93 protein-coding genes, 1 tRNA gene, 3 rRNA genes and 3 pseudogenes (2 of these 100 only partly in view) are annotated in these 115,343 nt (G+C 34.4%); 50 read left to right on the top strand and 50 right to left on the bottom strand.

The features are described 5' to 3' along the window. A protein-coding gene (locus tag P700755_RS16105) for a PDDEXK family nuclease (protein ID WP_041758465.1) crosses the window boundary here: on the bottom strand, window positions 1-316 show its beginning. 854 nt of this gene lie to the left of the window's left edge; only the first 316 of its 1,170 coding nucleotides appear in the window; it begins with the start codon at window positions 314-316; its stop codon lies off the left edge, out of view. A 1,129-nt stretch (window positions 317-1,445) separates the two neighbouring features. Between P700755_RS16105 and P700755_RS16110 the strand changes: the two are divergent. Beyond that, window positions 1,446-2,418, top strand: a pseudogene (locus tag P700755_RS16110) (IS110 family RNA-guided transposase). A 44-nt stretch (window positions 2,419-2,462) separates the two neighbouring features. On the opposite strand, the gene P700755_RS16115 reads toward P700755_RS16110, so the two are convergent. From P700755_RS16115 to P700755_RS21395, 5 genes are all read right to left on the bottom strand, one after another. Then, the gene (locus P700755_RS16115; RefSeq protein WP_015025697.1) at window positions 2,463-3,749 is read right to left on the bottom strand and encodes a type II toxin-antitoxin system HipA family toxin; all 1,287 of its coding nucleotides are present in this window, start codon (window positions 3,747-3,749) and stop codon (window positions 2,463-2,465) included. Next, a complete protein-coding gene (locus P700755_RS16120) occupies window positions 3,746-4,060 on the bottom strand; it encodes a helix-turn-helix domain-containing protein (protein WP_015025698.1) in 315 nt (104 codons plus the stop codon). Before P700755_RS16120 ends, P700755_RS16115 begins: the two co-directional genes overlap by 4 nt. Before the next feature lie 416 nt (window positions 4,061-4,476). Beyond that, window positions 4,477-4,692: a hypothetical protein gene (locus P700755_RS16125; RefSeq protein WP_015025699.1), complete on the bottom strand. Its 216-nt coding sequence runs from the start codon at window positions 4,690-4,692 to the stop codon at window positions 4,477-4,479. A gap of 233 nt (window positions 4,693-4,925) precedes the next feature. Next, window positions 4,926-5,573, bottom strand: coding sequence for a hypothetical protein (locus P700755_RS16130; protein ID WP_157609323.1), 648 nt, complete (start codon window positions 5,571-5,573; stop codon window positions 4,926-4,928). A gap of 100 nt (window positions 5,574-5,673) precedes the next feature. Further along, window positions 5,674-5,796: a hypothetical protein gene (locus P700755_RS21395; protein WP_083858526.1), complete on the bottom strand. Its 123-nt coding sequence runs from the start codon at window positions 5,794-5,796 to the stop codon at window positions 5,674-5,676. A 317-nt stretch (window positions 5,797-6,113) separates the two neighbouring features. On the opposite strand from P700755_RS21395, the pseudogene P700755_RS16135 reads away from it, so the two are divergent. The 3 genes and pseudogenes from P700755_RS16135 to P700755_RS16145 all read left to right on the top strand — a co-directional run. Continuing rightward, window positions 6,114-6,428: pseudogene (locus P700755_RS16135) on the top strand (transposase); the annotation flags it as partial. 405 nt (window positions 6,429-6,833) lie between these two features. After that, window positions 6,834-7,337, top strand: a complete 504-nt coding sequence (locus P700755_RS16140) for an antitoxin Xre/MbcA/ParS toxin-binding domain-containing protein (protein WP_015025701.1) — start codon at window positions 6,834-6,836, stop codon at window positions 7,335-7,337. Next, window positions 7,337-7,807 (top strand): RES family NAD+ phosphorylase, encoded by a 471-nt coding sequence (locus tag P700755_RS16145; RefSeq protein WP_015025702.1) that lies wholly within the window; start codon window positions 7,337-7,339, stop codon window positions 7,805-7,807. Before P700755_RS16140 ends, P700755_RS16145 begins: the two co-directional genes overlap by 1 nt. Before the next feature lie 613 nt (window positions 7,808-8,420). Here the strand turns inward: P700755_RS16145 and P700755_RS16150 are convergent. The 4 genes from P700755_RS16150 to P700755_RS16165 form a co-directional block, all read right to left on the bottom strand. Next, a complete protein-coding gene (locus P700755_RS16150; protein WP_051007985.1) occupies window positions 8,421-8,738 on the bottom strand; it encodes an adenylate/guanylate cyclase domain-containing protein in 318 nt (105 codons plus the stop codon). Between the two features lie 281 nt (window positions 8,739-9,019). Further along, window positions 9,020-9,187, bottom strand: coding sequence for a hypothetical protein (locus P700755_RS20150; RefSeq protein ID WP_157609324.1), 168 nt, complete (start codon window positions 9,185-9,187; stop codon window positions 9,020-9,022). Between the two features lie 606 nt (window positions 9,188-9,793). After that, entirely contained in the window at window positions 9,794-11,539 is a 1,746-nt protein-coding gene (locus P700755_RS16160) for a DUF6029 family protein (protein ID WP_015025703.1), read from the bottom strand. A 1-nt stretch (window position 11,540) separates the two neighbouring features. Beyond that, entirely contained in the window at window positions 11,541-12,017 is a 477-nt protein-coding gene (locus tag P700755_RS16165) for a TlpA family protein disulfide reductase (protein ID WP_015025704.1), read from the bottom strand. A 109-nt stretch (window positions 12,018-12,126) separates the two neighbouring features. Here P700755_RS16165 and P700755_RS16170 point away from each other — a divergent pair, with 109 nt between their 5' ends. The 3 genes from P700755_RS16170 to P700755_RS16180 are packed head-to-tail and all read left to right on the top strand — an operon-like array spanning window position 12,127 to window position 15,663. Beyond that, window positions 12,127-13,848, top strand: coding sequence for a T9SS type A sorting domain-containing protein (locus P700755_RS16170; RefSeq protein WP_015025705.1), 1,722 nt, complete (start codon window positions 12,127-12,129; stop codon window positions 13,846-13,848). Window positions 13,849-13,854: 6 nt separating this feature from the next. Continuing rightward, window positions 13,855-14,592, top strand: a complete 738-nt coding sequence (locus P700755_RS16175) for a T9SS type A sorting domain-containing protein (RefSeq protein ID WP_015025706.1) — start codon at window positions 13,855-13,857, stop codon at window positions 14,590-14,592. 12 nt (window positions 14,593-14,604) lie between these two features. Then, complete coding sequence (locus P700755_RS16180; RefSeq protein WP_015025707.1) at window positions 14,605-15,663, top strand: Omp28-related outer membrane protein; 1,059 nt, start codon at window positions 14,605-14,607, stop codon at window positions 15,661-15,663. A 90-nt stretch (window positions 15,664-15,753) separates the two neighbouring features. Here P700755_RS16180 and P700755_RS16185 read toward each other — a convergent pair. Continuing rightward, window positions 15,754-16,368 (bottom strand): annotated as a pseudogene (locus tag P700755_RS16185) (acetyl-CoA hydrolase/transferase C-terminal domain-containing protein); the annotation flags it as partial. On the opposite strand from P700755_RS16185, the gene P700755_RS19570 reads away from it, so the two are divergent. From P700755_RS19570 to P700755_RS20905, 5 genes are all read left to right on the top strand, one after another. Next, window positions 16,364-16,573, top strand: a complete 210-nt coding sequence (locus tag P700755_RS19570; protein WP_083858528.1) for a PP-loop family protein — start codon at window positions 16,364-16,366, stop codon at window positions 16,571-16,573. The pseudogene P700755_RS16185 and the gene P700755_RS19570 overlap by 5 nt on opposite strands. A 337-nt stretch (window positions 16,574-16,910) precedes the next feature. Further along, window positions 16,911-17,069: a tRNA lysidine(34) synthetase TilS gene (gene tilS / locus P700755_RS21400; RefSeq protein WP_157609325.1), complete on the top strand. Its 159-nt coding sequence runs from the start codon at window positions 16,911-16,913 to the stop codon at window positions 17,067-17,069. A gap of 83 nt (window positions 17,070-17,152) precedes the next feature. Next, entirely contained in the window at window positions 17,153-19,192 is a 2,040-nt protein-coding gene (locus tag P700755_RS16190; RefSeq protein WP_015025708.1) for a protein-disulfide reductase DsbD family protein, read from the top strand. Between the two features lie 210 nt (window positions 19,193-19,402). Beyond that, entirely contained in the window at window positions 19,403-19,579 is a 177-nt protein-coding gene (locus P700755_RS20900) for a hypothetical protein (RefSeq protein WP_245535958.1), read from the top strand. 31 nt (window positions 19,580-19,610) lie between these two features. Beyond that, window positions 19,611-19,745 carry an IS110 family transposase gene (locus P700755_RS20905; RefSeq protein ID WP_245535959.1) on the top strand — a complete coding sequence of 45 codons (135 nt, stop codon included), beginning with the start codon at window positions 19,611-19,613 and terminating at the stop codon, window positions 19,743-19,745. Window positions 19,746-20,993: 1,248 nt separating this feature from the next. Here the strand turns inward: P700755_RS20905 and P700755_RS16200 are convergent. From P700755_RS16200 to P700755_RS16225, 5 genes are all read right to left on the bottom strand, one after another. Beyond that, complete coding sequence (locus tag P700755_RS16200) at window positions 20,994-21,530, bottom strand: DUF6934 family protein (protein WP_015025710.1); 537 nt, start codon at window positions 21,528-21,530, stop codon at window positions 20,994-20,996. 1,612 nt (window positions 21,531-23,142) lie between these two features. Beyond that, entirely contained in the window at window positions 23,143-23,919 is a 777-nt protein-coding gene (locus tag P700755_RS16205; RefSeq protein WP_157609326.1) for a Cthe_2314 family HEPN domain-containing protein, read from the bottom strand. Window positions 23,920-24,870: 951 nt separating this feature from the next. Beyond that, complete coding sequence (locus P700755_RS16215; RefSeq protein WP_015025712.1) at window positions 24,871-25,380, bottom strand: DUF4411 family protein; 510 nt, start codon at window positions 25,378-25,380, stop codon at window positions 24,871-24,873. Next, window positions 25,380-26,552: an XRE family transcriptional regulator gene (locus P700755_RS16220; RefSeq protein WP_015025713.1), complete on the bottom strand. Its 1,173-nt coding sequence runs from the start codon at window positions 26,550-26,552 to the stop codon at window positions 25,380-25,382. Before P700755_RS16220 ends, P700755_RS16215 begins: the two co-directional genes overlap by 1 nt. A gap of 109 nt (window positions 26,553-26,661) precedes the next feature. Next, window positions 26,662-27,801: a tyrosine-type recombinase/integrase gene (locus P700755_RS16225; protein ID WP_015025714.1), complete on the bottom strand. Its 1,140-nt coding sequence runs from the start codon at window positions 27,799-27,801 to the stop codon at window positions 26,662-26,664. Between the two features lie 235 nt (window positions 27,802-28,036). Here P700755_RS16225 and P700755_RS16230 point away from each other — a divergent pair, with 235 nt between their 5' ends. Then, window positions 28,037-28,300, top strand: coding sequence for a hypothetical protein (locus P700755_RS16230; RefSeq protein WP_015025715.1), 264 nt, complete (start codon window positions 28,037-28,039; stop codon window positions 28,298-28,300). Between the two features lie 271 nt (window positions 28,301-28,571). On the opposite strand, the gene P700755_RS16235 is transcribed toward P700755_RS16230, so the two are convergent. Further along, window positions 28,572-30,410, bottom strand: a complete 1,839-nt coding sequence (locus P700755_RS16235; protein ID WP_015025716.1) for a mucoidy inhibitor MuiA family protein — start codon at window positions 30,408-30,410, stop codon at window positions 28,572-28,574. A gap of 76 nt (window positions 30,411-30,486) precedes the next feature. Between P700755_RS16235 and pxpA the strand changes: the two genes are divergently transcribed. Genes pxpA through P700755_RS16250 form a run of 3 tightly spaced genes read left to right on the top strand, consistent with a single transcriptional unit; the run spans window position 30,487 to window position 32,794 of the window. Further along, window positions 30,487-31,224 carry a 5-oxoprolinase subunit PxpA gene (pxpA, locus tag P700755_RS16240; protein ID WP_015025717.1) on the top strand — a complete coding sequence of 246 codons (738 nt, stop codon included), beginning with the start codon at window positions 30,487-30,489 and terminating at the stop codon, window positions 31,222-31,224. Next, window positions 31,221-31,931: a 5-oxoprolinase subunit PxpB gene (pxpB, locus tag P700755_RS16245; RefSeq protein ID WP_015025718.1), complete on the top strand. Its 711-nt coding sequence runs from the start codon at window positions 31,221-31,223 to the stop codon at window positions 31,929-31,931. The genes pxpA and pxpB overlap by 4 nt, the downstream gene beginning before the upstream one ends. Before the next feature lie 2 nt (window positions 31,932-31,933). After that, the gene (locus P700755_RS16250) at window positions 31,934-32,794 is read left to right on the top strand and encodes a 5-oxoprolinase subunit C family protein (protein ID WP_015025719.1); all 861 of its coding nucleotides are present in this window, start codon (window positions 31,934-31,936) and stop codon (window positions 32,792-32,794) included. Here P700755_RS16250 and P700755_RS16255 read toward each other — a convergent pair. Then, the gene (locus P700755_RS16255; protein WP_015025720.1) at window positions 32,766-34,148 is read right to left on the bottom strand and encodes an aldehyde dehydrogenase; all 1,383 of its coding nucleotides are present in this window, start codon (window positions 34,146-34,148) and stop codon (window positions 32,766-32,768) included. The genes P700755_RS16250 and P700755_RS16255 overlap by 29 nt on opposite strands. A 108-nt stretch (window positions 34,149-34,256) precedes the next feature. Here P700755_RS16255 and P700755_RS16260 point away from each other — a divergent pair, with 108 nt between their 5' ends. The 3 genes from P700755_RS16260 (at window position 34,257) to P700755_RS16270 (ending at window position 38,884) form a co-directional block, all read left to right on the top strand. Then, window positions 34,257-36,020, top strand: coding sequence for a TonB-dependent receptor (locus P700755_RS16260; protein WP_051007986.1), 1,764 nt, complete (start codon window positions 34,257-34,259; stop codon window positions 36,018-36,020). A 93-nt stretch (window positions 36,021-36,113) separates the two neighbouring features. Continuing rightward, window positions 36,114-37,244, top strand: a complete 1,131-nt coding sequence (locus P700755_RS16265; RefSeq protein ID WP_015025722.1) for a hypothetical protein — start codon at window positions 36,114-36,116, stop codon at window positions 37,242-37,244. Further along, on the top strand, window positions 37,244-38,884 hold the full coding sequence (locus P700755_RS16270) for an amidohydrolase (RefSeq protein ID WP_015025723.1): 1,641 nt from the start codon (window positions 37,244-37,246) through the stop codon (window positions 38,882-38,884). Before P700755_RS16265 ends, P700755_RS16270 begins: the two co-directional genes overlap by 1 nt. Here the strand turns inward: P700755_RS16270 and P700755_RS16275 are convergent. Further along, window positions 38,877-39,578, bottom strand: a complete 702-nt coding sequence (locus tag P700755_RS16275) for a class I SAM-dependent methyltransferase (protein WP_015025724.1) — start codon at window positions 39,576-39,578, stop codon at window positions 38,877-38,879. The two genes, P700755_RS16270 and P700755_RS16275, sit on opposite strands and share 8 nt — an antisense overlap. 501 nt (window positions 39,579-40,079) lie before the next feature. Continuing rightward, on the bottom strand, window positions 40,080-41,459 hold the full coding sequence (locus P700755_RS16280) for a pyridoxal phosphate-dependent decarboxylase family protein (RefSeq protein WP_015025725.1): 1,380 nt from the start codon (window positions 41,457-41,459) through the stop codon (window positions 40,080-40,082). A gap of 79 nt (window positions 41,460-41,538) precedes the next feature. Between P700755_RS16280 and P700755_RS16285 the strand changes: the two genes are divergently transcribed. The 5 genes from P700755_RS16285 to P700755_RS16305 are packed head-to-tail and all read left to right on the top strand — an operon-like array spanning window position 41,539 to window position 45,586. Continuing rightward, on the top strand, window positions 41,539-42,072 hold the full coding sequence (locus tag P700755_RS16285) for a cysteine dioxygenase (RefSeq protein WP_015025726.1): 534 nt from the start codon (window positions 41,539-41,541) through the stop codon (window positions 42,070-42,072). Window positions 42,073-42,082: 10 nt separating this feature from the next. Further along, window positions 42,083-42,916 (top strand): 1,4-dihydroxy-2-naphthoyl-CoA synthase, encoded by an 834-nt coding sequence (locus P700755_RS16290; RefSeq protein WP_015025727.1) that lies wholly within the window; start codon window positions 42,083-42,085, stop codon window positions 42,914-42,916. A 40-nt stretch (window positions 42,917-42,956) separates the two neighbouring features. Further along, window positions 42,957-43,538 carry a hypothetical protein gene (locus tag P700755_RS16295; RefSeq protein WP_015025728.1) on the top strand — a complete coding sequence of 194 codons (582 nt, stop codon included), beginning with the start codon at window positions 42,957-42,959 and terminating at the stop codon, window positions 43,536-43,538. 4 nt (window positions 43,539-43,542) lie between these two features. Then, window positions 43,543-44,058 carry a PH domain-containing protein gene (locus P700755_RS16300; protein ID WP_015025729.1) on the top strand — a complete coding sequence of 172 codons (516 nt, stop codon included), beginning with the start codon at window positions 43,543-43,545 and terminating at the stop codon, window positions 44,056-44,058. Continuing rightward, the gene (locus tag P700755_RS16305) at window positions 44,051-45,586 is read left to right on the top strand and encodes a PH domain-containing protein (RefSeq protein WP_015025730.1); all 1,536 of its coding nucleotides are present in this window, start codon (window positions 44,051-44,053) and stop codon (window positions 45,584-45,586) included. The genes P700755_RS16300 and P700755_RS16305 overlap by 8 nt, the downstream gene beginning before the upstream one ends. Here the strand turns inward: P700755_RS16305 and P700755_RS16310 are convergent. The 7 genes from P700755_RS16310 to aroQ all read right to left on the bottom strand — a co-directional run bounded on the left by P700755_RS16310 (window position 45,583) and on the right by aroQ (window position 54,745). Beyond that, window positions 45,583-46,059, bottom strand: a complete 477-nt coding sequence (locus P700755_RS16310; protein ID WP_015025731.1) for a PAS domain-containing protein — start codon at window positions 46,057-46,059, stop codon at window positions 45,583-45,585. The genes P700755_RS16305 and P700755_RS16310 overlap by 4 nt on opposite strands. A gap of 141 nt (window positions 46,060-46,200) precedes the next feature. Further along, window positions 46,201-48,612, bottom strand: a complete 2,412-nt coding sequence (locus tag P700755_RS16315; protein WP_015025732.1) for an alpha-ketoacid dehydrogenase subunit alpha/beta — start codon at window positions 48,610-48,612, stop codon at window positions 46,201-46,203. Between the two features lie 209 nt (window positions 48,613-48,821). After that, a complete protein-coding gene (locus tag P700755_RS16320; RefSeq protein WP_015025733.1) occupies window positions 48,822-51,845 on the bottom strand; it encodes an AAA family ATPase in 3,024 nt (1,007 codons plus the stop codon). Beyond that, window positions 51,842-53,053, bottom strand: a complete 1,212-nt coding sequence (locus P700755_RS16325; protein WP_015025734.1) for an exonuclease SbcCD subunit D C-terminal domain-containing protein — start codon at window positions 53,051-53,053, stop codon at window positions 51,842-51,844. Before P700755_RS16325 ends, P700755_RS16320 begins: the two co-directional genes overlap by 4 nt. Before the next feature lie 8 nt (window positions 53,054-53,061). Further along, complete coding sequence (locus P700755_RS16330) at window positions 53,062-53,742, bottom strand: DUF2490 domain-containing protein (RefSeq protein WP_015025735.1); 681 nt, start codon at window positions 53,740-53,742, stop codon at window positions 53,062-53,064. Between the two features lies 1 nt (window position 53,743). Further along, entirely contained in the window at window positions 53,744-54,316 is a 573-nt protein-coding gene (locus tag P700755_RS16335) for a hypothetical protein (RefSeq protein ID WP_015025736.1), read from the bottom strand. A 12-nt stretch (window positions 54,317-54,328) separates the two neighbouring features. Continuing rightward, complete coding sequence (aroQ, locus tag P700755_RS16340; RefSeq protein ID WP_015025737.1) at window positions 54,329-54,745, bottom strand: type II 3-dehydroquinate dehydratase; 417 nt, start codon at window positions 54,743-54,745, stop codon at window positions 54,329-54,331. 113 nt (window positions 54,746-54,858) lie between these two features. Here aroQ and P700755_RS16345 point away from each other — a divergent pair, with 113 nt between their 5' ends. The 4 genes from P700755_RS16345 (at window position 54,859) to P700755_RS16360 (ending at window position 61,762) form a co-directional block, all read left to right on the top strand. After that, complete coding sequence (locus tag P700755_RS16345) at window positions 54,859-55,632, top strand: XRE family transcriptional regulator (protein WP_015025738.1); 774 nt, start codon at window positions 54,859-54,861, stop codon at window positions 55,630-55,632. Further along, entirely contained in the window at window positions 55,633-56,289 is a 657-nt protein-coding gene (locus tag P700755_RS16350; protein WP_015025739.1) for a DUF2461 domain-containing protein, read from the top strand. It begins immediately after the preceding gene. Window positions 56,290-56,300: 11 nt separating this feature from the next. Beyond that, window positions 56,301-57,803, top strand: coding sequence for a BCCT family transporter (locus P700755_RS16355; protein ID WP_015025740.1), 1,503 nt, complete (start codon window positions 56,301-56,303; stop codon window positions 57,801-57,803). A gap of 308 nt (window positions 57,804-58,111) precedes the next feature. After that, entirely contained in the window at window positions 58,112-61,762 is a 3,651-nt protein-coding gene (locus P700755_RS16360; RefSeq protein ID WP_015025741.1) for a DEAD/DEAH box helicase, read from the top strand. 13 nt (window positions 61,763-61,775) lie between these two features. Here P700755_RS16360 and P700755_RS16365 read toward each other — a convergent pair whose 3' ends face one another. After that, entirely contained in the window at window positions 61,776-63,017 is a 1,242-nt protein-coding gene (locus P700755_RS16365; RefSeq protein WP_015025742.1) for a 3-deoxy-D-manno-octulosonic acid transferase, read from the bottom strand. Window positions 63,018-63,115: 98 nt separating this feature from the next. Between P700755_RS16365 and P700755_RS16370 the strand changes: the two genes are divergently transcribed. After that, entirely contained in the window at window positions 63,116-64,282 is a 1,167-nt protein-coding gene (locus tag P700755_RS16370) for a DegT/DnrJ/EryC1/StrS family aminotransferase (RefSeq protein ID WP_015025743.1), read from the top strand. Between the two features lie 51 nt (window positions 64,283-64,333). Here the strand turns inward: P700755_RS16370 and P700755_RS16375 are convergent, their stop codons facing one another. Genes P700755_RS16375 through P700755_RS16400 form a run of 6 tightly spaced genes read right to left on the bottom strand, consistent with a single transcriptional unit; the run spans window position 64,334 to window position 68,958 of the window. Continuing rightward, window positions 64,334-64,609, bottom strand: coding sequence for an ATP-dependent Clp protease adaptor ClpS (locus tag P700755_RS16375; protein WP_015025744.1), 276 nt, complete (start codon window positions 64,607-64,609; stop codon window positions 64,334-64,336). Between the two features lie 45 nt (window positions 64,610-64,654). After that, the gene (prmA, locus tag P700755_RS16380) at window positions 64,655-65,479 is read right to left on the bottom strand and encodes a 50S ribosomal protein L11 methyltransferase (protein WP_015025745.1); all 825 of its coding nucleotides are present in this window, start codon (window positions 65,477-65,479) and stop codon (window positions 64,655-64,657) included. A 1-nt stretch (window position 65,480) separates the two neighbouring features. Then, on the bottom strand, window positions 65,481-66,233 hold the full coding sequence (tpiA, locus tag P700755_RS16385; protein ID WP_015025746.1) for a triose-phosphate isomerase: 753 nt from the start codon (window positions 66,231-66,233) through the stop codon (window positions 65,481-65,483). Window positions 66,234-66,243: 10 nt separating this feature from the next. Next, entirely contained in the window at window positions 66,244-67,314 is a 1,071-nt protein-coding gene (locus P700755_RS16390) for an ABC transporter permease (RefSeq protein WP_015025747.1), read from the bottom strand. A gap of 12 nt (window positions 67,315-67,326) precedes the next feature. Further along, window positions 67,327-68,415 carry a BT_3928 family protein gene (locus tag P700755_RS16395; protein WP_015025748.1) on the bottom strand — a complete coding sequence of 363 codons (1,089 nt, stop codon included), beginning with the start codon at window positions 68,413-68,415 and terminating at the stop codon, window positions 67,327-67,329. Further along, window positions 68,416-68,958, bottom strand: coding sequence for a DUF1599 domain-containing protein (locus P700755_RS16400; RefSeq protein WP_015025749.1), 543 nt, complete (start codon window positions 68,956-68,958; stop codon window positions 68,416-68,418). A gap of 206 nt (window positions 68,959-69,164) precedes the next feature. Here P700755_RS16400 and lon point away from each other — a divergent pair, with 206 nt between their 5' ends. Both lon and porQ read left to right on the top strand, forming a co-directional pair. After that, window positions 69,165-71,612 (top strand): endopeptidase La, encoded by a 2,448-nt coding sequence (lon, locus tag P700755_RS16405; RefSeq protein WP_015025750.1) that lies wholly within the window; start codon window positions 69,165-69,167, stop codon window positions 71,610-71,612. Window positions 71,613-71,731: 119 nt separating this feature from the next. After that, entirely contained in the window at window positions 71,732-72,754 is a 1,023-nt protein-coding gene (gene porQ / locus P700755_RS16410) for a type IX secretion system protein PorQ (protein ID WP_015025751.1), read from the top strand. Here porQ and P700755_RS16415 read toward each other — a convergent pair whose 3' ends face one another. Then, window positions 72,755-73,747: a formimidoylglutamase gene (locus P700755_RS16415; protein ID WP_015025752.1), complete on the bottom strand. Its 993-nt coding sequence runs from the start codon at window positions 73,745-73,747 to the stop codon at window positions 72,755-72,757. 3 nt (window positions 73,748-73,750) lie between these two features. Further along, window positions 73,751-74,989 carry an imidazolonepropionase gene (gene hutI, locus P700755_RS16420; protein WP_015025753.1) on the bottom strand — a complete coding sequence of 413 codons (1,239 nt, stop codon included), beginning with the start codon at window positions 74,987-74,989 and terminating at the stop codon, window positions 73,751-73,753. 96 nt (window positions 74,990-75,085) lie between these two features. Between hutI and P700755_RS16425 the strand changes: the two genes are divergently transcribed. From P700755_RS16425 to ribB, 9 genes are all read left to right on the top strand, one after another. Then, window positions 75,086-76,228, top strand: a complete 1,143-nt coding sequence (locus P700755_RS16425) for a trans-sulfuration enzyme family protein (protein ID WP_015025754.1) — start codon at window positions 75,086-75,088, stop codon at window positions 76,226-76,228. Between the two features lie 123 nt (window positions 76,229-76,351). After that, window positions 76,352-76,990: a peroxiredoxin gene (locus tag P700755_RS16430; RefSeq protein WP_015025755.1), complete on the top strand. Its 639-nt coding sequence runs from the start codon at window positions 76,352-76,354 to the stop codon at window positions 76,988-76,990. A 52-nt stretch (window positions 76,991-77,042) separates the two neighbouring features. Next, complete coding sequence (locus P700755_RS16435) at window positions 77,043-77,357, top strand: thioredoxin family protein (RefSeq protein WP_015025756.1); 315 nt, start codon at window positions 77,043-77,045, stop codon at window positions 77,355-77,357. Beyond that, entirely contained in the window at window positions 77,338-77,586 is a 249-nt protein-coding gene (locus P700755_RS16440; RefSeq protein WP_015025757.1) for a DUF6952 family protein, read from the top strand. Before P700755_RS16435 ends, P700755_RS16440 begins: the two co-directional genes overlap by 20 nt. A 101-nt stretch (window positions 77,587-77,687) precedes the next feature. Next, a complete protein-coding gene (locus P700755_RS16445; RefSeq protein ID WP_015025758.1) occupies window positions 77,688-78,062 on the top strand; it encodes a diacylglycerol kinase family protein in 375 nt (124 codons plus the stop codon). Window positions 78,063-78,113: 51 nt separating this feature from the next. After that, window positions 78,114-80,522 (top strand): DNA translocase FtsK, encoded by a 2,409-nt coding sequence (locus P700755_RS16450; protein WP_015025759.1) that lies wholly within the window; start codon window positions 78,114-78,116, stop codon window positions 80,520-80,522. A 3-nt stretch (window positions 80,523-80,525) separates the two neighbouring features. Beyond that, complete coding sequence (lolA1, locus tag P700755_RS16455; protein ID WP_015025760.1) at window positions 80,526-81,179, top strand: outer membrane lipoprotein periplasmic chaperone LolA1; 654 nt, start codon at window positions 80,526-80,528, stop codon at window positions 81,177-81,179. 10 nt (window positions 81,180-81,189) lie between these two features. Next, a complete protein-coding gene (locus P700755_RS16460) occupies window positions 81,190-82,740 on the top strand; it encodes an LptF/LptG family permease (protein WP_015025761.1) in 1,551 nt (516 codons plus the stop codon). A 2-nt stretch (window positions 82,741-82,742) separates the two neighbouring features. After that, window positions 82,743-83,879 carry a 3,4-dihydroxy-2-butanone-4-phosphate synthase gene (gene ribB, locus P700755_RS16465; protein WP_015025762.1) on the top strand — a complete coding sequence of 379 codons (1,137 nt, stop codon included), beginning with the start codon at window positions 82,743-82,745 and terminating at the stop codon, window positions 83,877-83,879. Window positions 83,880-83,926: 47 nt separating this feature from the next. Here ribB and P700755_RS16470 read toward each other — a convergent pair whose 3' ends face one another. The 5 genes from P700755_RS16470 to P700755_RS16490 all read right to left on the bottom strand — a co-directional run bounded on the left by P700755_RS16470 (window position 83,927) and on the right by P700755_RS16490 (window position 91,113). Continuing rightward, window positions 83,927-84,631 carry a hypothetical protein gene (locus tag P700755_RS16470; protein ID WP_015025763.1) on the bottom strand — a complete coding sequence of 235 codons (705 nt, stop codon included), beginning with the start codon at window positions 84,629-84,631 and terminating at the stop codon, window positions 83,927-83,929. Window positions 84,632-84,703: 72 nt separating this feature from the next. Further along, window positions 84,704-86,512, bottom strand: coding sequence for an acyl-CoA dehydrogenase family protein (locus P700755_RS16475; RefSeq protein WP_015025764.1), 1,809 nt, complete (start codon window positions 86,510-86,512; stop codon window positions 84,704-84,706). Window positions 86,513-86,942: 430 nt separating this feature from the next. Beyond that, the gene (locus P700755_RS16480; protein ID WP_015025765.1) at window positions 86,943-88,130 is read right to left on the bottom strand and encodes an acetyl-CoA C-acyltransferase; all 1,188 of its coding nucleotides are present in this window, start codon (window positions 88,128-88,130) and stop codon (window positions 86,943-86,945) included. Window positions 88,131-88,243: 113 nt separating this feature from the next. Further along, window positions 88,244-90,649 (bottom strand): 3-hydroxyacyl-CoA dehydrogenase/enoyl-CoA hydratase family protein, encoded by a 2,406-nt coding sequence (locus P700755_RS16485; protein ID WP_015025766.1) that lies wholly within the window; start codon window positions 90,647-90,649, stop codon window positions 88,244-88,246. A gap of 14 nt (window positions 90,650-90,663) precedes the next feature. After that, on the bottom strand, window positions 90,664-91,113 hold the full coding sequence (locus tag P700755_RS16490; RefSeq protein ID WP_015025767.1) for a MarR family winged helix-turn-helix transcriptional regulator: 450 nt from the start codon (window positions 91,111-91,113) through the stop codon (window positions 90,664-90,666). 597 nt (window positions 91,114-91,710) lie between these two features. Here P700755_RS16490 and P700755_RS16495 point away from each other — a divergent pair. The 4 genes from P700755_RS16495 to rrf all read left to right on the top strand — a co-directional run bounded on the left by P700755_RS16495 (window position 91,711) and on the right by rrf (window position 96,771). Further along, a 16S ribosomal RNA gene (locus tag P700755_RS16495) occupies window positions 91,711-93,234 on the top strand. Between the two features lie 106 nt (window positions 93,235-93,340). After that, a tRNA-Ala gene (locus P700755_RS16500) sits at window positions 93,341-93,414 on the top strand. 257 nt (window positions 93,415-93,671) lie between these two features. Further along, window positions 93,672-96,523: ribosomal RNA gene (locus P700755_RS16505) — 23S ribosomal RNA — on the top strand. A gap of 138 nt (window positions 96,524-96,661) precedes the next feature. Further along, window positions 96,662-96,771, top strand: a 5S ribosomal RNA gene (gene rrf / locus P700755_RS16510). The 16S, 23S and 5S rRNA genes sit together here with 1 tRNA gene alongside, the layout of an rRNA operon. A gap of 76 nt (window positions 96,772-96,847) precedes the next feature. Here the strand turns inward: rrf and P700755_RS16515 are convergent. From P700755_RS16515 to tsaD, 6 genes are read right to left on the bottom strand one after another with little or no spacing between them, the layout of a single operon-like run. Beyond that, window positions 96,848-98,056 carry a THUMP-like domain-containing protein gene (locus P700755_RS16515; protein WP_015025768.1) on the bottom strand — a complete coding sequence of 403 codons (1,209 nt, stop codon included), beginning with the start codon at window positions 98,054-98,056 and terminating at the stop codon, window positions 96,848-96,850. Further along, window positions 98,031-98,546 (bottom strand): TrmH family RNA methyltransferase, encoded by a 516-nt coding sequence (locus P700755_RS16520; protein ID WP_015025769.1) that lies wholly within the window; start codon window positions 98,544-98,546, stop codon window positions 98,031-98,033. Before P700755_RS16520 ends, P700755_RS16515 begins: the two co-directional genes overlap by 26 nt. Before the next feature lie 2 nt (window positions 98,547-98,548). Next, window positions 98,549-99,193, bottom strand: a complete 645-nt coding sequence (locus tag P700755_RS16525) for a DUF4159 domain-containing protein (protein WP_015025770.1) — start codon at window positions 99,191-99,193, stop codon at window positions 98,549-98,551. Further along, complete coding sequence (locus P700755_RS16530) at window positions 99,190-99,891, bottom strand: 16S rRNA (uracil(1498)-N(3))-methyltransferase (RefSeq protein ID WP_015025771.1); 702 nt, start codon at window positions 99,889-99,891, stop codon at window positions 99,190-99,192. The genes P700755_RS16525 and P700755_RS16530 overlap by 4 nt, the downstream gene beginning before the upstream one ends. Next, window positions 99,892-100,509: a peptidylprolyl isomerase gene (locus tag P700755_RS16535; RefSeq protein WP_015025772.1), complete on the bottom strand. Its 618-nt coding sequence runs from the start codon at window positions 100,507-100,509 to the stop codon at window positions 99,892-99,894. It abuts the gene before it with no gap. Between the two features lie 12 nt (window positions 100,510-100,521). Then, window positions 100,522-101,547: a tRNA (adenosine(37)-N6)-threonylcarbamoyltransferase complex transferase subunit TsaD gene (gene tsaD, locus P700755_RS16540; RefSeq protein ID WP_015025773.1), complete on the bottom strand. Its 1,026-nt coding sequence runs from the start codon at window positions 101,545-101,547 to the stop codon at window positions 100,522-100,524. Between the two features lie 93 nt (window positions 101,548-101,640). Here tsaD and P700755_RS16545 point away from each other — a divergent pair, with 93 nt between their 5' ends. Beyond that, the gene (locus P700755_RS16545; protein ID WP_015025774.1) at window positions 101,641-106,107 is read left to right on the top strand and encodes a translocation/assembly module TamB domain-containing protein; all 4,467 of its coding nucleotides are present in this window, start codon (window positions 101,641-101,643) and stop codon (window positions 106,105-106,107) included. On the opposite strand, the gene P700755_RS16550 is transcribed toward P700755_RS16545, so the two are convergent. From P700755_RS16550 to P700755_RS16560, 3 genes are read right to left on the bottom strand one after another with little or no spacing between them, the layout of a single operon-like run. Further along, complete coding sequence (locus P700755_RS16550) at window positions 106,100-107,824, bottom strand: sodium:solute symporter family protein (RefSeq protein WP_015025775.1); 1,725 nt, start codon at window positions 107,822-107,824, stop codon at window positions 106,100-106,102. The genes P700755_RS16545 and P700755_RS16550 overlap by 8 nt on opposite strands. A gap of 4 nt (window positions 107,825-107,828) precedes the next feature. Then, a complete protein-coding gene (locus P700755_RS16555; protein WP_015025776.1) occupies window positions 107,829-108,212 on the bottom strand; it encodes a Rid family detoxifying hydrolase in 384 nt (127 codons plus the stop codon). 6 nt (window positions 108,213-108,218) lie between these two features. Further along, window positions 108,219-110,951, bottom strand: a complete 2,733-nt coding sequence (locus P700755_RS16560; protein WP_015025777.1) for a putative LPS assembly protein LptD — start codon at window positions 110,949-110,951, stop codon at window positions 108,219-108,221. A gap of 63 nt (window positions 110,952-111,014) precedes the next feature. On the opposite strand from P700755_RS16560, the gene P700755_RS16565 reads away from it, so the two are divergent. The 5 genes in view from P700755_RS16565 to P700755_RS16585 are tightly spaced (at most 43 nt apart) and all read left to right on the top strand, a layout consistent with a single transcriptional unit that may run on beyond the window. Further along, window positions 111,015-112,130, top strand: coding sequence for an N-acetylmuramoyl-L-alanine amidase family protein (locus P700755_RS16565; protein ID WP_015025778.1), 1,116 nt, complete (start codon window positions 111,015-111,017; stop codon window positions 112,128-112,130). Between the two features lie 43 nt (window positions 112,131-112,173). Next, window positions 112,174-113,106, top strand: a complete 933-nt coding sequence (locus P700755_RS16570) for an MlaD family protein (RefSeq protein ID WP_015025779.1) — start codon at window positions 112,174-112,176, stop codon at window positions 113,104-113,106. Window positions 113,107-113,109: 3 nt separating this feature from the next. Further along, window positions 113,110-114,450, top strand: a complete 1,341-nt coding sequence (locus P700755_RS16575) for a 4Fe-4S dicluster domain-containing protein (RefSeq protein ID WP_015025780.1) — start codon at window positions 113,110-113,112, stop codon at window positions 114,448-114,450. Window positions 114,451-114,459: 9 nt separating this feature from the next. After that, window positions 114,460-114,879, top strand: coding sequence for an LNS2 domain-containing protein (locus P700755_RS16580; protein WP_015025781.1), 420 nt, complete (start codon window positions 114,460-114,462; stop codon window positions 114,877-114,879). An 11-nt stretch (window positions 114,880-114,890) separates the two neighbouring features. Beyond that, window positions 114,891-115,343 carry the 5' portion of a (Fe-S)-binding protein gene (locus P700755_RS16585; protein ID WP_015025782.1) on the top strand. The gene runs 339 nt beyond the window's last position, so the window shows 453 of its 792 coding nt (coding positions 1-453); it begins with the start codon at window positions 114,891-114,893; its stop codon lies beyond the right edge, outside the window.

Genomic DNA, 115,343 nt, shown 5'->3' on the forward strand with positions numbered 1-115,343 from the left:
TCCAAGCATTATCAAAGTCACTAATATACAGAAAAGCGTCTTTTAGCCACGCTGAAATGTATAAAGAGATTTTTTCATTACTTCCATAAAACTTGTAAATTCTCTCAAATTTATTTATTAGTGGTTCTATTTTTTTTCTCTTAACAAATTCCTTAACGCTTTTGTATAAATAGACAAAGATGTATGAAAGATTTTCCTCAATCTCAATTTTTTTACCTTTTTCTAATGCAGATACAAGTTCGGAATAGAACTCTTTTTGCTTTTTAGTAGCAGAAGATAATGAGGGGTAATATGTATTCCATTCAGGTACTTGCATTTTATTTATCGAATTGGCTATAACGTGATGTGGTCGAGTAGACAAGGGGAATTTCACCCCAAGCCTCTCACAGAACCGTGCTTGAAAGTCTCCCCTCACACGGCTCTCCTAATTTAGTATACAAATATAAGCTCATCCTCTTTCAAGTTGGCAAATTGTAAATTAAAATTAGCTCATCCCTTTGCTCCAGTTCCATTACACTCCCGATCGCTATCGGGATCTTCACTACTACGAATGAGTCCGCCTCTGCTTACAACTTTGGTATTCTATCTCTCGATTGTTTCGATTGAATATTTCCCTTTGACTTGTAGCGAATCCTAATGCGGTAGCCTTACACAAGTCTATCATCCATAAGCAGATTCCCAAGTTCCATAATTAAGCCCAAGTAAAGTTCTTGCCACCTGAATGACGCCAGCCTTACAGAAAATAAATAGGTTATCTCTGTAATTAATGTTATTGCTAACATTACTTTTCACTCCGTATCATACTCCGTAGCTTTTGACTGAAAATAGCAACTTCTCGACACCTCGTCAGTGGTTTACTTTCGTTCAACTCCATTACTCACACCTTGCCAACCTCGTGGATTGGATTCTCCTAAACGCTCAGCACCCCCGAGGCTTCGGGGCTCTTTACAACAGAACCTTTAGGGGGTTTAGAGCCATCGCCTATACAACGACTCTGATGGACCTACCATCATCTTAATTACAGCATTCAACCATTTTATTTATTGCCATGGTTGATTCTTGGCACACTATGATTTTTTGCGTTGATTAAACAACTAATTTAGTAAATACAAATTGAATAGAAAATCCGCGAGTCCCGACGCTTCGGGATTCGTAAGTAAAGAAGAACTAGCAATTAATTATACACGTCTTAAGTTTACAATTCATTAAATTTAGATATAAATCAGAAAGCACCAAAGAGAGGAATAAGGTTAATATACACGCAGAGACTATGATCTCGTCAATCCTGAAGCCTCGGGAAAAACCCCCTCTCTTTTCTACACAGATTTCGAACTCCCGATATCTATCGGGAGTATCAGGCTTTAGACCTCGATTTTAGCCTGTGCTGAGCGCAGTCGAAGTATTGAAACTCGCGTAGTATGTACTTTCAAAAAAAACATTTTATTATGATTAAAAATATTAAATATTTTGGAATTGACATTAGTTATTTAGTGTTTGATGTTACAGATTCTGATGGTAAATATTATCAGTTTAAAAACAATGTATCAGGCTTTAAAAAGTTCACAAAGCTCTTAAAAACAGATAGTCATTGTGTTATGGAAGCCACCGGTTATTACCACTACCAACTGGCTTACCATTTACTTGAATCTGGTATAAAAGTATCTGTAGAAAACCCATTAGCTGTAAAACGTTTTATCCAGATGAAGTTGTCAAAAATCAAGACAGATAAGAGCGATTCAAAACTTATTTGTGAGTATGCTCAGAAGGTAAATCTAAAACTGTGGAAGGGAAACACAAAAGATGAGATGGAATGTCTTCAAATCACCAGAGCACTATCTGTATATACAAAGCAGAGCACCATGTTAAAAAACAAATTACATGGAGAAGCTGTTTTGGGAGAGCCAAGTAAAGCAGTTGTAAGGTCCTTAAAACAGAGTTTAAAACAGCTTACAAAAGAGATGAAAACCTTAGAGGATAAGTTGTTGGTTTTAGTAAAACAATCACATCAAGACCTATTAACTCGTTTAAAAACTAGTCCAGGCATTGGACCTAAAACATCAATTATGTTAGTGGTTTTAACAGGTGGTTTTGATCGGTTCACAAGTGCAGCAGAACTATGCAGTTATGCTGGTCTAACACCGGTGATTAGGCAAAGTGGTAGTAGTGTAAAAGGACGCCCTCGAATAAGTAAAATAGGCAATCAAAAACTTCGTAATTTATTATTTATGTGCAGTTTTAATGCTTGTAAATACAACAAGGCTTGCAGAGATCTTTACGAGCGAATAGTAGCCAAAGGAAAGAGTAAGAAATTAGGCATTAACTGCGGTATGTAATAAGCTCTTAAAACAAGCCTTTGCCATCGCAAAATCAGGGTTGATATATGATAAAGAATATAAAAGTACTCTAGTGAAAAATTAATGAGTTTTTACTTGTTTTTTGCCACAGTACTTTGTTAGCTGTAGTTATTTTACTTTATATGGAATGGTTTTTAATTTACTAGCTATATAATCAGTGGTCTTTTTTGAGATATTTAAATCTTTAGCAATTTTTCTCCAATTAAGAAAACTTAGATTTATTTCATTAATTATTTTTTTTGGGTTTTTGATAGAATACTCGTCTGCTACGTGAAGAATATCTTTTAGATTGAAGTTTTGATTTTTACCATTTATTGAGAGGAAATGTGGTGTGATTCTATTAAAATTCTCATTATAACTAAATGTTAAATCATAGGCTGGAGATAAATTCCATTCTCCATTCTGTTTCATATTGAATCCGAGATTTTTAGTATGGTCATCTACGTTTTGACCAATTACATTGAAAACCATTATCTTAAATAATTGTTCCTTTGAAGAATAATCCAAATTTATTTTATTTAATATTGTAAATATTTGTTCATAAGAATAAGTGTCCGGCAATTTGAAATTCATTCCAGCAAATGCGTGTAGGGTCTGAGTATGAATCTTTTGTCCATTGATGCGATCAAACCTTTTAGTCATAAAGTAAAAATCATTTTCAAATTCTTTTAATTCTGAATCCATAATGATAATTTTAGATTCTTTTGCCATTAGGTAATATGCATATTCAATTTTACCTCTTTCTTTATCAGAGTCTAAACCTATGTCTCTATTGAATTTTAGAATCCAACTATCTTGGTTTTTTGATGGTAAGTTATCACCTCTATAAATATCCCCTGTCTTATTATCAATATTAATTAGAACTTTTGGTTGAGCTCCTCCTGGAGATGTTCCTATGTGGAAAAGGTTTGCCATATTGTCAATATTAGCTACAGGTTCATTTTTTAGTAGTGATATTGATAATTCATTTAGTTTTTTTAAGTTTAATATTTTAGTGCTAGTTTGTTCATGTTTAGCAGGTACAAACTCAAGTGCTCCCATTCCTCTATTGCCTATATAAGCTAATTTTTCTATTGGGGTAAGATCTCTATAATTTTTACCTTCTTTCTCGAGATATTTTGAGAATAATTCAGTACCAAATTTATCAGGTAATGAATCTGATATAAAAAGAGGAAGTCCTTTATTCGTGTCAAATAATAAACTGCCCTCACTACTATACTCTAATTTTTGAATTGAAGAGATTATTTTCTTTGTGGTAGGGTTTATTATGGGGGACAATTGAATTTTACTTTGAATAAATTTTTTTGCGTATTCAAAAGTGCTAGTTTTCTTTGTTTCATTCCAAATAAGAACTCCAACAAGATTTTCCCATATAATTACTTCTAATAGATTCATTTTTTATATCCCCCTCTTTTTTTTTTCTTTTTTTCTTTTTCATAAATTTCCATAGGAGTTAATTCATACTCTTCCTTTTTTAGAAAGAATTCAAATTCATCCAAAAATTCAAGAGATCTAGAAATTGAAATTAGTGAAGCTATCGAGAAATTTCTCCCTTTTTCGATTCCTGCAATGGAACTTCTGCTCATACCAGTTTTTTGAGCTAATTCAGTTTGCGATAAGCCAGCATCTACGCGTAATGAGCTAAGTTTTTCTCCCCATTTTCGTATTAACTCTTTATCTGAATAGCCGTAATATCTATTTTCCATATTCAAATGTACTACAAATAGGTCAATAAAGCAAATTAATATAAGTAATGTCCTTTTTATGATACAATTTTAGAAATAACTAATATAGGAATAAATGAGTTAGTTTAAACTACAGCCAACGTTTATGTATAAGGTTAGTTGCGTGGTTAAGTAACTAAATTAGTAAAAATTGAACGAACCAGAGGAAATTCCGAAGGAATTTCCAAGTAGGCTAGAACCAAGCAATTAATTTTATACGGTGTTGGCATTTCGTTATTTTATTCCGATTATGTATTCCCATTTCAGCATTTCAGTTCATGTTTGAGTGAGTAATTCATTACACGTTCTGATATTCAATTCCGTTTGAGTGATAAAATCCGCAATAGTTTTTAGTCAGTTTTCGAGTTCCGTCAACTTGTCCAAACCCAGATATAAATTTATTTATCCGTTTTCTTAATGTTTCGAAAAAACACAACATATAGTCCAGTAATGAAAAATCCGGAAACAATCAAAATCGTTTCAGTATTTATTTGTTGTTGGTGTCCTGTGTCATTTCCAATGAGCATTTTGATAATAACAAACCATAATGCCAAAGCAATAACGAAGAAAATTATTCTTTTATTCAGAGTTAGGTTTCTAATTTTTTCTATCATTTTAAATTGTTTTTTAATTTGTTCGCAATGAATGCCAACGTTTAGTATATGGCAAGTAGGGCAGTAGAAAGCGATGAACTTTCAAGTCTGCTCTGAGCCACATTTTTATATTTTGTTTTTAATTTATTCATTTTAAAAACCAAATTAAAAATTTGGCGGTATTGGTAAATAGCACTGGACTTTCTTTAACCGTTGAACGCCCTATTTGCTATATACAGTGTTACCACCTTTTTTTATTTTTCTTTCATTTGTCTGTGATATAATAGCATTTGGGGCAATAAGAATATCGACATAAAGAAACTTGCTGGCGGTATTTTGTCAAAGCCTTTGATTACTCCGAACGCTGCAATTAGTCCAACAACTGAAACAATAACTACGGTATTTATTCTTAGCGCCCATTTTAAATATCCTTTCTCTTGCCAAACGTCCCAACTATCAATTGCTCTGCCATCATTCTGTCTGATAATTGAGCGTAATAAGTTTATAAACTTCTGAGAGTCTTTCATTAGTAATTTACCGTTGCTAATATTTATTTCCCTGTCTGAAGTGATTATTTTTCTTAGTAATTGGTGTTGGTCGATTACAACTGTTTTAATCTCTTTTGCAGGTATTGCTTCTATTGCGGAGTAATTAAAAATGAGTTTCTTTTTCCATTTGAAAATCAGGGTTTCATCATTAAAGTCAACTATTAAATCTCCCTTGGCGAAGTAGTATATCAGGCCTGATAGTCCTGCAAACATTGGAATCGAAACAATCCAAAAGTAGCCTTTAGGCATAAATTCTAATCCTGCAAACAAAGAACCTAATAGTATAACAGGTAACAAAAAGACTATGGTAATAACCCTTGATTGATTAAATATTGTCAGTTTGTAGCTCTTCATTTTAATTGGTGGTAACATCCGTATAAACCCTATTAAAATCTTCAATATTGGGTATATATCTATTTAGGACGTTGTTTTATTTTCATCTAAACTAACACTTTCATACATAGCATTCAATGGTTTTGTTATTCATCGCTAAAACTCTAATGTAAATTTCTGTCGCTTCGGAGCTATTATGACCTAAAGCGGCCTGGATATGTCTTAAGCTTGTTACCAGTTCCATAGGGGTTGTGGAAAACTTATGACGTAAAGTGTTTGGGATGTTCCATGACTAACTGTTGATGCTTTTAAAGCTTTGTTATACATACTTTTATCTTTAGTTGCTTTCGTTATTTTTAGTCATAAATTAATTATGCCTTGATCACCTAAATTAGTTAAAACAGACTTTAAAAAACTACTTTTTTAATCATTTAAAGGTATTTAACCGTTAAGAACGGATAGCCTAAAGTTATGTCCTCGTGGAGATGTTGTGAAAAATAAATGCAAACTTTGCTTAGTAATCCGTCGAGTTATGATTGTTGTAAGATTATCAAAAAAACCACACTAACACTCTCCAATAAAGAGTTTATACGGCGTTTTCTACTTCATATTCTTCCCAAAGGCTTTACTCGAATAAGGCATTATGGGTTTTTGAGCAGCAGTTGGAAAAAAGAGAAGTTACCGCTATTGCAACTGCAATTAGCAGATAAAAACTTGGCACACATAATAACCTTTGCCACTCAAGAGAAATCCTTACATCGCTATTGTCCGAGTTGTAAAAAGGAAACCTTAATCACACTTTTCACCCTTGACAGTCGTGGGCCGCCCAAGGGTTACAAATACATTTTAAAGGATAAACTGGAATGCAAAAATTAAAAAACACCATTAGCAGAGTATTACCCAAACTGAAGGAAAATGATAAAAAACAGCAGATTCTCACACAAAAAAATCGTGATCTCCATAAAAAGCACCTTATGTTAGATAAGCAACTGAATAAAAAGGGATGCAAAGCACTCTAAAAATGACCTTCTCCTTTTGTAATGTTCTTGCCAATTCATAGAATTCTCCCTTATTTAAAAATTCCGGATCAGTCAACAAATCATATAGCTGACTCCATTGAGCCTGCCTATCGAGGCCTGTCGAAGTGTTGGCCTATTGGCAAGCCATACGCTTAGTTATTGGCAGTAATTATATTTTAATCAATATTTTTTTATACCAATTAAATTCGAAACAATAAATATCATTGTATATTTACAATGATATAAATGTAAATATACAATTATGAATGTTAAGGTGAAATCAGAAGATTCAAATAAAAAGAAAGGTGTTGTAAAAGCTAAAGTTGCTAGAAAAGAAAGGAATCCAATTAATCCTACTAAATTCTCACCCTCTTGGGTTGCTGAGCACTCTAAAGATGCTCCAGGATTTAAAATGGAATTAATAGGTCGTATCAGAGAAGGTGTTAAAAAGGCAGATTGGAAGCAGTTAATACATTACACGGATTCTACTGAAAAAGAGTTTGAACATATACTTCCAGCATCTATTAGTAGTATGCAAAAGAAAACTGTTTATGGTAAGGAAACTTCAGAACGAATTTACGAATTGGCGAGATTATTCGGATTAGGTTATGAAGTCTTTGATTCTAAAGAAGACTTTAAGAAATGGTTAATGACGCCATCAAGTACTCTTGGTAATAAAATACCATTTGAACTACTTGATAGTAGTTTTGGTTTTGAAATGGTTGAAAGTGAAATTACCAGAATTCAGTATAACGTTTATAGCTAATGATTGTATATAGAATAGCTAATGTTAAATATAAAGATTTAACATTATCGGGAATAGGGGCTGAAAAGGTTGGTGGTAGATGGAACGAAGTTGGAACACGAGCTGTTTATTGTTCAGAAAATATTTCATTAGCATTGTTAGAGTATTATGTTCACTCTGAAAACATTGCATATTTGCCTAAAGAAATATTAATTGCGAAAATTCAATTTCCAGATGATTTCGCAATAAAGGAATTAAAAGAGCTTCCTGAAAGATGGAATCAGCACCCATATTCTTCTAAAACAACAGAAATTTTCACAGATTTAGCAAAAGATCGAAATGTTTTTGCATTACGTGTACCATCTACTATTATTGGATTAGAATCAAATATTATCTTAAATCCTTTGTATATAGAATTTGGGAAAGTAGAAGTTATAGAGTTCATTAAATTACCTATTGATATAAGACTTAAAATAAATAAAAGAGAATAAATTAATTAAATGCTATTATTCAGGATGGGTCATAGTTCTGAGTAGCGTTTTGTTCACACCTTGTTTTTACTGGTATTTAGGCAGGCTTAATGTTACTCATTCTTGCATCTAAATTAGCAATTTGTTTTTGAAGTTCTATGACCTTTCTATTCCTTTTTTGGTCAAGATATTCATAAACAGTAGGAGGATTCTAGTGTTGCTTTTTGTAGAGCATATTCCAAAGTATGGTGGCTAATTTTCTTACAGTAGCAGAAACAGCTACAGTCGTTTGACCACTAAAGGATTACAAAAAAATCATAAGGATACACTAGAATACAAAAATTAAAAAACAGTTCTAAAAAGAGCCTTAGCAGAGTACTACCCAAACTGAAGGAAAATAATAAAAAACAGCAGATTCTCACACAAAAAAAACGTGATTTCCCTAAAAAGTGTCTTATTTTAGATAAGCAACTGAATAAAAAGGGATACAAAGCACTCTAAAAACAACCTTCTACTCTTGTAAGGTTCTTGCCAACTCATCGAATTCTCCCTTATTTAAAAATACCGGATCAGTCAACAAATCATATAGCTGACTCCAATGAGCCTGCCTATCGAGGCCTGTCGAAGTGTTGGCTTATCGGCAAACCATATGCTTAGTTATTAGCGGTTGTTTCTCTATTTTTTTGGCAATTGAAAAAAGGATTACTTTCTCCTCTCTTCCTCTCAACTCACTTTCGCCAATCTCAGTCAAATCGTACGTCTTGTTAAAATTCAATTTTGAAATCAATTCCTCTGAAATTGATATATCTGTTCCAAATTCGTTGCAACTGGCCTGTATTCTTGCTTTGGTATTCAAAACATCTCCTGTGAAAAATATTCCCTTCTTTAGGACTCCGATTTCACCAGTTGTGACTTTTCCGTAGTGAAATCCGACTTTAAATTCCGGAACCAACCCAAAGTTTTTGATATAATTTTCTGATAGTGTCTGGAAGGTTTCTTTGATTATAAAATAACAATTAATGCAATTGAGATTATCTAAACCCTTCTTCAGATCCCAGGATACTATAATACCAAATTATACCAAATTAGACCTATAATGACGCAATAAATCGTTTTACCGATACGAATTCGGCACAGGCTTTTTTCGCCTGCTTTTCATCAAAAATAATTACCGTAGTTAAGGCTATGCTAGTTATTTCTGATTTCAATCAATCAAAAAACAATTCAATTTATTCATACGGCATTATAAATATAATTTGGTATAATCTCATCGCCTGCATATTGATAGACCTCACCAGAGGTTTGAATGATGGTCTCTGTTGTCTCAGCATAATACGTGTTGGGCAGCCGGAAATATTCCACATGCCTCAGCTGCTCGGCAATAGTAGTAGATGACTTCATATCAAGAAACATAAATATCCGCTCCTCCTCGGGTGGGTGCTGATTATTCCGCTTTTTTCGATCAATACCTTCATTATGTTGAAATCCCTGTTCTTGAATTTAGAAAGAATAGAAAAAGAGTTGATGTGCGTTGGAAAGTACATGCAAAGGGTCTCCAAATGCCTATTGATTCAGGTTTTGTTGGAGATGAACAAGTTTATCGTTTGCAGGTCTCTCGGGATTGGTTTAAAGGGAAATCAAGATGAAAGGCTTACCGAATTTAAAAATTGATGTATTTCATTTTTATGTAGACTTTAATTTTTTAGATGAAGAGTAAATGCAATTCTAAATTCTAGATTATTAAGTTTGAATTATTAATTTTTCTGAATAGTTTAGTGCATTTAGAAACGGTCATTCCATGCAAGCGAAAGCGCGATAGGGAATCTCTTGTTGCAACCTAAATGTTGAATGAGAACCGAAACTCAAGTTTCCGTTAGAATAAGATTCCGTATAAAATTTCTTTATGAAATTTTATACGGAATGACAGTTCAGGTTTGGATTGTCATTCAGTGAAAACGAAAGCGCGACAGAGAATCTCTTGTTGCTACTGAAATGTTGAATGAAAACTTAAAATGAAGTATTAAAATTTAATGTAAACCCAGAACTTTCGGGTACAAATCTACACACTCCACCAACACAAACTAAACCACCACGTTGTCTCCCAAAGTTTACAGCAACCCGGTACGGGCCTTTTCGAAAAGCGCCTCCTACATTTATGTAATGAATTTGTTCACTTTCTTTCTTGCTTCCGTAATTCCATATATCCCAAGTATAAACGGAAAGGTTTTCATTTAAGTTGAATTCAAGAGTACCACCAACCCAATCTTCTCTATCACCAACCGCCCACATTTTTTCAAGCTCTAGGCGAATGGATTGTTTTGAGTTGAAATTGTAAGTAGCTTCACTTGTTATGATGTCTGCTCGAACCAAATCCCCACCACCTAATAATCGTTGGTCGTAATATTGATTGATGTAATTGAAGCCCAAATGCCAAGTATCATTTAGTTTCTTTTTAATTTCGATACTGTAATCGGAGAAATATTTATTTCCTACGCCAAAGAAATCTACATCATAATCTGGTGGATTAAAGGTGTACACACCCGGTAAATTATACCAAGTGGCAAAATTTAAATACACATGTGTTCCATATTTTCCTCCAAAAAAACTCTTTTCCTTAAATTCATAAAAGAAATCAATTTGACCCCCAGTTTCTCCAGCGCGCATTACTTCTGGATCTTCAAATAAGGTGTTTTGTTGTGCTTGAAATACATAAATATTGGCAAGTAGGGAATGATGTTGTTTGGTTAATGCTGGGGCAAAATTGATAAAACTTTCCAAATAGTCAAAGCTTGAAGATTGGTCACCTTTAAAGTCTGTATAAACAGCGGGTTCTCTAGGAGTGAAAAAGCCCATATTTTCTATCCTGCGTAGGCTTACATCTAGACCCAAGCCTGATTTGGAGTATCCAAAATTAAAAGTAACTGCACTACCAGTTTCAGCAAAGTCATCGGTAAGACTGCCTTGTGAATCCAAAATACCGTCTTTAGACTTGTAGTTGACTTCTGCATTAGCATAAAATGAACCCAGTAAGTAATCTGCACGAAGTGAATATGCATTAGTAAGATCATCAAAAACAGGGTTTTCTAATTGTATATAGCGGTTTAAAGATTCATACCTTCCTATATAGCTGAAACCAATACTTAAGTCTTGATTTTTCTCATATAAATTGAGGTATTCTGCCAAAAATATATTGGCATCAAATCCAAATAAATCTCCTGAACTAACTCCAAAACCGGAACGCTGTTTTCCGTAAAAAGCCGTAAAATCCATATTGTAGTTTGGGCTAAATTTAACCCTTCCCCCTCTTACAGCTGAGTTAATTCCTAAAGCTCTGTCCTCCCAAGCTCTAAAAATCATTCCATTACCAAATTGTTCGTAAAAATGTCCTAGGGTAACATCCCATTTTTCATTTTTATAATTTACGTAAAAGATTCCTAAATTAGTCCCTTCAAATTGTGGATTGTAATTGAGTAACGCATTTTGCTCGTAGCCTTCAACTTGTATACCAGCTGTCCAACGTTTGTAGTTGTAATTTAAGTATAGGTAATTATTAGATCTAAACGCATCATCTGGGACAATTGCACCTTCGAGCCCATTGTCTTCTATGTAATATTGCATGTTAGACTCTATTCCGCCATACAAACGGCCGTAATCTTTTTTTTCCTCTTCATTTTCAGTTTCTTGCGCAAACAGGAATGCGGAGTTTACTAAGGCAAGCAAAAGTAATGTCGCCTTGGATAAATATTTTAGCATACTAAAGGGTTTTCAAAGATTGGTATAACTCTTCTTCCGCACCTTGGGTGTAGCCGTTGAAAATGAGTTCGATTTTTTGATTTTTTACAACAACCATATAAGGAATGTTGACAATAGATAGTGCGCGTTTTAAATCTTGATTGGTGTCCATTAAAACTTGGTAAGGCCAGTTTTTCCCATTTAGAAGCGGTCTTACTCTACGTTGCGTTCGTGAATCATCTGTAGAAACTGCAATTAGTTCCATGTTCAATTCTTCAGACCATTCTGCGTAATGTTCGTTGATGGCCTCTAATTCACTAATGCAGGGTGCGCACCAAGTAGCCCAGAAAGAAAAAATATAAATCTTATCCACCTCATTGAAATCTTTATTGATGTGAACAGGTTTGTTTTGTAAATCTTTTACAATAAGATTAGGCATTCTGTCTTGCGAAAAGGATTGAAAGCTTGCAAAAAGAAAAAGAAAAATGATAAACCGCATAACGTAAATTGTTTAATTGATTATTGAAGAAAAATTTAATTTCTCAAATCAACTAAAAATTAACTAATAAAACGCTATGTTTGGAACTTAAATTATAAAAAACATAAACATGTTAAAAAAATTACTTGTAAGTTCAATATTGTTTTTTTTAGCTTTTCCAATGCTTAGTCAGAGTATTGTGAGTACGGATCCAGAAAACAAAAAAGCTATTTTAGAGGAGTTCACTGGTGTTAACTGTACTTTTTGTCCACAAGGGCATGCTATTGCAAATGCGATAAAAGAAAACAATCCAGATAATTTTTTCGTCATCAATATTCATCAAGGTGGATTTTCAACTCCAGGGCCTGGTCAACCAGATTTTAGAACTCCATTTGGAGATGATATTGTAAATCAATCTTTTTCTGGTGCTGGTTTTGGCTATCCTTCTGGAACAGCAAATCGTCAAAATTTCCCAGGAAGAGAAATGACTAATCCTGGCACTACTGCACTTGATAGAAATGTATGGACAATTTCTGCAAATGATGTTATAAATCAGTCTTCTTACGTAAATTTAGGTGTTGAGGCTTCAATTGATGTAACTAATAATGAACTCACTGTTCATGTGGAGGCCTATTATACAGGTGATAGCCCTGAAAGCGTTAATAAATTGAACGTTGCTTTATTACAAAACAAAACAACAGGCCCACAAGTTGGTGGAGGTGTCGGAGACAACTACGTTCACATGCACAGATTAGTTCATCTATTAACTGGACAATGGGGTGTTGATGTTACTACAACAACACGAGGTAGCTTTATTGATGAAACTTTTACTTATACTATTCCTGCAGATTACAATGGTATATCAGCCAACATATTTGATGCTGAAATGGAGGTAGTCGTTTTCATGACTGAAACACGACAAAATATTATCAGCGGAAATGGAGCTTATGCAACTTATACTAGATTAGCTAACTCTAATGATGCAATAGTAAAGTCTGTTGAAGAATTTGATGAACAATGTGCAGGATCTATATTACCAAATTTTGAATTACAAAATGTAGGTTCAGATAACTTAACTTCTGTTGATATTGAATATTCAATAAACGATAATACTCCTCAAGTTTATACTTGGACCGGAAATCTTTCTACTCTTTTTACTGAAAAAATTGAATTGCCAGAGATATTATATGAACCAGAAGCCACAAATCAGTTAGTTATTTCACTTCCAAATGATGATGATAACACAAATAATGAAGGGTCTACCAGCTTTAGCTTAGCAGAGGTCTTTTTAAGTAATCAACTCAATTTGACAATTCAACTCGATGAATATCCAGTTGAAACTACTTGGAATATTACAAATTCAGCTGGTGATGCTATTTTTTCTGGTGGGCCTTATAGTCAGGGAAATGGGATGGTACAGCAAACACTTGATTTACCTGAAAACGATTGTTACTCATTTATTATTCGTGATGCTTTTGGAGATGGTATTTGTTGTGAGTATGGAAATGGTTCTTTCACACTTGAAACCCGAAGCGGAGAATTGGTTATTGGAGGAGGGAATTTTGGTTCTCAAGCAAAGAAGGTTTTTAGTAATTACAATACTCTTTCTACTGCTAGTTTTGATACCTTTAATTTCAGTGTGTATCCAAATCCAACTAATGGAATCATAAATTTATCAGCGAACGAAAATTTTGATTACCAAGTATTTAATCTTCAGGGTAAAAAAATACATCAAGGTCAATCAAATTCACTTTCAAAACAAATAAATTTATTACGCTTTGCAAGTGGTGTATATTTTATAAAAGTGAACATCAATGGTGTTTCTAAAACTCAGAAAATAATATTAAAGTAAATTATTATGAAAATTAAATTTATTTGTTGCTTCCTTTTTTTAAGTGTCTCAATTTCATATGCTCAAATGTCTATTACGACACCTGAACGTGGTGACCCTATTTTAGACGGAGACGTTTCTGAATTCGACACCAATATTTTTGAAGATGCTAAACTAAAGTTTGTATTAGGTAACACCTCTTCAACCGAAAGTATTCAGATTAAAATAGAAGTGGTTTCATTTACCAACACAGATGGTACAAACTTACAGTTGTGCGTTCAACCATTGTGTTTCCCTTCGATCCAAATAGGACTTACTTACCCTGATAGTCCAATTATTCTTGGTCCTGGAGAAGACAACGGTGTGGATGATTATTTTGTGAACACAAATCCTGGAGACGGAGAGAATTATCCTATGGAATACGTCTTGCGTTTCTTTACGTTAAATGATAATGGTGATGAAGTGGGGGATGATATAACCATAACTTATTTGTATGACCCAGATCCACTTTCAAGATCAGATTTTCAACTTTCAGATTTAGGAATTGAGCTTGAAAATACACGAGTTAATCAGCAAATTTCTATGTCATCAAGTACTCCTGCCAAGATGGAAGTTTTCAATGTTTTAGGCAAGAGTTTAAGTTTGTTTGAAATAGGAGTTGGTTATAATACATTTAATATGAGTGATGTTAGTACAGGTTTACTTATTGCGGTGTTTACCACTAACGATGGTAGAAGGGCAGTGACCAAATTAATTAAACTCTAATCTTTTTTTAGTATGATTTCAAAATTCTTAGGTTTCACGTTTTTATTTTGCACGGCTATTGTCTTGTCTTCCTGTACTGAAAAGTACGAAACTATTGAAGGTATTTCAGGTATTTTCATAAAAACTAGTGCCAGCTCTATAGTAATGGGAGAGGAAGTTACTTTTGAGGTTAACACGGAAGGTAGTGAAAGTTTAGATGTAACAGGTGAAGCCAAAATACTGGTCAATGGAGAAATTTTAGTTGGGAACTCATTTAGTACAGCCGAAGTTGGGGTCTATGAAGTTACTGCGAGCTATCTAAATCTTGAATCTTCTATATTAAACATTGAGTTTTATGATGACGGTTCGCAAGTTATTTTTAAAAAACGAGCTTTAATTGAAGACTATACGGGTACTTGGTGTGGTTGGTGTCCACGTGTTTCTTTTGGAATGGAATTAGTTGCTAATCAAAGTGATGCAGTTGAGTTTGTTGCCATACATCGCGCGCCAGCAGGAACACAAGATCCTTTTAATTATTTAGAGGCAGGTCCTTTAGAATTATTGATCAATACCCCAGGATATCCAAAAGGATTTATTAATAGATTGACACAGTGGGATTTTCCAGAACCAGATAATACGGGTCAAGTCCTAGATTTTACGCAAGGAATCAATCCTAGATTGGGTATTAAAATGTCTTCAGATTTGCAAAACAATACTATCGATTTAAAGGTGGAAGTACAATTTGCAAAAGATTTTGAAAACACTAGATTGGTTGTTTATCTTTTGGAAAACGCACTAGTCTACCCACAAGTTAATTATACTTCATTTTATGGTAGTGTAAATCCTATTTCCGATTATGTTCATAATTATACCTTACGAACTATCTTAACTGATATTTTAGGAGACGAGATTGCATCTAGTGAAACCCAAACTGGAAACTCTTTTGAACGTGATTTTAACTTTCAAGTTCCTGATGTAATAGAAGATGATACACAAATTGATTTTGTTGCTTTTATTGTTGACGAAGAAGGGAATGTAATTAATGTTAGAAAAGCAAGTTTAGGTGTAAATCAAGAATTTGAAATTGAGTAAAATCAGTTTATAATTTATAGTGTACAAAAAAATACCGCCTTAACTTAAGGCGGTATTTTTTTGTACACTATTTTGCTTTTAATTCAGGTATTATTTACTAATATTCATTACTAAATATAGTTTAAGATCCTCCAAAACTTTTAAAAGCAGCTTTTCAAGTCTTTCTCTATGTGTTGGATGTGTAATAGAAATCAATGCTTTGGCCTGTTGTTTTAGGTTTTTTCCGTACAGGTTTACAACGCCAAATTCAGTGGCTATATAATGTAGATGTGCCCGTGTTGTAGTTACTCTTGGGCTCTCATTTAAAAAATGGAGTAATCTTAGAAATTCCCTTTTTAGTAATCGAAGACATTGCGATTATCGCCTTTGCACCTTCAGATAAAGAAGCACCGCGAATAAAATCCATTTGTCCCCCAACACCAGAAAATTGTATTTTTCCAATGGTATCTGCACAAACTTGATCGGTTATATCAATTTCAATAGCAGAATTAATAGCCGTTACTTTCGAGTTTCTTCTTAAAATTCCGGTATCGTTGGTATAAGCTGGTTCTTTAAAATGAACCATAGGATTATCATCAATAAAATTGTATAATTTATATGATCCTACAGCAAAGCAAGTTACAATCTTTCCTTTTTTCATTACTTTATGTTCACCCGTAATCACTCCTTTTCAACGAGAGGATGAACGCCGTTAGAAAACATGTCATTACTTCCGTTTAGCAAAAATGCCATTCAGGACGAAGCTGAAAAACACGGATGGGATTGGAGAGAAGAGGCGTCTAACCAAAAAAACACCTATTTCAGAAATAGAATTTGCAATAAAGTGATTCCGTTATTGGAAGAGGAGAATCCTAATTTACTGGTTTCTTTCCAACACACCTTAAATCATTTGCAACAAATAACCTTCTAGAGGACTACACCATTTTATTACGAAAAGAACTTATTTCCAATTAAAAAGATTTTTATTTTTTAAGCCTAGACAAACTTAGGAAGTTCCCAAATCCTAATGCAGTTTTGCACCAATTGCTTCATCCGTTTGGATTTACTGATTGGGAAAGTGTATAAAATTTGATAAATGCTGAAACTGGAAAGCAGTTATTTTCGGATCCATACGTTATAGAAAAAAACAGAAATGAATTGATAATTAACTGTTGATTTATGTGAATGAATTAGATTAAGTTGTTAAATTTAAACATTCAGTTTTACAGATTGAAAAAGTTGAATGAAAAGAAAAAACAGCAAAAAGCATGACTTATGGTGATGCTGAAAAGCTTGTGTTTCCGCTTTCGCTTCGAAAGGTAAACAAGGAAGATATTTTTGTAACTTTGGGAATGAAGGGTAGCAAAAAAGTAAATCATTTTCTATGGGATGAAAAAGTTCCGACCTCTATTAAAAAGCAGACTTGAATTTTGTGTTCAAATGAAGCCGTTGTTTGGGTGGTCAATCATCGTATAAATGAAAAATTTGAAATAACCGAAAAAACAAATAAATGCCTAAGAATAAGTTGTATAGAAGCATAATTTTCGCCTTTGTGAGTTTAGTTTTATTGTCGAGTAACACATTAAATGCTCAATTTGGGCAATCCAATGCTGCAGAAGAAAATTATCTATCTTTTCAAGTTGAGGCAGTTCCACTTGGCGAAAACGTATTTGAACTTCAGATAAAAGCTTTGATTGCGGAAAATTGGCATTTGCCCTCCCAACGTGAAATTCCTGAAGGAGAGAATGGACCTATTCCAACGGAATTCACTTTTGTCTTTGAAGGTGATGCGTATGAAATAATCGGTAAAACTACAGAACCTAAAGGGATTGAAAAATTTGATAAAATTTTTAAAACAGATTTAAAGTATTTTATAGATGAAGCTGCGTTTACCCAAAAAATAAAAGTAAACAATGCAGATGAAGAATTCTTATTGGACATACTTTTCATGATTTGTGATGAAGAAAGATGTCTGCCACCAGATGTGGAAGCTTTTCAACTAAAATTCGATTTAGAAAGACAAATGCTTCAAGTTTCAGGACAAGAAATTGAAGTAGATGAAGTGGACCAAAAACTAACCAACTCACTTAAAATTGACTTAAAAGAAGACCGCTTTACACTTGCTGAAAAAGAAAGCGAAGAGAAAGAGAGTAATGCTACTATTTTTTTATTGGGTTTTATTGGTGGGTTTATCGCTTTGCTCACACCCTGTGTATTTCCCATGATTCCCTTAACGGTTTCCTTTTTTACCAAGGGGGCAAAAACCAAGAAAATTGGATTAATCAATGCTAGTATGTATGCCTTTTTTATTGTGGCGATCTACTTGATTTTAAGTATCCCATTTCATTTGTTAGATTCGGTTAATCCTGAAATCCTGAATAATATATCAACCAATACGTACTTGAATATATTTTTCTTTTTAATTTTCTTGGTATTTGCATTTTCCTTTTTTGGATATTTCGAAATTACACTACCCCAATCTTGGAGCAATCGCCTAGACCAAAAAGCCAATAGTGTTGGTGGACTTATAGGTGTATTTTTTATGGCACTTACTTTGGCCTTAGTTTCTTTCTCTTGTACAGGTCCTATTTTAGGTTCTTTATTGGGCGGTTCCTTATCTGGAGATGGGGGAGCAACTCAACTTTCTTTTGGAATGGGTGGTTTTGGACTAGCATTAGCCTTGCCATTTGGTTTATTTGCTTTATTTCCAAATTGGTTGAATTCCTTGCCAAAATCTGGTGGCTGGATGACTTCTCTAAAAGTAGTTTTGGGTTTCCTAGAACTCGGTTTAGCCTTTAAGTTTTTATCTAATGCAGACATGGTACAGCATTGGGGCTTTTTGAAAAGAGAGATATTTATTGGGATTTGGATTGTAATTGCCATAGCAATGACCTTGTATTTATTTGGGAAGATTAGATTTCCACATGATCCACCAAAACCAATTATAAAACCTGCTCGTAAGTTTCTAGGAGTCTTAACCCTAGCTTTTGCTATTTATTTAATTCCAGGTTTAACCAATACCTCGTATGCTAACCTAAAGGTGTTGAGCGGTTTTCCACCACCTATGTTTTATAGCATTTACGATAAAGAAACAGATGGACCGTTGGGGTTAAAAGCCTATAAAGATTTTGATGAAGGAATTGCTGTTGCAAAGTCTGAAAACAAACCTGTTTTAGTAGATTTTACAGGCTGGGCTTGTGTGAATTGTCGTAAAATGGAAGAACAAGTTTGGAGTAATCCACGTGTTTACAAAATGATAAAAGAGGAGTATATTTTGATTTCCCTTTATGTAGATGATCGAAAAGAATTACCAGAAGAACAGCAATTTAATTATGAGCGACCCAAAGGCGGTGTTAAACAAATCAAGACCATAGGCGATAAGTGGGCTACTTTTCAAACAGTAAACTTCCAAAATAATTCACAACCTTTTTACGTATTGATGGATGCCAATTTTCAAATGCTGAATAAAACAGCCGCTTACATGCCAGATGTAGAAGACTATTATGCTTGGCTAAAACAAGGTTTAAGTGAATTTAAAGGTGAAGAGTAGTTACTTATAACTTATTTATCTTCTGTTATTTATAACGGGTATTTACAAGGGGTTTAAATCCCTTGTATTTTGTTGAATTGATTTCTATGCTGCTTTTCACCAAAAGCCCCAATTGGGTTATAAACTTGAAAATGCAATAACGAAATTAAAACGAAGCGATAACTCTTTTTTTTTAAAATCAGTTTAGAAAATTATTGATATAGTTATCGAATGAGCATTCGAATCGAAGCGAGAATCAAATTTTTAAATATTCAGGAAAAAGAAATCAAATTGGACATAGCAACATTACTTAAAAGTCACCCAGAGGTAAAGACAAGAGTAGATACTATCTGTACTATACCTGGAGTAGGAGAACTGACTGCTGTAACGGTTACTTGCAGAGACTAATGGGTTCGAACTCATTAGAAACAAGAAGCAATTGACCAGTTACGCTGGTTTTGATGTCAAGGAAAAACAATCGGGAACATCAATAAAAGGTAAACCTCGAATATCAAAGAGAGGCAACAGATATCTAAGAAAATCCATGCACTTTCCATCTCTATCCTTCTGTTAAATATAACAAATCGCATAAAGACTTATATGTTAGGATCGTATCAAAAAGTGGAATCAAAATGAAGGCGCTGATTGCTGTGCAGAGAAAAATGCTTGAACTTATTTTTGTGATAGATAAAAACCAGAATCCCTATGAAAATGACTATCATCAAAAAAAGGTACACCACACGAATGCGGAGGTACCCTTGCAGGCTAACATATAGTTGCCTTCAGATATCAATATTAATTAAATAAATTGAAATATCACTTGATTATTAACACAGAATCTATCGGGATAGCTACGGTTTAAAATTTTAACGCAGAGAAAGGGAAAAAGAAAGAGTTAAAAACTTGAAAAGCTATGTGTTTTGAGTATAAGTATAAATTTTGAAGATTTTGTATTTATTATAAGAACCACTGAACCGTATAAGTTTGCTTATTGATTAATGCTTTTTTACTCTACTGTATTGCCATTTTTCGTGTTCATAAAAAATTTAGCTTCAAAATTTTGGCACGTATTGATGATTGCCTTTCTTATGAAAGTGGGCGTGTACTTTGAGCGTTTTGTTATACTAACTACTTGTATTCAGAGAGATTACTTTATGATTAGTAGGGAATTGAATTTTCAGGCCTCAATAATTTATGAGATATCAGTTTTTTCTGCAAGGATTTTTATTTGGAGTGATAACTACTGGAATACAGACAGTAAAAAAAGACATTAGCAGAGTACTGTCTAAGCTGAAGGAAAATGATAAAAAACAGCAGATTCTAACACAAAAAAAGCGTAATCTCCTTAAGAAGTGCCTCATTTAGATCAGCAACTGAATATAAAGGGATGCAAAGCACTCTAAAAACAACCTTTTCCTCTTGTAAGGGTCTTGCCAGCTCATTGAATTTCCCCTTACCAGCAATCCCAGATCAGTCAACAAATCATATAGCGGACTCCACTGAGCCTGTCGAAGTGTTGGCCTATCGGCAAGCCATATGCTTAGTTATTGGCTGTAGTTATTTGTGAAAAAAAAAGCCCACTTAAAAAAGTGGGCTCTATATATTAAAGGATATGCTAAATCTTCATTCTTTTGCTAAATTAAAAGCAATAGAAAGTTCTTTTCTAAAAACTTTTGCATCGCTTTCAGTTCGAATGGATTTAGATAAATTATCATTAACTATTCTATTAGACTTTTAGCAATAGAATTAGAAATACTACCTTTAGCTAAAGCTTTAAGGTTAGTAATCTATTTTGAACTGTTTGTCTCATAATACAAATATATTAATTATTTAGAGAAAATATGTAATATCTATATAAATCTCTAGCTTTTCTATTTAAATCAAAAGGTTCTGGTCTTGGTTTAAAAAGAGGTAACCCATCACTATCTCTTTCAATGTCCGTGTCATTTCTTAAAAGTTTAACATACCAATCAACACCAACAGTAACTATTGAATCTAATAGAGTATCATTATTATATCTAAACATTCTATGATAAAGATATGCTCTTCTTTCATCAGAACCATCTATTCCAATAGAATATTGTTTATCACTATTATCTTCCAAAAACGTAATAGCAAAAAGAAGTATAGTCGAAAATACTTTATTTATATTTTTATGACGTAAAGCAATTGCATCATCTATATCATTGTCCTCTCCTAAAGGTCCAAATGCTAAATTAAAGACATTGGGCAATAAAGGGTCAGGATGCTCACTTATTAAAACGTGTAATTCTAAATTAGTATTATCCTTAAGTTCAGAATTGAATGTAAATCTTTTTAAATCTTCACTTGCTGTAATCGCATCAAATGTATCATCCAAATCAATTTTTATTATATTATAACTTCTGTTTTAATTCTGAGTAATTGATTTTCAATATTTTGAAAATCAATTACTTATATTCATTATTTTCAGATGCATTTTTCTTTTTTTCGATGCCTAAAAGTTACCTTAAAGTAATTATTTTCCTTCCCAAAAAAAGAGGAATTATAGCCAACGTTTGACAGTATGAAATCGTTGGTGATTGCGAGCTACTTACCTGTCCAGTAACACCGAACTTGATGTGTGGCAGAATATTTGAATAACCACTTAAACCCCAATGTTTTATACCGCGTGTGTGTGCCCAGCATGGGCATCTTTTTAACTACAGTAATGCAGTTAATTATTCTAGAGGGTACCAAGCCTGACTTGCCGTCAGGCAAGTCCCTTATGGGCAAGGGTAACCCTTCGATTTTGCTCAGGACAGGCTCTTTTAACTATTAGTAAGCTGCAACTGGTCTATCGTGAGATAGAAAGTGAAGATTATTTGTGATTGATTAATGAGCAAATACCGCTACAATCCCGATAGCTATACGGGACGGTTCTGACCCCGTATCAAGTCCGGGGCAGGCCAAACCAAAGCAGAAACCGTATACGAGGCATTTATGCCCGGGTAAGCAACCACAGCTCTGCTGAGCCTGTCGAAGTATCATTGTAAAGCCCAAAGAATACCAAAAGTGCATCTATGTAGATACGGCAGGAATCGAGTGAAAGAAGATGCAATTACCTGGAGGACGGAGCTTTAAAAAATGATTTGTTAAATCATTTTAGCGAATGGGCCAGCTGGCGTGTTGGAGTGCAACCACGAGTTGGTACAATAGAGAAGTCAGCTGAGGTCATAGTTCTGAGTAGCGTTTTGTTCACACCTTGTTTTTACTGGTATTTAGGCAGGCTTAATGTTACTCATTCTTGCATCTAAATTAGCAATTTGTTTTTGAAGTTCTATGACCTTTCTATTCCTTTTTTGGTCAAGATATTCATAAACAGTAGGAGGATTATAGTGTTGATTTTTGTAGAGCATATTCCAAAGTATGGTGGCTAATTTTCTTACAGTAGCAGAAACAGCGACAGTCGCGGGCCGCCAAAGGATTACAAAAAAATTATAAAGGATAAACTGGAATACAAAAATTAAAAAACAGTTCTAAAAAAAGCCTTGACTTACTAATACCAAATTAAATTTATAATGTCGTATGAATAAATTGAATTATACTACGACGTAGCTCAGCACAGGTTTTTTGATCGATTGAAATTAAAAATAATTAGCATAGCCTTAGTTACGGTAATTATTTTTGATGAAAAGCAGGCAAAAAAGAAACGATTTATTGCGACAGTATAGGTTTAAATTGGTATAACGCCCAAACTGAAGGAAAATGATAAAAAACAGCAGATTCTCACACAAAAAAAGCATGATCTCTTTAAAAAGTGCCTTATTTAGATAAGCAACTGAATAAAAAGGGATGCAAAGCACTCTAAAAACAACCTTCTCCTCATGTAAGGTTCCTGCCAACTCATCGAATTCCCCCTTACCAGCAATCCTGGATCAGTCAACAAATCATATAGCGTTGGCCTATCGGCAAGCCATATGCTTAGTTATTGTGGTGCGTTTTTCTGCGCTTTACTTTTTCATTTTATCTGCGAAAAATTCCGTTTGAATTATTGTAATGAATTGTTCCGAATAGGTTTTTGCGATTTCAATTCCGTTATTAATATATTCTATTTTTTCGCTCCTGTATTTTTTTATTCTATAATCGACTATAAATTCTGGCATTGACCTTCTAAAATCTTCGCCAACTTCCAAGCCGTACTTTTTAAATTGAGTATAAATCATCAAATCGGTCTTTAGCTCATCGTTTTTTGCATCTTGAAAGTATGCTCTATGTGTGTTTAAATGACGATATTTTATAATGTGCTTAAACGATTTAAAATAGTTTTTAATAATTATTGATGTTGGTGATTTTTTAATTTTGTCATAACTTTTCAAATTATTCCAATTACAATCTTCTTCTTTTAATCCTATACCATAAAAGTCATTTACCCATAATTTTTTAACTTCTAATAGTGTGTGAACTTTATGTATAAAAACCTCAAAATGATATTTTATAAAATCCAATTGGTCTATATCATTGGATTGATAATAATCTTTTAAAGGAAATCTTTTAATAAAGGTATGAGTTTTTTCTAAATCAGATATTAAACCATAAACTTTATTCATAAAGTTAAAAAGTCGGCTGGCATCTTTTGCATCTTGCGATAATAAATGATAATTATTTTGACCGAGTTTATATTCAGGATGTATCTTAACGATTTCTCTCGTTTTTCGATAATATTCTAAAAAGAACTTTCTTAACTCAAATTCCGAAACTTTGTCTTCATCCATAAAGTTTTTTTTCAAATGCACCACAACGTTTGGTAGTCGAGTAGACAAGGGGAATTTCACCCCAAGCCTCTCACAGAACACTTCGACAGGCTCAGTGCACCGCCGTGCTTGAAAGTCTCCCCTCACACGGCTCTTCTAATTTAGTATACAAATATAAGCTCATCCTTTTTCAAGTTGGCAAATTGTAAATTAAAATTAGCTCATCCCTTTGCTCCAGTTCCATTACACTCCCGATAGATATCGGGATCAACACTACTACGAATGAGTCCGCCTCTGCTTACAACTTCTCCCGATTGCTATCGGGACTATCTCTCGATTGTTTCGATTGAATATTTCCCTTTGACTTGTAGCGAATCCTAATGCGGTAGCCTTAATCAAGTCTATCATCCATAAGCAGATTCCCAAGTTCCATAATTAAGCCCAAGTAAAGTTCTTGCCACCTGAATGATCCCGATAGATATCGGGACTTTACAGAAAATAAATAGGTTATCTCTGTAATTAATAGTATCAATACTATTACTTTTCACTCCGTATGCCTCACGCCAACTGGCTCGTTCGCTAAAAATGTCCTCAGGACATTTTCTTAACGCTCCGCCCTGTAGCTTTTGACTGGAGGTTCCTACTTCTCGACACCTCTTCAATGGTTCACTTTAGTTCAACTCCTTTATTCGTACCTGCTAATCTCTAGGACTAGATTCTCCTAAACGCTCAATACCAAGACTATTAATCAAAGCACCTTTAGGTGGTTTAAAGCCATCGCCTATACAACGACTCTGATGGATCTACCATCATCTTATCTACAGCATGCAGCCAGTTTAATGCCATGGCTGATTCTTGGCACACTATGGTTTGTTGCGTGTTTCAAGTAACTAATTTAGCAAATACAAACCGAATAAAAAATCCGCGAGGATTTTCGTAAGTAGGCTTGAACTAGCAATAAATTATATACGTTGTTAGCCACTGGCTTTATTCCGATTTACAAATGAACTTTATATTCAAATCCCTGATAAATTCAAAATCATCAATCCACTTTACATCCATATTATCGCAAACGTGAGGGATTTTAATTTTGGTTTGTTTTTTAAAATAGTCTTTTGTTTCCTTTGTGACTACAACTGCATTTTCTTTCATCGCGTGAGCAATTACCCAAGGGTCAGCTTTTGAGTGAATTCCATTGCTGGATACTAAATACTTATGGTTCGGATTTGATGTGTAGATTTCTTTAAGGCAGTTTGTTACTTCGCCATCAATTTTTTTAATCGGAATATCACTATTCTTTAGCCATTCGAATAGATTGTCTTCTCCTTTCTCAATTTCTTCATAAACTAATTCGGGAATAAAAATCACGCCTTTTTTGCCTAAATCATTTAAAACTTCCCAATATGACGGACAAATTTCTGGCGAGTAATATTTTTGCCAAGCTTGAATAAGAATATTAGCATCAATACAGTAAACTACTTTTTCATTTTCAAACATTAGGCAAGTAGTTTTTCAAATTTTTGGAACTTATTTATCTGCGTGTTGAGTAGATTACTTGCTATTGAAGGCGACAATGAACCATTATTAAAAGAATCCATTACGATTCTTGTAAAGAGTTTACTGTTTTTATTTAGACGAAGAAGGTAAGCATCTGCTCCTCCTTTTTGTTCTCTTTGTTTTTCTTTTTTAATCTTTTCTTTTTCCAAAAACTTCTCAAATTCATTTTGAGCATCTTGTTTTAGATTCTTGTATTCAGATTGGGAAATTAATTTTAAGTTTAAAGCACGAACTAATAGAGCAAACGAACTTATACCAAGTTCTTTTGCTTGTTTAAAAATCTTATTGTTTGAATCAAAAGTATCGTTGCCAAGTTGTGTAATTAATTCTCTTGGCATTAATGCATTAGCTGCAACTTGGTTGCAAAATAATTCTACTGGATGAAATTTTGATTTTGCTTTGTCGGTAAAATCAATGTCTATTTCATTTGATATACCTGATTTTGCTATCCAAATATGGGCTAATTCGTGAACAAGTGTGAAAAGTTGCGGTGCATTCCAATTTTTTGAATTTATAAAAACAAATGGTGCATATTTGTCAGCAATTGCAAACCCTTGTATTAAATCTCTGTCTAGGACTAATCTTGAGTGTAAGAAACTTGCACGAGATATAAATACTCCTGCACTTTCGGCTTTGTCAATCCATTCAGTAATTGGTGTTTTTTTATAATCGTTAGGGTTAATTTTTAAAGTGTCCAATATATCTTTAGCAACAACTTCTGGATTATCATTTATTGAATACTTACCAACGAAAGGAAGAGTGCTTTCTCCAATTTCCTCAAATAACTCACTAATCCAATTTTGTTTTTCTTGGACATCTCTGATTATAAATAACGAGGCAGTATCTAATTCTTGAGAGTCATCTCTTCTATAATCTTGAAGTGGATGAAAATCTTTTGGAATTTCAGGCAAAAAGAAAAGTGAAAAAGGTCTCCTAAAACTTTTTGCCAAGATTTTTGCTTGTCGAATTGTCGGAAAATCATTTCCATCTTCCCAAGTCAAATATCTTTCAGGCGATACAGTAACTTTTTTGGCGGCATTTTCCACAGAGATTTTGGCGGACTTTCTAGCCCACTTTAATATCTCGGATGTTATAAATGCTTTATCAGCCATTATTTTTCTACAAAGGTAAAATTTTAATTTGGAACGTAATTTTTTTTCAGCTTGTGGCTAACATCCGTATAAACCCTATTCAAATCTTCAGTATAGGGTATATATCTATTTAGGACGTTGTTTTATTTTCATCTAAACTAACACTTTCATACATAGTATCCAATGGACTTTTTATTGTTTTGTTATTAATCGCTAAAACTCGAGTATAAATCTCTGTAGTTTTTGAGCTATTATGACCTAAAGCGGCCTGGATATGTCTTAAACTTGTTCCCCGTTCCATAAGGTGCGTGGCAAAACTATGACGTAAAGTGTGTGGAGTACTCCAAGGGTTTCCGTTGGTCTCTTTCACAGCTTTTCGATAAATACTTTGTATACTAGTACTGGAATACTGCCCGCCAGTTTGCCCTTCGAACAACCAGTAAGCTGGCTTATAGATCTTGTAATACTCTCGAAGTAATTCTAGCAGATGCTTGCTAAGTACGGTATGCCTGTCCTTCTTTCCTTTGGAGTCCTTTATAAAGATATAACCCTCTTCACTTCTTATGTCTACTACTCTTAGTCTAATCAATTCTCCAACACGTAAGCCTGCACCGTAAATAGTATGGAGGATAGTTTTGTGCTTCAAATTACTAGGGCTGTTAATGATCCTTCTAACTTCGTTGATATGAAGGATGTTTGGTAAATCTTGACTCTTTTTAGGTCTAGTGATGTTATAATATTCTCGTGGTAATCCTAAAGTATGCTCGTAGTAGCACTTAATAGCGTTAATAATAGTGTTTTGGGCAGATTCGCTTATCTTATATTTACTGATCAATTCAAAAACATAGCCTTCTATTTGTTCTTTAGTCACTGATTTAAGAGATTGGTTTTCAAAATATTTAAAAAAAGGTTTAAGCGAGCTTTTATAATTATCGACTGTGTTTTTACTAAATCCCTTTAAAACCATTTTTTGATGGGTTTTTTCAAGTTCTGCTTCACCCTGTCTGTTAAGGTCTATCTTGGGCATGCCCCTTGGCGCAGACTCTCCTACTTTAAGTACTTTACCGCCAAAGAGACTTTCAATTTTTTTAAGATTCTCTACTGTGTTAATAAGACTCCAAAGGTTTTGTTGAGGATGATAATAGCTGGAGTCAAGTTTTCTAAAGCATTCCCGTTCAGATTTCATAAGAAATGGAATATACACCTTAAACCGTTTGGCTTTTGGCAGTGCGGTATAGACTAGAATATTTTGATTTTTAGGGGCTTTCATTGTTTTTAGTCATATATAAATTATATCAGGAGCTCCTAAATTAGTTAGAAATAAACTTAAAAGCCAAGTCTTTTAATAACTTAAAGGTATTTAACCGTTAGGAACGGATAGCCTATATTTAAGGATTGGTATAGGTCTTGTGAAAAATAAATGTAAAATATGTAAGAAAACAATCATTGGGAGATCGGACAAGATCTTCTGCTCTACCTATTGTAAAAATTACTATCACAAGCATTTGCAATATGCAACCAAAAAGGCCGCAGTAGAAATTAATGGGTTTTTAAAACGTAATTATGCCATACTACTTGAACTCGTAGGAAAGAACAAAACACAGATAAAAGTGTATCGCAATCTACTTGCCAACAAAAACTTTCGCTTTAAATACCACACCCACCTTCAAACAAATTCTAAGGGTAAAACCTATCACTATATTTATGATCTTGCATGGATGCCATTTTCAGATGATGAAATTTTGATCATTAGAAAAAGGAATCCATAACTTTAGAAATGCATACTGGCTATAATCTAATTAAAAAAAGGATGTCCTACAATTTAAACTGCTTTCCCTCTTTATGTAAGCCATTATATACTTAAATAAATACCTTCTCATAATTTATGACCAGAAATAGCCATTATTTGATATGCTGGTATTCAAGGGTAATAAGCATTGGTAAAAAACTTCTTGTTGGTCTCATCAGTTATTAAATCACCTATATTAAAAGACTTTAATTTGATAGTAGATCGTGATGGGTCGTTGGGCTAAACTCTCCTTAGGGCCTTAAATTTAAAACTCTATTTTTAGGATATTTTAAAGAATACCCATAGCTCAAAGTGGTTTTTTCGTTGGGCTGTAGTTGTACTTTCCAGGTTATATATCCAGTTTTAGAATCGTATTCTGCTTTGCTATAGTTTACATCTTCAACCTCTATGGACTCATTTCTAGAAATAGGCACACGTTCTTGAATAAGAATATCAACCATTGAATTTTTAGTGTTTTTGACTTCAATTTGATAAGCTTTTTCGATAATTCTAGTGTTGCCAAAGAAAGTCTGAGAAGTCTTTTTTCTAGGAAGTGTGCGTTCCAATACAATCTTTTCATCGGCACCTAAGGAGATACTTAGGTTATCCTCTAAAAATCCAAGGTTTAAACTCGTAGTACCAAGATAGCTATTCGCAAAATATAAGTTGGCAGTCCCCTCTATCAAGTCAAGGTCTTGCCAGTCTTTTAATTGAGCGATCAAAAATACAGAAGATGACAATTCTGGGGCGGAGTAGTATTCGTAAGTAGTTTCGAGCTCGTGTTCATTGAGTTGAAACTGCTTATCATCAAAACTCGAAACTAAACTGATGGGTTGAGGAAGTTGAAACTCAACAGAAGTTTGTTGTTGTATAGCTTGAGCAACCTCTTGGACAGCGCCAGTTAACTCTTTTCTTTTTGATGTACTATAACCAATAACAACTACTTCGTCTAAACTCGCGGAATCTGTCTCAAGATTGATGTTAATATTACTGTTATAAACAGGAATACTGACTCTTTCAAAGCCTACATATGTATAAATAATTGTTTGCGAGTTTCCAACATCGATAGAGTAGTTCCCATCAAAATCCGTTTGAGTGCCATTATTCCCAACCATCACATTTACACCTGGTAAAGGTTGACCTTGTTGGTCAAACACTTTTCCCCGAACACTTTTTACGCTAGGATTATACCTTAAATTTCGATAGTTATGAGATCGTTTTTTTTGTTGAACTGGGGAATTATAATCTAAATAATAAGGCTCTAATTCTGGTTTGACAGTGTTGCTGTTTGGTTTTGCAGTGGATAGCTTTAAGTTGATATTTTTCCAATCCTCCCCGCTGTTCTGGTAAACCTTTGCTTTATAGGTAAGAGTGATGTTTTCATCAATATCTTCAGCTTTGAGGTCATAGGACGCATGCCAACCTGCATCAAAAATAAAGTAACTCAAAGAGAGAGTTCTGTTTCCACTATTTTCAGCTTTTAGTTCAACCCTTATCTTGCCTCTGTTAATTCGGTTTTTACTTTCTAGTTTATTGATTTCATTAGTGAGTTTTAAAATGTCTTCGTTATGTTCTTTAAGAAGGAGTTGTTGGTCATAAATAGAATTGGAAATAGATTCAATCTGTGAGGAGTAGTACTCTTTGTAGGCTTTTATTTTTTCAACGTTCAATTCATTTTCGCCACCATCAAGGCTTTGATTATTCTCTAGAAGCGCTATAGATTTTTCTAAGGATTTTATTTTATTGCCCGTGTAAACTTTCTTCTTTTCAATATTTTTAAGCTGATTCCTCAATTTATCTAAAGCTATGGAGGACTCCTTTTTATTTAAAAAGTCAGTTTCGAAAGCGATAAAATTCAAATTGATATTTTCAAGACCATTAACGATGATACTGGATTCATCGATATTCGGCGATAAGTTGTCGAAGATTAACGTAGTAATACCTTGATTTAAGCTGACCTTTTTTTCTGAAGTCACTTGGGCGCCAGAATTATAAACTATCGCAGAAACGACCTTAGAATTTACAGTTTGGGTTTGTGAGTAAAGTTGAAAATTTAGAACTAAAACTAGGAGAATTAAAATAGACCTCATATAAATTGATTTTATACAGGAAAAATACTTAAAATTGTTTTGAACTCAGCATAACTTTTATAAATTTCGAATAAAATTGACAACTATAAATCTAAATTGTGACTTAGGCGAAGGAGGAAAGTACGATGCGCTATTAATGCCGTTTCTATCTTCTTGTAATATTGCTTGTGGTGGACATTATGGAACTGTCGAGACTGTAAGAAAAGCTGTTGAGCTTGCAAAACAGTATCATGTTCAAGTTGGGGCACATCCTTCTTATCCGGACCTAGAAAATTTTGGTCGTCAATCTATAATACTTCCCTCTAAAGACCTTAAGGAGAGTCTTCACCATCAAATCGATTTGGTAGAAGACGCTTGTCAGTTATATGAGGTCAACTTACATCACATAAAACCTCATGGGGCTTTGTATAATGATATGAGGAAAAGTCCAGTACTGGCAAATTTAGTGTTAGAAGTTATTCAGGAAAGAAATAAGGATTTGGTCTTGTTCAGCCCACCTAGAGTAAATTTTCAAAATGATAGTCCACATTCGATCCCTATTTGGATTGAAGGTTTTGCAGATCGAGCCTATCAAAATGATTTAAGTTTGGTTCCAAGAACCCAAAAAAATGCTGTTCTACACGATCCAGATCTCATTTTTAAAACTGTTTTCAAAATGATAAAACATCAAAAAGTGAAATCAATTTTAGGTGAAGAAATCGATCAAAAATTTGATACTATTTGCGTGCATAGCGATACTCCAAATGCCTATGAAATTTTGAAGACATTGACCTCTCAATTATCTAAAAATGGAATTAAAATAGATAGAACATGATGAATGAATCTGCGCGTATTTTTCAGCTTAGTGAGCGTTCAATTTTGATAGAATTTAACCGGGATATCACTAAGAATCTTCTATATTTTTTATTGAATTTAAAAGAAAATATCTTTTTAAATAAAAGTGAACACATACTTCAAGTTACAAACACGTATAATTCATTGTTGGTTATTTATAAATTCACAATAAATAATTTCCACAGTGAAAAAAACAATTATTTTGAACTTATTTCCAACGTGTCTACAACGAATATACCCAAGTCTCCAACCAGAAAAATACCAGTGTGTTACGAGTTGGATTTTGGTTTAGATTTAGAAGAAGTTTCTGAAAAAACTGGCCTATCCATTTCAGAAATTATCAAGCGTCATATGCATCCCATTTACACGGTATATTTCATCGGGTTTTTACCTGGTTTTCCTTATCTGGGGGGTATGGATTCTTCCTTGTTTTGCAGGCGAAAATCCAATCCTAGGTCTGAGATAAATTCGGGTGCAGTTGGAATTGCTGGATCTCAAACTGGAATTTACCCTTCAAGCTCTCCAGGAGGTTGGCAAATTATAGGAAGAACACCGCTGTCTTTATTTGATAGTCATAAAACGGACACCCCGTGTGTTTTAAGTCCAGGAGATTCTCTCCAATTTGAATCAATTACCAAGGAAGAATTTGATAACCTTCAATCTCATCCTTCTGATATAAAACTATAACAATGAGCATTTATATTCATAAAGCAGGATTGTATTCTTCTCTTCAAGATAAGGGAAGGTTTGTGGGGATGACTTATGGGATTCCAATTTCTGGAGCGATGGATCAAAATCTTTATCATTTTACAAACACTATACTGGAAAATCCTGCTGATTCATCCTCTATGGAGTTTTATCAACAAGGTTTAGAACTCGAGTTCACTTCGCCAACATTTATGTGCATAGGCGCTTTGGGAGGCGATTTCAAACTCAATGATAAACCGGTGGAACCTTTCGAAATCTTAAAGATCAAAAAAGGAGACCTCCTTAAGATTAAACAACTAACTAGGGGAAATTGGGGATATATTGCTGTGAAAGGCGGCTTTGAGTCTGAAAGCCCCTTTAACAGTCAAAGCTTTTATGAACCCATAACGAAGCGGCAATTTGAAAATGATGATGTCTTAATTTATGAGGCTTTCGATGGAGAAAGTGGTGGGGAGTCATCTGTATTTGACATGAGTTATTATGGGGAGAGTGAACTAGAGGTGTTTGAAGGTCCTGAATTTTATAAGCTAAGTCAAACCTTAGACTACCAATTAAAACATGCTGAGTTTTCTTTGTCTACATCTTTAAACCGGATGGCTTATCAAATCCAAGAGCGTTTGGTAAATGACTTGGAGGAAATCATCACGGGTCCTGTGCTGCCAGGAACTGTTCAGTTTACGCCTGCAGGGAAAATGATAGTATTGATGAGAGATGCACAAGTGACAGGTGGTTACCCACGAATCCTTCAATTTTCTGAAAAGTCCATAAATCAGTTGTCACAAATGCGAGTCAAATCAAAATTCACCTTTAAGCTTAACGGAATAAATTCAGAAAAGATTTGAAAGAATCCAGTCGCTTATAAGGGGGGTATTTTAAAGGGATATCCAGCCAATTTTTACGATGAACAATAGGTTTTTGGCGTGTAAAAGTATCAAAAGACGCCCTGCCATGGTAGTTGCCAACTCCACTAGCTCCTACACCTCCAAATGGAAGTTTGTCGTTTACAAAATGAACAATAGTGTCATTGATGACTCCTCCTCCAAAATCGAAGCTTTCATTAACTTGATTGGTGAAAGAACTGTTTTCGCTAAACACATAAAGAGACAAAGGCTTGTCGAAGCTATTGATAGTTACTTCCAAATCCTTAAAATTGGTAAAGCTATACAGCGGCAAAATAGGACCAAAAATTTCCTCTTTCATCAGTGGAGAGTCAAAATCTGGAGAATCCACTAGCGTAGGAGAAATAAAATTAGTTTCTGCATTAGAAATCCCGCCATAGATTACTTTTTGATCGTTTAGAAACCCATCTAATCTTTCAAAGTGAGAAGCATGGATAAGTCTCGCATAGTCTGAAGACGCTTTAGAAGAATCTCCATAAAAGTCTTTAAGGGTTTCCACTAACTTCTGTTGAAATTTTTCTCTGATGTCTGAATGAATAAGCAGATAATCTGGAGCGATGCAAGTTTGACCAGCATTCAAAAACTTTCCCCAGCAAATTCGTTTGGCAGCACTATCCAGATTTGCAGAAGCATCTACGATACAGGGATTTTTGCCTCCTAATTCCAGAGTGTGTGGCGTCATATGTTTTGCGATCTGTTGCGAAACAATTTTTCCTACAGGGACACTTCCTGTAAAAAAGACATAATCCCATTTTTGATCTAATAAAATTTGAGCTGTCTCTACGGCGCCTTGGATAACTATAGCTTGAGAATCTTCAAATACTTCACTGATTATTTTCTCTAAGATATCTGCGGTATATGGGGCATGTTCAGAAGGTTTTAAAACTACTGTATTTCCGCAAGCAATGGCTCCAATAACTGGTGTAATAGCTAACTGAAAGGGGTAATTCCAAGGGGCTATTACTAGGATTTTTCCCCAAGGAACGTAATAGATTTTATCACTAGAGGGGAAGTTTAGCCAAGCAGAGGAAATTGATTTTGGTTTGGACCACTTTTTAATTTTTTTGATAAAGAGGTTTAATTCTTTGTAAGCCACATAAAGTTCGGTAGTTAAAACTTCAAACTCTGGCTTTTGGAAATCTTTATAAAGAGCATCTACAATATCCTGTTCATGAGATTTAATACTAGCTTTTAGTTTTTCTAGAGTTTCTATTCTCTGAGATATAGATTTCGATTTTTCAGTCTTTAAAAATTTATCCTGATCGTTCATCAAACTTTTGATTTGATCGTCCTTCATAATTGCATTTTTTTAAATTTAAGCTTTAGTATGAAATAAAATTCAACCTTAAAGAGTTATTTATGTTTTAAAGATGACGTTATTTACACAATTAATCAAATGAATAAAATGAACTTGACCATCAAGCTAAACCTAATTTTTTTAGTTGTTTTTTTAATAAGTATTAAAGCAATTGCTCAAAGAGATACGATTAATACCGATAAGTTGATTATCGTAAAGCAATACTCTCCTACGGTTAATGATGCCTTTAAAATCAAACAAAAACCAAGCGAAAAGGATTCTATAAAACAGGTGCGTAGAGAGTTGTCTTATTCATTTATCGACGTTCCAGTAGCTTCTACGTTTACCCCTGCTAAAGGAACAGCCTCGGGAGTACGAATGTCTCCTCCAGACAAGCTCTTTGAAAACTATTCAAGATTTGGAGTAGGAAATTTCTCAACTATTCTAGCCGATTTTTATAGTAATTTCGATATCAATCGAGACCGTAATTTAGATATTGCCTTTAATCATTTATCCTCCCAAGGAGGTATAGATGGTGTTGTACTGGATGATGATTTTTCAAATACCAATGTGAGATTAGATCTCACATCACAAGATCGATATTTCGATTGGAATGCAGGCTTTGATATAAACCGAAGGGAAGTTAATTATTACGGATTGGGATCAGAGCAAGTAGATGCTCTAACTCAAGACCAACTTAACGCTATAGATTCCAAACAAACCTATACCAAATTAGAAGCTTTTGGAGGAATTCGTTTTACAGATCTTGTTTTAAAAGAAGCAGAGTTAACCGTCTATAATTTTACAGATAATTTTAGCAGTTCAGAACAAGTGTTAACTATTCAACCTGTAGTAGAAATTCCCTTGAGGACTCAGAAGTTATCAATTAAAGGTGATTTTAAGTTTTTGAATGGCTCTTTTGAAGAGAATTTGATAGGGGAGGAGAGCTTGGATTATCGACAATTCCAAGCAGAAATTAATCCTTTTATGAAGTTCAATATTCAGAATGTAAATTTGAAGTTAGGCGCTAAAGCTGTCTATTTTAGTGATTTTGAAAATAGCGAAAATAAAGTTTTCTTTTATCCAGATATAAAAGCTGAGTTTAATCTCAACCAAGAAAGTATAAACGTATTTTTAGGAGCGAACGGTGGTTTAGAGCAAAATACTTTCGAAAATTTATCTCAACAAAATCCATTTTTATCTCCTACTCAATTCATAAGACCTAGTAATAATCAATACAATGCTTATGCAGGGTTTACAACTAAATTATTGGAAAACCTGTCTTTATCTTCTCAGGTGAATTATTCTAGTACAAACAACTTTGCTTTTTTTATAGCAAATCCAGAAATTGATTATGCCATTGAACAATCTAAAAGAGGCTTTGATTATCAAAATTCCTTTGGTGTAGTCTACAATGATTTAAAGACCTTCGGAATTTCTGCTGACTTAGCTTATCAAATTGATAGTGATTTTAATGTAGGTTTCTTTGGGAAATATTCAGATTTCTCAACTGGAGATGAACAACCAGCCTGGAACCTTCCAGAAATTGAGTTAAGGGCTTATGCAGATTTTGAATTTACCAAAAATTGGAACTTCTCAGCAGCATTATTCTATATTGGAGAACGAACCGATGCTCAAGGAAAAATTTCGATAAATTCCAATTCAATTCCAATTTCAGGTGGCCAGATTAATACTACAGAAGTAGATGGCTATTTAGACCTTAATGCATCCTTGGAGTATAAGATCAATCCTAGACTTGCAGTGTTTGTCAATGGAAATAACCTATTGAACAAGTCTTACAACCGTTGGCAGAATTTTGAAGTCCAAGGTATCCAAGTCCTAGGGGGACTAACCTACCAATTCAACTGGTAAAGCCTTAACTTAATTTTCTTAACAAAAAGGAAACATTAGAATGCTTTATTTAAGTAGATTTGCGAGAATTGATTTTACAACAAATCCTAGCTGATGGCAAAGAAGTTTAAACGTTATGATCGCGATAGACCTTATTTAAATATTCTTGATTTTCTTTCTGAAGAAAAGACGTTTTTAATTATAATTGTAGTCGGTATTATCATTGCTGCAACGTCGACGACCAACGCCAATTTCGCAATGTGGATTGGTTTCTTTTTTGCCGCCTATGCCGCAGTGGCTAACGATAGTATCCAGTCTCTAGGAACCTTTATAGAAAGTAATAAAGCAAATAAGTGGTGGATTCTTTGGCTATTTATAGGGGGTATTTTTCTACTAACAGTCACTTACAGTTTTATCGTTTATGATGGAGATGTGACGTATCAAAGATTGACCAACCTTGATGGTACTTCCGACTATCCACATCCCGAAAAATTCACTTTTTTTCAAGTTATAGCCCCTTTAGTCTTGTTGATTTTGACAAGACTAAAAATGCCAGTATCTACAACATTTCTATTACTGAGTGTCTTCAGTGCTGATACTTCAGGCATTACATCGGTCATTTTTAAAAGCTGGTCTGGCTATATTTTAGCATTTATAATTTCATTTTTGGTATGGTATTTATCTTATAATACCATTAGGAAATATTTTAAGAGTAGGAAACATAGCCAATATTGGATGGTGGTTCAATGGCTTGTGAGTGGAACCTTGTGGGCGACTTGGGTGATGCAGGATGGTGCTAATATTGCCGTATTCCTACCAAGATCTCAAACTGTAGGTCAGTTTTCAATTTTTGCCTTAACCATATTCTTTGGTTTAGGTTTACTATTCTACTTGCGAGGTGATAAAATTCAAGGGGTAGTGAGCGAAAAAACTAGAGTTTCTGATATACGTGCAGCTACTTTAATCGATTTATCTTACGTTATCCTTCTTGTTTACAAGCTCTTTATTTCTACTGTACCTATGAGTACAACTTGGGTTTTTCTAGGTATTATAGGCGGTAGAGAAATTGCCATTAGCCTTTCTCGCAAGAAAAAAGGAAATAAGCACAAAAAGAAAGCGGTCTATATGATAGGTAAAGACTTTAGTTATGCCATGATAGGACTCTTTGTTTCCATAATTCTTGCTGCCAGTGGAAATTCCGCTATACGTGACGAAATTTATTCTTCAATTCAAAACTTATTTTAATGAAAATATTTATTTCTATCTTTTCAATAGCATCTTTATTATTGTCTTCTTGTCAGTCTAAAGAAGAAGTGGATCTCTTAGTTATCAATGCTAAAGCGTATACAGTAGATGCAGATTTTACTACTGCTGAAGCTTTTGCTGTAACGGACGGGAAAATAGTAGACCTAGGATCAACTTCAGATTTAAATTCGAAATATACGGCTAAGGAAACTCTAGATGCTGAACAGAAAACGATCCTGCCAGGACTTATAGATGCCCACGCCCATTTGTATAATTTAGGTTTAAAATTAAGCCGTGTTGATTTAGATGGAACTGTGAGCTATAAAGATGTGATCTCAAGGGTTCAAGAGTTTAAAAAGAAATTTCCTGAAACAGAATATATCATCGGTGGAGGATGGGATCAAAATGATTGGGCCATAAAAGAATTTCCAACAAAAGATACTCTAGACTTACTATTTCCTGATACTCCAGTGGCACTTACCAGAATAGATGGACATGCGATGATTGTAAATCAAAAAGCCTTAGATAAAGCTAATATTGACGAATCTACACCGGTTTTTGGAGGAGAAATAGTCCAAAATAATGGAAAGCTAACAGGAATTCTAATCGATAATCCAATGGCTAAAATTAGAGTTACATTTCCAGAATTGGATAAAGCGGCTCAAATTACTGCCTTAAAATCTGCTGAAGATATTGCTATTTCCTTAGGACTTACGAGTCTAGTAGATGCGGGTTTAAATTCTGATGTGATTCATTTAATAGATGACTTGCAAAATGCTGGTGAGTTAAAAATGAGGATTTATGCGATGATAAGGAACAATAAAGAAAATATAAGTGAATTTTTAGAGTCGGGTATTTTAAAAACAGACCGTTTAAATGTGAGGTCTGTAAAAGTATATGCAGATGGTGCTTTAGGCTCTAGAGGTGCAGCTTTAAAAGAGCCGTACTCAGATAAAGAAGATCATTTTGGAAGTATGATTATTGACCTAAATGATTTTAAAACTTTAGCGGCTAGATTATATAATTCTGAATTTCAAATGAATACTCACGCTATCGGTGATTCTGCAAATTCCGTAGTGCTAAAAACCTATGATAGTTTACTTCAGAATGATGAGAACAGAAGGTGGAGAGTAGAACATGCTCAAGTCATGGACGATAGGGATTTTAAATATTTTGATGGCGAGAACATTATTCCATCTGTTCAACCTACCCATGCTACAAGTGATATGTACTGGGCAGAAGATCGTCTTGGCGAACAAAGAACTGGATTTGCCTATGCTTATAAAACTCTTTTGGATAATGCTGGTAAAGTTGCTTTAGGAACAGATTTCCCCATCGAAAATGTAAACCCTTTTCTCACCTTTTATGCTGCTGTAGCTAGACAAGATTTAGAAAACTATCCTGAAGGAGGTTTTAATCCTGATGAAAAACTGTCTAGAGAAGAAACTTTGAAGGGGATGACCATATGGGCTGCTTATGCCAATTTTGAAGACCAAGAAAAAGGAAGTTTAGAGCCAGGAAAATTTGCTGATTTTATCCTTGTCGATCAAGATCCAATGAAAGTGGAATTAAATAAAATTCCTGCTACTAAAGTACTTTCCACTTATATAGGCGGCGAAAAGGTCTATAGCCTTAATTAAGTTTTAGCTTGGCTAGGAAGCCGTAGTGATCATCGGAATAAATTAATTCACAGTTGAATCCTTCTTTTTCTGATAATTCTTTTAGCAACTCGAAGTCCAGATACAACCATGGAAATAGTCGAGAGGTTTGCTTTTTATAACTCGTGGAATATTTTATTTCCCCATAATATTTATTATCATCCATGATTTCATTCTCGTGGAGAAAAATCAAGTCTGAAGAGTCTAGCAATACTTGACCATCAGGCTTTAGAAGAGTTTTGATTTGACTAAAGAAAACAGGTAGGTTTTTAATCGTTTTAGCTATGCCTATGCCATTCATTAATAGGAGTATGGTGTCAAAGGTCTTATCTTTTAAAGTAAAGAAATCGATGTGCGCAGCTTCAGGCAAACCTCTCTCTTTACAAATCTCAATGCATTTTTTAGAAATATCTATCGGCAATACGTCTAGACCTCTTTTTTTTAATTCTAAACTATGGCTTCCTGCACAGCAGCCAACATCCAGAGTTGTGCCTGTTGAGAGTTGGATTGCTTTCTGCTCAATTTCTGGCATTTCTTCATAAGTTCGAAATAAATATTCTACTGGAATTTTATCATCATAAAAGTTTTCAGAATGAACAATAATAGGAGTTAGATCTCGTCTTTTGTAGTGATTTTCTACAGCCAAGCCGAATATATCTTTAGGGTTAGAATCCAAGTGTGTGATTTTATATTTGTATTGTGGATGAGTCTTTAAAACAAGTGCCAGAAGGGTCAAATATAAGCATAAAGCCCATAAATATTTTTTCAAAAGACTTAAAAAGAAACCCACAAAGCAACACGATCAAGCTATGCAACAACTCTATTAAGAAACTTTTAAAAATTATATTGCCTTAGGTGCTAGCTATTGTAAAACCACTGTCCCTTTATTCTTAAATAAAGATATCGAGCGCATCCAAACACTTTAGAATGAAACTTTTAGTATTTACCTATACATATTTAAGAGTTAATGAACCTAATAATTATGTCTTACAAAAAGTTCTATGTTCGTTTTTGGGTGAGAATAACTAGTGTCTTATTTATGATATTAGGCCTAAGGCATGTTTGTAATTTCCTCATAGTTAGCGAAAAAAATTTCAACATATTTTAAATCTGACTTTGAAAAATGTTGAAATTTGTCTCTCTATTTTTAAGATCGTTGATTAAATGAAGCAGCAGATTAAAGTGTCACTAGATCTTCGTGTTTTTCAGCAACATAAGTTTCCATTACTTTGAAGAAATTCAAAATATCTTTGTCTCTATTAGTGCTGTTTATGGTGACAAGTCTTACAAAAGTTTCACCATCAAACTCACCATAACCCACCATTAATTTTCCATCTTGGTATAATGAATTGCACAAATCTTTCGGATCTATGTTTTTATAATTGAAGCATACAGAAATGGAGTCTTCGTAAGAATACAATTTATAGTCGGAGTGGTTTTCAATATAAGTTCTAGCCGTTTCTGCCAAGTCAAATTGTTGATTCACCATTTGTTCTAAGCCTTTGGTTCCAACGGATTTCCATAAGGTCCAAAATTTAAGAGCATCATTTCTTCGGCCACATTGTAAGGAGGTTTTTCCTAAATTATATTCATCTCCATCCGTTTGATAAAGGTAATCAGCATCGCAGGCAAAGGAGTGCTTAAGGTTGTGTTTTTCTTTAGTAATCAAGATAGAACAACTCAAAGGAACGTTCAACATCTTATGAGCATTAAAACTAAAGGAGTCTGCGTGCTCAACTCCATCGACTAGGTGTTTATACTTTTCACTAAAAATCACCGAGCCACAATACGCCCCATCCACATGCAGCCATAGGTTTTTATAATTTTTTGTGATATGATGTATAGCTTCAATATCATCAAAAGCTCCCAAAACAGTTGTCCCTGCAGTAGCATTTACGAAAAATGGCTGAAATCCGTGCTTCATGTCTTCTTCAATTTGATTTTGAAGTGCTAAAGGCTTCATTTTTCCAAACTTATCAGTTTCGATTTTTCTTATCTGTGAGATCCCGATTCCGCCGAACATGGCGTTTTTGGTAATGGAGTAGTGCGAAGTATCTGAGGTGTAAATGATCATTTTTTCAGAAACACCTTCAAGCTTTATATCTCTGTTATAAGCATCTCTACCCATAAGCATAGCCATAAAATTACTCATAGATCCACCAGGAGGAAAGGTGCCATCTGCATTTTTTCCAAAATTTAACATTTTGCAAACCTTATCTATAATAGCCTTTTCAATACCCACTTGTGGTCCTCCAACTTTGTAAGTGTACATGCTGTTGTTGAGCATTACAGCTAAGAGTTCTCCTAAAGTACCTTTATGACTTCGACCACCAAATAATTGGTTAAAAAATAATTTTGTAGACGTTCTAGGAGTGCTTAAAACGACATCCTCTAGTAAAGATTCAAACTTTTCTTCATCAAGTCCTTCTTCATCTAAATCCAGATCCAAAGTTTCAAAAAGTTGATTGGCTTCAATTGGTTTTGTAACCCCCTCTTTTTGCTCGTAATCTATAAGTTTTTGTGAAATTTTTTGAAATACTTTAAGGTCTGCTTGCATAAGCCTTTTTTGAAATTTATATTTACTGTCATTGAATATTTTTCAATATTTATAAAAATACTTAAAAAATTTAAACTCCTTGGAAAGCATTACATCTTTAAAGAAACTTTTAGAAATATTACCAACTTGTAAGGGACAAGATTATTTTGAAATTGCAAAACACCTGTCAATTCCAGAAGAGGATTTATCGCCTTATGCATTTTGGTGTCAAGAGACCTACACGAGGAACTGTGTTTCTAGAACCTCTAACTATGAATTACTTTTATTATGTTGGGAAGAAGGGCAAGAAACTCCCATTCATTGTCATAATGGAGAAGAGTGTTGGGTGTATTTGGCTGAAGGGAAGCTTAGAGAAAAACGATATGCCGAGATAGATGGTGATTTAGAAAAAACAGCAGATGTGCAGATGACTCAAAGCCGTTTATCCTACATGAACGACGCCTTAGGGTATCATTCTTTGCATAATCTTGACAAAGGCCGATCTATAAGTCTTCACCTTTATGTGGGACCTATAGATGAATGCTCTGTTTATAAAACAGAAAAAGATAAATTTGTATTTAAGGAATTAGACTATTATTCCAAAAACGGAGAAAAACTTTCACATCATAAATAAAAAAAATAAAATGAATTGGACTACTGCTAAAAAGTATACAGATATTACTTATAAAAAATCTAATGGTGTCGCAAGGATAGCTTTTAACAGGCCAGACGTGAGGAATGCTTTTCGTCCTAAAACGGTTAATGAACTTTTTGATGCTTTTTTAGATGCCAGGGAAGACACTAGTATTGGCGTGGTTTTATTTACGGGTGAAGGCCCATCTTCTAAAGATGGTAAATATGCATTTTGCAGTGGAGGAGATCAAAATGCAAGAGGTCACCAAGGCTATGTAGATGACGATGGTACGCCAAGGCTCAATATCCTTGAAGTACAAAGATTAATTCGCTTTATGCCTAAAGTAGTCATTGCCGTTGTGCCAGGCTGGGCTGTTGGTGGGGGTCACTCTTTACATGTAGTTTGTGATTTGACGCTGGCGAGTAAAGAGCATGCTATATTTAAACAAACCGATGCAGATGTAACGAGTTTTGATGGCGGATATGGTTCTGCTTATCTTGCTAAAATGGTAGGTCAAAAGAAAGCTAGAGAAATATTTTTCCTAGGCAGAAACTACAGTGCACAAGACGCTTTTGAAATGGGAATGGTGAATGCGGTGATTCCTCATGAAGAATTAGAGTCTACAGCTTATGATTGGGCTCAAGAAATACTTGAAAAATCTCCAACCTCTATCAAAATGCTAAAATTTGCATTTAATGCTACAGATGATGGTATGGTTGGACAACAAGTTTTTGCAGGAGAGGCTACTAGGTTAGCCTACATGACAGAAGAAGCAAAAGAGGGGAGGGATGCCTTTTTAGAAAAAAGAAAACCAAACTTTAAAAATATCAAATGGTTTTCATAAATTAAACAGTATTAATTGATAATCAATAACTCATACATCTATGCCAATTCTAACCGAACAAGAGCTTCAAGAAATTGTTAATAAAGAAACTGAAGCGAAAACCAAAATTGAAGAGAGGAATTTAGCTATAATTGAGCTCGCCGAAGAAAAGAAAAACCTAAAATCACAGCGAAGTGGGTTTTTGGCTTCTACTGTTATCTTGGCAATACTTTTTTTAGCACTTCTTTTTACTGTTAATTTTCAACCGGATTTATTAAATTTGAACTCTGGTATTCAGCTTGAAGAAGGCGAACAGATTGTTGAAATTTCATCCATAGAAAATTATGAAAATAGAATTATAGATTTAGAATCTCAAGTATCTATGTCTACAAGTCCCTTAGATCTTAATGAATTCTATGCGGTTCAATTAGGTGCTTTCAAGAAATTCAACGTCAAATTGTCGTCAGATGATTATAGTATAGTTCATAATGCTAATTTTAGAGATTTTAATTTGTTCACTTTAGGAGTGTATCAAACTGAAGTCGAAGCCGAAAAACTTAGACAAATAGTAACAAAACTCGATTTTCAAGATGCCTTTGTAGGTTACTATAAAAATGGAGAGCGAGTAAAATCCAATTATTGATTATATGAATTTTGAAAATTTAGAAGTGCATCTTGATGAGTTACCAGATTTTAAATCTGTTGAGCTTAATTTAGTTCAAAAACGATATAAGAGACTGATCTGGATAAATGAGGGGCTTGTCTTTATCTTGCTTTTTGCGTTACCGATTGTAGCTTTCTTTATTGAACCTGTTCCTCTATGGATCCCTATTGTGGTCTTATGCATCTTAAGCCTTGTTTTAGCGATAAGAGCAACTGAGATTGAAAAAGGTTTCCCCTTGAGGTTATTTGGAATAAGACAATACGATATTATTTACCAATCTGGCTTCTTTTATTTTACAGAGACTGTGATTCCTTATAATAGAATACAGCACGTAGAGATCAAACAGGGTCCGCTTTCTCGATTTTACAACTTGTATTCTTTAAGACTGTATACTGCCGGCGCTTCTTCGGGAGACTTAATTATAGATGGGTTGGATAAAGAGACCGCTCAAAAATTAAAGGCTAAAGTTCTGGCTAAAACCACTATTATAGATGAGTAATATAGACTTCTCAATTCCTAGATTACAATCCTTTAATGGTATTTTCCTTATCTTTTTTACAGACCTGATAAAGCGAGTCCGTCAAAATATTTATATTTTGGCAATTCCCTTCTTCAAGAAAAACTTAATACAAGATTACGGTACTTATATTATTATAGGAGCAATTTTATTTGTTGTTCTTCAATTTGTCTTCTCGTATCTATCCTATAAAAAGTTTAAATTTTCTATTCAAGAAGATGCTTTTCATTTAGATCAAGGAGTCATAAAATTAAGTCATGTTGAAATTCCTTTTGAGAGAATTCAAAATATCAATCTTCAACAGAATTTTTTGCAACAGATTTTAAATGTAGTGGGTTTTGAAATTGAAACAGCTGGCGAAGGAACTGCCGAAATTAAAATTAAAGCCTTAGACAAAGATTTTGCTCAATCTTTAAAAGATAAACTCATTAAAGAAAAAGAGCTGAGAGGAGATGATGAACTGCAAATTTTGGAGGATGAAAGTGCTTTGGATTCTAAACTAGATGAACATTCCAAAAGGGTCGAAGAGCCTTCATTGCTCTTTAAATTGAATTTCAATACTTTACTAAAGGTAGGTATTAGTTCCAATCTTTTTAAGGGAGTTGGCTTATTACTTGCATTTTTAGCTTATGCCTATAACTTCGTCCGGGATTTCTTAACTCAAATCTATGATCTCAATCTTGAGGAAGATTTTAAAAATAGAATTCCTGAAACTCTAACATTTATTTCAATTTTAATTATTGGTGTTATATTCATTGGTTTTTTTATCACGGTAATGACTACGGTCTTAAAATATTATGATTTAAAAATTACCAAAAACCAAGAAAATTTTGAGGTGGAGTATGGTCTCTTTAAAAAAATCAATAAAGTCATAAAAAAAGTAAAAACCCAAATTTTTGAGATAAGGACAAATCCAATAAAGAAGCTGTTTAAAATAAAGAGCATATACGTGAGCCAAGCAGCTTCCAATCAACTTTCTGAAAAGCAAAAAATAGGAATTGTTGGAGTTTCTAAGCTAAATTTGGATACGCTTTTTAGATCTTTGTTTAATGTAGATCTGTCGGAGCAAGTGTACAGCGTTTGTAGATCACAAGCCAGACTTTTTTTTAGATATTTTTACCAAAGTTTGGCTATTATAATAATCCTTTCGCTATTAGCTTATGCTTTCTATTTTAATTGGGTAAGTGGAATTGGTATTTTTCTCCTACTGCTTATATTTATTTCTCTCTCTATTTTAAAAGTGAAAAAAAGCAGTATAGGAATAAATCCAACTTTTATAAATGTAAGGAATGGTTCTATTGAAACAATTCACAAACTTATTGAAATTCACAAGTTACAATCGGTTAAGCTTAGAAGAAATATTTTTCAGCAGTATAATGGTCACGCCGATTTAATTTTGGAAACAGCTTCAGGCTCTCTTAATATAGAATATTTAAAAGTGGAGGAGGCTAGAAAGATTTTGAATTATTTAATATATAAGGTGGAATCAACTCATAAAGATTGGATTTAATTAAGCAAGGCCTCATTTTCAAGTGCTATGTAGTGCTTCACTTTATGGTTTGAGTTATGAACAGGGTAAATCTTTATCTCACACATATATTCACTTCCATCTTTTCTATAATTTACCATTGAAGTTTGGCAAAAGGAATCTGTTGCTAACTGAGCTCTGATTTGATCTAAGGCTACTCTTGACGTTTTTTCACCTTGTAAAATCCTAGGGCTTTTATCTTTAAGAAAAGCTAAACTATAACCAGTCATATCTTTGAATCCGTCATTAACCCAAATAATTTTCTGATTATCATCAGTAATTATTATGGCTTTATATTCAGTATTAAAAAGGGTTTCCTCTATTTGGAAATCCCATTTGAATTTATTTTGGAATTCTACTAACCTTTCAATATCTTTCTTTTTCTTAAGTGACTTTAAGAAATTAAAAACATGTACAGAATAAATATCCCATGATAATAACGGTCCTCTCTTCATCTTCAAAAATTTATTAATTATTTCATAAAAAACAAAGTTAACTTTTAATAAAATAAAGCTGTGCTCGATAATCGTTATTTAAAACATAAAATACCCTAACGATACAAGAAAGTCAAGGTATTTTATATAAACATAAGTTTACTATTTCAATTTGGGATAATCACTAGGCTTAAATTCATTCATAATAGCATAGATTTTTTCAAAAACATCTTCAGTAGAAGGTTTTGAAAAATAATCACCATCGGTACCATAGGCTGGCCTGTGAGCCTTAGCCGTAAGGGTTTGAGGTTTGCTGTCCAAAAACCTATATCCATCTTGTACATCTATGATCTGTTGTAAGATATAAGCTGAAGCACCACCTGGAACATCCTCATCTACAACTAATAGTCTATTCGTATTCTCTAAACTTTTAACGATATCATGGTTAAGGTCAAAAGGAACAAGGGATTGGCAATCAATTATTTCTATGTTAATATCAACATCTTCTAGTTCTTTAGCAGCTTGCTCTATGATTCTCAATGTAGAACCATAAGAGACAACCGTAATATCTCTCCCCTTGCGAATGGTTTCTACTTCACCAACCGGAGTCTTAAATTCTCCAAAATTATTAGGTCTCTTTTCTTTAAGTCTGTAACCATTTAAACACTCTACAATGAGTGCCGGTTCATCGCTATCCAACATCGTGTTATAGAACCCAGCAGCTTTAGTCATATTTCTAGGAACTAACACATTTATTCCACGTATAAGATTTAAAATCCCACCCATAGGTGATCCAGAATGCCATATACCCTCTAGCCTATGTCCACGTGTTCTTACAATAAGTGGTGATTTTTGTTTTCCTTTACTTCTATAAGCTGTAGTCGCTAAATCATCACTCATGATCTGTAATGCATATAGCAAATAGTCTAAATATTGAATTTCTGCAATAGGACGTAAGCCTCTTAACGACATTCCAATACCTTGTCCTAAAATAGTGGCTTCACGTATTCCTGTATCTGCAACTCTTAATTCTCCATATTTCTCTTGTAAGCCTTCAAGCCCTTGATTGACATCCCCAATTTCTCCTGAATCTTCTCCGAAGATTAGAGTTTCTGGACGTGTTTCAAAAATCTTATCAAAATTATCTCGTAAAATAATTCTAGCATCAACTTCCTTTGCATCGTCTGCATAGGTAGGTTCTATAGATTCAATTTGAGTAGCTCTACCTTTATATTCACTCCATAAATGGCTGCTATAGTCAGGTTGTGTTCGCTCAACAAAATCATCCATCCATTGGATTAATTGAGTCTTAGCACTAGTCTCTTCTCTTCTCACATAGCGTAAAGCTTTTCTCGCAGAGGCAAGGACTACAGATTTTAATGGCTCATCATTATTTTTTAATTCTTCAACTAAAGACATGACGGAACTTTTGTTTTCTGTAGAGTTGGCAAGATTTGTCAACAAACTGATAACGGTCTTATTCTCAGATTTTGCTGTTTTACCAAAGGCAGTCCATGCGTCTTGCTTTCCTTTTCTAACGTCTTTTTTAATTGATTTTTCTAAGTCGATTAACTCTTCGTCTATTGCGAATCCGTTAGAAATTATCCATTCTCTCATTTTCAGATTACAATCGTGTTCTTTTTCCCATTGTAACCGATCTTCACTCTTATAACGTTCATGAGATCCTGAAGTCGAGTGACCTTGGGGTTGAGTGACTTCTACAACATGAATTAAAACAGGAACATGCTGCTCTCTAGCTATTTTTTCAGCCTTTTGATAGGCTTCAATTAAAGCTGGATAATCCCAACCTTTAACAACGAGTATTTCGTACCCATTGGTATCTTTTTCTTTTTGAAAACCTTTAAGGATTTCAGAAATATTTTCTTTGGTAGTTTGTTTTCTAGCATGTACAGAAATCCCATAATCATCATCCCATACGTTTATAACCATAGGAACTTGCATCACACCAGCGGCATTGAAAGTTTCCCAAAACAGACCTTCACTTGTGCTTGCATTTCCAATAGTTCCCCAAGCGATTTCATTTCCGTCTATTGAAAACTGATCTGAGTTTTGAATGCCCTTTACATGCCTGTAAATTTTGGAAGCCTGTGCAAGGCCAAGTAGTCTTGGCATTTGGCCAGCAGTAGGAGAGATATCTGCACTTGAATTTTTTTGCTCAGTAAGGTTTTTCCAGCTACCGTCTTCGTTTAAACTGTGTGTCATAAAATGACCACCCATTTGGCGACCACCAGACATAGGTTCATCACTAAGATTTGTATTAGCATATAAACCTGCAAAAAACTGTTGTATTGATAATTGACCAATAGCCATCATAAAGGTTTGATCTCTATAGTAGCCTGAACGGAAATCACCGTTTTTGAAGCATTTTGCCCAAGCGAGTTGAGGGATTTCTTTACCATCCCCAAATATTCCAAACTTAGCCTTACCTGTCAATACCTCACGTCTTCCCAACAAACTGCACTCACGACTAGTGACGGCCATTTTATAATCTTCTAATACTTCTTTCTTGAAATCTTCAAAAGAAATATCTTCTTTTTGAATTTTATCTTGCATTATATATATTTTTGACTCTTGCGAAGATACTAATTTTCAATGATAAAAGCTATTCTATTCTTGATGCTATATTCCATTTTTCAGAATTTTAGACAAAAATTCTGACATTAATTCAAAATATAATCGATTTAATGTCGAAAATGCAATAATACGTTAATAAATACTTTGTATTTTAAAGGAAACCCCAAACACGAGTTATAGGTTAAAATTTAGCTAATGACTTCCAGTTGACTATAGCCTTGTGTGTTTCTATTCAGCACAATTTGAGTTTGGATACGTTCTTTTAAGGCATTTACATGACTTATAATACCGATGGTTTTATTGCTTTCTGCCTGTAAGCGTTCTAAAGTGTCTAGTGTGAGATCCAAAGTCTCTGGATCTAGAGTACCAAAACCTTCGTCTATAAATAGGCTATTGATTTCTACATTTTTTGAAGCTAAGTCAGACAAACCTAGCGCTAAGGCTAAACTCATCAAAAATGTTTCTCCGCCAGATAAGGTCTTTACAGAGCGTCGAAGTCCGCCCATGTGATTATCGATCACGTACAATTGATTTTTATCCTCACCAGCTATAAATCTATCGAGTTCATACCGATCATTGAGTTGATTCAGCCGCTTATTACCCAACAAAATAAGGCGTTGTAAACTCAAGTCTTGTGCAAATTTATTGAACTCTGTTCCTGTAGCATCTCCTATAAGTCTGTTCAAGACCTCCCATTTTTTATTTGCTTTTTGCACTTCAATAATCGAGTCTTGAATGGTTTTATATTCGGTTAAATTCTCTTTTTGATTGTTTAAAACTCGTTTAATGTCCTCGAGTTTTTCTCTTGTGGAATTTAAAGTTACTTTGATATTATCAATAGCGATTTCAGTCTTGTCTTTTTCTGTAAAGTGAACGAACTCTAAGCTTTTTAGCTGGTTTTCTAATCCCTCGAGTTTTTCTTCTTTAACCTTTATGTTTTTGACAATATCACTTTTTCTAAGAAGTAATTCATTATAATTTGAAGATTTCATCCTGGAAGCATTGGCTTCGGCGATATTAGCAAAGCCTTTACCTTCTAGCATTGATTTTAAACCTTGTTGAAGTTGACTTAGGTTATTATTAAGGACAGCTTTATCACTAGTTTGCTTGTCTAGAGAGGATGAAACTGACTTTAATTCTGTATGTAATTGATTCCATGATTTTGTATAACTCGTCACTAATCTACCCAAATCATCACCTTTGTAAAGGCTTTTCATTTTTTCACTGATGCTCTTTCCTTCTTTTTGAATATCAAGGAGTTCTTCTAAAATTGAGATTGAACTTTGCAAGGCTTTTAGTTCAACTTTGTATTGTTTAAAGGCCTTGTAATTTTCTATAGTTTGTCTGGTTTTTTGTTCCAGATTAGCATAACTCTCCCCTTCATTGAGTGAGTTTAACTCTTTGAATTTTAAATCGAATTCTTCTTGATTTAAAGAGCGTTTAGAGTGTAGCTCGTTAGCCTCTTTATTAAGATCTTCAATTTGTTTTACAAGAGAGGAAAATTCAGCGTTTAAGTGTTGTAAATCTCTAGAGAGCTGTTTGGCTATTTCCTTAGCTTTAGCAATTGTTTTGTCAAGATCTGAAATAACTTCCGGTAAATGTTCAGAATAAGGGTGATCTATAGCTCCACAGACAGGGCAAGGCTCGTCCTTTTGAAGCTTTTGCCTAAGATCTTCCACTTCTAATCTTAAATTTTGATTCTCTTTTTTAGTTTGAAGATGATCCAATTCTTTTTCAGCAGTTTTGAATTTACTTTCCTTTAGCTTGATTTGCTCAGGATACTCACTTTTCTTTTTATGGAGTATAGAACGTTTATTTTCCAATCTAAGAAGTTGATCACCTAAATCTTTAAGGATCCTACTTTCATGAGCAGCCTCCTTAAGAGTATCTCGAAGATGTTCTTGTTCTTGGATGCGCTTCTCTAGATTTTCGACATCCTTTAATTCTTTTTCAAGATTTTGGATTTGCTCAGAGCTTATTTCCGATTTGCGAGTTAGTTCTCCAATAAAACTGTCCAATTCTTGTTTTTGAAATTTCAAATCTAAGCCTTCAAGTTCCTTGTTAAGAAGCTGCTTTTTTGCAGAAAAGTCATGTAATTTCGAACTCCTTCTCGTGTTAAGTTCAGTGTGGGTTTCTTGCAATTTTTCCAATTCCGATTCAACAGCTTGTGGCTCTACTTTTGTTTTTAATAGATCTTCTGTTTTTTGGTGAAGGCTGTTAATATTAGAATTGATTTTGGTAATTTCTTCTTGTTCTCTGGTTATCGAAGCTTTTAGGCGGTCTCCATCTTTTTGGAGACTGTTGAATTCTTGCAGTTCGTCTTCAAACTCCAATGTCTTTTGATGTTGTTCTAATTTGTGTTGGTTTTCATTATCAAAGCTTTGCTTATGGTCCAACAAAGTTTTAAGATCAGTTTTCACTACATTTTCTTCGGAACTTAACTTCTCTTTTAATGTGAGTTGATCCAAATCCTTTTGGTATTCAGAAAGCTTTTTGCGTTCTATAGTTTCTTTTTCCTTTAGCTGATTTAGATTCTCCTTAAAATCGCTTTCCGTTTCTTTTGAAATTAGTTTGTCTTGAAGATTATCTAAAATGGTTTTTTGAGTGAGTATTTTAGATTTTAAACTCATGTATTTTTCATACACCTTCTTACCGATGCTTCTATAGATGGAAGTATTTGTGATTTTTTCTAAAAGCTCACTTCGTTCTTTTTCATTGGACTGTAATAAAGTTGCAAAATCTCCTTGAGACAGTAATACGGATTTTACAAATTGATCGTAAGACAAACCTATTAAGCGCTCTACCTCGGCGAGGACTTCTGTTTTTTTCTCGCTGAAAGATATTTCAGTAGCGACATTCCAGAGGTCCATTTCACATTCTCTCAGCTTATTATTTCTATTGGTGGAGATAGACCAAGTTGCTTCGTAAGTCCCTAAATTACAGGAAAACTTAACCTTAGCATAGGCTTCCTTTTGGTACTTTGTCAAGATACTGCCGTCTTGTTCGATTTTACTTTTAGTCACACTAGAGATTCTGGGCGTACGCCCGTATAACCCTAGACATATGGCGTCCAGTAAGCTGCTTTTCCCACTCCCTGTAGGTCCTATGATTGCAAACAAACCTCCAGAATTTAAGGGTGATTCGTCAAAATGAACTTTATGTTCACCTTTTAAGGAATTGATATTCTTAAAGGATAGACTTTCGATTTTCATTGTTCAGGGCGGTTCAATTCATCTAGAATTTCTTCGAAAGCAGAGATGAGTTCTTCTTTGCTAGTTTCAGTTTCATCAACACTTTCTAATTTTTTATGGAACACTTCCAGTGGTGTAAAGTCTGAGATCTGTTCTTCGGTTGATGTAATTCCACGAAGGCCTTCAGGTTTATATTTAAAACTTACTCTGTGCTTTACAATCTCACAGGCTTCATTTTCAAAGGTTTCAATGTATTCTTCTAATTCAATAGTCTTGGATGGGGAAAAGTTTTCTTCCTCCATTTCAATCTCAATGAGCGTTTGCAAAGGGTGAATATTTGTAATTTCAGAAAGTTTCTGTTTAATTTTTTCTAGACTGCCTTTCACCAAGATCAAATCTCTAAACTTTGGAATAGAGATACTTTCGGGTTCAAAAGATTTAGAAGTGTCTATAAGTAAAATGCGTTTTTCATTTTTCCGTTCGCTAAAGGAAAGTGGAGTAGGGGAACCACTATAAAAAATAGGGGTTAGTGAGTTAAGACGTTGAGGCTTATGAATATGACCTAAGGCGATATAGCTGTAATTGCTTCCAAAATGAGAAGCATCTAAGCCCGCTAAATTTCCAATTTGGATTTCACGCTCACTATCCGACAAACTCACCCCTTTGGCAAACAAATGGCCCATGCCTAAAAGGGGAACATCAGGGTATTTTTTCTTAGCCAAACTAGCCGCCTCTTGAAAATGATAGGCAATACTCTGTTGCACTGCTTTTTGCTTGCTGTCGTGATTTTCTGCATCGAAACGTTCTTGCAAATCTCTATTCCTAAGATAAGGCAAGGCTGCAATAACAAGGTCTACATTTTCATCCTTATAAATTGGAATGAGACAGTCTTGCAAATTTTCCGGGCGTTGCCCAATGACGTGTATATCCAATTCATTTAAAATAGCTTTAGGGGCTTCCAAAACACTTGGAGAATCATGGTTACCTCCAGTGATAATAATTTTAAGATCAAACTTTTTTAATTTGATGAGCGTCCTATAATATTGGGTTCTGGATTCACTTGATGGATTCGAAAAGTCGAAGACATCGCCAGACACGAGCAAAATATCTATATCATTTTCAGGTAAAAACTGACACATCCAATCGATAAAAAGATCAAAATCTTGATATAATTCTTTCTTATGAAGTTTTTTTCCAATATGCCAGTCTGCGGTATGAAGTATCCTCATAAATGTAATTAAAGGGTTTTATAATATCCGAATTTAAGCCATATTCGATGTCTAAATCGATCTTTGACTAAATAATCATCAGTTCTGTAATCCAGTCCGATTTCAAATTTATTTTTGTCATCAATATAAAATCCTAAGGCAGCTGTTAATCTATTTTCAAGATCATCCTCGCCACTTTGTATCATATAAATTAATTCATTGGAAATAGAAAGATAGTTTTCACCATTGTCTAGGCTTTCCCCTTGCAACGGAATTTGACCTTTAAGTCTATAACGAGCCCTAAATAAGAGGGAAGCATTGTTAAAAAATGTTTGATCGATCCGCACTCGATGACCAATCCTAAAATGGGATTCTCGTTGTAAAATAGAGACCTGTTGTATGGTTCTGTGGGTGTTTTCTCCTTCTTCAATTCTATATTGGTATCCGATATCTACTTTTATAAAAGGAGTTATTCGCCTGCCTATAAAGGTTTGTAAATCTGTTAAAGTATGCTCGTACTCAAGCTCTTCATTTAAATTTTCAGAATCATAAAATCCATGTTGAGATTCAAACTTATGAGTTATTGAATAATTTTTTAAAAGTTTGTAACTGAGAGATGCTTCTGGAAAAAGTCCAAACGTTGTTTGATTTTCTTGAGCATAGGACAAAGTAAAAAACAATAAACCTATACTATATATATAAATTCTCATGCTAATAATCTAAGTTGTCTGTTAATTTTAAATTTATGGACCGTTTTTCTATTAATCTTCCGTTGGCATCGAATAAACCTTCCCATAAAGTATTGTCTTTGTCGGTTTTGCCATAATACTCAATTTCATAGTTAATCACTAGATTTTCTATTTCATCTTCATCGATTAAATCTTCAAGATCATCGGCTTTGCCTGTGTATTGAATTTGTATTTTTTTTAGGGAATATCGGATATAATTTGATTTGAAATAGTCAAAAATGGTCTGATAAGCTTCCTCCTTGATCTCATCTTCTTTAATCTTAATTTCAATATTTTCAACCTTGCCTTCCATGTCAAATTCAACACTGTGGAGGTGTTTGTTTTGTTTCAATTTAGCCTCGTAGCCTTGTTTTCCTCCATCGGTTTGATAATACCATTTGGTTCTTCGCTGTTGTTCAAAAGCATCTTCTAGCCATTCTTTGGCCTGATTGGGGATTTCATCTTCTTTGACCCTTTTTTCTACTTCATTTTTTTCTTGTGCAACACCATAGGTCACACTAAAAATAATAAATAGCAATCTCAAATAATACGACATAGCTTATTTTTATTAATTGGTAAAACTCATTATAGCCAACTCATAACTTCTTAACCCAAAACCAAGAATAACTCCAAAAGCATTAGGTGAAATATAAGATTGTTTTCTGAACTCTTCTCTAGCATGAGTATTGGAAATATGAACCTCAATCACAGGGGTTCCTATTGCTTTTACTGTATCTCCTATAGCGATGGAAGTATGGGTATAAGCTGCTGCATTCAAAATAATACCATCTACATTATCATCTGCTTCTTGTAATTCTGAAATTAATTCTCCTTCAATATTGGACTGGAAGTAAGACAATTCTAGCTCTTTAAATTGAAACTGAAGTTCTGTGAAGTAATCTTTAAAAGTAGACTTACCATAGATTTCAGGTTCTCTTTTTCCTAGAATATTGAGATTTGGACCGTTGACGATATGTATTTTCATGTGCTTTAGCTTAGTCTTCAAATTTATTAAAATAATTCATGTCAAAATATTATATTTGATTAGGATTTTTTCCTTAAGTTTATGGAAATATTCCTAATTTAATCTTTTTTAATATGAAAACAGATTTACCTCCTGAAATTAAACGTTTTAAACAAATACGTGAAGAAAATAATTTTACCCAATCTGAATTTGCTGAGATTTTGAATATTAAAAATTCCACGTCAGATATAGAGAGAGGTAAAACCAAACTCTCGGGGCAAGTTATTATGATGCTATTGAAGGTATTAGAAGTAAATCCACTTTGGTTATTCGGCGAAAGCTTTCAGAAGAAATTAAATGTTCATCACATCAATTCTATGCCAAAAATCATTTCTATGGATGAAACTAAGTCTAGAGAAAATATGCTTTTGGTCAATCAAAAAGCGGCAGCAGGTTATCCTCAAAATATAGGAGATGCAGAATGGTACCATCAACTCCCTGCTTTTGAGATGCCAATCCCTCAATTTAGAAATGCAACCTATAGAGGATTTCAGGTAGAAGGGGATAGTATGGAGCCCAATCTTCATCCTGAAGATTGGGTTTTGGGTAAATCTGTGGAGAGCTTACAACAAGCGCTTAATCATAAAGTGTATGTGTTTGTGCTTCAAGATTCGGTCTTGGTCAAGAAATTACACAAACATCCTAATTCGCATAAGATTTCTCTAATTTCTACAAATTCTTATTATCCACCTTATGAGGTTGAAGCTTCAGAAATCCAAGAGATTTGGGAAGTAACAAGTAAACTCACCTTTTCTATTAATGAAAATTCAGAAAATAGTATGCTTAAAAAATTAGAGCAATCTATGGAAGATCTCAAAACGCAACTCAATACACTAAAACCTAATTAAATGAATTTTGAACGCCTATTCGGTTTTTTGGAGATACTGAATGCCAACAATAGTAAAGAGTGGATGGATGAGCACAGAGGACAGTATGAAGCCGTTAAAGCAGATTACGTTATATGGTTAGAAGATCTTGACCTTCAGTTGTCTAAGATCGATGAAAATTACTATTCCTCTACAGGCAAAAAAGCCATTAATAGGATTAATAACAATCTATTATACCATCCTAATAAGCCTACTTATAAAGATCACTTTGGAGCAGGATTGGACAAGAGACCCAAAACTGGAGACTTTTACATTCATTTGGGTATTGAAGAATGCTTTGTGGCAGCGGGTTTTTACAAACCAAAATCCGAACTTTTAAAAAGCATACGAGAAGCTATTGATTACAATGGAGATGAGTTCAAAAAAATAATCAATTCTAAGTCTTTCCAAAACAATTTTGACGGCCTTATGGGAGATGAGGACCAGTTGAAAACTTCTCCCAAAGGGTTTACACAAGACCATAAGCATATAGATTTACTTCGTCTAAAAAGCTTTGCAGCTATGAAACCCTTCAATAGAAAAGAAATTTTGGCAGACGATTTTAAGGAAAAGGTCATAGAAGCTTACAAAGTCTTGCTCCCCTTCAGGCGCTACTTAAACAAAGCGGTGACTGTTTAACATGAAAAGCTTTGAAAACTTTCCAAATTAAAAATAAGGTTTTTGTTTACAGCGTATTATTTTTCCTAGTCTTAGGAGGTTTACTCATCGCTATTCCTAATCGATCTTTTACAATCATCGATAGGTTATCCTCCTATGTTTTGGACGTATTCGGTCAATTATATCTTTTTACAGGACTTTTTATTTTATGTTTTCTAATTTTATTGGCCTTAAGTCCAATTGGTAAAATACAACTGGGAACGTCCAAACCAAAGTATTCAACAATTTCTTGGCTTGCGATGATGTATTCTACAGGAATGGGAGCAGGTATTATATTAAGAGCAGTCCAAGAGCCAGTTTATTTCTCTCAGCATCCTGGAGTCAACATAAAAGGCTCTGAGGAAACTCATGCGTTAATGATGACTTTTTATCATTGGGGATTTACAGCATGGGCGTTTTATGGCCTATTTTCTCTGTTTATAGCATACCTCCTGTTTGTTAAGAATAAAAACATTCAACTTAGCCACCTTATTCCTCATATTAAAAATAAAAAAATAAACAATTCCATAGACTTGATTACAGTTATTACAATAGTCTTTGGTGTCGTGAGTGCTGCAGCCCTAGGGGTTTCACAAATTGAAAGTGGTATTACTTATGCGACAGACACCTCTTTTAATTTTTCTCTCATTTTATGCATTTGCACCACTGTTTTTTTAGCTGCCATCATTTCCTCCGTCAGGGGCCTTTCGAAAGGAATCAAGAATCTTTCTTTAATCAATATCAGTCTCACTTTGGTTTTAATGTTCTACGTCCTTTTGTTTAGTGATCAGACTTCCATCTTTCTTTCTATGATAGAGGCTATTAAGGACTTAGTGACTAATTTTTTCTCCTTGAGTCTAGCTTTTTCACCCTACGATTTTAGTAAAGAGTTCCTATCCGACTGGACGTATTATTACTGGGCATTTTGGTTGGCATGGGCTCCCTTTACTGGTATTTTTATCGCAAGGATCTCAGAAGGAAGAAGCATAAGAGAACTCATCACTGGGGTGCTTCTCATCCCTAGTTTAGGGAGCTTCATTTGGTTTTCAGTTTTTGGGGATTCTGCCTTTCAGCTCATTAGTAAAGGAGCAGTAGAAATAAATGCATTTAATGATGTGTTTACTTCTATTTTTGTTTTCCTTCAACAGTATCCCTTTGGGAGTGTCAGCGTTATTTTGGCTTTGGTTTTATTAGTCGGTTTTCTAATCACCTCAATAGATTCTGCGATTTACGTCTTAGGTATGTTTTCTAATCTGAAGAGTATTCATCCTTCTCGACTTCATAAGATTACTTGGAGTTTAGGTTTGTTTGTTATTACTTTGGGATTTCTAGTTTTAGGTCAAACTGGTCGCGCAGAAAACACGCTAGAAGCTGTTCAAAAAATCTTAGTTATAAGCTCGCTTTTTTTCTTATTCTTATGTTTTATTTTCATTCTATTTTTCATGATAGATGTGATAAATCGCTATAGAAATAATGAGTATCAAAAGGGCATGTAGGGCTCTTCTTAAAATTCAATCTCATCTAAAATATGCTGAGTAGCTCTAGCCTCAAGATTTGCACTGATAAGCCCATTTATTTCTTAGTTAGTTGTGCTAGAAACCCCTGAACCTATTTCAAAAAAATCCCTATTTGTCACGCTGTTTTTTATAATGTAATTTACAATTCTGCTCGTTTGTAAAATGGACTGCAAATGAAAAAATATCCATATATTGGACTTTTAAATTCTGATAAATATAGGAATTACTCCTTAATATTGGAATAATTGCGGATGCGCAATCACTTTTACAAATTATTTTGATCAATTATGGTTATAAACTTATTAAAAGAATTCGTTACAGATAATGCCACAATAGAAAGTATTAACCGCTCATCATCCTATTTCCCGTTTCTCAAAGATCATGAAAGCTTTAAATTTAAGTTCAATACTTTTGGCACTCAAATTGAGCCTTATGAAATTACAATAGACCTCAACGATATTCATCATATTAAGACAAAATGTAATTGTAAATACTCTTATGAAGGTATTTGTAAACATTCTGTTGCCTCACTCGCAGAACTTATCCGACTCATTAAAAACAATCAAATTGAAAGCAGTTTATTGATAAAACCTAAAACTAAAGAAAGTTTAGTGCTTTTTATTCCTCATAATCTTGGTATAATGGATAAAGATGCGTTAAGAAAAATGACGTTTAATAATTCAAGAGCATTTTTTGGTGATGTTGAAATTACATCACTCAACAAAACATCAATTGAGGCTATTTATGAAGATTATCAAGATGAATTTCATTTAAAACTGAGTAAAGAAATAAATTCAACAGAATTAAAACTGACTTGTACTTGTTTACAACATAAAAACTGTACCCATAAATATAAACTTCTTGAATTATTGAAAGATGAGTTTAGCCTTGATTATTTTTCTCCCAATTTTGAAGATGAAATCAAAAAAGATCATCTTATGTCAATGGATTTATATGGCAAAGTTGATTTTAATGATGCTTTTAAGTTAGAGATTAGTCCAAAGGGAGTTTTTTTTGAGGATAGGGTAAAAAATATTATGAGTGATGCTCATCTCATTTTTCAACCTCAAACTGAAGAAGAAAGGAAAGCCTTAGCTAAACCTTTTGAAAGTCAGGATTCAACTCATGGTATAGGTCTTTGTATAAGATATAGTGATAATGATTATTTGGGTATGGATTCTATCTGCGGTAAACTCAATAAAAACAAAACCGAAATAAGTTCTGGCATAAAAATAATTGAGGACATAAATTTAGATGAAGTCATAACTAAGATAAATGATGCTGAAATAAAACTCCTTAAAATTTTAATTCATATAGATAATGAAGCTCATAAATTAATTAATGATGATTTACTGGATAAAGACATTTTTAATTTTACAAACTATGTCTATCAACACAAAAATGAGCTGAGTACAATCAAGCTTTTTAAGCATGAAGATCAAGATAATTTCAATAAAAAGCATTTGCTGCCAATTGAAATCACGAGCGAAACTGTACAACCAATTTTGAATATTAAATCCAATGATAAGTTTCATGAATTTGAGGTCAAATTAAAAGTTAGTGAAAAGCTTTTAAAATTACAATCCAAACAAATACTCCTTACTCCCTTGGGAGTTGTTTTCAAAAATAAACTTTTCCTATATAAATCTCCACAACATGCCTTAGCCGTTATTAAATTTGAAGAAACACCTGATTTTAGTCTTATTAATGAAGGACAAGATCAACTTCAGGCTCAGATCATAGAGCCTTATTCACAGTATTTTGAAATTAATTATAAAGTTCTTAAAGAAAAAAAGTCAGTTAACAAAAAGCTTATTCCCGTTAGACAAGTCTATCTAAGTGAAGCCGAAGAAGGAAATTATTTGGTGTTCCAACCTATCGTGAAATATGGAGAAAAGTTAGTTAGCCCATCAAGTTCTGAAAAAATTTGGCTTAATAAAGAAAAGATGTTAAGTTTAAAAAGGGACCAACAACTAGAAGAAGAATTTTTAAAATTGATACAAGAGTTACATCCAAAATTTAATGATAAAATCGATTATTTTTATATTGAAGCTACCGAAGCATTGAAGTCGATGTGGATAATGGAATGTATTGAAGATTTAAAAAATGAAGGCATTGAATTATTAGGCTTAAACCAACTCAAAAAAATTAAATACAACCTGAATAAACCAAACTTCTCCATTGGTTTGAGCTCTGGAACCGATTGGTTTGATATGGAAATGAACATCAGCTTTGGCGACCAAAAGGTAGATTTAAGGAAGCTTCAAAAATCAATTATTAAAAAATCCAATTATGTTGAACTAAATGACGGTAGCTTAGGAATTTTACCTGAAAAATGGATTGAGAAATACAAAAAATATTTTCAGTTTGGGCAAATCAAAAAAGATAAAATTGAAGTCTCTAATTTTCAATTTAATATTATTGACGAGCTTTATGAAGATTTAGAAACTTCACCGGATTTCCTTAAAGAGCTTTATGAAAAAAAGAAGCGAATCTCTAACTTAAAACAGTTAAAAGAAGTTGATCCGCCAAAACATCTCATAGCAAAACTTAGACCTTATCAACAAGAAGGGCTCAATTGGTTGGTATTTCTTCACGAAAACCAATTAGGTGGATGTTTGGCAGATGATATGGGACTAGGCAAAACTTTACAAAGCATAGCTTTTCTTCAATTTTTGAAAAACAACTCTAAGAACAAATTAAAGCCACACTTGATTGTTGCTCCAACGTCCTTAATTTTTAACTGGATGGCAGAGCTAGAAAAATTTGCTCCAAAGTTAAAAGCATTGGCTTTTATTGGCGGAAATAGAGATGAACATAAATCAAGTTTTGATCAATATGATTTGATATTAACCACTTATGGTTCTATTGTTAAAGATATTGAATTTCATAAAAACCAAGTCTATAGCTACATTATACTAGATGAAAGTCAGGCTATTAAAAACCCACTATCTCAGCGGTTTAAAGCTGTGAGACTACTCAATTGTGAAAATAGATTAGCCTTAACAGGAACCCCTATAGAAAATAATACTTTCGATTTATACAGTCAGTTTAACTTTTTAAACCCCGGTATTTTTGGAAGTATAAAACATTTCAGAACTAATTTTTCTGATGCTATTGACAAGGAACAAGACGAAGATACTTCAGCATTGTTGGCAAAAATCATTCACCCCTTTTTATTGAGGAGAACCAAACCCCAAGTGGCTACTGAATTGCCGAGTAAAACAGAAGCTATTATTTATTGCGAAATGAATAAACCACAACGAAAAGTCTATGACCAATTTAAAGATTATTTCAGGCAGCAAATTCTTGATCAAATTGAAAATGAAGGTGTAAACAGGTCTCAAATATATATTTTACAAGGATTGACAAAGCTTAGGCAAATTTGTAACTCTACTGCTTTAGCAGATAAGGAGAAGGATTACGGCAATGATTCAGCTAAATTAGACGAATTAGTTAGACACCTTAAACAAAAAGTAGCGAAGCACAAAGTTTTGGTGTTTTCTCAATTTGTAGGAATGCTTCAATTGGTAAAAGAACGACTTGATGAAGAAGACATCAAATTTGAATACTTAGATGGGCAAACTAAAAAGCGTGAAGAAAAAGTTAATAACTTTCAAAATAATCCAAAAGTGCGGGTGTTTTTAATCAGCCTAAAAGCTGGTGGTACAGGACTTAACCTAACCGAAGCCGACTACGTTTATTTGATTGACCCCTGGTGGAATCCAGCAGTCGAAAGCCAAGCCATAGACCGGTGTTATCGCATTGGGCAAGATAAAAAAGTGATGGCTTATCGCATGATTTGTAAAGATAGCATAGAGGAGAAAATCCTAAGCCTACAAGACAAGAAGAAAAGTATAGCGGCAGACGTGATAAGAATCGATGAAGGGAAAAAGTCTTTTAAGAAGAAAGATGTTGAGCGGTTTTTTGGTGCTTAGGAAGTCAAGAAAATTACTTTTCAAGCTTGATAAAGTCCAAAATAGTTTTTGTAGCTCCAGCCTCAGAATTTACATAGTGACTACAAATCCGTCCACGTTTTTTTCTAAAAGTTGAATTGGTTATCAGTTTTTCAACTATTTTTTCAAATTCAGCCTGATTGGATACACTAAAAAGACCACCCAATTTTATCAAGGAAACCGCTTCTGGAAAGTTTTTGAAGTTATCCCCAATGATGATAGGAATTCCAAATGCAGCAGGCTCTAAGACGTTATGTAAGCCGCTGTTTCCCATTCCGCCTCCTACGTATGCCACATCGGCATAACTGTATATTTTTGTCAATAAGCCTATCGTATCCACAATTAACACATCGAAGTCAGCTAAATTATTGTGCTCCAATTCTGTGTAGCAGATCACTTTTTTGGTAAGGGTTTTCTTTAATTTCTGAATTTGTATAGGCTTAATTTGATGAGGCGCAATGACCACCTTAATTTTGAGAGATACCTTATCAATAACGTCCAAAAATAAAGACTCATCTTCTGGCCATGAACTTCCAAAGACTACGACAGGTTCATCTGAATCTGTAAATTTTTCCATGAATTCAAGTTTATTATCCATACTTAACTGAGAGATGACTCGGTCGTAGCGGGTATCCCCAGATAAACTAGAATTATCAAAATGATGTCGTTTTAATAATTGAAGAGAGTCTTCGTTTTGTACAAAAATGTGATTGAATTTACCCAAGGCTTCTGCCATAAAATGTCCCAAAGGTTTGAAGTAAAGTTGGTCTTCTCTAAATACACCAGAAACCAAATATGTTTTAATTTCTCTTTTAGCTATTTCATCCAAGAAGTTTGGCCAAATTTCATATTTGATAAAAAAGGTGATTTCTGGTTGAAGGATATCTAAAAAAGCTTTGGCATTTTTAGGGGTATCAATCGGTAAATAGGTAATAATATCCAATTTAGAATCCTTCTTTTTTACCTCATAACCAGAGGGTGAAAAAAAGCTAACAGCAATTTTATGATTTGGATGCGATGTTTTTAATTGGTTTATAAGTGGTACCGCTTGTTCATACTCACCAAGCGATGCTGTATGAAACCATATAATCTTATCATTTTCAGAAACTTGGGCAGCTAGTTTTTGTTTCCATTGGGTTCTGCCTTTCACAAATAATTTCAATTTTGGACTGATGAAATGGAAAGCTGGTAAAATCAATTGAGTACAGTGGATGAGAATCTGATAAAATAATTTCAAACTTTATTTTTTTCAAAAATAAGCTTTTAGTCGAATTTGCTCTTTAAATCCTTTATATTCTTATTTTTGTGACAGAAAAAATAAATTATGAATAAACTATGAATAAACTGCAAATGGTTGACCTTAAAGGTCAATACGAGAAGATAAAAGATGAAGTTGATAAGTCTATCATAGAAGTTGTAAACTCAACAGCTTATATTAATGGTCCAGCAGTCAAACAATTTCAAGAGAATCTAGAAAATTATATGGGAGTAAAGCACGTCATTCCTTGTGCAAATGGAACAGACGCCTTACAGATTTCTATGATGGGACTTGGCCTAAAGCCAGGGGACGAAGTGATTACTGTGGATTTCACCTTTGCTGCAACCGTAGAGGTCATTGCTCTTTTGAATCTAACACCTGTTTTGATTGATGTTGATAAAGATACGTTCAATATCGACTTGGAGAAACTAAAAAAAGCGATTACTCCCAAGACCAAAGCAATCGTTCCCGTTCATCTATTTGGGCATGTTGCACAAATGGAGGAAATTATGGAGATTGCTAAAGCTCATAATTTGTTTGTTATTGAAGATAACGCACAAGCCATCGGTGCTAATTACACGTTTAAAAACGGTACTCAACAAAAGGCTGGGACCATTGGTGATGTTGGTGCTACTTCTTTTTTTCCTTCCAAAAATTTAGGAGCTTATGGAGATGGAGGTGCTATTTTTACAAATAACGATGAGTTGGCTCATACCTTAAGAGGAGTAGTAAATCATGGTATGTACGAGCGTTACCATCATGATGTCGTTGGAGTTAATTCTAGATTAGATAGCATCCAGGCTGCTATTTTGGATATTAAACTTAAGCACTTGGACAATTTTAGCTCAAATCGACAAAATGCGGCTCGTCAATATAACGAGGCTTTGAGCAAATCTGAACATATTGAAATTCCAAAGACTGAAACTCATAAAGCTTGTGATAATTCAAAAGGCATTTGTGATACTTGCGATTGTCATGTATTTCATCAATATACCATTAAGATTAAAAATGGTAAGCGTGATGAGCTAGTGAACCATTTTAAAGAAAAAAATATTCCACACGGAGTTTACTACCCAATTCCACTTCACTTGCAAAAAGCTTATAAAGATGAGCGATACGATGAAAAGGAGTTTACAATAACCAATAAGTTGGTAGACGAAGTCATTTCCCTACCAATGCATACCGAATTGGATAAGGAACAGATAGATTATATTACTTCTGAAATTCTAAAAGTAGTAGGATAAGCGTATTGATTCTTATAAGTATAAAAAAAGCCTCGATGTTCGAGGCTTTTTTTATACTATTTCAGCGCTAATCCCTGCTTTTAGGATTTCAGTACATCGAGGTTTTAGATCGTCAAACCCTCCAGACTTTACAGCGCATTTTCCTTTATAATGTATGAGTAGGGTACATTGCTCTGCTTGGATAGAGTCATGGTCACAGGTTTTAATTAGTGTTTCTATAACATGGTCAAAAGTATTTACCTCATCGTTATAAACGATAATTTCATATGAATCTGTAAGTTTTTCCTCAACGTCAACTTCTTCTAAAACTTCTTCCTTAACACTCATTTTTTTAAATTTTTACAAATATATAGAGAATTCCTAAGGCTGATTTTAATTTTTAGTGAATTTGGCAGCCACCCAGTTGTCTTTTATCTGATTCTTAACGAATGTCAACTCTTGTTTCGTTGCTTCTTCCTTTATTAAATCTAGGTCTTCATTATAAAACCCACTAAAATAGATCACACCTTCAGATTCAAGGTGAGAAGAATATATTGACATGTCTCTTAATAAAATGTTTCTATTGATGTTCGCTAAAATGAGATCATACTCCTTCTCAATTTTTTCTGCTCCTCCTAACAGGACATTTCCTTTACACGAGTTTCTTTCTAGGTTTTCTTCAGCATTTTCTACGCACCAAGTATCTATATCTATATAATCTACAGATTGTGCTCCTTGTATATCTGCTAATATGCCCAACACACCAGTGCCACATCCCATGTCTAAAACACGTTTGCCTTTGCAATCTTCTTCCAAGAGCATTTTAGAAATTTGATAAGTCGTTGCATGATGTCCAGTACCAAAAGACATTTTAGGCATTATGATAATATCAATTTCAGATTCTGTTTTAGGATGAAAAGGAGCTCTTATCGTACACCGTGTATCGATATGAATAGAATGGAAGTTTTTTTCCCATTCTTCATTCCAATTCACTTGAGGAATTGACGTTTTAGTATACGATATTTTAAATTCATCAGATTTTAAAATAAATAAACTCTCTACTAAATCGTCTTTATCTTTAGATTCCTCGATATAAGCAAGAAGACCACTTTCGTGATCTTCAAAACTTTCAAAAGGAAGCTCACCCAGCTCAGCTAGAATAATATCTCTACCAGGTTGGAGCGGGAGAACTTTAAAATTATATTCTATATATGTCATATTAGAAAGACATTACAATTTCTGCAAAACTATCTGCATCTAGAGAGGCACCCCCTATAAGCCCACCATCAACATCTTTTTTAGCAAAAATTTCTTTAGCATTATTTGGTTTGACACTTCCTCCATAAAGGATAGAGGTTTGATCGGCAATCTCTTGGCTGTATTGTTTAGCTAAAATCTTGCGGATGTGTTCATGAATCTCTTGGGCTTGTTCTGGAGAAGCTGTTTCTCCTGTTCCAATGGCCCAGACGGGTTCATAAGCAATCACTACATCTTTCATTTCTGAAGCGTCAATATGAAAAAGACCATTCTTCAATTGTTCTTCTACCACTTCAAAATGTTTGTCAGCTTTTCTTTTCTCTAGGTCTTCACCGATACAGAACATCACTTTAAGGTCATGCTTCAGAGCGGCAGTCACCTTTTTTGCAAGTAAATCATCGCTTTCTTCATAGATGGCTCTTCGCTCACTATGTCCAATGATAGCGTATTCTACACCAACACTTTTCAGCATACTAGGAGAGATTTCTCCTGTATAAGCGCCTTTGTCGTTTTCATTGATGTTTTGAGATGAAATCTTTATTGAAGAATTTTCTAAGGTCTTGTGAGCCGCATACAAGTTGGTGAAGGGTGGTGCAACAATAACTTCTGCGTTAGATTTAGAAAAATCTTTTTGTTTTAAAGCATTCAAAAGATGTTGTGATTCATCTAAATCACAATTCATTTTCCAGTTTCCTGCTACAATTTGAGTTCTCATAGGTATATTTTTAAGTAATTCTTGGGTCTAATAATTTATATATGATGTCTACGAATATATTAATAATGATAAAAACGATAGCTATAGTTAACACAGCTCCCATTATAATTGGCAAATCTAAGGTATTTAAAGCATCAACAATTTCTTTTCCTAATCCATTCCATCCAAAGATGTATTCTACAAAAACAGCTCCTGCAAGCATAGAAGCAAACCATCCAGAAATAGCAGTTATAACAGGGTTAAGGGCGTTTTTAAGACTATGTCCTACAATTATAGAATAAGTATTTAAGCCTTTTGCCTTTGCAGTTCTAATATAGTCTTGTTGAAATACTTCTAAAAGTGAACTCCGCATAAGCTGAACTACAACTGCTAACGGACGAATACCTAGTACCAGAGAGGGAAGAATTAGATTTTTGAAATGCAAACGCTTTTCTTCTCCAAAATCATCCAATTCATACAGATTTCCTGTCATGTTGAGACCTGTGTACTCTCGAAGTACAAAACCAAAAAGCCAAGCCGCAAGAATAGCACTAAAAAAAGAAGGTAAACTCATTCCAAGAGTGCTTAAGACTTGTATGCCCTTATCGATCCAAGTATCCTTTTGAAGGGCAGAAATAATCCCTAAGAAAATACCAATTAACAAAGCCACTATGATCGACGATATAGCCAAAATCGCTGTATTGGGCAAAGTTTGCTTAATAATATCGATGACATCTTGGTCTTGTCGTTGAAATGAAGTTCTTAGGTATGGATATTTAAAATACAAACTTCCTGTGGAGATGTTCAGTAATTTTACCCCGGAATATTTATCATCCTCAAAGTAAGTGAAATCTGAAGTTTCCTGACTATGCCAAGATAATGGAGACAAATCGTTGAGATAGAATAGATATTGCTGACTTATAGGCTTATCGAACCCATATTTTTCTTTTTGTTTCTGAAGTTGTTCTTGGGTTTCATTTTGCCCTAACATCATTTGTGCAGGGTCTCCAGGTAAAACGCTAAATAAAAAAAAGATGACAGTTACAACCCCAAAAATAGTTAAAAGAGCATAGCCCACCTTTTGAAAAATTAATTTTAGCACGTTTTAGAAATTTTAAAAATCATCTGCATCGTTCCAACTTAGCTTGTCTACGATAGTTCCTTTTTCAATATTGACTAAACCTGGACTTGCTCTTATAATAGTTTTAATAGCGGTTTCATCAGCAAAATAGAAATCAAAATCAAGAGCGTATTCAGATTTAAATTTAGAAATAGCTGAAGGGCCAGAAGCTGTTAATCCTATTATTTTATAATTTTCAGCTTTAGCCTTTGATAACGCTGACTTAATTTGAGCCCAACCTTGAAGTTCAGTTTTTGAAAGATTATAAGCAACTATGATAAGTAGTTTATCTTCTTCCATTAATGATTCTGTAAAGTCTTCACCATTTTTCATTACTGAAAAGTCATGGATAGGAGGGAGATAACCTTCAGTTATCAACTCTGTAGTCACAGTTATAAATTCTCCTGGGACATTGGGATAGCTTCCGTTAGTGGTATACACTTTTGAAACACTATTCTCCTCAAACGTCCATTGGTATTCATATACGGCCTCTTGTGCATCGTCAGGAAAGGACATAGCTTCGGGAATGTTTGTTCCTTTTGAATAAGCTCTAAAATCTAAAGCAGGCAAGTGCATTAACACGTGGTAAGCAAAATACAGACAAGCTATAGCAGTAGCAAATACAACCCATTTTAAAGAAGCTTTATTAAATAGTGGTTTTAGATAGCTGTCATTTAAAAACAGAATTAAGATAAGAATAAACAAGATGACGTCTTTTCCAAAAGATTGCCACGGTGTTAATGGAATGGCATCCCCAAAGCATCCACAATCGGTTACTTTATTGAAATAAGCTGAGTAAAAAGTAAGGAAGGTGAAAAATATAATCATAAGTAATAAACTCCATTTCGTAAATTTTGGAGCATATCCTATAAGAAGAGTCACTCCTAAAAGCAACTCATAGATGACAATAAAAATAGCAATTACTAGTGCATATGGCACCAGAAATTCAAGATTTAAGACCCCTTCACCAAAATATTCCTGAAGCTTGTAAGAAAACCCAATCGGGTCATTCAACTTTACAAATCCACTGAAAATAAATAAAACACCAACAAGAATTCTTGATAAACCTACTAAATATCTCATTTAATTTTGTTTTGAGGTCAAATGAATTAAAGCAAATACAGAATAATTGATAATATCGAGATAATTGGCATCTATACCTTCGCTTACCAAAGTTTGACCTTGATTATCTTCAATTTGCTTAACGCGCAATAATTTCTGAAGGATAAGGTCCGTTAGTGAACTGACTCTGAGTTTCCTCCAAGCCTCTCCATAATCATGGTTTTTATCAATCATTAAATCTTTCGATTTTTTGACTTGAACGTTATAATGAGTCAAAGCTTTTTCACTCGTTAAATCGGCTTTATCGGCAAAACCAAGTTCAATTTGAATCAAAGCCATTAAGGAATAGTTGATAATTCCAATAAACTCGGAATCCTCATTTTCTTCAATTTTTTTCTCAGTAGCTTCTTGTAAACTTCGTATTCTACATGCTTTTATATAGATCTGATCGGTCAATGAAGAAAGTCTAAGAATTCTCCAAGCTGTTCCATAATCTTTAGTTTTCATTTCAAAGAGATCTCTGCAGGTCTCGATGACTTGATCAAATTCTTGGTTTGTGGTCATAATTTCTAATCGAAAGGTAAATTTCGACTAATTTTGATAGACTACAAAAACAAAACTATAAATACTGGTAATTTAGCGTGGCATAGGAATTGAACTTACAAGTGAAGAAAGATAATTTCTATTGGGAATCAGTCTTTTCCAAAGAAATCAATATAAAAAAAAGAAGACGAGTCAGTTGTAACTGACATTTTGACAAAAAAATAATTATGGCGAAATCAGGACTATTTAATTTAGATAATTTATCATCTCAGAACATAGACGAGGATGCTGAGCTTATACCCCTAATGACCTCTGAAGACGAAGAAGAAATAAATCGAGAGGATCTTCCCGATGATTTACCAATACTTCCTCTTAAGAATACAGTGTTGTTTCCAGGAGTTGTAATTCCGATCACGGCTGGGAGAGATAAATCTATAAAGTTGATTAACGATGCAAATAACGGAAATAAAACTATTGGTGTTGTAGCTCAAACCAATGATGACGAAGAGCACCCTTCCTATGCAGGTATTCATAAAGTAGGTGTGGTGGCTAGAATCCTAAGGGTTTTAAAAATGCCAGATGGAAATACAACGGTCATTATTCAAGGAAAAAAACGCTTTAAAATTACAGAACTGGTTAGTGATCAACCGTATTTAAAATGTAAAGTTGAAGAATTTGAAGAGCTTAAACCGGAGTCTGACGACAACGAGTTCGAAACTATTATAGACTCCGTAAAAGACCTTTCTCTAAGAATTATAAAGGATAGCCCAAATATTCCGTCAGAGGCCTCCTTTGCTATTAAGAATATTGAGAGTTCTTCATTTCTAATCAATTTTGTTTCTTCCAATATGAATGTAGATGTTGAGGATAAACAAAAACTTTTGGAAACCAGTGACCTAAAAGAAAGAGCGCTTTCCACTTTGAAATATATGAATCTGGAGTTTCAAAAACTCGAGCTAAAGAATGACATACAGTCAAAGGTGCAAAATGACATGAGTCAGCAGCAGCGTGAATACTTCCTTCACCAACAGATGAAAACCATTCAAGAAGAATTGGGAGGGGTTTCTTCTGAAGGAGAAGTAGATGACATGCGCGAACGTGCTAAAGCAAAAGAATGGAAAGAAACTGTTGAAACGCATTTCAATAAAGAATTGGGTAAATTACAAAAAATGAACCCCCAAGTGGCCGAATATTCTATTCAGCGAAACTATTTAGATTTATTTTTGGATCTTCCTTGGGATCACTACAGTGACGATATTTTCGATTTAAAACGAGCCCAGAAAGTTTTGGACAGAGATCACTATGGATTAGAAGATGTTAAGAGAAGAATTATAGAATACCTTGCTGTCCTTAAATTAAGAAAAGACATGAAATCCCCAATTCTCTGTCTTTATGGTCCTCCTGGTGTAGGAAAAACATCTTTGGGTAAGTCTATTGCAGAAGCTTTGGGTAGAAAATATGCTAGAGTTTCTCTTGGTGGGTTAAGAGACGAAGCAGAAGTACGCGGACATCGAAAAACCTATATTGGAGCAATGCCAGGTAGAATTATACAGAGTCTTAAAAAAGCGGGTACTGGTAACCCTGTTTTCGTTTTAGATGAAATCGACAAAATAGGGAATAGTCACCAAGGTGATCCTTCGTCTGCTTTGCTAGAAGTATTAGATCCAGAACAAAATAACGATTTTCATGATAACTTTTTGGAAGTCGGTTACGATTTATCCAAAGTTATGTTCGTAGCAACGGCCAACAATCTTGCAACAATTCATCCTGCTTTAAGGGATAGAATGGAGATCATTAACGTTAGTGGATATACAGTGGAGGAAAAAATTGAAATTGCTAAGCGTCATTTAGTACCTAAACAGATTTCCGAACATGGAATTAAAAAAGAAGATATCAAGCTAGGAAAACAACAGCTTGAAAAAATAATAGAAGGATACACAAGAGAATCAGGAGTTAGAAACCTTGAAAAACAGGTTGCTAAAGTAATTAGAAATATCGCTAAGAATATTGCGATGGAAGAAGACTATGACGTTAAAGTCTCCGATGGAGCTGTTGAAAAAATATTAGGTCCTTCCCGCCCAAGAAATTCTTACGAAAATAATGATGTCGCCGGTGTTGTCACAGGTTTAGCTTGGACTAGTGTAGGTGGTGAAATCTTATTTATTGAATCCATTTTATCTAAAGGAAAAGGAAATCTTAGCATTACAGGTAATTTGGGTAAAGTGATGAAGGAGTCGGCCACTATTGCCATGGAATACATTAAATCCAATGCTGAAAAATTTGATTTGAATACAGATATTTTCACCAATTATAATGTTCATATCCACGTTCCTGAAGGGGCAACTCCAAAAGATGGACCTAGTGCTGGTGTAACGATGTTAACTTCCTTAGTCTCTTTATTTACTCAGCGTAAAATCAAAAAGAATTTAGCCATGACAGGAGAAATTACCTTAAGAGGTAAGATACTTCCTGTTGGTGGTATAAAAGAGAAAATTCTTGCTGCTAAGCGAGCTAAAATTAAAGAGATTATTTTATGCGAAGATAATCGTAAGGATATTGAGGAAATCAAAGAAGATTATCTCAAGGGACTTAAGATTAATTATGTTAGTGAGATGCATGAAGTTTTAGACTTAGCTCTCCTAAAGCAAAAGGTAAAAGACGCTAAAATTTTATAGTTTACTCAAGCTTTAATTTTAAAAACCAGATGATTAAATCATCTGGTTTTTTTATGGTTGATTCATTTCAAAATAAATTACATTGCAATACGTTTCAATACTGAGCAGTATAGACTTTAATGAAATTCAAATTACTTTTTTTACTATTTATTTTCAGTGTAACTTGGTCTACTAAGGCACAAATTGGTGGGCAAAATACCTATCAATTTTTAAATTTGCCTGTTTCTCCAAAAGTTTCAGCTCTTGGTGGGAAAAATATCACTTCCTATTCATTTGACCCTTCAGATGCAATGGCAAATCCAGCCTTAATCAATTTTGACATGCATAACCAAATGTCAGTGAATTACATGAACTATTTTGCAGATGTCAATTACGGAACTGCCTCTTATGCTTATGATATTGGAAGAAGAACCCAAATTATCCAAGCTGGAGTGACTTTTATTGATTACGGGAGGTTTGAAGGATTTGATGAAGCTGGTAATTCAACATCAAAATTTGGTGGGTCTGAAGCTGCATTATCCGTAGGATATTCTAGGCGAATTGGCAGGTCTGATTATTACGTAGGGGTGAATCTTAAACTTATTTCTTCTAGTTTAGAACAATATTCTTCCTTTGCAGGAGCTGCAGATGTTGGGGTAAGTTATATTTATCCAGAATGGGATTTAATTATTTCTGGTGTGGTGAGGAATTTTGGAACTCAATTTAAAGCCTTTAACGATGTCAGAGAATCAATGCCCTTTGAAGTTGTTCTAGGAATTTCCCAAAAACTAAAAAAAGCGCCAATCCGATGGCACGTTACTTTAGAAAACTTACAACAATGGAATCTTTCATTCCGAAACACGGCAAGAGATATTGAGGATTTAACTGGAAACGTAACTACAGACGATCCTAGTTTCATCAATAACGCACTTAGACATACTATACTTGGTGCAGAACTATTTCCTGATGGAGGATTCAGCATTCAGTTGGGATATAATTTTAGAAGGGGTGAAGAATTAAGAATACAAGATCAAAGAGCGTTTTCTGGACTTACAGGAGGAGTGAGTATTAAACTTAATAAATTAAGGTTTAGCTATTCTTACGCAAGATTTAATAGAGCTGCAAGTTCAAGCTTTTTTGGATTGAATATAAATCTTCAATAATCAATCATCATCTCTTATAAAATCAGAAACAAAATAACTTATAGCCTTTCCTATGGTTTTATCTTTTGAAGCATCTGCTTCACATATGTGAAAATAATGAACTTGTTCTTTTTTGATGAGTTTAATAAACGTTCTAATGTCTCTAATGCTAAATCCAGAGGGTGTTTCTGCACTAGAATTCATTCCGCCAATAGCATCGCAATCCAACTCGAAACCAAACGTCCTATTTAAAAAATCGACTCCATTTTTTAGCCTGACGCATTTATCCAGTGTAGTAAGGTGCAAGCCATCTTCGTATAGAAAATAGTTGAGAACTTTTTCGTGATCTATAAAGTCAAATATTTCTTGTGACGTATAGTTCTTATGTAGCCCAAATACATGGTATTTGTTTAAATAGTCTTCCTCAAAGGCATACCTAAAGCCGTTGCCACTATGCCTGTAATCTGGGATTCTTAAATCGGTATGGGCATCGATATTTAAAACATTTATTGGTTTATCTAGAGCAGTGGAAGTCCCTTTTATAATGCCATAGCAGTTATTATGACCACCTCCAATTACGATAGGAGTTTTGCCCGACTCTACGATAGCTTTTACGACTGCAGTTACCACACTGTCTATTTTGGTAACAATATCTCCTAATTGATTTTCATAATTTTCAGATTTGGGATTTAAAGATTCTGCTTCTTCATAAAAACTATCGCAATTTATTTGGCCAAGGAGAACAAGGTTGTCTGGACGATTGAATTTATTATTTTGAATATTTAATAAGGAAGATAAAACATGTTGAAATGTTTTTGAAGTTCCTGGTTTCCCGAAATTGGCTATGACTCCAAGATCCTCTGGTATTCCAAATAAAACATATCCGGCACCGCATTCAGCTAGTTGATCTAGTTCTGAAACGGTTTTAACACCTTCACCAAACTTTGTTTCGTTTTCTCTATGCTTAATGAACTTAGAAATATCTGAGGTGTTAAAAAAAGTAAAATTTTCCATAGATTAAGAAATAAGTTGTCCAGAAATCCAAACGCTTTCAATACAGTTAGAACCAAACGCGTAAGGAAGTGTACGATAAGATGGAATTTTTTTGGTGATGATAAAACTAGCTAATTTTCCTCGCGTAATACTCCCTACTTTATCTTGTAAGTCCAAAGCAAAAGAAGCATTAAATGTGGCTGCATTTATAGCTTCTTCCGGGGTGAGTTTCATTTTAATACAAGCTAAGGCAACAATAAAATTCATATTTCCTGAGGGTGAACTTCCAGGATTAAAATCGGAAGCCAAAACTAAAGGTAGATTATTATCGATGATATGTCTACCCGGAGTATAAGGGATTTCCAAAAAGAAAGAGCATCCTGGTAAAGCTACAGGGATTGTAGTTCCCTTTTTTAAGGCTAAAACATCATCTTCAGTTAATTCTTCCAAGTGATCTACAGTAAGTGCACCAAGCTCTGAAGCTAATTTTACTCCTCCAAAACTATTAAATTGATTGACGTGTATTTTAACCTTTAAGTTATGTTTTTGACCTGCTTTTATCAATCGTTCTGTATCCTCTAAATCAAAATAGCCTTTTTCACAAAAAACGTCAATGTAGTCGGCCAAACCTTGTTTAGCAACTCTGGGCAATATAGTGTCAATAACCATGGCTAAATAAGTCCCTTTTTGATCTTTGTACTCTTTAGGAACAGCATGTGCCGCAAGAAATGTTGCTTTAATTGGAAGTGTATAATTATCTTTTAAGGCTTTGATAACCTTCAGCATTTTCAACTCAGCATCTGAGGTAAGTCCGTATCCAGATTTTATCTCAACAGCACCAGTCCCTAGTTGCATGATTTCCTTAAGTCTCACTTCTGTCTCAGCATATAATTTTTCAAAACTAGTCGCTTGTAACTTTTTTGCGGAATTGAGAATTCCTCCACCTTTTTGAGCGATATCTTCATAAGATAAGCCATCGATCCTATCTGCAAATTCGTCTTCTCTATGTCCCGAATAGACTAAGTGAGTATGAGAATCTACCCAAGTAGGTAAAATAAACTTACCGCTACAATCTATGACTTCAGCCGTAATTGTATCAGGAGCAGAACTCATAGATCCGAAATCGATAATTTTATCTTCTTTTATATGCAAAAATGCCATGTCTATCTTAGGGAGATTCGACATACTTCCTCCCTTCAAAATTTCGCTTCCAGGTTCTCTTACTTGTAAAAGAGATTTGATATTTATAAATAAATGTTCCATAGTTGGTAAATATATAAAAAAGTGTTAATACTGAAATTAAACTGCTCTCAATTTAAAGTTACGGGTAAACCCATTAAATTTGAAAAAAAAAAGAAAATGCAAAAAGGCTTAAATACAATTTGTGTTCATAGTGGTGATGTAAAAGACACCATTTATAAAGGAGCTGTTTCTCCACTATATATGTCTACAGCTTATGCTTATGAAGGTCTAGAAACTTCTATCTATCCTAGATATTTTAATAGTCCCAACCAATATTTTTTAGCAAAAAAAATAGCTGAATTGGAGCATGCTGAGTCAGCCCTTATATTTGGAAGTGGAATGGCAGCCATAACTACAGCTATGTTGAGTGTATTGGAATCTGGAGATCACGTTATTCTTCAAAATCAGATTTATGGGGGAACTCGCAATTTTATTATTGAAGAATGTCATCGCTATGGAATAAGTTTTGATTTCATCGACGTGAATAATTTGACACTTTTGGAGTCTACTGTAAAACCTGAGACTAAATTACTTTACATAGAAACTCCCTCAAATCCCTTATTGGAAATAACAGACCTTAAATTAGTATCTAAATTTGCAAAGGAAAAAGGTATCTTAACAATGGCCGATAATACGTTCGCCAGTCCTATTAATCAAAGACCACTCGATCTTGGAATTGATATTGTTTTACACAGTGCCACCAAATATCTTGGGGGGCATAGTGATATTACGGCTGGCGCTGTAGCATCTACAGAAGCTATTATGAATAAAGTATTTTCTAAAGCAAAGAATTTTGGAGGAAGTCTCGCGGACCAAACCGTTTGGTTACTTGAGCGAAGTATGAAAACACTTAACCTAAGAGTCAAACAGCAAACCCAAAATGCCATGGATATGGCAGAGTTTCTTGAGAATTCTAGTTTTGTAGATAAAGTCTATTACCCAGGTTTAGAATCAAATCCTCAGCACCAATTAGCTAAAGACCAAATGTTGGGTTTTGGAGGAATGCTATCTTTCGAATTAAATGAAAAGCGTGATACTGTCAAATTCTTTGATTCTTTAAAAATGATTAAAAACGTTTTAAGCTTAGGAGGAGTAGAGAGCACGGTTTTATCTCCAGAAAAAACATCTCATTCTTTGTTGACTGCAGAAGAACGTCATGCTCAAGGCATTAAATCTAATCTTATACGTTTTTCTGTAGGTATTGAAGATACTCAAGATCTAAAACAAGATTTGCTAATGGCTTTTTCTTCAGATCATTAGAGAAGATTCTAGCTATAAACTAAACTTATCTAGCTATAAGAATAGATTTTAAAACTTCCATGTTTAAATCTAACTTATGTTATATTTTTGTAGTGAAGTTATTAATAAATAAAACCAAACAATATGTCTATAGTAGGAAAAAAATTTCCAGATTTAAAAGTTAATGCCATTGATGAAATGGGGGATACTTTTGAAATTAATATTTTAGAGAAAGCAAAAAAAGAAAATAAAAAAATCGTGCTTTTCTGGTACCCTAAAGATTTTACTTATGTGTGCCCAACAGAATTACATGCCTTCCAAGACGCTTTACCAGAATTTGAGAAAAAGAATACTATAGTAATAGGAGCATCTTGTGATACTGCAGAAGTTCATTTTGCTTGGTTAAATACTCCTAAAGATGATGGAGGTATTGAAGGTGTTACATACCCAATTATTTCGGATTCTAATAGAAACTTAAGTTCTAGATTAGGTATACTAGATATCACCAATGAAAGATATGACGATGAGGATGGACATCTTACAGTAGATGGAGATAATGTTACTTATAGAGCAACATACCTAATCGACGAAGAAGGATTGGTATTTCACGAAGGTGTAAATTTCTTTCCAGTAGGGCGTAACGTCAATGAATTTTTAAGAATGATTGATGCGTATACTCACGTACAGAAACACGGAGAAGTTTGTCCTGCAAACTGGGAAGAAGGTAAAGAAAGCATGAAAGCAGATAGAAAAGGAGTTTCTTCTTATTTATCAAGTAACTAAAATAATTTTGGCTAGGCCTCACTAGGTCTAGCCTAACTTAAAATCATAAATTATGTTTCTAGAATTAGATCAAGATAATTTGGCAGATTCTTTAAAAAATAACGATACAGTTGTTGTACAATATTCAGCAACATGGTGTGGGAATTGTAGATTGATGAAGCCAAAATTTAAAAAATTAGCGAAAGAGAATGAAGGTATTCAATTCATTATTGTAGATGCAGAAAAATTCCCTGAATCTAGAAAATTGGCGACTGTGGATAACTTACCAACTTTTGCGACGTTTAAAAATGGAGAATTTAAAAACCAAGTTCAAACTAATAAATTTGAATCTTTAAAAGAATTAGTAGATGAAGTTACCAGTAATTAAACATTTTCAAAAGAATAACGATGCTCAGAAATTAGAGCATACTATTGAGGTTTTAGAATCTTTTTGTGAACATAGATCCGTTACAGATGAAGAAATGGACATTATAGGCGAAATCATAACAAATATCGCTGGAGCCATAGAAATGGATAAAATGGTTAAAGATGGCATGTCAGAAAAAGACGCAGGCAATACTTTTGCAAAAAGAGTTTTGGGTTCCATAGACAAATAGATTTTATCTCAATCTTAGATTAAAAAAAGAAACTGATATTCAGTTTCTTTTTTTATTTGTGCCTATTTTAGATCCATGAAATCAATTAGATTAGTCAATCAATGTTTAGCAAGAAAATAATAGTTGAACGCCTAAAATCTCTTGTCTTCGCTTCTAAAGGATTGTGGATATTGGTTTTAAAAGAAGACAGTTTTAAATACCAACTTTTAAGTTGTCTTTTAGCTATTTTAGCTGGCTTTTATTTTGAAATTACTAAAGCTGAATGGTTAGCTCAATTGGGGATTATGGCTCTGGTTCTAGGTCTTGAAGGATTAAATACAGCGATAGAAGAGTTAGCGAATTTTGTCCAGCCTAATCAGGATGAGGCTATAGCAAAAGTAAAAGATCTTGCGGCAGGGGCAGTCTTGATTGCAGGTCTATTTGCATTGGTTATGGGTTTGGTGATTTATATTCCTTATTTTGTCGCACTATTTTGATTAGTTTAAGCGTTTAATATTTGTATTTTTGTCTCGTACGATATTATCTTTATGACCAAAACTAAACGCCCTATTAAGTCCAAGGCTAAACAAACTAAACCTAAGGTTAAATTCAAGGTTTCTAAGCGCACCAAAATTATTTTTGGGAGTTTTCTTATGCTCTTTGCAATTGGATTATTCATTTCTTTTGTTTCTTATTTCTTCAATTGGCAAGCAGATCAATCCTTAATGGCTAATGTCTTAGATAGAACCGAATCTTCTAATAATTGGCTCAATAAGTTTGGAGCTTATATAAGTCATTCATTCATTTACAAAGGCTTTGGTATATCTATCTTGAGTCTTCCTGTCATGCTCTTTTTTACGGGGATGTACTTATTCTTGAATCTAAAATTATTTAAACTGAGAACTTTATGGTTTTGGGGGGCATATGTTATTCTATGGTTTTCACTCCTTTTGGGTTTTTTCGCTTCTTCAAACCCTATTTTAGGAGGAGTAGTTGGATTTGAACTGAACGATTTTCTTCAAGATTATATCGGTAAACTCGGAGTTACACTTATTTTGATTTTTACGTTAATCATTTATTTGGTTTCTAGATTACACCTCACTCCAGATGCTTTATCAAAATCGTATTCAAAGCAAAAGAAACAAGTTAAAGATGAGGTTTCTGAAGTGGAGTTCCAACGTAAACCTACTTCAGAAGATATCAACAAAGAGGTTGAAATTGTCATTCATAAAAATAATCAAGACTCTACAAAAGAGCTTAACGTTGATAAAGATGTAGAAATTGAAAACTCTTATAGCGAGAAAATTCCAAATGAGTCCAAAGAAGAAAAAGAGGAAATTGATACAAAACCTGAAGAACAAGACGATGTTGAGATGGAAGTAGAAACCACTGAAGATGAGGGGGAAACTGACCAACTTAGTCGAAAACTTGTTGAAGATTTTGGTGAATTTGATCCTACTTTAGAGCTTGCAAACTATCGGTTTCCCAGTATAGAGTTGCTCAAGGATTACAATTCTGGTCGAGGCATTACTATCGATCAAAAAGAATTGGAACAGAATAAAAATAATATTGTAGATACGCTTAAGAATTATAAAATTGAAATTGCTCAAATAAAAGCTACCGTTGGTCCTACAGTTACTTTATATGAGATTGTTCCAGAGGCTGGTATCCGAATCTCAAAAATTAAAAATCTTGAAGACGACATTGCTTTGTCACTTTCTGCCCTTGGGATACGGATTATAGCTCCAATCCCAGGACGGGGAACCATAGGAATAGAAGTTCCAAATCAAAACCCATCGGTTGTGCCTATGCGTTCTGTTGTTGCTTCCAATAAATTTCAAAACGCAGAGATGGAGCTACCAATTGCTATGGGTAAAACCATCTCCAATGAAACCTACACAGTAGATCTTGCTAAAATGCCACACTTGCTTATGGCTGGAGCTACAGGCCAAGGTAAGTCGGTTGGTTTAAATGTAATCTTGACGTCACTTTTATATCAAAAACATCCTGCTGAGGTGAAATTTATTTTAGTAGATCCCAAGAAAGTAGAATTAACTCTTTTCAATAAAATTGAAAGGCATTATTTAGCTAAGCTTCCAGATACTGAAGAGGCTATTATTACAGATAACACAAAAGTAATTGACACTTTAAATTCATTATGTATCGAAATGGACAATCGATATAATCTACTTAAAGATGCGTTGGTGAGAAACATCAAAGAGTACAATACAAAATTTAAGGCTAGAAAATTAAATCCAGAAAATGGACATAAATTCCTTCCTTATATTGTGTTGGTCGTCGATGAATTTGCAGATTTAATAATGACTGCTGGTAAAGAAGTAGAAACGCCAATCGCAAGATTGGCCCAATTGGCAAGAGCGATAGGGATACACTTAATTATTGCCACCCAAAGGCCTTCTGTGAATGTTATTACAGGAATGATAAAAGCTAACTTTCCAGCCAGAATGGCGTTTAGAGTTACATCTAAAATCGATTCAAGAACAATTTTAGATGCTGGAGGTGCAGATCAGCTTATAGGTAGAGGAGATATGTTGTTTACCCAAGGTAATGATTTGATTCGATTGCAGTGCGCTTTTGTAGACACCCCTGAGGTGGAGCGAATTACAGACTTTATTGGCTCACAAAAGGCCTATCCCGATGCTTATCTATTACCCGAGTATTCTGGCGAGGACTCTGGCACAGGTGTTGATAATGATATCGAAGATAGAGACAAGCTATTTAAAGACGCTGCAGAAGTTATTATTAATGCACAGCAGGGTTCAGCATCCCTTTTACAAAGAAAATTAAAACTTGGTTATAACAGAGCTGGAAGAATTATTGATCAATTGGAAGCTGCAGGGATTGTAGGTCCTTTTGAAGGAAGTAAAGCCAGACAAGTTTTGGTTCCAGATTTTATAGCCCTAGAAGAATTACTTAAAAACGAACAAAATTCATAATCCATGAAAAAAATTGCACTATCAACTTTTATTATATTTACTTTTTTCTTGAGTCATAGCATAGTAGCCCAAGATGATCCTGAAGCTAAAAAGCTTGTAAAAGAGGTTCTTAATAAAGTAGAATCTTACGATAATCTAGTTATTGACTTTAGTTATACTTTAGAAAACCAAGAGCAGAATCTTAAACAAGAAACCAGAGGAGATGTGAGTATAAAAGGAGACAAGTATGTTTTAAACTTGATGGGAACAACTCAAATTTTTGATGGAAAGAAAATATATACCATTGTTCCAGAAGACGAAGAAGTGACTATTTCTTTATACGATGAAATGGATACAGAACAAATCACTCCCTCCAAAATGTTGACTTTTTACAAAGAAGGATACCGTTTCAAAATGGATATTATCCAAGATGTTAAAGGAAGAAAAATTCAATATGTGGAATTGATTCCTATGGATTCAAAAAATGAAATGAAGCAAATCCTCTTAGGAATAGATCGACAAACCAAGCATATTTTTAACTTAATCCAGGTTCAGCCTGGGGATACGAAAATTGAGATCCGAGTGACTAAGTTTAAAACTAATGAACCACTTTCAGCAAATCATTTTCAATTTCAAAGATCAAAATATGCGGATTATTATATCAATGAACTAGATTAAAAATTAAGTATTGAAAATTTTAGACCGCTATATTCTAGTTTCTTTTGTAAAAACATTCTTATCTGTTTTTACAATTTTGATGCTAATTTTTATTCTTCAATCGGTTTGGAGGTTTATCGAGGAATTTGCTGGTAAAGACATCGACTTAGAAATCATTTCGAGGTTTTTACTCTTCCTGCTTCCCAACCTTATTCCCATGGTTCTCCCGCTAACCATTTTGCTGACGTCCATCATGACTTTTGGGAGTTTTGCAGAGCAATATGAATTTGCAGCGATGAAGTCTGCCGGTATTTCTCTTCAAAGAGCTATGCGAAGCCTAATTGTATTTATTCTGCTTCTTGGTGCAGTCACTTTTTATTTTGCTAATACTGTTATTCCCTATGCTGAAGGCAAGGTGTTGAACATGCGTAAAAATATTGCTCAAGTAAAACCGTCTTTGGCTATTATAGAGGGAGCATTTAATGATATGGGAAATATCAATATAAAAGTAAATAAAAAAAGTGGCCCTGACGGTCGTAATCTTGACGATGTCATTATTCATAAAAAATCAGAGAACAGAGTTGGAAATTACACAGTGATAAAAGCAGATCATGGTGTATTGGAATCTGCAGAAACTTCTAGTGTTTTATCTTTAGTCTTGTACGATGGAAACTATTACGATGAAGTCCCTACAAAAACTTACCAGCAAAAGCTAAAGGCACCCTTTGTGAAAAGTGCCTTTGATAAATATATTTTGAACATAGATTTATCAGGTTTCAATGATGTAGATTTAGATGATGAGAGTTTGAAACATCCCTACAAGATGCTAAATACAAGTGAGCTAAGAATTCAGTTGGATTCTTTTTCAATTGATTATGTAAAAGGTAGAGAACGTCTCAATAGATTAATAAACCAAAGGAGTGGTCTCCAAAGAACTTTAAACTCTGCTATTAAACTTGATAGTTCTAGCAGAAGAAAGATCAACCAAACTATAGTAGACCAAACAGGCAGAGATTCTATTTTAAGTGCAGATCAAGAAAAAGATAGCCAATATAATGTTTATAAAGATTTTTCCATAGATAGTTTGTTCTGGGAATATCCTTACAGACAGAGATCTCAGATTTTTAATGTCGCTACAAACTCTGTCAATAGTATTACACCTCAGATCATTTCCAAAAAAAATCAGTTTAAACGAAAAGAAATTCTCTTAAATAAAATTGAAATGGCTATGCATAGTAAATATGCTTTGCCTTTTGCTTGCATTATTCTATTCTTTGTAGGAGCTCCATTAGGGGCTATTATAAGAAAAGGAGGACTCGGATTACCAATGGTTATTGCTGTTATAGTGTTTTTGACCTACCATTTTATAGGATTGTTTGCAGGAAATAGCGCAGAAGGAGGAAGTTTATCTCCATTTCTGGGATCTTGGTTATCTACCATTATTCTTTTTCCTTTGAGTATTTATTTAACTTACAGAGCAACAACTGATCAAGGATTTGTGAATCTAGATTTTATAGCTGTTCCTTTAGATAAGTTGGTTAAAAATATAAAATCAAAAGTTTTTAATATTAGAAAAAAATAAAAATGAAACATAGTAAAATAAGATTGGATTCTATACAAGAAGCCATAGATGATGTAAGAGCAGGAAAAATCATCATAGTTGTGGATGATGAAGATAGAGAAAACGAGGGCGACTTTTTGGCAGCAGCAGAGAAGGTAACTCCAGAGATAATCAATTTTATGGCGAAGTATGGAAGAGGCCTTATTTGCTCACCTTTAACTGAAGGACGTTGTAAAAAATTAAATCTCACCACTATGGTCGGTAATAATACCGATCCTATGGAAACAGCGTTTACAGTTTCTGTAGATCTTAGAGGTAAGGGGGTGACTACAGGTATTTCTGCATCAGATCGGTCTACAACCATACAAGCTTTATGCAACGATGAGACACGACCACATGATTTAAATAGGCCTGGACACATCTTTCCACTCATAGCAAAAGAAGGTGGAGTTTTACGAAGAACTGGGCATACAGAGGCCTCTATAGATTTTGCTAGACTTGCTGGTTTAAAACCTGCTGGGGTTATTTGTGAGATCATGAATGAAAATGGAAGTATGGCTAGACTTCCAGAATTAGTTGAAGTCGCGAAAGAACACGGTCTTAAATTAGTTTCTATAGAGGATTTAGTAGCCTACAGAATGCAGCACGATTCTCTTATTGAAAAATCTGAAGATTTTGAACTGAATACAAGATTTGGTCAATTTAGATTAAGAGCTTATCACCAAACTACAAATGATCAGGTTCATTTGGCCTTAACTAAAGGAACTTGGAAGATTGATGAGCCAGTTCTAGTGAGAATGAATTCAACCTTAGTAAATAGTGATATTTTAGGAACACTTACCAACAATTCTGATCAAAAGCTTGACAGTATGTTTAAGCAATTGAATGTGGAAGGCAAAGGAGCTATAGTTTTTATAAACCAAGATATACAAGGGTTTAATTTAATATCTAGGTTAAAGGCACTTAAACTAAATCAAAGTGAAGGTGATATTGCTAAAGCACCTAGAGTAGTTATGGATGAAAAAGATTTTGGCATTGGAGCTCAAATTTTACACGATGTGGGGGTTCATAAAATAAAATTGATGTCCAACACAAAACATAAAAAAAGAGTGGGGATGATAGGGTATGGCCTTGAAATTATTGATTACGTAAATTACTAACCTAAATTAATAAAGAATTCCCTTTTCTCACTAAAGGGAATTCTTTATTAAAATCTTATCCAGCGTTCTTGGATATAATCTCCTTTAGAACTCTTACCGCTATGGGTCCATATATTTTTTTTAATTTCTTTTTCAAAGCTTAATGTATCACCAACCATTTTTTGATTTTTAGAGAAAAAATGGATAAATTCGAAATGTTTTTTATTCTTTAATTCCCATTGTCCACCACTAGATCCAAAGAATTGTCCAGTCCTGCTATTCAGTGCTAATACTTGATAGTAATTATTGGTCAAAAGCTTCAAGGTCTTTCGGGGACTATCTTCAATAGTTATCCAATTAGAATCTCTGAATGTTTGATGAATTTTCCAACAAGTCACATTATCATTATCGGCATCATCAATTCTTATCCATTTTTCAATAGTATTTGAATTTATATCCTTTAAGTTCAAAGAATCTCCTTTTATTTCATAATTATGATTAAAAAAATTTCCAGTAATCGCCGCTGATTCTGAATGGATTTCTAAATTCTCCATATAGTCATAATCATTTATAAAATAAGTCCCACCAGAGGCTGATATAAATTCACCAGAATTTTTTAAAATGGTCGAGGATGTAAAATAAGAATCACTATACAGTTTAATGGTTCTTTGTTGACTTTCAGAATCGGTTATTTTTTCCCATGCTCCATTCAAACTTTGAGCGAAGATTAAATTGGAAAATAAAACAAGGAATAGAATTAAAATTGCTTTCATATTCTTATATATTAGGATTAATATAAAAAAACCCACAGGAAAGTGGGTTTTTTTAATAATTGAATGAGTTGTTTAAACTGCATACTTGTTATCTTCTATAATCCTATCAGCAATACTATTTCTAAGCTCAACGATATTTGGGTAGTTTTCATACTTCGTAAAACGTTTTAATCCCATAAGCATCATTTTTTGCTCATCACCTTCAGCAAAGGAGATAATACCTTCTTTAGCTTTTTCATTGATTTTATCAACAGCTTTATAAAGTCTTAATTTAGCTATAGCGATTTGAACTTTTTGAGAATCTTCACCATAACGCATTGCGTTCTTTTCTACTCTTAATATAGCTGATTCTGCCATATACGTTTCAATTAAGATATCGGCAGAAGCTAATAAGATCTGTTGATGTTGGTCTAATTCCTCTCCATACTTTTGAGCGGCACTTCCAGCAACCATTAAAAAAACTTTTTTCAATCTTTTAAGCATAGCTTTTTCTTCAGCAAGAAGCTGAGTATAATCTGGAGTTTCAAAGGATGGAATTCCAGTTAATTCATCAGCCACAGCTTTTGCTGGTCCTAATAAATCTACATGTCCTTTCATCGCTTTTTTTATGAGCATACCCACAGAAAGCATTCTGTTGATCTCATTGGTACCTTCATAGATTCTTGCTATTCTCGCATCCCTCCAAGCCGATTCCATAGGAGCGTCTGCAGAGAATCCCATACCTCCATAAATTTGAATCCCTTCATCTGTACATCTTTGAATGTCTTCAGAAACAGCAACTTTAAGGATAGAACATTCGATAGCAAACTCCTCTACACCTTTTAGCTCGGCTTCTTGATGTGAGCTTCCATTTTCCTTTCTTAGGTTAATTCTGTCTTCAATATTTTTTGAAGCTCTGTAGCTTGCAGCTTCATCTGCATAGATAGACATAGCCATTTCAGCTAATTTAGAACGAATAGCACCAAATTTTGAAATAGGGGTATTGAATTGCACCCTTACGTTAGCATATTCTACCGCTGCTGTTAAAACTCTACGCTGAGCATCTAAGCATGCAGCAGCAAGTTTAATTCTCCCAACGTTAAGTGAGTTCATAGCAATTTTGAAACCTCCATTACGTTCACCTAATAGATTTTCTGCTGGAACTGTAGTCTCGTTAAAAAAGACTTGGCGAGTAGAAGAGGAATGGATTCCTAATTTTTTCTCTTCATCACCCATGGAGATTCCATTTTCTAAATCTTTTTCTACAATAAAACCAGTGATATTTTTATCGTCTTCAATTCTAGCAAAAACAATAAATAAATCACAGAAGCCTGCATTAGAAATCCACATCTTCTGACCTGTGATTTTATAATGAGAACCATCTTCTGATAAGACAGCTTTAGTTTTTCCTGAATTAGCATCAGATCCTGCTCCTGGTTCAGTCAAACAATAAGCTCCAAACCACTCACCAGTAGCTAATCTTGGAACATACTTTTTCTTCTGCTCTTCAGTTCCATATAAAGTAATGGGTAAGGTTCCAATTCCTGTATGAGCACCAAATGCTGTAGCAACAGAACCTGTGGCACCTGAAATATAATCACAAACCAGCATCGTTGATACAAAATCCATTCCTAGACCGTCATATTCTTCGGGAACTGAGACGCCAAGAAATCCAAGCTCTCCAGCTTTTCTCATAATTTCTTTCGTCAAATTGTAATTCTTCTTCTCGAATTCTTCCTTTTTAGGCCATATTTCTCTATCAACAAATTCCTTTACAGAATCTCTCATCATCTTTTGCTCATCAGAAAAATCTTCTGGAGTGAAGACATCTTCAGCTTTTGTCTCTTTCACGATGAATTGACCACCACGGATCATGTCATCAATTTTTTCTTTTGTTTCCATTTTTTAATTTTTTTTTTAATTTCAAGTAATCAGTATCAAGTATTAATTTATTTAGGTGATTTAGAAATGATAAGTATGTATATCATATTCTAAATTCATTATTTTATTTCAGTGACTTCATTTTGATTTTCAATTTAAAAAGGTCTTGGATTAAAACGAATTGAGTTTATAATTCAAAACACAAGCCTCGACTGATATTCAAAAAATTACACAGTCTTTATCAGTAAGTCTTTCAGCACATTCCCCACTTTTTGAAACTGTAGACACTATAGAGTGTTTTACTTAATTTATTATTCCTTATTTATCTTCGTTAGGTAAGTGATCTGAAAATTTAAAAACAGCTTTTGTTAATTAGATGGTTTTTTGCAAAACTTTTAAATTTTTGTAATCATGTATAATCTAGTTTTTACTGACTACTCATTATTTATTGCTAAAAAACTTCATAAATTCCAGCAGCACCTTGTCCTGTACCTATACACATGGATACCATAGAATATTTGTTTTTTAAATTTCTTTTTTTCATTTCATCAAAAATTTGGACAGATAATTTAGCTCCTGTGCAACCTAATGGATGCCCTAAAGCAATGGCACCACCATTAACATTGAGAATATCTTTATTGATACCCAATTCCCTGATGACAGCTAAAGACTGGGACGCAAAAGCTTCGTTAAGTTCTATAAGCTCCATATCTTCCAATTTTAAACCGGCTTGTTTCAAAGCTTTAGGTATAGCTTTTACAGGACCTATTCCCATGATCCTTGGTTCAACACCTACAGTGGCGTAACTCACCATTCTAGCGACTGGTTCAAGATTTAATTCTTTAACCATGTCTTCGCTCATTACCATTACAAAAGCTGCACCATCACTCATTTGAGAAGAATTCCCAGCGGTAACACTTCCTCCTTCTTCAAACACAGGTCTTAATCTGTTTAGAACCTCTTCAGAAGTATCTGCTCTTGGACCCTGATCTTGATCTACAGTGTATGTTTTAGATTGTTTTTTCTCATTAGAATCTACAAAGATGTCTTCAACTTCTATAGGTACGATCTGATCTTTAAAGCGGTTATTTTGTTGAGCTTTTACCGCTTTTTGATGGGATTGGTAAGCAAATTCATTTTGATCTTTTGCGTTAATTTTATATTTTTCTGCAACAGCTTCTGCTGTTAATCCCATTCCCCAATAGTAACTTTCATTTCCAGCTTTAGCCGTTTCATAATTGGGTACTGGTTTATAACCTCCCATAGGGAGATAACTCATGCTTTCTGCACCACCTGCTATAATACAATCTGCCATCCCACTTTGTATCTTGGCTGATGCCATGGCTATAGTTTCAATTCCAGAGGCACAATATCGATTGACAGTTACTCCAGGTACTTCCTCAGTTTTTAAACCCATAAGAGAAACTAATCTCCCCATATTTAGACCTTGCTCTGCTTCTGGCATAGCATTACCAACCATGACATCATCTATTCTAGACTTATCAAATTCGGGTAATTGCTTCATCATATATTCTATGGTTTCAGCGGCTAGATCATCTGGTCTTTTAAAGCGGAACACTCCTTTAGGAGCTTTCCCTACTGCAGTTCTATATCCTTTTACTATATATGCTGTTTTCATTTTCGTATCCCTAACCCTTTCCGTAGGAAAGGGGATTTTAGTGGGTATTTTTTTAGTTAATATTTAAAACTTAATCTCTTCAGGTCTTCCCTTTGAGAAGATTTAGATGGTTTTTAGTTTCTCAAGGGTTTACCCTTTTTAATCATATGTTGTAAACGCTCTAAGGTTTTTCTCTCGCCACATAGCGATAAGAAAGCTTCACGTTCTAGATCTAAAAGATACTGTTCAGAAACATAATTAGCTTCAGAGAGATCTCCTCCAGACATGACGTAAGCCAATTTTTTTGCGATTTTGTGATCATGCTCACTGATATATTTTCCAGCTTTCATTTGGTCTGTTCCAACCAAGAAGGCTCCTAGTGCTTGTCTACCAAGAACTTTAATATCATTGGTTTTAACTGGTTGAGTATATCCATTTTGAGCGATGAGTCTTGCTTGTTCTTTAGCGACAGCCAATTGGCGATCTCTACTTACAACAACTATATCTTTTCCTTTTTCAAGAATATTTAGATCATAAGCTTCGTGTGCAGATTTGGCAACTTTAGCCATTCCTATGGTCAAGAAATTTTCACGAAGTCTATTCAGTTCTACATCATCTTTCTGAAAAGTCATAGCAGCTCTTCGGGTCATCTCTTTAGAACCTCCACCGCCTGGAATTACTCCTACGCCAAATTCAACTAATCCAATATAAGTTTCAGCGTGAGCTACAACCTTATCTGCGTGCATGGATAATTCACATCCACCTCCAAGTGCCATTTGATGGGGCGCTGCTACCGTTGGTATAGAAGAATAGCGCATCCTCATCATAGTGTCCTGAAAATATTTAATGGCCGCATTTAACTCTTCATACTCTTGTTCTACAGCAAGCATGAAGATCATTCCTATGTTTGCTCCCACTGAGAAATTATCACCGGTATTCGAAATAACAACTCCATCATATTCTTTCTCTGCAATATCCATAGCAGCGTTTATACCATTAAGCACATCACCACCTATAGAATTCATTTTACTTCGGAATTCAATGTTTAGAATTCCATCGCCAAGATCTTGAGCAACTAAATCTTTATTACTGAAAACCTCATGACTTTCTCTAATATTATCAAGGATGATAAAAGCATCTTGACCAGGAATCTTCTGATGAGATTTTTGATCTACATCATAAAAATAAGTTTTACCTGATTTAATGCTATAAAATGATTTTTGATTTGATTCTGAAAGGGTATGTATCCAATCAGCAACCTCAAAGCCCTCATCTTTCATCAATTGAATTCCTTTGTCTAAGCCAATAGCATCCCAGATATGAAAAGGACCATGCTGCCAGCCAAATCCAGCCTTCATAGCATCGTCTATTTTATATAAGGTATCCGTGATTTCTGGGATTCTATTTTGAACATAAGCGAATAAGGCGGCGAAATTTTTCCTATAAAACTCCCCAGCTTTGTCCTTACCCTCAATTAAGACAGGAAATCTGTCTACAACAGCATCAATCGATTTCGTTTTTTCTAAAGTATCAAACTTGGCAGATTTTCTGTCCCGATACTCTAAGGTTTCCAAGTCCAAAGATTTAATATCGCTAGAGCCATCACCATTTTTTACTTTTTTATAGAAACCCTGACCTGTTTTGCTACCCAACCATTTATGCTCCATCATTTTTTCGATGAAACTTGGTAGTTTAAATAAGTCGTGCCGCTCATCTTTAGGAACGTTATCATATAAACCATTAGCAACATGAACCAATGTGTCTAAACCAACAACATCTACAGTTCTAAACGTTGCGGATTTAGGCCTTCCAATAACTGGTCCAGTAAGTTTATCGACCTCTTCAATTGTCATATCCATATCTTTAACCATATGAAATAGACTCATAATACTAAAAATACCAACTCGATTACCAATAAATGCAGGAGTGTCCTTGGCAACAACTGTTCTTTTTCCAAGAAACTTTTCACCATATTCATTTAAAAATTCCAACACTTCTTTTGAAGTATCTGGTCCCGGAATGATCTCAAGTAACTTGAGGTATCTTGGTGGATTAAAAAAGTGAGTACCACAGAAGTGTTTTTTAAAATCGTCACTTCTACCTTTAGTCATAAACTTGATAGGAATACCAGATGTGTTTGAAGAAATTAAAGTGCCGGGTGTTCTATGTTTTTCAAGGTTTTCAAAAACTTGTTGTTTGATGTCTAGTCTTTCAACAACAACCTCAATAATCCAATCTGCATCTTTAATTTTTGAAATATGGTCTTCTAGGTTACCAGTTTCAATTCTCTTTGCAAAATCTCTATGGTAGATAGGGGAGGGGTTAGACTTAAGTGACGTTTGCAAGGCATCATTCACAATTCTATTCCTAACACTTGGATCTTTTAAAGTTTTACCTTGTTTTTCTTCCTTCTCAGTGAGTTCGCGAGGAACAATGTCCATTAGAAGGACTTCAACACCAATGTTTGCGAAATGGCAAGCTATACCACTACCCATAATGCCTGAACCAATCACTGCGACTTTTTTGATTCTTCTTTTCATGTACGTTTTTAAATTTATGATTGTTTATTATTGATGAAAATCATTTTTTCTGAAATGAGTTCATTGATCTTATCAGTCACCTTTATAAAGGTGTTTAAATCTTCTTCTGAAATATTGTTCTTTATGGCTTCATTAAATGAAAGGACTACATACTTAGAAAATTTCCTCATCTCTACTCCAAATTCTGTGAGATGTATTAGAACACTCCTGCCATCGTTTGGATTTTTTTCTCTTGTGATCAATCCTTTTGTTTCCATAGTCTTCAGTGTTCTAGACAAACTAGTAGATTCAACTCCCATTTTAGGTCCTAAAGCAGTTGACGGAGTACCACTGTCAGGATCTATGCTTAGTAAAGCAAAACCTGTAGCCATGCTACTCCCTTTTTTATTGGCTTCCTCATTATACATTTTAGTCACAGCTATCCAAGTTGACCTTAATATGTAATCAATCGTTTTTTCTTTCATAATTAATTGTAGATACCAAATATAGATAAATTTATTATGCACGCATAGTATATTCATCAATTTCTATGAACTTTTTAATTAAGTAATAACTTTTCTTTTGTCATAACATAAAGGGAAAGAGTCCTTTACCACCGCATAGAATTTTAATGCAAAGAAATCGCATTATTGATTAGGATAGAAGGGAAAAAAGGTTGTAGTTTTGCACTCCGCTAAACGAGGTGTAAGAGACACACAGAGGCTTAGAGTAATACAGATTGGGTTATAGGGTTTGTAGAATAGAGTTTGTAGAATAGAGTTTGATTTGGTTTATTAAAGTTCTTTAAAATAAAGTTTAATTTTTTCTTCAAAACGGCTTGCTAGGTTAATAATTAGTATTAGTTTTGCAATCGCTTAGAGAAGCATACGAGTTTAAGATCATTTGGATATGATTTAAACAACAAGAATTAAAAGTTCATTGACATATTGAATTGACAATACAGGTAAGAGATTACTTGTAGAATTAGAAACATTAAGATTATACTCTAATATTAGAGTTGATTCCTGAGAATAAGATGTAAGAGTCGAATTTAAGAAAAGCGTTAAGATATATAAGATTTAACGATGAAGAGTTTGATCCTGGCTCAGGATGAACGCTAGCGGCAGGCTTAACACATGCAAGTCGAGGGGTAACATTGTAGCTTGCTACAGATGACGACCGGCGCACGGGTGCGTAACGCGTATACAATCTACCTATTACTAAGAGATAGCCCAGAGAAATTTGGATTAATATTTTATAGTATTATCGATTGGCATCAATTGATAATTAAAGATTACGGTAATAGATGAGTATGCGTCCTATTAGCTTGATGGTAAGGTAACGGCTTACCATGGCTACGATAGGTAGGGGTCCTGAGAGGGAGATCCCCCACACTGGTACTGAGACACGGACCAGACTCCTACGGGAGGCAGCAGTGAGGAATATTGGACAATGGGAGCAATCCTGATCCAGCCATGCCGCGTGCAGGAAGACTGCCCTATGGGTTGTAAACTGCTTTTATACAGGAAGAAAAAGGTTCACGTGTGAACTGTTGACGGTACTGTAGGAATAAGGATCGGCTAACTCCGTGCCAGCAGCCGCGGTAATACGGAGGATCCAAGCGTTATCCGGAATCATTGGGTTTAAAGGGTCCGTAGGCGGGACAATCAGTCAGTGGTGAAAGTTTGCGGCTCAACCGTAAAATTGCCATTGATACTGTTGTTCTTGAGTGCTTGTGAAGTGGTTAGAATGAGTAGTGTAGCGGTGAAATGCATAGATATTACTCAGAATACCGATTGCGAAGGCAGATCACTAACAATTCACTGACGCTGATGGACGAAAGCGTAGGTAGCGAACAGGATTAGATACCCTGGTAGTCTACGCCGTAAACGATGGTTACTAGCTGTTCGGACTAATTGCGGTCTGAGTGGCTAAGCGAAAGTGATAAGTAACCCACCTGGGGAGTACGTTCGCAAGAATGAAACTCAAAGGAATTGACGGGGGCCCGCACAAGCGGTGGAGCATGTGGTTTAATTCGATGATACGCGAGGAACCTTACCAGGGCTTAAATGCAGTTTGACAGGGGTGGAAACATCTTTTTCTTCGGACAAATTGCAAGGTGCTGCATGGTTGTCGTCAGCTCGTGCCGTGAGGTGTCAGGTTAAGTCCTATAACGAGCGCAACCCCTTTGTTTAGTTACCAGCATGTAAAGATGGGGACTCTAGACATACTGCCAGTGTAAACTGTGAGGAAGGTGGGGATGACGTCAAATCATCACGGCCCTTACGTCCTGGGCTACACACGTGCTACAATGGTAGGGACAGAGAGCAGCCACTGGGTGACCAGGAGCGAATCTACAAACCCTATCACAGTTCGGATCGCAGTCTGCAACTCGACTGCGTGAAGCTGGAATCGCTAGTAATCGCATATCAGCCATGATGCGGTGAATACGTTCCCGGGCCTTGTACACACCGCCCGTCAAGCCATGGAAGCTGGGGGTACCTGAAGTCGGTCGCCGCAGGGAGCCGCCTAGGGTAAAACTAGTAACTGGGGCTAAGTCGTAACAAGGTAGCCGTACCGGAAGGTGCGGCTGGAATACCTCCTTTTTTAGAGTATTGCATTTGATAAAATGTAATAGATGCTTTTTTAAAGGGAATCATTAAGGCTTTAGTAGTAAAGTTGCTTTTGATGTTTCTAGTTGTCAATTTAATAGGGGAATTAGCTCAGCTGGCTAGAGCGCCTGCCTTGCACGTAGGAGGTCATCGGTTCGACTCCGATATTCTCCACAAAAAGTGGAATGAAGATGACTTAGGTCATCAGTTCCCCCGAAGCATCGGGGCGATATTCTCCACTAAATTCCCTCGAAAGTTGGAATTTTTATAAGACTATTATTAGTCTTATAGATTTATTCGGTTAAACCTGAATACAAAAAGTTCATTGACATATTGAAGATATATAAGAATACGAGAGTAAGAAAATTATTACTTCTTTTAATTAAGGAGTAAGAGTACTTTAGAGTAAAATAAATAAATAATTATCGAATAGATAAGCTTATTAAGGGCGTATGGGGGATGCCTAGGCTCTCAGAGGCGACGAAGGACGTGACAAGCTGCGAAAAGCTGCGGGGATTAGCACATATGAATTGATCCGCAGATATCCGAATGGGGCAACCCACTATACTGAAGGTATAGTATTCCGCAAGGAAAGCGAACCCGGTGAACTGAAACATCTAATTAGCCGGAGGAAGAGAAAACAATAGTGATTTTGCTAGTAGCGGCGAGCGAACGTGAAACAGCCCAAACCAATACTGTTACGGCAGTACTGGGGTTGTAGGACTACGATATCGTCATTAATAATGAACCCGAATACTTTGGAAAGAGTGTCCATAGAAGGTGACAGGCCTGTAGGGGTAAGATATTAATGATGTAGTAGTATCCTGAGTAGTGCGGGGCACGAGAAACCTTGCATGAATCAGCCGGGACCATCCGGTAAGGCTAAATACTACTGAGAGACCGATAGTGAACCAGTACCGTGAGGGAAAGGTGAAAAGAACCTTGAATAAAGGAGTGAAATAGACCCTGAAACCATACGCTTACAAGCGGTCGGAGTCTTCAATTTATTGGGGATGACGGCGTGCCTTTTGCATAATGAGCCTACGAGTTACCACCGTTAGCAAGGATAAATAATTCAGTTATGGATCCGCAGCGAAAGCGAGTCTGAATAGGGCGACTAAGTTAGCTGTGGTAGACGCGAAACCGTGTGATCTACCCTTGGGCAGGTTGAAGCTGTGGTAACACATAGTGGAGGACCGAACCCGTTGACGTTGAAAAGTCTTGGGATGACCTGAGGGTAGGGGTGAAAGGCCAATCAAACTCGGAAATAGCTCGTACTCCCCGAAATGCATTTAGGTGCAGCGATTAAATAGTTTTATAGAGGTAGAGCTACTGATTGGATGCGGGGGCTTCACCGCCTACCAATTCCTGACAAACTCCGAATGCTATAAAATGTTTTTAATCAGTGAGGGCATGGGTGCTAAGGTCCATGTCCGAGAGGGAAAGAACCCAGAGCATCAGCTAAGGTCCCAAAATATATACTAAGTTGAACAAACGCGGTCAGACTGCTTAGACAGCTAGGATGTTGGCTTGGAAGCAGCCATTCATTTAAAGAGTGCGTAACAGCTCACTAGTCGAGCGGTCAGGCATGGATAATAATCGGGCATAAGTATATTACCGAAGCTATGCTCTTACAATTAGATTTGTGAGAGGTAGGGGAGCATTCTAAACAGCGCAGAAGGTGTACTGTAAGGTATGCTGGAGCGTTTAGAAAAGAAAATGTAGGCATAAGTAACGATAATGCGGGCGAGAAACCCGCACACCGAAAGACCAAGGATTCCTCAGCTATGCTAATCAGCTGAGGGTTAGTCGGGGCCTAAGGCGAACCCGAAAGGGGTAGTCGATGGACAAGCAGTTAATATTCTGCTACCTGCTTTAAATTAAACGAGACGGAGAAGGAAATCTAGTGCGTGCAGACGGAATTGCACGTTGAATCTACTGTAAGGTAGAGATAGTACACCAAAGCTACGGTGGCGGTGATAATCTAGAGGCCGTTCTTCCAAGAAAATCAATTAAAGCAGCCCGTACCGTAAACCGACACAGGTAGTTGGGATGAGAAATCTAAGGTGCTCGAGAGATTCATGGCTAAGGAACTAGGCAAAATGGGCCCGTAACTTCGGGAGAAGGGTCGCCCTCACTTTTGAGTGAGGGCCGCAGTGAAGAGGTCCAGGCGACTGTTTATCAAAAACACAGGGCTCTGCTAAATCGAGAGATGCAGTATAGGGCCTGACACCTGCCCGGTGCTGGAAGGTTAAGAGGAGATGTTAGCTTTGCGGCGAAGCATTGAATTGAAGCCCCAGTAAACGGCGGCCGTAACTATAACGGTCCTAAGGTAGCGAAATTCCTTGTCGGGTAAGTTCCGACCTGCACGAATGGTGCAACGATCTGGACACTGTCTCAGCCATGACCTCGGTGAAATTGTAGTATCGGTGAAGATGCCGATTACCCGCTGTGGGACGAAAAGACCCCGTGAACCTTTACTATAGCTTAATATTGACTTTGGATAAGTGATGTGTAGGATAGGTGGGAGACATTGAAGCGGCCTCGCTAGGGGCAGTGGAGTCATTGTTGAAATACCACCCTTTACTTGTTTGAAGCCTAACCCCGACTTAAGTTGGGGGACATTATTTGGTGGGTAGTTTGACTGGGGTGGTCGCCTCCAAAAGAGTAACGGAGGCTTCTAAAGGTTCCCTCAGCACGCTTGGTAACCGTGCGTAGAGTGCAATGGCATAAGGGAGCTTGACTGAGAGACCTACAAGTCGATCAGGTACGAAAGTAGAGCATAGTGATCCGGTAGTTCCGCATGGAAGGGCTATCGCTCAAAGGATAAAAGGTACTCCGGGGATAACAGGCTGATCTCCCCCAAGAGCTCACATCGACGGGGGGGTTTGGCACCTCGATGTCGGCTCGTCACATCCTGGGGCTGGAGAAGGTCCCAAGGGTTGGGCTGTTCGCCCATTAAAGTGGCACGCGAGCTGGGTTCAGAACGTCGTGAGACAGTTCGGTCTCTATCTACAGTGGGCGTTAGAAATTTGCGTGGATCTGACTCTAGTACGAGAGGACCGAGTTGGACAAACCTCTGGTGTATCTGTTGTTCCGCCAGGAGCATAGCAGAGTAGCTACGTTTGGAAGGGATAAGCGCTGAAAGCATATAAGCGCGAAACCCACCACAAGATGAGATTTCTTTAAAGGATCCCCAAAGACGATGGGGTTGATAGGTCACAGGTGTAAAGGCAGTAATGTCATAGCCAAGTGATACTAATTATCCATATAGCTTATCTATGAGACGATTATTAGTTTATTTTATCCTTACTTAAGATCTTGTTATATATCTTTAACTATGTCACGATATTAGAATTCCCGCAACAGCTGGAACTACTTATAAAGGTGATTGAGACGTACTCAATTAACTTTAATGATTTAAGGTGGTTATAGCAACGGGGCTCACCTCTTCCCATTCCGAACAGAGAAGTTAAGCCCGTTTGCGCCGATGGTACTGCATACTTGTGGAAGAGTAGGTCGCCGCCTTCTTATACTAAACCCTTCATTACTTAACGTAATGAAGGGTTTTTTTTTGTTTATTAAAGTTTATGTTTGAAACAAAAAATTATAATACTATTCTTGTTGCTTCTATAACTCTATTTCCTTCAATTGTCTTAGCAAAAATTAAATAGTCGCTTTTACCTCCAATAGTACACTTAAGTTTCTTTTGCAGTTCATCTGTATTTAGCTGGAAGTTTTTACTTATCAGATTGATTTGGTAACCTTTAATGGCCTTTTTTATTTTTTTGTAGTTAATCGGCTCAACGGACTTCACCTTATAAATCTTGCCAGGAATACTTAAAATCTTTTTATCTGACGTATATAGATTTGTGTGCTGCTCTAATTTCTTCAAGTCATACCTAATTCCAATCAAATCGTTTAAACCTGATTTCATAATCCCTGAATCAAGCTCGTATAAGTATTGACAACAGGTGGTTAATTTTATTCTTACTAACTGTTCTTCATTTTCGTCTATAGAAGTATATGAATATCTTTTTTTTGTTTGATAGTTATAAATTTTTATAGTCTTCGAATTTTGTTTCCTCCAATCTATAATCCACAGTAATTCTTTAACCTCATTTTTTACTGAAATAATATGTATTTCTTTAACTCCTTTTAATTCCTTATATCCCATATCTATATCATACATAGGAGATGTCTTTAGCATAAATCTTTCTGACTTCCTTTCTATTATCTCTAAATGTTCAATAATGTTAGGAAGTGAGTCCTTTAATTGAAATACTTTTGTCTTTTCATTTCTTCTGGATGGATCTATATAAATCCAATTATAGATTTGACTGTTTTTCTGTAAAAAGTCGATTGAGTCTTCATTCTTTATTTCAAAATTGTCGATACCAAAAGCTTTAATATTATGTTTGACTACTCTACATAACTCAGAATTTAGTTCTGTATATAATAAGGAGATGACTTTTTTTGAAAAATAATATGAATCTATGCCAAAACCACCAGTCATGTCTAGTAGAGTTTGACAAGAGACAAGTTTGGATTTATGTAAAGCGGTAATTTCTGAAGATGTTTGCTCTAAATTAAGCTTTGAAGGATAAATAACTTTCTCATTCTTATACCAATGAGGAAGTTTTTTTTTCGCTTTTTCTTTTCCAATTATTTGATTTATAATATCTTTAATATCAATATGTTTAAATGGACTTCCCTTAAGTATCAAATCAGGAATCGATTTATTGACATTTTTTTCTATGAACTTATTGACCTCAGGTCTAGTAAGTTTTTCAAATCTGTTCTCTTCTGATTTCATAAAGAGCTATTCCTAGGGTTTGAGCAACATTTAAGCTCGAGTTTGTACCAAACATTTTAATATGATAACTTCTATCCAATCTATTAAGAGTTTCGCTATTTATACCTAATTTTTCATTCCCCAGTACAAGGAGAATTTTACTTTTTAAGCCTTTTTTAAATGACGAAAGATTTTCACTATTTTTTGTAATTTCAATTCCAATTGTTGTCCCTTCAAAAGTATCAAGTATACTTGCTTCATCTTCATAAAAATGAATATTTAAATTGAACTCCGCAGATCTTGAAGTTCTCTTCAAACGGTTACTTTTAAGATAGCTTCTATTGGCTTCATGTATCCATATATTCACAATACCAAAAGCTTCAGAATTTCTGAAAACACTCCCAAGATTAGCTGGACTGTCTAATCTCTCTAATAATACATTGATCTCACTACAACCCCTTTCTTTAGCATTGAAATTTGTTTCACTATGTGTTAATTGTCTATCAGGCATATTTAATATAGAAAAGCATATTTAATAATATTAGCTCCCATTTTTAACGCATTTAAACGACTATTTTCAGGATCATTATGAACTGACGAATCTTCCCATCCATTTCCTAAATCACTTTCATAGGTAAATAAAACCATCAACCTTTCATTATCATCTTCAATCCCAAAAGCCTGTGGAGGGTTTCCATCGTGTTCATGAATTTTGGGCAATCCATTTTCAAAAATAAATCTAGTTGAAAAAATTGGATGATTGGAAGATAATTCCTTTAATTCTCTATTTGGAAATACTTTTTTTATCGCTTTTCTGAAATAGGGAGATAACCCATAATTATCATCGGCATGGAGAAAACCACCACTTAATAAATAAAGTCTTAAATTTTGAGCAGCTTCATCTGTAAAAAAGATATTTCCATGCCCTGTTAAATGCACAAAAGGATAATTAAATAATTCTGGGTCCTCTGGTTTTACCTCTTTGATGTTTTCGTTAATGTTAGTATCAGTATTTGAATTTACAAACTTAACTAGGTTTGGCAAAGATGTAGGGTTGCTATACCAATCGCCTCCACCATCATATTTCAATAAAGCTATATCCTGAGGATAGATAGTTATAGAAAAAAATATAAACATGAAATAGGTTATAAATTTCATAATGATCTCATTAGATTTACGGTATGGCAGGCTACAATTCCAGCCGTTTCAGTTCTTAATCTTGCCTCAGACAAAGAAATGGGAAGAAATTCATGTTTAATTGCTTTTTTTATTTCATCTATAGAAAAATCTCCTTCTGGGCCTATTAAAATTAAGTTATCTCTATTTACTGTTCCAGATAATTTTTCTTTTGTGTCATCTTCACAATGTGCAATCATTTTCTTCGAGTCACTATCTGATTTCATTAAATCGTTAAAAGAAATCATTGGGTTTAATAGTGGCAACCTATATTTTAAAGACTGTTTCATGGCTGTTTGAAGGACTTTTTCATAACGATCTGCTTTAATTTTTCTTCTTTCGCTATGATCACATAACAAGGGTGTTATTTCATCAATTCCAATTTCAGTGGCCTTTTCTAAAAACCATTCAAATCTGTCATTGGCTTTAGTAGGTGCGATAGCTATATGAATTCGAAAATTAGGTTTTTTTTCCTCAATAATGGTTTTTACCTCTACTTTACATTTTTTAGGGTGATTGCTTATTAAAATTCCTTCAGCGCAAATTCCTAAACCATTAGTTAAATATATACTCTCTCCAATTGACTTTCTTAAAACTTTTGAAATATGTCGGCTTTCCATTTCATTTATAGAAATACTGGTAGCTGAGGAATCAAAATTTGGTTCGTAGAAAAGTTGCATTTACAGAGGTGTTTCCAAGACTAGAATTTCTTCTATGAGTATGGGTGAATAACTTTTTAATATGAGGTAGTACCAATTTTCAGATATTAGATCGACTTTAAAAGTTTCGTTAGCTACTCGCCTACTTGACAAGGCTGCATCTTGAAAGTCCTGGGGAGTACTTCTTTTTTTAAACCATCCAGAATCACCTCCTACATTTTTACGCATGTCCATAGAATACATTTGCGCTAAAGTTGGGAAGCTATATGTTTTGTTCATTTGAAGTATTTTATCTCTTTGTTTCTCAATATCTTCATAGTCTAGTTGACTCCCATCGAAGAAAATATAATTAAGCCTATAATGCTCCACATCTACCTTTTTAAGAACTTTGAGTTTTTTTTTATTAGCTTTCTTAAGCTTAATAGATTGTCCAACTTTTAAATTGAATAGCTTGCTGGCTAACCTAGAGTTATGCTTTTCTTTATTAAATATAGATAGATTTCCTTCTGATTTATAGTCTGCGATTTCTTTCTCTGATAATCCAAAGTCGTCAAAAACAGTAAGGTTATGTTGGAATAAATTATTTTGAGCATTTAATTGAAATATTGCAACAATTAAAAACAGAACTAGTACTTTCATAATACTTAATTTTTAAATGGTATACCTTGCCTTGGAAGCCGACGATAAATTAGCGAATTCATTATTCTGATACTTTAAGTATCCTACAATTCCTATCATTGCTGCATTATCTGTGCAAAACTCAAATTTTGGGATAAAAACAGACCAGTTGTCCGTCGTTTGTTTTTTGACTAGAGCTTCACGTATTCCTGAATTGGCAGAGACTCCTCCTCCAATAGCAACTTGATGTATCCCAGTTTCTTTAACAGCTTTCTCGAGTTTTGAAATTAAAATATCCACAACTCTGAATTGAAAAGAAGCACAAAGATCTTCAATATTGTTTTCTATAAAAGCAGGGTCTTCTTTTACTTGTTTTTGCAAAAAATAGAGTACGGAGGTCTTTAATCCACTAAAACTGAAGTCTAAGCCCTTTACCTTTGGTTTAGCAAATTTGAATGTATTTGGATCTCCATGTTTTGAAATTCTATCAATTTCTGATCCAGCAGGGTAGGGGAGTTTGAACATTTTACCACATTTATCAAAAGCCTCACCAACCGCATCGTCTAGAGTCTCACCAAGAACCTCCATATCGAAATAGCTTTTCACCCTTACAATTTGTGTATGTCCACCACTAATAGTGACACCTAAAAATGGAAATTCAGGAGGTATTGGATGTGTATCTGCAATAAAATGAACTAGCAAATGTGCTTGCATGTGGTTTACCTCTATCAAAGGAATATCCAATCCAAGACTTAAAGATTTTGCAAAAGAGCTTCCTACCAATAGTGACCCCATTAAACCAGGGCCCCTCGTAAAAGCAATTGCAGACAGCATATTTTTCGTTATTCCTGCACCCTTTAAAGCCTGGTCTACTACTGGAACAATATGTTGCTGATGTGCTCGAGAAGCTAGCTCTGGGACTACACCTCCATATTTTTTATGAACATCTTGTGTAGCTACAATATTGCTAAGGACTTTATCGTTACAAAAAACAGCCGCTGATGTATCGTCGCAAGAAGATTCTATGCCTAACACATATGTTTTTTTTGAATCTGGCATGATTTAGTTCCTATTATCAAATTAGTCTAGCAAATCTAAATAAATTTGTGGCTTTCTAAAGAGCATTTAGGATTAGTATTTGATATATATTTGATGAAAAATATAGATTTAAGAGTGTTTAAAACGATTTGGAATTTTATAAAAAAATTATTTACAGCAATTATTCTTTTGCTATTACTTTTAGTTTTAATTTTTTTAATCCCACAAATACAGTCTTATTACGCTACAAAATTAACCACTTCCTTCAACGAGTCTTACAACACCGACCTTTCCATTAAGTCTTTAAAGATTAATTACAAGGGTAACCTCGTTTTAAACGACCTATTGTTGAGGGACGACTATGACGATACTATTATTTATGCTAAGACTTTATCCACATCATTGATAAATATTGCTGGATTTTCTGACAGCAATATTCATTTTTCAAACACTGAATTTGATCATCTTAAATTTAAAATAAAACAATATAAAAATGAAGATGATCATGAATTTTCTAAATTTCTAGAAAAATTAAATGATAGTACATCTTCTTCAGATCAACCTTTTCAACTTAAAATTAATAGAGTTCTCGCTTACAATGGAGAATTTGTCGTCGAAAATGAAAATATAAGTAGCAGTCCTACTTTTTCTATTCAAAAATTAGATTTTAATCTCTCCAATTTTAGACTCTATGGACCTAAATTTAATCTCAACTTGAGGCGGATGTCTGGTATTTTAAAACAAGGGATTGTTGTTGAAGATTTTAGTACTGTTTTTGAATATACTCCTAGTCAAATGGACTTTCAAAATCTAAGCTTAGATACCCCATATTCACATATAGAAGGGGAGCTTCAATTTGATTATAAGAGAGAGGATTTAAAATATTTTTTTGATGAAGTAAACTTACAGGCAGCTTTTAATAATTCTACTCTATCAAGTACAGATCTAAGACGGTTTTATGATGGCTTTGGCTATGGACATCAAATCTCTTTTAAAGGAAATGCCAACGGACAACTCAATAATCTCAATCTAGAATCTCTAAGATTAAAGGGGTTAACACAGACAAGTTTTTTTGGCAGTCTTAAGTTGATAAACTCTTTTGGTGATGCTCCCTTTGCATTACATTCTTCTTCCATTGATTTGACAACGACTTATTTGGATTTGATAGAATTACTGCCTGAGGATTTAAAATCAAAATTACCAGACTATTTTGAGAAACTAGGTAAAACCCACTTGTTAGGTGAAATAGATTTATCAAAAAATAAACTAAGCACTATCCTAAAAGTAAATACAGAGATAGGAAAGGCCTCCATAAATTTAAACTTTGATGACTATCAAGATCCAAATACAGTAAAATATGCAGGTTTCGTTGATGTATTAGGTTTTAATCTAGCCTCTTTTTTTGATACAAACTCTTTAGGTAGAACCTCTTTTAATCTAAATGTTAACGGATCTGGATTTACAAAAGAGTCCCTTAATACACTCGCTTTAGGAAAAATTAATTCTATAGTTGTTAATAATTATAATTACAAAAATATAAAGCTGAGCGGCAACTTAAAAGCACCTTATTTCAATGGTAACCTAGAAAGTCTAGATCCAAATTTTCAATTCGCGTTTGAAGGTCTGTTAGATGCTTCAGGTGAAGAAAATATATTTGATTTTAATGCAGATATTAACTACGCAGATCTTTATGCCTTAAGCATTGTGAAAAGAGATACAGTTGCTGATTTTAAAGGTAGCCTCAATGTAAACCTAAAAGGTAATTCCATAGATGAGCTTAAAGGTGAGCTCAGATTTAAATTTTTTGAATATAAAAATCAATTAGATAGTTTTCAATTCGAAGAACTTACAGTTGCATCCTCATTTCAAAAAAATCAACAAACAATAACCATAGATAGTCCAGATGTTATCAGTGGAAAATTAGTTGGTGATTTTAAATTAACAAAGTTGCCAGAGCTCTTTTCTGAGGCTATTGAGAATCTGTATTTCAAAAGTAAAAACGATCCATCTAAAAATTATCAATATGTCGATTTTGATATTGAAATTTACAATAAAATTGTTGAAGTCTTTTTCCCTGATATTAAAGTGTCTGCAAATACCTTTATAAATGGCTCAATTGATGCTAGTGAAAACGACTTTTCTTTAAATTTTAGGTCCCCTTTAATAGGGGTTTATGGCAATAGTTTTGAAAACATAAACATCCAAATAGACACTAATAATCCTTTATATAATTCCTATATTGAGATTGAAAATATATTGACTTCATATTATGATATCAATGATTTCAACATGATTAATGTGAATTTAAAAGATACATTATTTGTAAGAACAGAATTTAAAGGAGGTCAATTTCAAAAGGACAACTATAATCTTAGTATCTACCAAACTTTAGATAGCGATAATAAAACAACCTTTGGTTTTAAGCGATCTAGTATAGTTTTTAATGATAACCTTTGGTTTATTAATAAAGAATCTAATAAAAAAAATAAAGTTGAAATAGAAAGGGGATTTAAAAATTTCAATATCGATTCTATTTCAGTATCGAGTGGAAAACAGGCGATGCTTTTAAATGGGATTTTAAAAGACTCTACCTTCAAGGACCTAAACTTTAAATTTGAAGATGTTGAATTGGCAGATATTATTCCAAAACAAGACAGTATAACTTTTGAGGGTACTGTAGATGGAATTTTAGACATCTATCAAAAAGATAATATTTATAGTCCAAACCTAGATCTGACTATTGATAAATTCAAATTTAACTCCATTCCTTATGGACAATTCTTGTTGAAGGCTAATGGAAATAAAGACTTGAGTTCTTTTGATATTGTTTCTAAACTCCAATTGCAAGATGAGTCTTTGTTCAAAGCTGAAGGTTCAATTTTTACAGTAGAAAATAATCAATATTTCGATGTAGACTTAAATTTCAATAAACTTGATCTGCAATCGTTTGATGTTTTTGGAAAAGAAGTGATCTCAAACATTAGAGGTCTTGCACTAGGAGAAGTAGAGGTGAGTGGTAAAATTCAGAATCCTTTTTTCAATGGAGAGTTAAGGTTAAATAAAGCTGGGATGAAAGTTCCATATTTAAATGTAGACTTTGACTTTGATGATAATTCCAAAATCATATTTGATAATAAAGAGTTTATCTTCGATGACATTCGGCTTACAGATGTAAAGTATAAAACTAAGGGTATCTTAAGCGGTAAAATCGCAAATCGTGAATTTAAAAATTGGAATCTCGATCTAAATATTTCTTCTGATAATTTGGTTGTTCTTGATACCGATATCAAGAGAGGTGATTTATATTACGGGACTGCATTTATAGATGGTAACGCTTCTATTAGCGGGCCTTTGGACGAAATAGAAATAAATGTACAGGCAAAAACACAAAAAAATACGGTGTTTAAAATACCGCTAGATGATTCAGAATCTTTAGGAGATAATTCCTTCATTTATTTTTTGAGCTTGGAAGACAAACTCTCCAAAGAAGCTGGTCGAGAAATACAATTGAAAGAGGTTAAGGGTTTAAGTCTTAATTTTGATTTGGATATAACCAGAGACGCTGAAGTTGAAATCGTAGTCGACCCTGCTAATGGGAGCAGTTTAAAAGGAAGAGGAGCAGGAACTTTGCTCATTGAGATTAATACTAATGGGAAGTTCAAGATGTATGGTGATTTTGTGGCTTACGAAGGAGAATATAATTTTAAATACTCAGGGTTGGTTCAAAAACGCTTTGAAGTTGTTCCGGGTTCAAACTTAACTTGGAATGGAGATCCTGTTCGTGCCAATTTAGATGTTCAGGCTAAATATGTGACGGAAGCAAATCCAGCAATTCTACTTGAAAACCCAACAGTGAATCGTGAAATCCCCGTGGAGGTTATTATCAATCTTGGAGGTCAAATTGTTCAACCAAATATTGAGTTTAGCTTAAATTATCCCAATTTATCTTCTGTTGTTAAAAGTGAGTTGGAATATCGAGTACAAGGCAGAGAAAATACTGAATTACAAGCTTTGTCTTTAGTTACTCAAGGTACTTTTTACAGTCAGGCAGGACTTGGGCAAAATGCTATTACAGGGAACCTTATTGAGCGAGCTTCAGGAATTGTGGATGATATTATCTCAGAAGAAGACAACAAATTTAAATTGGGGCTTAATTACCAACAAAACGATAGAAGTCTTACCCAAAATAATTTGGCAGATAGAGTAGGCCTTTCCTTGAGAACTAAAATCACGGATAGAGTTTTAATCAGTGGTAGATTTGGTGTTCCTGTGGGAGGAGTTTCAGAATCTGTAGTTTTTGGAGATGCTGAAATCAACTTTTTGTTGAATGAAACTGGTAGTTTACGTGCCAACGTTTTTAATAGAGAAAGTGATATTCAGTTTATAGGGGAGGAGCTAGGGTATACTCAAGGTATTGAGCTTAGTTATACCGTAGATTTCAATAGTTTTAAGGAATTGATCAATAAAATTTTGGACGAAGACTACGAGAAAAGGAAAAAAAGTAAAATCAGTAATAAGGATAGTCAAGCTATCGAATTGCCTTCCTATATTAAATTCCCTTCAAATAGACCTTCTAATTGATTATTCGTTTCCAGTTTGCAATCAATATTCCTGTAGATAATAAGCATATACTTGAGGCGATGGTAAATAATAAAAAATCGCTGTAGATAAAGTATCCTGTTGCGAAAAGAACTGCATAAACTCCGCAAACTCCACACGCAAATCCAATAAATTTATATTTGAAGTTTTTATATTTATTAGAACCATCAAAAACCCTTTCTTCAAAAGCTTTTATTGTACTCTCGTCAGTTGGTTTTGTAAGAAGACTTACTAAGACCCAAACAATAGTAGTCACTACAACTCCAAATATAAGCTCAACGTAAGGTTCTATGTCCCATAGAGCATAAGATCTACCAATAAAGAAAACAGCAGCAATTATAAACGAAGACAGCATTGCTGCAATTTCACTATACGGGTTTATTCTGTTCCAAAACCATCTTAAAATAAAAAGTAAACCAGTGCCAGCTCCAATTTGGAGTAATAGGTCAAAAGCCTGTTTTGCTTCTTCCAAAACAAGTGCTAATAGTGCAGAGCAAATCATCATGACCAATGTAGAGAGTCGTCCTACTAAGACTTTATTAAATTCTGAAGCTTCGGGTTTTAAGAATCTTACGTAGAAGTCGTTTACTACATAGCTGCTTCCCCAGTTTAGGTGAGTTGAAATCGTACTCATGAATGCAGCAATTAAAGAAGTGACCACAAGTCCCAAGAGACCGGGCGGCAGATACGATAGCATTGCTGCATAAGCCAAATCATTTTTGATGTAATTTTCATCGAGATTCGGAAACGCAGCGGCCAGACTTGAAAGATCTGGAAAAATGACGAGAGAAGCAAGGCCAATTATAATCCATGGCCAAGGTCTTACAGCGTAGTGAACTACAGTAAAGAGCAAAGTCGCCAAAGTGGCATGCTTTGTATTCTTGGCCGCCAACATCCTTTGCACGATATAGCCACCGCCACCAGGTTCTGCGCCAGGGTACCAAACGCTCCACCATTGTACTGCGAGAGGAACAATAAGAATTGGGATATAAACTTCTGGATTAGAAAAATCTGGAAACAAAGAGGTTTTGCTTTGAACTTCAGGAATTGAAAGTAATTGGTCAATTCCGCCAATTTCTGGCATTTGAACAATATATAGGGTAGCCCAAATACTTCCAGTAATAGCTATCGCAAATTGAACAAAATCTGTAAGAATAACCCCTTTGAGACCTCCAAGCATGGAGTATAGGACAGTTATTGAACAAGACACCACCAAGGATTCAACAGCAGAAAAGTCGAACATAACATGTCCAATTTTTATCGCTGCTAAACAGACAGTAGCCATGATGACAATATTGAAGAAGACGCCTAGATAGATGGCCCTGAACCCTCTTAAGAATGCAGCACTTTTTCCACTATATCTAAGTTCATAAAACTCTAGGTCGGTAGTGATTTCACTTTTTCGCCAAAGTTTTGAATAAAAAAATACGGTTAGCATACCTGTTAATAGAAAACTCCACCACACCCAATTGCCATAAACTCCGTCGTTTCTAACTATACCAGCGACTAAGCCAGGAGTATCTGCTGCAAAGGTTGTAGCCACCATTGAAATACCTAACAACCACCACGGCATATTTCTACCAGAAAGGAAAAAGTTTTTAGCACTTTTCCCACTTTTTTTGGAAACATAGACACCGATCCCTAAGCTTATCACAAAAAAAGCAATAATAATACTCCAGTCTACAAAGCTTAGTAACATAGTTTTATTTATTAGACGCGATAAAACTTATCTCCACATTAGCATTTTTAGGTAATTTGGCAACTTGAATGGTTTCTCTTGCTGGAGCTGTTTCTTCATTGAAATAGCTGCCGTATATGTGATTAATTTTTGAAAAATCATCCATATTGGATATAAAAATGGAAGCTTTTATAACATGATTGAAATCCATTTTTGCTGCTTTCAAAATAGCTTCGAGACTTTTCATAACACGGTGGGTTTCTATGTCAATAGAATCAAATTGGGTTTCTCCTGTCTCCGGATCAATTGCAATCTGTCCAGATGTATATAAGAATCCGTTGATGAGAACAGCTTGATTATAAGGTCCAATTGGAGCTGCTGCATGTTTTGTTTTAATAATTTCTTTCATAATTGATTATTGTAAAGTTCTATCTTGTTCTCTGTTTCTATCATATTTCACATCTTGTAAAATATTTGATTTAATACCTATAAAGAAAAACCAGGATCTACGAATACCAAATGGAGTCCAATTAAAACTCATTTGCCAGCTCTTTAAATCCTTTGCAAATCTTAATTGAGTAAAAGAGAATCCCTTATTTTTTAAATCATAACCAGAGGAGACACCAACATTCCAAGTAGGAGATAATTCAACATCACCAGAAAACATAATCGAGTGGGAGCTTATTTCATTCTCCCTCGCCACATTGGAATAGGTCATGGTATAGGACAAATTCAAAGTCCACGGTATAGAATAATTATAGAATTCATTTTCATCACTCACAGGTTCTTTGTCAGGATTGGGGCGATTCATCATTTCACTAGTTCCAAAAAGATTATCGGGTCTCCCTCCATTAAGATAGCTTTCAGAGTCAAAATCTTCGTCTCCTTCCTCTTCTTCTTCATTTTTCTGAAAATCTTTGTTCGATAAAGAATAGCTAAAACTGGCATTACCTCTGGTCAATCTGAATAAGCTTCCTCCGTTATTAATATTGAGTTTATTTATCCTTCTATTGTTGCTATTTAAAGCATACATATCTAGGGTACCTAAAAAGTTGATGGCCAGTTTATCTTGGACAATCGGTAAAGTTCCTCTTAAAGAAAGTGGACTTAAATTGAGAGAGTCCGCAGCAAAATTATAATTGGTACTTATTCCAAAATTGCTAAGGAGCATCACTTTTTTAAACCGTTCGTCACCGGCAAGAGTAGAGTCTTTTTTACGGACTTTCGCTTCCAAATCATTGGTAATATTAAAAGACATACTACTGGAAAAGCGATTTCCTGGAGCTCCGTTTAGGGTACCTTCAAACCTAGAATATTCAACTACTTCATCTTCTAGGCCAGCAATTCCTGTTCTGACATACTCATCATAATATTGATCGAAAGCTGGGCTTATATTATAGGAAATAGAAGGTCTGATAACATGCCTTATAGCTTTAAATTTTTTATCATCCCCAAAATCAAACATTCCATAAACTGTTGTTCCTACAGATGTTGAAAAGTCATAAGTTCTATAGGAATCAAATCCGTTGATTGTATCCCTATCTACTTGGCGAAGCTGCTCGTCATAGCGCTGTTCAAAAGTTTTGAGGGTCCACACCTCATTGTAATTTGCACTTGTACTAACACTAAAATGATCAAATATTTTAAAGTTAGTAGAAATAGGAATAGTATGCCTTGCCCCGACATCTGCTCCTTCAAACATCTCTGGCTTAAAGAAAAGGGAGTCTGTAGTGGTTATTCTATTTTCTGCTCTTACGTTATATTGAAGATTTATATTTTGAATAGCTCCCTTTTTGGTTCCGTCATTAGGTTCAAAAGGAAAAATTCTACCAACACTAAATTGGAGGGTAGGTAAAGTCAAGTTAATGACCTCAGTATTGGTATTTTGGTTATGGGTTGCTGAAATATTTAAATTCATACCTAGTTCTCCCTCAAATGATTTTGAATAAGATACTGAAGAATTCAATGTGTTATTCAAAAAGTTACCAGTATTACTCTGATTTACAGATTGTTGAAAGAAATCACTGGAGCCTAAATTTACAGAAGCAGAAAATCTTGAAGATGGATTTGATTTTTGATCTTGGCTGTGGCTCCACCTTATATTAAAAACAGTGGTTTCGCTAAAATTCGGAAAACCGCGTTCTTCTAAAAGTAATTTTTCATATCTAAGGGCCACATTTCCACTGAATTGATAACGGACATTATAATTGTTTTCTAGCCGTAAACCGTAACTCCCATTGGTAAAGTAGTCTGCTTGTACAGCTAAATCTGCATTATCACTTATCGCAAAATAATAGCCTCCATTTTGAAGGAAGAATCCTCGATTTATGTTTTCTCCATACGAGGGTATAATAAATCCAGATGACTGTTTATCTGTTAAAGGAAAATACCCAAAAGGAAGCCCTAGAGGAGTTGGAACATCGGCGATGTACATGTTTACAAAACCAGTAACGATTTTGCTATTAGGTACAAATTTTATTCTTCTGGCAAAGAAGTAATAATCCGCATCGTCAACATCTTCTGCAGTTGTAAATTTAGCATTGGCCAGATAATAAATGGAATCATTCTGTCTTTTTGAAATTTCACCTTTTACTTTAAAACCTCCTTGTTCTGTCCTAGAATTGAAGACCAAAGCCTTTTGCGTTTTGAAGTTAAAGATTAAACTATCGGGTTCTACCAAGTTGTCGCCTTGTTTGAAGCTGGGCATTTGAGTGTATGCTCCAGTGGAATCTACAATACCTGCGGCAAAAACTTCTTGACTTTTATTATCAAGTATAATTCTACCAGCATTTATAATCATATCACCATAAATGACTTCAGCTTCATTATATAAATACATTTTATTTTCCTTCCTAGACAATCTTTTGTAATCTTTTGCAAAAGCATCTACTACATCAGTGAGGGTTTCTCTTTTCTTATTGGCAGTAGTTTGTGGAAGAGTATCTCCTATGGTAAACCTAATGGTTTGGGTTAAAGAGTCTACCCGATTTCTAATGAGATAGCCTAAATTTGAGTCCTTAGAATCTTTTTCTTGTCCATATAGGCCAAAGTTGATAAAAAGTCCTACCAAAAAAAGTATATGAAGTAAGTTTGTACGCAATGCTTTTGTACTATTTTTGTAAATGTGGCCTATGTTTTGAAGCTTCAAAATTACATTTTATTTTTATGCTACCTATAAAACTTTTGAATAACATCATCTATAATAAAATCTATGTTTAGAACTAACTATAGTGTTCAACTATTATTGTTTTCTTTTTTTCTGGTAGCGATTCCTCTCGACTCTATTTCCCAGTCCAAAAATAAGAAGTTTGTCGTCATACTTGACGCTGGCCATGGAGGTAAAGATTCAGGAAATACTGGGAATAATTATTCAGAAAAGGATATAGCTTTAAGCATTGTACTAAAAATCGGTAAACAATTAGAAAAATATGATGACTTAGAAGTTATATACACTAGGAAAAAGGATGTTTTTATACCGCTGGATAAAAGGGCAGAAATTGCTAATAAAGCTTCTGCAGACCTATTTATTTCTATCCATTGTAACGGAGTAAATAATAGTTCTCCTTCTGGAACTGAAACTTTTGTTTTGGGTCTTCACAGAAACAAGGATAATCTTGAGATTGCGATGAAAGAAAATTCAGTTATCAAATTTGAAGATAACTATGAAGTTAAATACGATGGCTTTGATCCAGATTCCCCAGAATCTTATATCGGTTTTACGATCATGCAAGAGGAGTTTTTAGATCAAAGTGCCTTGCTAGCAGATTTTGTTCAAAAACAATTTCAAAGTACATTGAAAATGAAAAATAGGGGGGTAAAACAGGCAGGTTTCCTTGTCTTAAGAGAGACCTATATGCCAAGCGTACTCATTGAAACTGGATTTTTGACCAATGATACTGAAGGGGCTTTTTTAAATTCAAATAGTGGTCAAGATCAATTGGCCGATGCCATTGTCGATGGTATTAATAATTATAAAAACATTATCAATATTACGGCATTAGAATCAGAACTGAATAAATATAAAGTAAGCTCTAGCGATCTTATTGAAGATTTTGAAGCTATCACTTTTAAAATCCAATTAGCAGCAAGTTCAAGAAAAATAGACCCTAAACCAGAGAATTTTAAGAGACTAAACCCTATAAGTAGAAATCAGGAAAATGATCTTTACAAATATTATTTTGGTCAGACTAACAATTATATGAGTGCTCAAACTCTTAAAGATAAAGCTAAAGCTGAAGGTTATACTTCAGCATTTGTTGTTGCTTTTGATTCTAATGGAAACAAAATATCTGTAAAAGAAGCTTTGAATACTAGAGTTAACCCCTAGTTTTTAATCAAAGTTTACTACATTTGAAATAAATTTAAAGCACTTGAAAAAAGAACTAAAAGTTGGCATTTTAGCTATAGTTGCAATCGGACTTCTCATTTTTGGTTATAATTTCCTTAAAGGGAATAATATATTTAACTCATCTCGAGTTTTTTATGCCATTTATGATAATGTAGAAGGCCTTAGTCCGTCAGCGCCTGTCTCTATAAATGGTTATCAAGTGGGTACCGTCACAGATATTCAGTTTATAAAAAGTGGGCAGTTGTTGGTGACTATGAATATTAATACTGATTTTAATTTTTCCAAAGCTAGTGAAGCTCAAATATATGGTGGAGGGTTGATAGGCGGAAAGTCCATGCAGATAGAACTTGATAATATGTCCACAGAGGCAGCGAAATCTGGTGATACCCTGCAATCTTCAGTAGAAGAGGGGTTAATTGAGCTGGTGAATGAAAAGCTCACACCCCTAAAAGACAAAATTTCCAATGCTGTTGTTGAAGTCGATACTTTATTGTCTTCTTTTAATTATGTTTTTGATGTAGACACTAGAAATAATTTAAGATATTCAATTAAAAATTTGAATGAGACCTTAACTTCTTTGAACCTTTCTGCTAAAAAGATTGAAGGTGTTTTAAATTCAAATACTGATAATATTAATTCAACCATTGAAAACTTTAGATCTACTTCAGATAATTTGTCAAAAATGTCTGATACTCTTTCTAAAATTGAATTTAATAGAATTGTTCAAAATGCCGATGAAACTCTGTTAAACCTGAAAGAAATTTCAAACAAATTAAAAAATGGTGATGGAAGTTTGGGTAAATTGATGAATGACGATCAGATGTATATCAATATAGAAAATGCAACTAAAGAATTAGAAGAATTATTAAGTGATGTCAAATTAAATCCTAAGCGTTATGTACATTTTTCTATATTTGGTAAGAATAACGTTAAATATAAAAAACTCGAAGATTAAATTATGATAGAATATATCCCACAATTTTTATTTGTTATTGTTTTAATAACAGCTTTTTTGTTTTTTGCAAAAAATGTCTCTTCGCTAAGGCGAAATATTAATTTAGGTAAGGACGTTGACAGAAAGGATCATAAAGATTTACGACTCAAGAAAATGATAAAAATTGCTCTTGGTCAATCAAAAATGGTAGTAAAACCTATATCTGGAACTCTCCACGTCATAGTATATGTTGGATTTATTATTATCAATATTGAGGTTTTAGAAATCATCATTGATGGAATTGCTGGGACCCATAGAATTTTTTCATTTATAGGACCAGTATATGATGTGCTTATTGGAAGTTTTGAAATTTTAGCTTTTCTAGTTTTGGTGAGTGTGATCATATTTTGGATACGAAGAAACGTAATGAATATAAAACGCTTTCTTTCTAAAGAATTAAAGGGTTGGCCTAAAAATGATGCTAATTATATTTTGTATTTTGAGGTGGTCTTGATGGTCTTATTTTTAACTATGAACGCTACCGATTATCAATTACAAATGCTTGGTGCTGCGCATTATGCCAGTGAAGCAGGCATTTCTGGGTCATTTCCTATCAGCCAGTTTTTATTGCCATTATTTGATGACATGAGTATTGGAACACTAGTTATTATTGAAAGATCAGCTTGGTGGCTTCATATTATTGGAATTTTAATTTTTCTAAACTACTTATATTACTCAAAACATCTTCACATATTATTAGCCTTTCCAAATGTGTATTTTTCTAATTTAGAAAACTTAGGAAAATTCAAAAATTTGGAGGCGGTTACCAATGAAGTCAAATTAATGATGGATCCTGATGCAGATCCATATGCCGAGCCAGACGGAGGTGGAAGTGAAGAGGATGTTCCTGAAAAATTTGGCGCTAGTGATGTTCAAGATTTAAATTGGTTTCAACTTCTAAGTTCTTATTCGTGCACAGAATGTGGTCGATGTACTGCAGAATGTCCTGCAAGTCAAACAGGTAAAAAGCTCTCTCCAAGAAAGATTATGATGGATACAAGAGATCGCCTAGAAGAAGTAGGTAAACAATTGGATAAAGGGGAAGAAGTTATTGACGATAAACCCTTGCTAGACGGCTATATTTCTAGGGAAGAACTTTGGGCGTGTACGACTTGTAATGCTTGTGTAGATGCATGTCCTATAGGTATAGATCCTATGTCTATTATTATGGATATGAGACAATATTTAGTGATGGAAGAAAGTGCTGCGCCTGTTGAGCTGAATAATGCTATGACAAATATTGAAAATAATTCTGCTCCTTGGCCATATAATCAGCAAGATAGGCTGGATTGGGCGAAAGAATAAGTTTAGTTTATGACAGATGAATTTAAACATAAAGATTCCAAAGGACAATCCATTAGTCCAAGTTTACCAGGTAATGTAAAAAACTATCTGATTGATATTGATGGAACTATCACAGACGATGTTCCCAATGAAGAACCAGAGAGAATGGCGACATGTGAGCCTTTTATAGATGCACTGGAAACTATAAATAAATGGTATGACAAAGGACATCAAATCTGTTTTTTTACGTCAAGAACCGAAGAACATAAAGAAGTGACAGCAAATTGGTTAATTAAACATGGGTTTAAATACCATAGTTTATTAATGGGTAAACCGAGGGGTGGGAATTACCATTGGATCGATAACCATATCGTTAAAGCTACACGTTATAAAGGTCGTTTTACCGATCTTATAAATAAAAATGAAATTATACAAGTTTTTAAAGATTAAAACATAATTATATGAGTGAATCCTTAAAAGTACCAACAATGGCCTCTTATCTAGCAGAAGGAAAACAACCTGAAGTTTTATTTTGGGTAGGTTGTGCAGGAAGTTTTGACGACAGAGCTAAGAAAATCACTAAAGCGTTTGTAAAAATCCTTAATAATACAGGGGTTGATTTTGCCGTTCTTGGAACGGAAGAGGGGTGTACTGGAGATCCTGCAAAAAGAGCTGGAAATGAATTTTTATTTCAGATGCAAGCTATGACCAATATTGAGGTTCTAAATTCCTATGATGTACAAAAAATTGTAACTGCATGCCCTCATTGTTTCAATACTTTGAAAAATGAATATCCTGGTTTAGGGGGCAATTATGAGGTTATACATCACACTCAATTTTTAAAACAATTATTGAATGAAGGTCGTTTAAAGGTTGAGGGAGGAAAGTTTAAAGGTAAACGTATAACTTACCAT

The organism is Psychroflexus torquis ATCC 700755 (assembly GCF_000153485.2).
Classification (GTDB): Bacteria; Bacteroidota; Bacteroidia; order Flavobacteriales; family Flavobacteriaceae; genus Psychroflexus; species Psychroflexus torquis.

Excerpts from the sequence above, each read along its gene's own strand:
- P700755_RS16300 (WP_015025729.1), top strand. The coding sequence starts at position 43,543 with ATGAATTTTGAAAATTTAGAAGTGCATCTTGATGAGTTACCAGATTTT.
- P700755_RS16470 (WP_015025763.1), bottom strand. The coding sequence starts at position 84,631 with ATGAAAGCAATTTTAATTCTATTCCTTGTTTTATTTTCCAATTTAATC.
- P700755_RS16435 (WP_015025756.1), top strand. The coding sequence starts at position 77,043 with ATGTTTCTAGAATTAGATCAAGATAATTTGGCAGATTCTTTAAAAAAT.
- prmA (WP_015025745.1), bottom strand. The coding sequence starts at position 65,479 with ATGACATATATAGAATATAATTTTAAAGTTCTCCCGCTCCAACCTGGT.
- P700755_RS16485 (WP_015025766.1), bottom strand. The coding sequence starts at position 90,649 with ATGAAAAGAAGAATCAAAAAAGTCGCAGTGATTGGTTCAGGCATTATG.
- tsaD (WP_015025773.1), bottom strand. The coding sequence starts at position 101,547 with ATGCCAGATTCAAAAAAAACATATGTGTTAGGCATAGAATCTTCTTGC.
- P700755_RS16145 (WP_015025702.1), top strand. The coding sequence starts at position 7,337 with ATGATTGTATATAGAATAGCTAATGTTAAATATAAAGATTTAACATTA.
- P700755_RS16295 (WP_015025728.1), top strand. The coding sequence starts at position 42,957 with ATGCCAATTCTAACCGAACAAGAGCTTCAAGAAATTGTTAATAAAGAA.
- P700755_RS16565 (WP_015025778.1), top strand. The coding sequence starts at position 111,015 with ATGTTTAGAACTAACTATAGTGTTCAACTATTATTGTTTTCTTTTTTT.
- P700755_RS16165 (WP_015025704.1), bottom strand. The coding sequence starts at position 12,017 with ATGCGGTTTATCATTTTTCTTTTTCTTTTTGCAAGCTTTCAATCCTTT.
- P700755_RS16360 (WP_015025741.1), top strand. The coding sequence starts at position 58,112 with ATGGTTATAAACTTATTAAAAGAATTCGTTACAGATAATGCCACAATA.
- P700755_RS16535 (WP_015025772.1), bottom strand. The coding sequence starts at position 100,509 with ATGAAAGTACTAGTTCTGTTTTTAATTGTTGCAATATTTCAATTAAAT.
- P700755_RS16180 (WP_015025707.1), top strand. The coding sequence starts at position 14,605 with ATGATTTCAAAATTCTTAGGTTTCACGTTTTTATTTTGCACGGCTATT.
- P700755_RS16280 (WP_015025725.1), bottom strand. The coding sequence starts at position 41,459 with ATGCAAGCAGACCTTAAAGTATTTCAAAAAATTTCACAAAAACTTATA.
- ribB (WP_015025762.1), top strand. The coding sequence starts at position 82,743 with ATGAAACATAGTAAAATAAGATTGGATTCTATACAAGAAGCCATAGAT.
- P700755_RS16425 (WP_015025754.1), top strand. The coding sequence starts at position 75,086 with ATGCAAAAAGGCTTAAATACAATTTGTGTTCATAGTGGTGATGTAAAA.
- aroQ (WP_015025737.1), bottom strand. The coding sequence starts at position 54,745 with ATGAAAATACATATCGTCAACGGTCCAAATCTCAATATTCTAGGAAAA.
- P700755_RS16400 (WP_015025749.1), bottom strand. The coding sequence starts at position 68,958 with ATGACCACAAACCAAGAATTTGATCAAGTCATCGAGACCTGCAGAGAT.
- P700755_RS16220 (WP_015025713.1), bottom strand. The coding sequence starts at position 26,552 with ATGGCTGATAAAGCATTTATAACATCCGAGATATTAAAGTGGGCTAGA.
- P700755_RS16115 (WP_015025697.1), bottom strand. The coding sequence starts at position 3,749 with ATGAATCTATTAGAAGTAATTATATGGGAAAATCTTGTTGGAGTTCTT.
- P700755_RS19570 (WP_083858528.1), top strand. The coding sequence starts at position 16,364 with ATGTCATTACTTCCGTTTAGCAAAAATGCCATTCAGGACGAAGCTGAA.
- P700755_RS16350 (WP_015025739.1), top strand. The coding sequence starts at position 55,633 with ATGAATTTTGAACGCCTATTCGGTTTTTTGGAGATACTGAATGCCAAC.
- P700755_RS16415 (WP_015025752.1), bottom strand. The coding sequence starts at position 73,747 with ATGGAAAATTTTACTTTTTTTAACACCTCAGATATTTCTAAGTTCATT.
- P700755_RS16290 (WP_015025727.1), top strand. The coding sequence starts at position 42,083 with ATGAATTGGACTACTGCTAAAAAGTATACAGATATTACTTATAAAAAA.
- P700755_RS16160 (WP_015025703.1), bottom strand. The coding sequence starts at position 11,539 with ATGCTAAAATATTTATCCAAGGCGACATTACTTTTGCTTGCCTTAGTA.
- P700755_RS16120 (WP_015025698.1), bottom strand. The coding sequence starts at position 4,060 with ATGGAAAATAGATATTACGGCTATTCAGATAAAGAGTTAATACGAAAA.
- P700755_RS16125 (WP_015025699.1), bottom strand. The coding sequence starts at position 4,692 with ATGATAGAAAAAATTAGAAACCTAACTCTGAATAAAAGAATAATTTTC.
- P700755_RS16325 (WP_015025734.1), bottom strand. The coding sequence starts at position 53,053 with ATGAGGATACTTCATACCGCAGACTGGCATATTGGAAAAAAACTTCAT.
- P700755_RS16175 (WP_015025706.1), top strand. The coding sequence starts at position 13,855 with ATGAAAATTAAATTTATTTGTTGCTTCCTTTTTTTAAGTGTCTCAATT.
- P700755_RS16395 (WP_015025748.1), bottom strand. The coding sequence starts at position 68,415 with ATGAGATATTTAGTAGGTTTATCAAGAATTCTTGTTGGTGTTTTATTT.
- P700755_RS20150 (WP_157609324.1), bottom strand. The coding sequence starts at position 9,187 with ATGAAGTCATCTACTACTATTGCCGAGCAGCTGAGGCATGTGGAATAT.
- P700755_RS16315 (WP_015025732.1), bottom strand. The coding sequence starts at position 48,612 with ATGCAAGATAAAATTCAAAAAGAAGATATTTCTTTTGAAGATTTCAAG.
- P700755_RS16215 (WP_015025712.1), bottom strand. The coding sequence starts at position 25,380 with ATGTTTGAAAATGAAAAAGTAGTTTACTGTATTGATGCTAATATTCTT.
- P700755_RS16530 (WP_015025771.1), bottom strand. The coding sequence starts at position 99,891 with ATGCAACTTTTCTACGAACCAAATTTTGATTCCTCAGCTACCAGTATT.
- P700755_RS16305 (WP_015025730.1), top strand. The coding sequence starts at position 44,051 with ATGAGTAATATAGACTTCTCAATTCCTAGATTACAATCCTTTAATGGT.
- P700755_RS16130 (WP_157609323.1), bottom strand. The coding sequence starts at position 5,573 with ATGAAGAGCTACAAACTGACAATATTTAATCAATCAAGGGTTATTACC.
- P700755_RS16575 (WP_015025780.1), top strand. The coding sequence starts at position 113,110 with ATGATAGAATATATCCCACAATTTTTATTTGTTATTGTTTTAATAACA.
- P700755_RS16320 (WP_015025733.1), bottom strand. The coding sequence starts at position 51,845 with ATGAAAATCGAAAGTCTATCCTTTAAGAATATCAATTCCTTAAAAGGT.
- P700755_RS16225 (WP_015025714.1), bottom strand. The coding sequence starts at position 27,801 with ATGAAAGCCCCTAAAAATCAAAATATTCTAGTCTATACCGCACTGCCA.
- P700755_RS16270 (WP_015025723.1), top strand. The coding sequence starts at position 37,244 with ATGAAAATATTTATTTCTATCTTTTCAATAGCATCTTTATTATTGTCT.
- P700755_RS16440 (WP_015025757.1), top strand. The coding sequence starts at position 77,338 with ATGAAGTTACCAGTAATTAAACATTTTCAAAAGAATAACGATGCTCAG.
- P700755_RS20900 (WP_245535958.1), top strand. The coding sequence starts at position 19,403 with ATGAGCATTCGAATCGAAGCGAGAATCAAATTTTTAAATATTCAGGAA.
- P700755_RS16265 (WP_015025722.1), top strand. The coding sequence starts at position 36,114 with ATGGCAAAGAAGTTTAAACGTTATGATCGCGATAGACCTTATTTAAAT.
- P700755_RS16550 (WP_015025775.1), bottom strand. The coding sequence starts at position 107,824 with ATGTTACTAAGCTTTGTAGACTGGAGTATTATTATTGCTTTTTTTGTG.
- P700755_RS16450 (WP_015025759.1), top strand. The coding sequence starts at position 78,114 with ATGACCAAAACTAAACGCCCTATTAAGTCCAAGGCTAAACAAACTAAA.
- P700755_RS16480 (WP_015025765.1), bottom strand. The coding sequence starts at position 88,130 with ATGAAAACAGCATATATAGTAAAAGGATATAGAACTGCAGTAGGGAAA.
- hutI (WP_015025753.1), bottom strand. The coding sequence starts at position 74,989 with ATGGAACATTTATTTATAAATATCAAATCTCTTTTACAAGTAAGAGAA.
- P700755_RS16255 (WP_015025720.1), bottom strand. The coding sequence starts at position 34,148 with ATGAAGGACGATCAAATCAAAAGTTTGATGAACGATCAGGATAAATTT.
- P700755_RS16555 (WP_015025776.1), bottom strand. The coding sequence starts at position 108,212 with ATGAAAGAAATTATTAAAACAAAACATGCAGCAGCTCCAATTGGACCT.
- P700755_RS16515 (WP_015025768.1), bottom strand. The coding sequence starts at position 98,056 with ATGAAATCAGAAGAGAACAGATTTGAAAAACTTACTAGACCTGAGGTC.
- P700755_RS16335 (WP_015025736.1), bottom strand. The coding sequence starts at position 54,316 with ATGTCGTATTATTTGAGATTGCTATTTATTATTTTTAGTGTGACCTAT.
- P700755_RS16445 (WP_015025758.1), top strand. The coding sequence starts at position 77,688 with ATGTTTAGCAAGAAAATAATAGTTGAACGCCTAAAATCTCTTGTCTTC.
- P700755_RS16140 (WP_015025701.1), top strand. The coding sequence starts at position 6,834 with ATGAATGTTAAGGTGAAATCAGAAGATTCAAATAAAAAGAAAGGTGTT.
- porQ (WP_015025751.1), top strand. The coding sequence starts at position 71,732 with ATGAAATTCAAATTACTTTTTTTACTATTTATTTTCAGTGTAACTTGG.
- P700755_RS16235 (WP_015025716.1), bottom strand. The coding sequence starts at position 30,410 with ATGAGGTCTATTTTAATTCTCCTAGTTTTAGTTCTAAATTTTCAACTT.
- P700755_RS16520 (WP_015025769.1), bottom strand. The coding sequence starts at position 98,546 with ATGCCTGATAGACAATTAACACATAGTGAAACAAATTTCAATGCTAAA.
- P700755_RS16490 (WP_015025767.1), bottom strand. The coding sequence starts at position 91,113 with ATGAAAGAAAAAACGATTGATTACATATTAAGGTCAACTTGGATAGCT.
- P700755_RS16310 (WP_015025731.1), bottom strand. The coding sequence starts at position 46,059 with ATGAAGAGAGGACCGTTATTATCATGGGATATTTATTCTGTACATGTT.
- lon (WP_015025750.1), top strand. The coding sequence starts at position 69,165 with ATGGCGAAATCAGGACTATTTAATTTAGATAATTTATCATCTCAGAAC.
- tilS (WP_157609325.1), top strand. The coding sequence starts at position 16,911 with ATGACTTATGGTGATGCTGAAAAGCTTGTGTTTCCGCTTTCGCTTCGA.
- P700755_RS16375 (WP_015025744.1), bottom strand. The coding sequence starts at position 64,609 with ATGAGTGTTAAGGAAGAAGTTTTAGAAGAAGTTGACGTTGAGGAAAAA.
- lolA1 (WP_015025760.1), top strand. The coding sequence starts at position 80,526 with ATGAAAAAAATTGCACTATCAACTTTTATTATATTTACTTTTTTCTTG.
- P700755_RS16475 (WP_015025764.1), bottom strand. The coding sequence starts at position 86,512 with ATGGAAACAAAAGAAAAAATTGATGACATGATCCGTGGTGGTCAATTC.
- P700755_RS16250 (WP_015025719.1), top strand. The coding sequence starts at position 31,934 with ATGAGCATTTATATTCATAAAGCAGGATTGTATTCTTCTCTTCAAGAT.
- P700755_RS16190 (WP_015025708.1), top strand. The coding sequence starts at position 17,153 with ATGCCTAAGAATAAGTTGTATAGAAGCATAATTTTCGCCTTTGTGAGT.
- P700755_RS16580 (WP_015025781.1), top strand. The coding sequence starts at position 114,460 with ATGACAGATGAATTTAAACATAAAGATTCCAAAGGACAATCCATTAGT.
- P700755_RS16525 (WP_015025770.1), bottom strand. The coding sequence starts at position 99,193 with ATGAAATTTATAACCTATTTCATGTTTATATTTTTTTCTATAACTATC.
- P700755_RS21395 (WP_083858526.1), bottom strand. The coding sequence starts at position 5,796 with ATGGAACTGGTAACAAGCTTAAGACATATCCAGGCCGCTTTAGGTCAT.
- P700755_RS16330 (WP_015025735.1), bottom strand. The coding sequence starts at position 53,742 with ATGAGAATTTATATATATAGTATAGGTTTATTGTTTTTTACTTTGTCC.
- P700755_RS16430 (WP_015025755.1), top strand. The coding sequence starts at position 76,352 with ATGTCTATAGTAGGAAAAAAATTTCCAGATTTAAAAGTTAATGCCATT.
- P700755_RS16260 (WP_051007986.1), top strand. The coding sequence starts at position 34,257 with ATGAACTTGACCATCAAGCTAAACCTAATTTTTTTAGTTGTTTTTTTA.
- P700755_RS16345 (WP_015025738.1), top strand. The coding sequence starts at position 54,859 with ATGAAAACAGATTTACCTCCTGAAATTAAACGTTTTAAACAAATACGT.
- tpiA (WP_015025746.1), bottom strand. The coding sequence starts at position 66,233 with ATGAGAACTCAAATTGTAGCAGGAAACTGGAAAATGAATTGTGATTTA.
- P700755_RS16545 (WP_015025774.1), top strand. The coding sequence starts at position 101,641 with ATGAAAAATATAGATTTAAGAGTGTTTAAAACGATTTGGAATTTTATA.
- P700755_RS16370 (WP_015025743.1), top strand. The coding sequence starts at position 63,116 with ATGAATAAACTGCAAATGGTTGACCTTAAAGGTCAATACGAGAAGATA.
- pxpB (WP_015025718.1), top strand. The coding sequence starts at position 31,221 with ATGATGAATGAATCTGCGCGTATTTTTCAGCTTAGTGAGCGTTCAATT.
- P700755_RS16170 (WP_015025705.1), top strand. The coding sequence starts at position 12,127 with ATGTTAAAAAAATTACTTGTAAGTTCAATATTGTTTTTTTTAGCTTTT.